Source organism: Hoeflea sp. EC-HK425 (genome assembly GCF_902498795.1).
GTDB lineage: Bacteria > Pseudomonadota > Alphaproteobacteria > Rhizobiales > Rhizobiaceae > Hoeflea > Hoeflea alexandrii.
This window is the reverse complement of sequence record NZ_LR701572.1, coordinates 449,622-561,526: the sequence shown is the minus strand read 5'-3', so window position 1 is coordinate 561,526 and position 111,905 is coordinate 449,622. Positions and strand designations below refer to the sequence as shown.

The following is a 111,905-nucleotide window of genomic DNA, read 5'->3' as shown; positions in this document are numbered from 1 at the left end:
TGCCGCCGACGCGGAAGCCGTCAACAGCTGCACGCGAGCCGGACCCGCCCGTTCCCTTGGTTGCGTTGAGTTTCATCAGGTAGCGCATGTTCTGACTGGTCGAGGGCTCGATCACCGGGACCGCGACTGTTGCGGCTTGCTCGGCGGTACGCGGCAGGAAGGTCGGTTCGATCAGCTTGCCGCCGTTCATCAGTGCTGCCGCGGCAACCGCTGTCTGCAGTGGCGTGGTCGAAACCCCGTGGCCGAAGGAAATCGTGATCGAGTTGATCTTCTTCCACTCCGCCGGCTGGTTCGGCATTGCCACTTCCGGCAACTCGGTCTGCATCCGGGTCAAAAGCCCCAGCCGGGTGAGAAACTCCTTGTGGCCGTCGATACCGACGAGATCCGCCATCCGGGCAGTGCCGATATTGGACGAATAGATGAAGATCTCCGGCACGCTGAGGATGCGGTTCTTGCCGTGGAAATCCTTGATGGTGAAGCCGCCGATGCGGATCGCGCCGCGGGCATCGAAGGAATCCGACATCTTCACCAGGCCTGAATCGAGCGCCATGGCCGTCGTGAAGGCCTTGAACGTCGAGCCCATCTCGTAGGTGCCCGCCGACATCCGGTTGAGCCGGTCCTTCTGCAGCGCTTCGACCGGGTTGTTCGGATCATAATCGGGCAGCGACGACATGCCGATGACTTCGCCGGTGTTCACGTTGAGCACCACCCCTGCCGCCGCAATCGCCTTGTAACGGTCCATTGCCGCGGCAAGCTCGTCGCGCAGCACGTGCTGGACTCTGAGATCGAGTGACAGGCGCACCGGCTTGAGATCCTCGTTGACCGTCAGCCCCGCCGCCGCCAGGTCACCAAGCCCTTGTCCGTCGACATATTTTTCCATGCCGGCGATGCCCTTGTTGTCGATATTGACGTGACCGACGACATGCGAGGCGGTCGGGCCTCCCGGATAGAAACGCCGTGTTTCAGGTCGGAATCCGATGCCGGGAATACCAAGCGCCAGGATCTGGCTCTGCTGCTTCGGCGTCAGCTGACGACGCAACCACTGGAACCGGGAATTCGATGAGAGTTTGCGGTGGATGCCGCGCATGTCGAGATCCGGCAGCACCGTGGCCAATAGCTCGATGGCCTCGTCCGGGTCGACGATCTTGTTGGGCTCGGCAAACAGCGACACGGTGCGAATGTCGGTGGCCAACACCTCGCCATTGCGGTCGAGCAGGTCCGGCCGCGAAATCAGCAGCTGGTCTGCGCGCGATATCGAGGAGACGGTTTCCGGGGACCGCATCCCGTATTGTACAAGCCGCGCCCCGATAGCCGTGTAGAACAGGCCGAAACAGGCGATGGCGATGATAATGCGGTTCTTCGCCTGGGCGCCTTGTGCCTTGCGCACACCGTCAAATTCCAGCGGCGTCTGGCTTCGGCCCGCCGGCTTGCTGGCTGCCCTTTTTCCCGAAAGGAGTGTCCCCAGTTTTCTCATGGCTGCACCGACCCCGTTGTCAATTCCGCATCTGCGACACCTTCGGCGATCTGCGGTTCGAAATCGCTTGCCCGCCCGGGCAATTCATCACGCTCCGCCATCTGCTCGGGCGCGATCGGCTTGAGACCGAGCTCTGCCTCGAATGCCGTGGAAAGCTTCTGAAGCCGCGACGGCTGATTGAGCAGGCTCCAGTCGGCTTCAAGCAGATCAATGGTTTCTTCCTGCAGCTTTATCTCGGCCTGCAGCTCTCGCACTTCGGCCAGCTTCTCTTCCGCTGCATGCTTGATCTGGTAGGTGATTGTGGCGGCGGCGACCATCGCCACGACAAGCACCACGTCGAGCGTTCTCAGCATGGTTCAGCCTCCGAGCGCCGCGAGCGCGGCCAGGTTGGGGACGGGAAGAATATCGGCGTCGGCTTTGCCCGCAGGTGCGCCGGTGCGCGAACCTGCCCTGAGCTTGGCCGACCGTGAGCGTGGATTGGCGTCGCACTCCGCCTCCCCGGCTGTCACCGGCTGCTTGCCGATCAGTGTGAATGTGGATTGCCGCTCTGCCACCATCGGCAAATGGCGCGAGCCCGACGCCTTGCCGGCCCGGTCCTGGAAGAACCGCTTGACGATCCGGTCCTCGAGCGAATGGAAGCTCACCACCACCAGCCGCCCGCCCGGCTTGAGTGCCCGCTCGGCGGCAAACAGCGTCCGCGCCAGTTCACCAAGCTCGTCGTTGACATAGGTCCGAAGCGCCTGAAACACGCGTGTGGCCGGATGGATCTTGTCCTGCGGTCGCCGTGGCGAAACCTTCTCGATCAGTCCGGCCAGCTGCCGCGTCGTCTCGAAGGGCGCCCTCTGCCGCTCCGCCTCGATCGCCCGCGAGATCCGTCCCGCATGCCGTTCTTCGCCCAGAATGCCGAAGATACGGGTCATGTCGGAGGGCTTGGCCCGGTTGACCACGTCGGCGGCGCTGACGCCCGATTGCCCCATCCGCATGTCGAGCGGCCCGTCGCGCATGAAGGAGAACCCGCGCTCGGCCTCGTCGATCTGCATCGAGGACACGCCAATATCGAGCACCACGCCGTCAAGGCTTGCCTCCGCGACATGATCGAGCAGTTCGGAAAATCGTGCATGGATGAGCTTGAGCTTGCCGCCCGAAGCCTCGACCATCGCAGCACCCGCGGCAATCGCATCCGGATCACGGTCAAAGGCAACGACATCCGCCCCGGCCTCGAGGATGGCGGCGGTATAGCCGCCGGCCCCGAAGGTGCCATCGACAATGGTTTCGCCGGAGGCCGGTTCCAGGGCTGTCAGGACTTCCTGGAGAAGAACCGGAATGTGGCGAACAGGTCCGCCTTGGACGTCAGTTTCACCGTCGCCCATGTCCGCCACCATTCCGTTTCTCCATCCGTTGCGGACGGTCAGGAAATGGCCGTCCGTTCTTTCCGGGCCCGCGACTGCATTTCCTCGAATGCCGCCGGCTCCCAGAGCTGAAAATGATCCCCCCGCCCCGCGAACGTCACCCTGTCGGTGATGCCCGTGAAATCGCGGATGAAATCCGTCACCAGAAGCCGACCCTCGCCATCGAGCTTCATGAACACCCCGCCGCCGTGAATAAGCAGCGACATCTTGTTGGCTTCCGCAGAGAACGGGTCCGCCGATCCGATCATCCGCTCGAAGCGTTCGAGCACTTCCGGCCCGGCCATCGAGACCGCCGGAAACACGAAATCCTGCCAGGCGTAGAGCTCTTCCACCGCCGAGCGCGCCAGCACAGCACGGAACATCGATGGCACGGAAACCCGCCCCTTCGCGTCGATCCTGTTTGTCGCATTCGACAGGAACCGGTTCATGACTCTGTACCGCCGCTTCCGCCTGTTGGCCCCACTCCATCGATCCCCCGGTTGGGCACCGCTCATCCGCGCACAGGACTTCCAGGGCGGCGAACACCGCCTTCACGGATTCCGCCTGGAACCGCAGTCCGGATTGGGATGAAACGGCGGATGCCCGCCTGCTGATCTTGGGCATTTGGGATACCATGGGCCACTATGGGCGTCAATGGGAACCACCCCCATCAGGCGCACGAGTTTGCGCCATTAATATCCTGTCAAGATTAACGAAGGGTTAGGAATGATGGACAGAGTGTGAATGCAAAACGAGCCGGGAAGCCGCCTTTCCAGGCTCGAAATACTCCACTGCAGGTGCTTTCAACACATCGAAACCGTCGAGACAGGCGAAGCAGCCGGGAGCGCCTCGATCATATCCACTTTGTTTGCGAAGGCCCGAAAGCAGGCAGGCGAGTTTCAGCCGAGCATCACCGGACCAAACAACACCGCAAATCCCGCCAAACCAAGCGCCGCACGGCGCAACGGCGTGAACACGCCGATCAACGCGTAGGAGATCAGCGCCAGCCCCAGTCCGATCTGCACCAGTGCCAGGATGGCCGCAAGCGGCTCGGTCGCAAGACCCATGATCGCCGGGTTGGCAACCATCGTCAGCGGAATGATGTAGAGACCGAGGCCGAGACTCATGGCGGTGACCGCGACCTTCAGCCAGTTCTCGCCGATCATGCCGGCGGCAATGAAGACTGCGCCGCAGACCGGCGGCGTTATCGTCGACAGCAGCGCGAACCAGAACACGAACAGATGCGCTTGCAAGGGTTCAAGCCCCAGCTTGGTCAGCGCCGGACCGGCTACCGACACACAGATCACGTAGGCCGCCGTCGTCGGCACCTCCATTCCGAGCACCAGGCAGGCAAGCGCCGTCAAGAGCAGCGACGGCCACAGCATGCCGCCCGAGGCCGACAGGATCAGCGAGGTGATCTTCACCCCCAGGCCGGTGATCGACAGCACGCCGATGATGATCGAGGCGCACAGGATGATCGCCGCAATCATCGACACCTGTCGGGCCGCCGTGATCACCGCGTTTTCCATCCGGAAGAGGATTCTGCGGATATCCAGCACGCCGTCAGCATGGAAGAACAGCATTGCGAAGCCGACGAGGATGGCCAGGCAGGCGGCATATTGAGGCGTGTACCGGGCTGCGAACATGCCCCACATCAGCACCGCGAAAGGAATAGCAAAAAACGCCGAGGTGATGATCACCGCGCGCAGATCCGGGCGGTCTTCCCTGGCCAGCCCTGCCAGCTCATAGCGGCTGGCATAGCCGTTGATGCCGATCCAGACGGCGAAGAAATACAGAAACGCCGGCAGCAGCGCCGCCGCCATGATCGCCGTGTAGGGAACGCCGGTGAGTTCGACCATGACGAAGGCGCCCGCCCCCATCAGCGGCGGCATGATTTGCCCGCCCGACGACGCCACTGCCTCCACCGCTGCCGCAAGCCGTTTCGGGTAACCGAGCCTGGTCATTGCCGGCAGCGTGATCGCACCGGTCGAGGCAACATTGGCCGACGCCGAACCGGAGATCGAGCCGAACAGCGCAGACGAAATCACCGACACCTTGGCCGCCCCGCCCTTGAGCCGGCCGGCCGCGGCCGAGGCGATGTTCATGAAGCCCTGGCCCGCCTCACCGGCATTGAGCACCGCCCCGAAGATCACGAAGATCGCCACGACACTGACCGACACCCCGGCGAGGCTGCCCCAGATGCCGCCCTCGGCAATGGTCAGCGTGCCGAGAAAACTCGCAAGCGGCGTGCCGGAATGGCCGAATTCTCCCGGTATATGCTGTCCGAAAAGGCCGTAGATGAGCGCCAGCAACGCCACCGTCGGCAGCGGCCAGCTGATCGCCCGGCGCGCTGCCTCCAGCACCACCAGGAGCAGCACGATGGCGATACCAGTCTGCACATCACCTTCGAGAAACCCGTATTGGTCGCCCAGTTCCGAGTGATTCCATGCCACCCAGAGACTTGCCGCCATCCCCAGCCCGCAAAAGGCGGCACCGCTTGCCCGGTAAGCCCGGCTGCCTTCCACGAACAGGAAGATCCAAGGCAGCGCCAGCGCCAGGTGCAGCGGCCGGCTGACCAGGTTCGGCACCAGCCCCCAGAAGATCAGCCCGAGATGAAACACCACCAGGCACACGGCGCTGGCAATCATGGCCATTCGCATCCGACAGGCTCCCGGTTTTCAGGATATTGGGGGCGGATTGAGGTGAGACGTGCTTCCCGGCTTCGGCAGCCGGGCAGCAACTGCAGCTTCTTACTGCTGGTCTGCCGTCAGCTCGATCCCGGCTTCCGTGTAGTAACGGACCGCACCCGGATGCAGCTTGGTGTTGATGTTGGACATCAGCGCCGCGTCGACGCCCTTCCACCAAGGCGCGTCCTCGGCCATGGCAGCCTTGCTTTCCCAGAAGGTCTTGGTCAGCTGATAGGCGGCATCATCGCTCATCGCGGTGGTGGTGAAAGCCGCAACCGGCAGAGAGGTGGTGGCGATGTCGGCGCTCTGGCCGGCATAGGTTCCGGCCGGGATGACCAGCTTCGACCGCTTGGTTTCCGCGATCTGTTCATCGCTGAGCGACAACACGACGACATCGGTTGAGGCGGCGGCCTCGATCACGTTCGGCGCGGGCCATGAGCCGGCGGTCACGAAGCCGTCGATCTGACCGTTCTGCAGCGCCGGAACAGCGTTCGACAGCTCGACCTCGGCCAGGTTGACCTTGCCTTCAAGGCCGAACAGCTTGAGATATTTCTCGCCCTCGGTCGCGCCGAAGGACCCCTTGCCGAGCAGGATGGTCTTGCCTTCCATACCGGCGAAATCGGTCACACCGCTGTCAGCCGACATGACAAAATGCATGGTCAGCGACGGGATCGGGAACAAGGCCCGGATCTCGTCGAATTTCGGATCGCCCTTGCCCTCGAACATCGCCTTGCCACCCTGGGCAAGCCCGATCAGCGCCGGCGGGGTGGTAAAGACATAGTCGCCGCCACGCGCCTTGGCTTCCATCACGTTCTGCACCGAGCCCTGGCTTTCCTCTACCGTGACGATGATTTCGCCATCGGTGCCAGCCTTCATCGCTTCAGCCAGTTGCACGCCCATCTGGTAATAGGACGAACCGGTTTTCGCGGACTTGTAGGTGATGCGTGTTTCTGCGAACGCGCTCGATGCGAACATGCCGGCGCAAATCCCCAGCGCCAAAACCATTGTCGTGTTTTTCAATTGCTTTCTCCCAACAAGCGTTTGAATTCAGAATAGCTTCCGAACCGTGGTCTTCGCATGAAAGAAGCGGTTTCGCAATTTGCGATTATCAGCAGACCCGAATATCCGGCCGCGGTCGACCGGCCTTCAGGCGGCCTGTCAGGGACAAACCCCGCGCGCATCGACATACTTTCCCGACACCCAGCCCGATGGCATCGGCGTGCCCCACATCGGCTGCATGCAGCGACCCGACATGCAGGTGATCGCGTACCAATTTCCGCGCCGGTCGTAGACCGAAACCTCGTCGCCGCGGTAGACCTCGCCAATCTGCTGAAAGCTCGATCCCGGCCCCGTGCGCACCGCCAGAAAGCCGTTGCCGCGCGCATGGTTGTACTGGCTGATCGGCTTCACCCCGACGACATAACCGGTGCAGTCACCGGCTAGCGCCGGTCCATTCGACCATCCGGCAAACCCTGCCAGCGAGAGGGCGAACAAGGCGGATCTGATTGAAAGGGCCATAAGTGTTTCCTTCGGACATTGAGCAACATCGGCTGTCCTCAATCTGCGCACACATGCATCCCGCCGCATTGACGTGGATCAACGGCCGGAGGCGCAAGACCGCCACCATCATGCGCCGTTGCAAACCGCCCGCGCCCTATGCCGCGAGACAGGCTCAGCCCTCGCCGAGCATGATCATCACGCTGCTCTTCAATGTGGCGAGCAGGCTTTCGAGATGCTTGCCGTCGCGGGCGGTGAACTTGAAGCTCGAGGCGCTCGCGTAGAAGAAATCCGCCAGTTCCGCGGCTGTCATGCCGTGAGCGGCAAGTGCATCCCTGCGGGTGTCGAAGAGGCCCGCCAGAAGCTCGATCTTGCCTTGCTCGGCACCGAGATGGGTCGCCGCACCATCCCCGCTTCCGATCATCAGGTCGCCTGAATCCGGCATCTGCTTGATCTGGTCGAAAAACCGCACGATCGCGCAATCGAGAAAGATGTCGATCCGTTCGCTGATCGTTTCGGCGGATTGCCACGCCTCGACCACCTCGTTGATCACGCGTTCGGAGATAAGCTGCATGGCTGCCGCCATGATCTCGTCCTTGTTGGCGTAACGGGCGTAGAGCGTTGGCCGCGACATGCCTGCCTGTTCGGCAATGTCGCCCATTGTAGCCTTGCGCACGCCGTAGCGCGCAAACACCGCGATGGCGGCATCAAGAATTTTGTGGTCACGGTCTGTCATATCAATACATCTTGACAACTATTGTAATTTTGTAAAATACTTTCTTCGACGATGTCGGGAAAGCGACCAATGGCCACGCCCTGCTGCCGGTTCCGCTCCCCATATACCGCATTGACCAAACCCTGCTGCTGCTTGGAGGCGCGCCGATGAAACTCACCGTAGACGGAAAAATCCATGAGGTCGATGTCGAACCCGACATGCCGCTGTTGTGGGTGCTGCGTGACGAACTCGGCATCACCGGCGTGAAATACGGTTGCGGCATCGCCCAATGCGGCGCCTGCACCGTCCATGTGGATGGCTATGCCATCCGCTCCTGCCAGCAGCCGGTTGGCGATCTCGAGGGCGAGGTCACCACCATAAACGGCCTCGGCACACCTGACGCGTTGCATGCCGTTCAGGCGGCCTGGATCGAACATCAGGTCGCCCAGTGCGGTTATTGCCAATCTGGCCAGATCATGTCCGCTGCGGCATTGCTGGCGGAAAATCCCAACCCGAGCGACGAAGACATCGACGATGCAATGAGCGGCAATCTGTGCCGCTGCGGCACCTATCCACGCATTCGCGAAGCGGTGAAAACCGCCGCCAGAACCGTCAGGAGCGCTTGATATGGGCCGTTTGAAGACATTCACCCGCCGCGCCTTCCTGATCGGTTCCGTTGCAGTCGCCGGCGGCGTCGCCTTCGGCGCCTACATGGTCAACAAGCCGCACGCCAATCCGCTGCTGGACAATCTTGGTGACGGCGAGGCAGCCCTCACCCCTTACGTCCGCATTGACGCGGATGGCGTGACCCTGATCACCCCGCGCGCCGACAAGGGCCAGGGCGCCTACTCGGTCCAGGCCGCCCTGATCGCCGAGGAACTCGACGTCGAGCTCGACCAGGTCAGGATCGATCCCGGCCCGCCTTCGGCCGCCTACTGGAACACCGCGCTTGCCGACGAAGCCGCCACTTTCATGGCGCCCGGCGGCGGTGTGGGCGAAAGCATCGCCTACGGGGCCCTGTCTGCGGTGATGAAGACCATCGGCATGCAGATCACCGGCGGCTCCACCACCGTTCCCGACGGTTTCGTCAAGCTGCGCCAGGCCGGTGCCGTGGCCCGCGAAACCCTCAAGCTGGCCGCCGCGCAGAAGACCGGAGCAGCTGCCAGCGAGCTGAGGACCGAGGCCGGACGCGTGCTGCTTCCCGATGGGTCGTCCCTTACCTACGCCGAACTGGCACCGATCGCCGCCACCATCGACCCGCCGCAGGACATCCAATTGCGGGCACCATCCGAGTGGCGCCTGATCGGCAAGCCGATGCAGCGCGTCGACATCGTCGCCAAGTCGACCGGTACGCAAAGCTATGGCATCGACCACAAGGTCGACGGCATGGTCCACGCCGCGATCAAGCTCAACCCGGCGCAGATCGGTCCCTTGATTGGTTTTGACGCCGGTGAGGCGCTGAAGATGCGCGGCGTCAGCAATGTCGTCGCGGTCACCGGCGGCGTGGCGGCAATCGCCGACAACACCTGGCGCGCTTTCCAGGCCGCCGAGGCGGTCGAGGCCGAATGGGGGCCCGCCCCGTTCCCGGCGACAATGGATGAACACTGGCAGGCGCTCGCCGACAGCTTCACCGAGGATGCGCTCGACAGCCGCAAGCGCGATGACGGCGATGTCGAGAGCTCGATCGCCGAAACCGGAGAGATCATCAGCGCCGAATACCGCGCGCCCTACCTGGCCCATGCGCCGCTCGAACCGATCAGCGCCATCGTCCGGATCGATGAAGACGGCGCCGAGGTCTGGACCGGCACGCAGATCCCGCGCTTCATCCAGAACAATGTCGGCAAGATCGCCGGCATCGATCCGGAGAAGGTCACCGTTCATGCGCTCTACATGGGCGGCAGTTTCGGTCACCGGCTGGAGGACGAAGTGGTCAAGCAGGCCGCGGAGATCGCCGTCCAGATGAAGGGCACGCCGGTCAAGCTTACCTATTCGCGCGAAGAGGACATGAGCCACGACTTCACCCGCCAGATCGCCATGGCGCGGATGCGCGGCGTGGTCAGGGACGGCAAGGTCGAAACCTATGATCTGGGCATCGCCATGCCATCCGTCGTCGTCTCCCAGATGGGTCGCCAGGGCCTGTCTGTGCCCGGTCCCGACAGCCAGATCGTCGCCGGGGCCTGGGACCAGCCCTTCACCATCCCCAACCAGCGCGTAACCGGATACCGCGCACCCGAACTTGCACCGATCAGCTCATGGCGCTCGGTTGGCGCCTCCTCGAACGGCTTCTTCTACAATGCCGGCCTCGACGAGCTGATCCATGCCGCCGGTGCCGATCCGATGGAGGAGCGGCTGCGGCTGTGCACCAATCCCGAGGCCCGCAAGGTGCTCGAGGCGGTTGCCGAAATGTCGGGATGGGACGGCGTGCTCGGCGATGGCCGCGGCCGCGGCGTGGCGCTGACCCAGTCCTTCGGCGTTCACTGCGCCGAGGTGATCGAGGTCAGCAACACCGAATACGGCATCAGGATCGACAAGGTTTGGGTTGCCGCCGAAGTCGGCACCGTCGTCGATCCGGTCAATTTCGACAATCTGGTCAAGGGCGGCGTTGTCTTCGCACTCGGCCATGCCATGAACTGCGAGATCACCTACACCGACGGCATCGCCGACCAGAACAATTTCGACAGCTTTGAGGGCATGCGCATGTATCAGTGCCCGGCAATCGAGGTGCGCGGGCTGGAAAACGGCGATCGTGTGCTCGGCATCGGCGAACCACCGGTTCCGCCCGCTGCCGCGGCACTGGCCGGCGCCATCTTCGCCGCGACCGGAACAAGGTTGCGGGAAATGCCCTTCAGCAAGTTCGTCGACTTCGCCTGAGCCGCCCGAAACTGACCACCCGGCTTCATCCGCCGGGCGGCTTCGTCAGCCTGAAGAAGTGGTCGGAGACCGTCCCGTCACCCAGCACCACCTTGTGCATCGGAACATCCCAGGGCATCGGGAAGATCGTCTTGATCCGCGCGAACGCCTGACCGACGCCGATGATCAGCACCTCGCCGTCAAGCCGCGCCAGCGTCCGGTCGTAGTAGCCACCGCCATTGCCAAGCCGGTATCCGCGCTCATCCACACCGAGAAGCGGAACGATCACCACGTCCGGTGTCACCGGATCCGGCTCTGCCGGCACGGGAATATGCCAGATCCCCTTGGCCATGACGCATCCCGGGCTCCAGCGATGAAACTCCACCGGATGGTTCTTCTCCACCACGACAGGCAGGCCGATCTGCGCACCACGGTCGCTGGCCGCGGCCATCCAGCCATGCAGGTTGACCTCGCCACGGATCGGCCAGAAGGCGGCGATCCTCCGCCCCGCCACATCGCCAAGTATCTCGTCCAGCCGCAAGGAGATGGCGGTCGAAGCAGATTTCCGCTCGTCGGCGGACTGGTTCTGACGGGCGACGTACAACCGCTTGCGCTCGGATTTCCGGAAGGTCGAGACATCGTTCCAGGTCTGCGGATCGACGACGTGGCCGTCGACCAGCATATGCGCAAGGCAGACCGTGGAACCCGGCGTTTCGTCTTCGTCTTCATGGCTCATGACAGTGATTAAACACCCCGCACGAGGCCATTCACAAGTCTGATTGCGGCATGCCTCGTCTCACCGGCCTGTTTGGAGGATCATCCGCACATCAGCGCGCTTGTGATATCAAAGCAGCCGGGATGCTGGTAAGACAGTGAGCGCGATCACACGCCCGCCACCTCAAACCACAGGCGAGACCATGCAAGGCTCAGAATCCGGCGACGCCAACGTCCCTTCGCTCGAAGGGGCCATTCGAAACCCAAACAACCCGAACCATTTCATGGTCATCAGGCCAATCCGGCGAGCCGTAAGCGTTCATGTCGGCGACACGCTGATTGCGCAAACGCATGACGCGCTCCGCGTCTTGGAGATGGGCAAGTCCCTCTACGATCCAGCCATATACATCCCTGCGTCTGATATCATTCCCAGTCTCGAACCCGTCGACAAATCCACCCACTGCCCGCTCAAGGGCGATGCGAGCTACGTTTCGTTCAACGGCAACGAGATCGCCTGGACCTACGACCGGCCGCTTGAGGGCTCCCGGCAACTCGCGGGACATTTCGCCTTCTGGCCGGACAAGGTCAGGATCACGGAAGGCGACTGAGTTCACACGCCGACTCCCCCCTCCTGCCATCCTTCATGTGGCTTGCCTCGAACAAGCTGCGGGAGTACGGCATAGAACCGTCCTCCCGCAGCAAGCCTTAGCGCACGCAGCATGGCAGTGCGCAGATCCTGATTGCCCTATTCTTCGTTGATCGATGAAACCGCCAGGTTGGTCAGCTTGCTGTTGGCGGCCTTTTCCTCGTCGAGGATCCGGGTGAGCAGGTCATGGGCTTCACTGTGGCCAAGCACCTTTGCCCATTCTCGCAAGGTACCGTAACGGGCGATTTCATAATGCTCGACGGCCTGGGCGGCAGCAATCAGCGCGGCGTTCTTGGCCACGCCGGTGGCCTCGTCGATGATGCCGTCGGTTTCCTTGATCAGACCTTCGATGGCATCGCATTTTTCGCCGGAAGCGGTCTTGCCGATCGACTTGAAGACCTTCTCCAGTGTCTTGATCTGGCCCTTGGTTTCTTCAAGATGCTCGCCGATCGCATCCTTCAGCTTCTTGCCGTTGGCGGCTTGCTGGACCTTCGGAAGCGCTTTCACCAGCGCGTTCTCGGCGTAGTAGATGTCTTTCAGAGTGTGTTCGAATGCATCGGACAGGGTCTTCATGGCGTGTTTCCTTTGAAAATGATTTTGGGCGGCATGGTTTCGGAGCAGTCAATATGAGAACGACCTGTTCCCGGAAATGAGGGTGATCGCCGTCCTGTCTGCGCTCAACGAAGTTGCTGATGATTGGTTCCCGGCATCACGGTGCAACCGGGCCCCGCACCGTTCAGAGGCTGCCTGCCTCACTCTGGCGCGGAACACGCCAGTTCCGTGGCAGAGCGAAAGATTTGGAACGATCGGGATAAACACCAAAAAGACCTGGGGCACCACGGCGAGCTGAGCTGCGCCGGGTGCACCAGGTCCCTGTCACAAGCCGGACCAGTGGCTTGAGTTAGAATTTCACTTTAAGGCCGGGCGACAAAAGCACCGTGGTCCGGTTGGTCTGAGCACCGAAGGTGCGGCCGACCTCGGCTTTCATCGTCAGGTAAACCCGGTCCTGGACAAGGCTGTAGTCCAGTTCCACGCCGCCATAGACCGCATTGGCATTGTCGGTGAGCTTGGTGGTTGCGCCAACGCCGGTCACGGTCGTCTGGGTAAAGTAGCGCCGCAGGCCCACATAGGGCGCGATGCCCACCTGCTCCATCTGCTTGCGCGCCTTGACGAAGCCGCCAACCGAGGCAACCCGTGTGCTGGTGGTCATGGTGCCCGTGGTCTTCTTGCCATTGCCAAGAGTGTGAAACACGTTCAGGCCACCGCAAAGATCGAACCCGCCAGCATTGGCGCGGCAGACCTCGCCGCTGGCATCAACACCGTAATAGGTCTTCGCCACATTCGACGAACCGCTGAAGATCAGCGCGCTGCCGCCGATCGTGCCGTTGAAATAGAGATCGCCGGAAGACATCAGCGCTCCATCCTGGGCCTGTGCGGCGGTCGAAAGGGCCAGTCCTGCGGCGACCACTACTCCTGCGGTCAGATAAGATGCGAGCTTCATGACATACTCCTGCTCAAGATCACGATGGAGCCAAACTACCCGCCCGGCCTCTCAGCCTGAATGTATGGAATCATACACTTCTGTCGTTTTGCGACCGGCGGCCTTGCGGCACTCCTCGATTCAGCGGCAATGCGAATAACGGATCGCGCAGGATCCTTCGGCATTGCTGCAAAATCCCATGGCGAAGCTTTCAGCGGCCCGCTTGCTGTTTCCCGCACCGAACCAGTTGCCGTTGCGATTGCCGCCCGCCAGCGCATGGCACTGGGCCTGTGTCATGTCCTCGATGCCGCAGGAAGCATCGCCGCAATACTGCATCGCGTAAGACTGTGCTTCCTGGCGGCTGGCCCCGGCACCGTGGCCGAACCGCCCGTTCGCGCCAATGGCAAAGGCCATCCAGCCACCGCCGCTCGCGACCGTCTGGACCGGGGCCGGCGCCTGACTGCGAAGCAGCGATGCGCAGTCACCAAACATGCCCGCGATCGCGCCTCCGTCCGAGCACATGATGCCGCCCCACTGGTAGGCAACCCCGCTGCCGTGCCGGATCTCGAACCAGTCATAGCCATCGAACCGGACACCGGTATTGGCCTGCACCGTCACCGGCGCGCCCTCCGCAAGGCTGCCGACGGCTGAAAAATTGGTTCCTGGCCCGTTGCGCAGTTTGCCACCGAGCGAGCGTGCCGGGGCGTTGCCAAGCATTGTCTCATTGCCGCCGACAGCGCCGGAAGCATGGGTCTGCTCCATCGCGCGTTCGGCGCAGGGAACCGGTGCGTCGTTCGGATACTGCTTGAAGCGAAGCCGGGCATCGGTGCCCTTGCCGAAGAAGCTGTAGCTGCGGCTGTCGAAGCTGAACCCGCTGGCCACGCGCTGCTCCCGCGCGGTTTCGGTTTGCGCCGCCGACTCCGCCGCGCTGATGTATTCGCTTTTGGGAGCGATCCGCGCGGTGGAGTTTCCGTCAACCCAGAACACTTCAACCTCGTAGAAGACGTCACCCTCGGGTTCGCACTCATAGACCGTAAGCTCCGAGGCCTGAGCGGCTGGCATCGCTGCTGTCAGCACTGCGCCGAGCGCCACTGCCATGCTGCCGGTGACAAGCAGCATGCGACGGAAGCTTCGCAGGGCGGAAATGCGAGGAGAGTGGACAGACATGGCAGTATTCCCGATCATGGTTTGGTCTTGGTCGGGCGAAATCTATTGCCGGCTCGGGGGCAGGCACAATAGATGGATTAATACATGCAAGCCTGGCTGTTCCTTTGCTAGACTTGCCACCATGCACACTCTCGTAATCGACCCGCATCATGGCTGAAACTGTTTCTCACTCCGTTCTCATTGTCGAAGACAGGCGCGAGATCGCGCTGCGGCTCAAGTCAGCCATCGAGAAGACGGACGAACTCAGCGTCTGCGCCATCGCCGATGACGTCGACGGCGGCCTCAACCAGCTGTACGCGCACAGGCCCCGCATCGTGCTCGTCGATCTCGGCCTTCCCGACGGCTCCGGCATCGAGGTGATCAGGGCTGTCTCCGGGGCTGACTGGACCTGCGAAGCCCTCGTCGTCAGCATCTTCGGCGACGAGGCACGCGTAATCGATGCCCTGCGAGCCGGCGCCCGCGGCTACGTGCTCAAGAGCGGATCGCTGGCCGCCATCGGCAAGGACGTACTGTCGGTAATCGAGGGCGGCAGCCCGATAAGCCCGCAGATTGCCCGTCATCTGCTGGCCATGGTCAGTTCGGGCACCGCCGGATCCTCCGAAGGAGCCCCGCAGATCGATCTGACCAATCGCGAAACCGAGATCCTCAATGCCGTCGCCAAGGGCTACAAGCGCCGCGAGATCGGAGAAAAGCTCGGCATCTCCACCGGGACCGTCGGCAACCACATCAACAACATCTACCAGAAGCTCAACGTCAATTCGAACACCGAGGCCATTGCCCGGGCGACACGCATGGGGCTTCTCTAGGTGCAGAACAGCCACACGCTTCTTGCCGTCCTCGCCTGGATCGCAGCCATTGCAGGGCTGATCTGGGCATTGAATATCGGTGCCATCAAGCCGATCGACCCTGCGGTGATGCTGACCGCGGGAGAGGTCTGTGAAACACCCGGATGCGCGCAACCCCGCGACATTGAGCTTCCTCATCATTTTCCCGCACGCCATGCCGCCGGCCACGAAACCCGGCACCTGCGCTTTGATCTGTCCCTGCCAAAGATCCCCGACAGTCTCCAGGCGCTCTATCTGCCGAGTTACGCCGACGAAGTCTTTGTCAGCGTCAACGGCGCACAGGTTTACGGCAACGAACTCACCGACCGCCAGCCTGCACGGATGTGGAACATCCCGGTGCTGGCGACGGTTCCGCAAAGCCTGTTGCAGCCCGGTCAGAACCGGATCGAGATCACCCTCTACGGCTATCCTCAGGAAGGCCTGGTGCTCGAGCCCTTCCATTTCGGCGAAGCACAGCTTCTCACTCCGCACTACAATTGGCGGTTCATCACCAGCGCCGGGATGGCGCGCTTCAATCTCGGCTTCATGACCATAGCCGGAATCATGCTTGGCATCATCTGGTTCGCCCGGCGCAGCGAACCGATCTACGCGCTGCTGGCCACCTCCTGCGGCTTTGCCTGCATCATCTGCATCCATTTCGGCTTCGACACCAGTGCCATCGGCTACCGTTGGTGGACCCTGATCTGGCAGGTCTCGGTGAGTGTCTATGTGTTGCTGATCTTCAAGTTCTGCAACCACTATATCGGCGAGGACCTCAAACCGCTGGAGACCGTCAGCCTTGTGTTCATCATGGCCGAAATCGTGATCGGCGCCCTCGTTCCCGCGCCCTACCTCTTCGACACCCTGCTGCTTTTCAAGCTGCATCCGGCGATCCTGTCGTTCCTGGTGCTGGCGGTACTGCTTGGCAACAGGAGCAAGATCGACAAGCCCGACCTGCGCATCTTCTTCTTCTTTCTCTCGATGGCCTCGGCCATGGGCGTCTATGAACTCTACATCACCGCGGTCGTGGATCCGGGGCGCAATCAGCACATCTTCCAGTTCATGCCGCTGGCCATGCTCTGCGTCTGTCTCTGGCTGGTGATCTCACGCTTCATGCTGTCGCTGCGCAGCTACGAGGAACTGACCGGAACGCTCAAGCAAACCGTCGCGGCCAAGACCGAGGAATTGCGTCTCACCTACGAGAAACTCGGCCAGGCCGAACGTTTGAAAGCGATCAACAACGAGCGCCAGCGCATCATGCTCGACCTGCACGACGGCATCGGCGGCCAACTGGTCAACACGCTGGCTTACATGCAGAACAACGAAAAGGGCGACGCGGTCATCAAGACAGCACTTGAAGACGCGTTGCGCGACCTGTCACTGATGCTTGACAGCCTCGAGACCGATGCCAGCATCTCGACGTTGCTCGGCATGCTGCGCACCCGTCTGGAAACGCTTCTGGCCGAACATGCGCTCGAATTCGACTGGCGCATTGATGATGAACCGGAACTGCCCCATCCCGGCCCGTCGCAGAATCTCAACCTGCTCCGGATCGTCCAGGAGAGCATCACCAACATCATCAAGCACGCCGAAGCCAGTATCATCACCATCGCCTCTGACCGCAATTCGATCAGCATCAGTGACAATGGAAAGGGTTTCGACCCGAGGCCGGACGGCCGCAGGCACCATGGCCACGGCCTCGCCGGCATGCGTCGCCGCGCCGAAAGCATCGGCGCCGATTTCGACCTCAGCAGCGATCCAGGTGGCACAACGATACGGCTGGTCTGGCGTTGAGCCGCGCCACACGCACCCTCGCCGCCGCGGGTTGCCGATCAGATTGAAATCGCCAGCCGGCCTGTAAGCCGGGTTCTGTATGGCCCTGGCCCTTGCGGACCAGAACGTGGCAGCCATTCCTCTGGGATACGCATTGCTGCGCACCTCAAGCAACCTACCCGGATGATCAACCCCGGAAAAAGGGCCGGGCTTGCGCCCTGCGTCATCCCTATTCGGTTTTGCTCCCGGTGGGGTTTACCGTGCCGCTTCCGTTGCCGGTCGCGCGGTGGGCTCTTACCCCACCCTTTCACCCTTACCCCGCCGCCTCAGTGCCGCTCGACCGTGGGATCGGATCCGGCAATCAGGTGGCGGGGCGGTTTGCTTTCTGTGGCACTTTCCCTGGGGTCGCCCCCGCCGGATGTTATCCGGCACCGCTTATCCGTGGAGCCCGGACTTTCCTCACCCTGCTGTCTTTCGACGCTGCAGGGCGCGGCTGCCCGGCCGACTGGCGCGCCCTCCTTAGACCACCGTAGCACGAATGGCCAGAACAATAGCGGCTGCCCGCGCCCCGGGTTCCGCCTGCGCAAGATCGACAATTGACAAATCCAGCATCGGGGCCTATCGAGCCCGCAGGGTGAAGGCCCCTGCCGCTCGCTGGCTTGTCCATGGTGAAGCCCTTTGCATCAAAGTCTCATCCACCGATTTCAGTTGAATGCGGTCCGATGGCAACGCGAGCACCCTTCCTGATCCGCATCCAGACACTGAAAGAGGTTTGTGATGACAGGATTGTCCACACCCCACGATAACATCTATCTTGCCGGATCATTGCCGGCACTGTTTGCGAAAACCGCCACCCCGATCATTGTCGTCATGGGCGTCAATGGCCTTTTCACCGTGGTCGACGCCTATTTTCTGGGTGCCTATGTCGGAGCGGACGCGCTGACAGCGGTCACCCTGATGTTCCCGCTCTACATGCTTCTGGTCGCGCTCGCGACTCTGGTCTCGAACGGCTTCGCCAGCGTCTTCGCGCGCATGATCGGCGGCGGCGAGCGGAACAGCGCAAGTATCGTGTTCGCCCAGGCCGTTCAACTGGCGCTGGTTGTCTGCGCCATGCTGATCGCACTGTTTCTGCTCGTGGGCGACGCACTCAGCCTGATGGCCGCCAATGGCGACACCGCTTTGGCCGGGATGGGCTATACCTATATCTCCATCCTGATCCTGTCTTCGCCGCTGGTCTTCGTGCTCTCGATCAACATCGCCGCCCTGCGCAGCGAGGGCCTGCTCACCGCCATGGCAGCAATCACGCTGATGTCGGCATTGCTCAACATCGGCTTCGACTATGTCTTCATCGTCGAACTTGGTGCAGGCGTCGCCGGTTCGGCCTATGGAACCGTGCTGGCAGAGCTCTGTTCAATGCTGGCCGTGATCCTCTACCGGAGATCTGCCGGGCGGAGAACTATGGCCCCGAGACTTCCCGCCTGGCCCGGAGCCGGACATTGGGGCGAATTGCTGGCACTCGGCGCGCCCTCGAGCCTCGGCTATATCGGCATGTCGCTGTCGGCGGGCCTGACACTCTACTGCCTGCAGCTCTGGGCGGCGGAGACCTATGCCGCAACGGCAGGCGCGTTCGGCATCATCACCCGGCTGATCACCTTCACCTTCCTGCCATTGCTGGGGCTGAGCATGGCGTTCCAGACCATAGCCGGCAACAATTTCGGCGCCAGACTGCCAGTGCGAACCGACAGGAGCATCAAGATTGCTGTCCTGCTCGCCCTGGTCTATTGCATCATCGTGGAGCTGGTCTTTCTCGGCACCCGTTCCCAGATCGGCTACATCTTCATTGAGGATCACGCCATCGTCGGCGAGATCGCCCGGATCCTGCCCTACATCGTCCTGACCACCTTCATCTTCGGTCCGGTGATGATGATCGGGTCCTACTTCCAGGCGATCGGTGATGCGCCCAGAGCAGCGCTGCTGGGCCTGTCGCGAACATACATGTTCGCGCTGCCCCTGACCTTCACGCTGCCGTTCTGGTTTGGTGAACCGGGCATATGGTACGCGGGCATTGTCGCCGAGCTGCTGGTGTTGATCACGACCATGCTCGTGCTCATGCATCGCAAACGGCGAACTGGAAATCGCTGGGGGCTCCTCGAAGCACGGGGCTGAACGCCGGACCAGCCACACGGAGCCATCGGCTGTTCGCCAGAAGGCTTGCCGGACACTTCACCTGCAAACGCAAAGCGACCGCCAGAAATGGCGGTCGCTCATTCTGTTCTGTTTTCCGGAACCTTTTTCACCAAACTGCGTTTTGAGATGACCAGGTTGATGAAAGAGGGGCACCTCCAGCCTTATTTCATCAGCCTGGCAACCTTGCCGCAGTAGCGCTTGGAAACGGGATTCATCCGTTTTGCGCCATGGCCAGCATTGTATTTGAGTATGGTGCCGCAGGTGCTGCCGCCGCCAAGCTCATGCGCCTTGGCAAGATACAGCATGCCGTACTTGATGTTTGTCTCTGGGTCATAGAGCCCTTTGGAAGACCCGCGATATCCCATCATCCGCGCGGTCGCTGGCTTGATCTGCATCAGCCCGATTTCTCCCGCCGCTCCGCGCGCCGTCGGCCTGTAATTGCTTTCCACCGAAATCACCGCATGGGCCAGCGCCTCGGGCACTCCGTGGCTCTTGGCGTAGCTTGAAATCAGTTTCCCGTAGGGCCGCGTTGAATAACCAAAGCTCATGCTCGAGCTCTTGATCTTGCCATTCGATATCGAGCCGGTCGTCTCGTTGGAGGTGCCGGTGGTTTCGCAGCCCGAGAGCGCAAGTGAGAGCAAGGCCGCCGCGGCAGCCGTGAAAATGAGACGCATGTTTTTAGATCACTCCGATAGCGCCATGCCCGAACGTTCATCGATGAGGACGGGTCATACCCTTGGCGCGTTGCTTTTCAGTCCGGAACCGTGACCGGCTTATGCCGTTGCCCGTTCCGTGCGTGGAAGCCACCTCAATCAGGGCGCAGGCCGGCGTATTTATGGCCGGCAACCCAAAAAATGCTGCATCGCAATAAACTTAGATGTCAGAGTGTAACACTGCGCCCGGTCCGCGGAGGGTGACCGGCTGCGTCTGAAAGGAGCTTACGCAACCGTCGGAAGCGCGCTCAGCAGCTTGTGCAGGGTGCCAATGGTCGAGGCGTCGGCGATGCCGTCGACCCGCTGGGGACGGAAGTGCCGTTGGAAAGCCCGCACCGCCGCAGCCGTCTCGGCATTGAAGGCCCCGTCCACGCTCACCTGATAGCCGTACAGCGCCAGCATGGTCTGCAGCGCCTCCACCGGCTGGCCCGCATCGCCTTCCTGGAAAAACCGTCCGCCGCCCACCGGCAACGGTTCGACCCAGTGGCCGATGCCCTCTTGATGAAGCTTTTGCCAGGGGAAGTTTTCGCCCGGATCCTGCTTGCGCATCGGCGCGATGTCGGAATGGGCCAGCACCCGCTCGGCTGAAATCGCGTGGCGTTCGATGATGTCGCGGCACAGCGCGATCACCGCCCGGATCTGCGCCTCCTCGAAATCCGGCGAACCGGCATCGTGGCCGGGATTGGCGATCTCGATGCCGATCGAGGACGAGTTGATGTCGGTCTCACCCTTCCAGCAGCTCTGGCCCGCATGCCATGCCCGGGCGGTTTCGGGCAGCAGCTGGGTCACCACTCCGGCCTCGTCGACGAAGTAATGCGAGGACACCTGGCTCTCCTCGGAGCACAACCAGTCCAGCGCGGCCTGGGCGGTCGGCATGCCGGTATAATGCAGGATGAGCATGTCAGGGGTACGCCCGCCCTTGCGCTCGCCACAATTGGGGGACGGGCAAATCCGTGCGGAGCTGTAGTCGGGATCGAAGGCACTCATGCGGCGGCGCGGGCTTTCTCGATCACCGAGAACGCATCATTGAGCGTCGCCATCCTGTCATTGGCGATGGTCAGGAATTCCTCGGGCACACCACGAGCGCGCAGCCGGTCGGGGTGGCTTTCCGAGGCAAGAGCCCGGTAGCGCTTCTTCACCTCTTCGAACGGCGCAGTCTCGGGCAGGCCGAGCACCGCATAGGGATCGATGCCGTCGGGATGAACGTGACGGGCCATGATGCGCTCGAAATAGGCTTCGTCGAAGTGGAAGATATCGGCCACGTCGGCGATGAATTCGAGCTCCTTGTGGTGGATCACCCCATCCGCCTTGGCGATGTGAAACAACCCGTCGAGCACATCCTCGAGCATGGCGCAATTGGCCTCGCCCGAGCCGCACATGCCCGCCACCCGCTGTGCATAGGCCTGGTAGCCGGCGACATCCTGCTTGGCGAGATTGTAAAGCCGCGCCACATTGTTCGCCTCGGCCTGCGGGATCGCGAAGATTTCCTGGAAGGCGCGCACTTCTTCCGGCGCCACGATGCCGTCGGCCTTGGCCATCTTCGCCGACAGCGCGATGACAGCCACCGAAAACGCCACCTTGCGCCGTGTTTCAGGATCGCCGGCGAACACCGTGCGCACGGCTTCGATCACGCCCGAAAAGGCGGTGGAAGCGGTTTCGCCAATGGCGTCAAACAGGCGGCTGAACAAGGACATTGAACCTTCTTACGTGATTTGGTCTCAAAAATCGAGTATGGCGCAATGCACAATCGTTGAACGATGCATTTCGCATCGCGATCGGTTCCATCGCCGGAATTCGTTGGACCCGCGCCGGATCGCCCCGTAATGCCGTTGTCATGACAGATACACCGCTTCCCTCCGCGCCAACCCCGAAGGCCTCCGCCCACCCGCTCACCGGCATGGCGCTCGGCTTCATCGGGGTCGTCATCTTCGGCGCCACCCTTCCGATCACCCGCATCGCCCTCGAGGGGTTCTCGCCGGCCTTCATCACTTTCTGCCGTGCGGCCATCGCCGCCTCGGTGGCGGGCGTCACGCTTGCCCTTCTGAGAAAACCCTTCCCGCGCCAGCATTCGCTCTCGTTTTTTCTTGCAGGCCTGTTGCTGGTCTATGGCTTCCCGGCTTTTTCAAGCGTCGCGATGCAGACCGTGCCCGCATCCCATGGCGGGGTGGTGCTGGGCGTGCTGCCGCTGATGACCGCCACCTTCGCAGCCCTTTTCGGCGGCGAGCGGCCCGGCCTCGCCTTCTGGGCATGGAGCCTGACCGGGGCGGCACTGGTGCTGGTCTTTTCCCTCTCCGGCGCCGACATCGAGCCCGGCATCGGAGATTTCTGGCTCGCTTGCGCCGCCCTGTCGGCCTCCTGCGGCTACGTCATTTCCGGCAAGCTCGCCCGCACCCGGTCGGGATGGGAAGTGATCAGTTGGGCACTGGTGGTCACCGCGCCGCTGTCGCTGGCGGGCACGGTTTTTACCTGGGAAAGCGGCATCATCCGGCCCGACGGCCATGCGCTCGCAGCACTCGCCTATCTCTCGCTCGGCTCGATGTTCGCCGGCTTCATCTTCTGGAACCAGGGTCTCGCCATCGGCGGCATTGCCCGTGTCGGCCAGGTGCAACTGTTGCAGAGCTTCGTCACGCTCGGCCTTTCGGCCCTTTTGCTGGGCGAAACCGTCACCCCGGTCATGCTCGGCTTCGCGCTCGCCGTCGGTATCGTCGTCTGGTGCGGCCGCAAGGCCAAGGTCGGGTGAAGAAGGCTTAGAGCCGATCATCTTTAGCTGTGCCCCGCCACCTCGCGCGGCTTGTAGGCGCCTTCGAGCAGCCGGATCGAAGCCGCGTCGAGCTTCACGTCAAGCGCACCGATAGCTTCCTCAAGCTGGCCGATCTTGGTGGCGCCGACAATCGGTGATGTGACGTAGGATTTCGACAGCACCCAGGCATAGGCCACCTGGGCCGGCTTGACGCCGAGTTTGTCGGCAACCTTCTCGACCCGCGACAGGATGGCGTAGTCCTGAGCCGAGCCGAAATAGCCCTGCGCCATCTTGTCGGTCGCGGCCCGGTTGGTGGCCTGTCCCTCCTTCGGCCGGTTGCCGGCCAGGAACCCGCGCGCGATCGGCGACCAGGGCACGACGCCCACCCCTTCCGAGGCGCAATAGGGCATCATCTCGCGCTCTTCCTCGCGGTAGGCGAGGTTGTAGAAATTCTGCATGGCGACGAAGGGCTGGTAGCCGCGCGCCTTCTGCATTTCCCTGAGCTTCGCAAACTGCCAGGTCCACATCGAGGAGGCGGCGACATAGCGCACCTTGCCGGCCTGGATCACGGCTTCGAGGGCCGCAAGCATCTCTTCATGCTCCGTGTCGGGATCGAGGCGGTGGATGTAGAGCAAGTCGATGTAATCCATGTCGAGACGGCCGAGCGACTGGTCGACCTGATCGAAGATGTGCTTGCGCGACAGCCCCCGGTCATTCGGCCGGCCGTCACTCATCCTCAGGCCCACCTTGGTCGCCACCACGATCTCGTCGCGCCGGGCATAGGCCTTGAGCGCCTTGCCGGTGATCTTCTCGGAATCACCGTAATTGTAGTGGTTCGCCGTGTCGAAGAAATTGATCCCGCTCTCGACCGCCTTGCGGAAGAACGGCTGCGCCTCGTCTTCCGGGATCACCCACGGGTGCGTCGGCCCGCCCGGGGTGCCGAAGCTCATGCAGCCAAGGCACAGCGGCGAAACCTTAAGGCCTGTCTTTCCAAGCCGGACGTATTCCATGTGCCTTCTCCTGTGTCATTTGAAAATGTGGCGCGACGATAGGCAGCCGGCCGGCCCGGGGTCAATAGCTGGCGGCGGCCCGCGAGGCCTGGTCGTACTGGCCCGACATCACCCGCATCAGCGCCGCGATCTCGCTGACCCGCGTCTCGTCGAGACCAAGTGACTTGACTGACTCAATCAACAGCTTCTCCCGCAGATCGCGGTAGCGCAGGCAGAGATCGGCCCCCGCCCTGGTGATCCGCGCGGTCTTTTCCTTGCCGCGGCGGCCGGATTCCACCAGCCCCAGCGCTTCGAGCTTCTTCAGTGCATAGGCCACCACGTGGGTGTCCTCGATGTTGAACATCATGCACAGTTCCGACTGGCTCTTGTCGCGCTCGCGGTGATTGACCGCATGCAGGATCTGCACCTCGATCGCCGACAGCCCCTCGCCGCCCGCGGCGGACGTGCAGCGCGTGATCCAGCGCTGGAAGGCATTGCTCAGGATCACAAGTGCGAATTCCATTTCGGAAAGTGCAGGCAAGCCGCCATCGGCCAGATGCGACGCCGAAACAATCGGGCCGATGCCCTTCTGGGTTGCGGAATCCTGTCGGGCCATTTTTCACTCACATTTTATCGACAAAATATTGACGTTATGCTGACAATAAGCATTATACGCGGACAAGAGCCGCTGTCCATGGCAAGATCCGGAGCGGCGAGAACCTGCTGGAGGCATGATCATGACGGGCGTTTGGGATTTCTGGATCGATCGTGGCGGCACCTTCACCGATGTGGTCGGCCGCGTCCCCGATGGCACGCTGCACCAGCGCAAGCTCTTGTCGGAAAACCCAGAAGCCTATCCCGATGCCGCCATCCAGGGCATCCGCGATCTGCTTGGCGTCGATCAGGACAGCCCTATCCCCGCAGAACGCATCGGCCACGTCAAGATGGGCACCACGGTTGCGACCAATGCGCTGCTCGAGCGCAAGGGCGACCGCACCGCTCTGGTCATCACCAGGGGCTTCCGCGACGCGCTCCGCATCGCCTATCAGGCCCGGCCCGACATCTTCGCCAAGGAAATCATCCTGCCAGAGCAGCTCTATGAACGCGTCATCGAGGTCGATGAGCGCACCATGGCGGACGGCAAGGCGGTCCGCGGCGTCGACCTCGAAGCACTCGAGCCGGAACTCGCCAAGGCCCGCGCCGACGGCATCGATTCCGTCGCCGTGGTGCTGATGCATTCCTGGCAGAATTCCATCCACGAGATCATCGTCGAGGATGCCTGCAAGCGCGCGGGCTTTGCCCAGATCTCGGTCAGCCATCAGGTCTCGCCGCTGGCCAAGCTGGTCGGCCGTGGTGACACCACCGTGGTCGACGCCTACCTCTCACCAATTCTCAGACGCTATGTCGACCGCGTTGCGAGCGTTCTCGGCGCTACGCCCTCGGGCGAGCCCGGACCAACATTGCAATTCATGATGTCATCCGGCGGCTTGACCGCGGCAGACATGTTCCGCGGCAAGGACGCCATCCTGTCGGGCCCGGCCGGCGGCGTCGTCGGCATGGTCGAGACCGCGGCCCTTGCCGGTTTCGACAAGGTCATCGGCTTCGACATGGGCGGCACCTCCACAGATGTCGCCCACTATGATGGCGACTATGAGCGCGCCTTCGATACCGAGGTCGCCGGCGTGCGCATCCGCGCGCCGATGATGCGCATTCACACGGTGGCCGCCGGCGGCGGCTCGATCCTGCATTCGGGCGAAGGCCGCTTCCGCGCGGGCCCCGATTCCGCCGGCGCCAATCCCGGCCCCGCCTGTTACCGCCGCGGCGGCCCGCTCACCGTCACCGATGCCAATGTCATGCTTGGCAAGCTGCAACCCGACTTCTTCCCGGCCATCTTCGGTCCCGGCCAGGATCAGCCGCTCGATGTCGACGCCGTTCGCCGGGCGTTCGACACTCTGGCGAGCGACCAGCCCGGCAAGAGCGCCGAAGAAATAGCCGAAGGCTTCATCACCATCGCCGTCGAGAACATGGCCAACGCCATCAAGAAGATCTCCGTGCAGCGCGGTTATGACGTCACCCGATACCTGCTCAACTGTTTCGGCGGCGCCGGCGGCCAGCACGCCTGCCTTGTCGCCGACGCGCTGGGCATGGAATCGATCCTCATCCACCCCTTCTCGGGTCTGCTCTCGGCCTACGGCATCGGCCTCGCCAGCGTCTTCGCCAGCCGCCAGCAGGCATTGATCAAGCCACTGGAAGAAGACAGCCGCACCGATGTCAAACTGCTCGTCGATGTGCTGTGCAAGGGCGTGTTCGAGGAACTCAAGACCCAGGGCGTGCCCGACGATGCCATCAGCTGGCGGCCGATGCTGCAATTGCGCTATGACGGAACCGACACCACCATTCCCGTCGCCTTCTCGGATTTCGATTTCGCTGCTGCCCGCACCGAATTCGAGACCGCCCACAAGGCCCAGTTCGGCTTTGTCTACGAGAACAAGACGGTCATCATCGAGGCCATATCGGTTGAAGGCATCGATGACCGGGAAGACCACCGCATCGAGCCCGAACACGCGCTCGATCCGGCAGAGATATCGGACGGAGAAACCCGCCCGGTCTACGCCAATGGCAAATGGCACGACGCGCGCATTGTCCGCCGCGACCGGCTCAGCCCCGGCAACCGCCTCAAGGGCCCGGCGCTGATCATCGAGCCCAACCAGACAATTGTCCTGGAGCCGGGCTGGGAAGCAACCATCAATGCCCGCGATCACGTCTTGCTGACCCGCTATGAAAAGCTCGACCGGGCGCTGGCCATCGGCGCCGACAAGGCCGATCCGATCATGCTCGAGGTGTTCAACAACCTGTTCATGTCGATCGCCGAGCAGATGGGCGTGACGCTTCAGAACACCGCCTATTCGGTCAACATCAAGGAGCGGCTCGACTTCTCGTGCGCCGTCTTCGACCGCAACGGAGCCCTCGTCGCCAACGCGCCGCACATGCCGGTGCATCTGGGCTCGATGGACCGCTCGGTGGAAACCATCATCCGCTTGAACGAAGGCGACATCCATCCCGGCGACGTCTTTGCTTTGAACGCCCCCTACAATGGCGGCACCCACCTGCCCGACATCACCGTCGTCACTCCGGTGTTCTCCGATGACGGCAGCGAGATCCTGTTCTGGGCAGCCTCGCGCGGCCATCACGCCGATGTCGGCGGCACCGCCCCCGGTTCGATGACACCGCTCGCCACCACGGTCGACGAGGAAGGCGTGCTGATCGACAATTTCCGCATCGTCGAGCGCGGCAGGTTCCGCGAAAAGGAGCTGATAGAGCTTCTGACCGACCATCCCTACCCCGTCCGCAACGTCACCCAGAACGTCGCCGACCTGAAGGCCCAGATCGCCGCCAACGAAAAGGGCGTGGCGGATCTGAGAAAGATGGTCGCCGATTTCGGGCTCGACGTGGTCGAGGCTTACATGGGCCACGTCCAGGACAACGCGGCGGAAAGCGTCGCCCGCGTGATCGAGACCCTGTCCGATTGCGAATACGAGTATCCGACAGACACCGGCCAGGTGATCAGGGTGAAGATTTCGGTGGACCGTGACAAACGTGAGGCGACCGTCGATTTCACCGGCACCTCGGATGCGCTTGCGAACAATTTCAACGCCCCCGAACCGGTGGCCCGCGCCGCAGTGCTCTATTGCTTCCGGGTGATGGTCGAAAAACCGATCCCGATGAATGCCGGCTGCCTGCGCCCGATCCACATCGTCATTCCCGAGGGTTCTATGCTCAAACCGGCCTATCCGCGTGCAGTGGTGGCAGGCAATGTCGAGACCTCGCAGCACGTCACCAACGCCATCTTCGGGGCGCTGGGCGCTCTCGCCAACAGCCAGGGCACGATGAACAATCTCACCTTCGGCAACGCCAGGTACCAGTACTACGAGACCATCTGCTCGGGCTCGCCGGCAGGCTACGAGAACTCGGGCCGCGGCTTCCATGGCACCTCGGGCGTCCACACCCACATGACCAATTCGCGGCTGACCGATCCGGAAATCCTGGAAATGCGCTTTCCCGTTGAACTCGAGGATTTCCACATCCGAGACGATTCCGGCGGCAAGGGCCGCTTCAATGCCGGCAATGGCACGAAGCGAACCATCCGCTTCCTGGAAAAGATGGATCTCGCCATCCTGTCCTCGCACCGCAACCGCCCGCCGCTCGGCATCGATGGCGGTGGCGAAGGTGAAGTCGGCAAGACCGAGGTCCGCCGCCGCGATGGCAGCATCGAAACGCTGGAGGCCTGCGACCAGACCGTTCTGGAAGCCGGCGAAGCCGTCATCCTGACCACGCCCACAGCGGGCGGCGCCGGCAAGCCCTGATCGGACCGGGAAAGCCTGGCAAGCTCGCGCCTGTCAGGCAGACTTGAACAGGGCCGGCGCCTCGACAGGTGTCGGCTGCGCCGTCTCCCGGAAGGATGTGGAAAAGCGTGAGACCTGCAGGGCGCAGAGCCGGACACCGGCAAAGCTGCCCTGCACCTGTTCCGCACCGGCGTCACAGGCGCATTTGAGATCATCCTCGCTGTCCACACCGGTCAGGATCACCGCGGTTTCGACAGTGGAAGCGAGCTGCAGGAACAGGGTCAGCATCTGCACGACACGGGTCTTGCCGGCGAGCTTCCTGATCTTGCCAAGGTCAAGCCGCACCCGGTCCACCGGAAAATCGCGAACCATCGACAGTCCGGCAATGCTGGCGGCAAGTTCGCTGACCGATATCTTCACACCGTGGCCGCGCAGCTGCTCGAGGTTTGCCAGCACGATTGCGGCTTCGCGCCGTGCCGCGTTCGACTCCACATCCAGGACCAGCCGTCCCGGCTCGAAACCGGACTTTTCAAGCGCAGAGATCACGAAACCGGCAAAGCCCGGATCGCGCAACTGGACTGCCGCGACCGGTAAGGTCAGATCCGCCTTGTCGATCCATCCGCTTGCATCCTCAAAGGCGCGCTCGAGCATCCATTTGCCTAGCGGCAGGATCAGGCCGCTTGCCTCGGCAACAGGAAGGAACACCTCCTGCGCCAGATCGCCATCTTCGGGATGCGCCCAGCGCAGACGAACCGAGAACCCCGAAACCGAAAGGGTCGAGATCTTGACCACCGGCTGGTAATCAAGATGGAATGCGCCCGTTGCCAGGCCATGGCGCATGTTTGCTTCCATCTGCTGACGGCGCCGGTGGCTGCTCTCCATTTCATGGGTAAAGAAGCTGTGCTTCACGCCCGGCTTTTCCTTGGTGTGGTATAGCGCCAGGTCGGCCCGCTTGAGCAAATCGGAGAGGCTGCCGACCTGCTCGTCGGTGATGGCAAAACCGATACTGCCACCAGTGTCTATCTTCCCGGCCGGGCTTTCGACCGGACGGAACACAAAGGCCGACAGGCCGTCGCAGAAGCTGGAAATGGTCTTGATTCCCGGCGCGTTTTCCCACAACAGCACGAACTCGTCGCCACCCAGCCGATAGACGCGCTGTCCCGCCTGGCAATAGGCCTGCATCCGCTCTGCCAGCACCTTGAGGACCAGGTCACCGGCCGCATGGCCCATTGTGTCGTTGATGTATTTGAAGCGGTCGAGATCGAACAGCAAAAGGGCCGTGTGCTCGGCCTGCCCGCTCCTGCAGCGGAGGATCCGCCCGACATCTTCACCTAGCGCATGGCGGTTGCGCAACCCTGTCAGGCCATCGTGATAGGCCGCCTGACGCAGCTGCTCTGTCGCGGCCCGTTCGCTGCGGATCTGCCGCGCCAGCCGGTCATGGCGATAGCCCAGCCCGGCAACCAGCAGGACCATTCCCAGCGGCGCAGCAATGGCTGCCATTCCGAACGGACTTGTAAGAAAGACATACCCTGCATGCGCCATGCTGGCGCCGGCAAGAACTTCAGTTGCAATGGCCGCCAGTGGCGTCACAATTGCCATAACCAAACCAGCGATTGCATATCGCCTGAATGCGTTTGGTACATACGTATTCAGCATCATGCCAAAGACTCCTGTTCCGAAGTCCAGATGCCCCCTCATCGCTTAACAAAAAGTGACCACGCGGACGCCGTGGTAAACGACTGATTGATGGCATTTTTCAAAATTTAACGATTTGTCAGTAAACAGGGGAAGAGTTCAGGCGTGGCCAGGGTCCCGCAGGATGGCGCGGACCCGCAAGCATCCGCTAAACCACTGAAATAAAACACTGTTTCGCTGAAAGTCTCATTCATGCACTCCCGTAAGACAGTATTAACGCTATCGAAGCTTAGTTTCGCCTTGCGACAAATGCTGGGGCGCTCCCGGCCGGTACGCCAGGAGACAGCCGGCTGGCTGTCGTCCAGGTCTGTCGCCGCGCTGCTGCTGGTTGCCGCCACCAGCCTGGCCGGCTGCAGTTCGACAGGGCTTGAAGACAGCCTGCAGCCCATCGGCAACGCCAAGAAACAGACGGCGCAGTCGAACAGGCCGGACGTCAAGAAGCTCGATCCGCCCGGGAACGGCCGCTACGGCGACCGCAAGCCGGTCGATTTCGGCAAGTATCACCCCGACCGTTATCCCGTTCACGGCATCGACGTGTCCAAATGGCAGGGCGATATCGATTGGAACGAGGTCAAGCGCGCCGGCGTCGCCTTCGTCTTCATCAAGGCGACCGAAGGCGGCGACCACAATGACAGCCGCTTTCCGGAATACTGGCGCGGCGCCCGCGCCGCCGGCATCCCGCACGCGCCCTACCATTTCTACTATTTCTGCCGCCCGGCGCGCGAACAGGCCGAGTGGTTCATCGCCAACGTACCGCGGGAATCGGTACAGATGCCGCCCGTTCTCGATGTCGAGTGGAACCATGCTTCGAAGACCTGCACGACACGTCCGGATCCCGAAACCGTGCGCATCGAGATGAAGGTCTGGATGGACATGGTCGGCCGCCATTACGGCAAGCGCCCGATCATCTACACACCGGTCGATTTCCACCGCGAGAACCTCGACGGCCATTTCCAGAACTACCAGTTCTGGCTCAGATCCGTTGCCGCCCACCCGCAGGACATCTATCCCGACCACCCCTGGACCTTCTGGCAATACACCGGCACCGGCATTATGGACGGCATCAAGGGCGACACCGACATCAATGCCTTCGCCGGCAGCAAGAAGCAGTGGGAAGCCTGGCTGAGGAAATATGCGCGGTAGGCAGCGGTTTCGCCCCACGCCATTCCAGCCTAAGCTGTGAGTGGAACAGTGCAGAACCGGATGGAGGCGAAACTGCAAGATCTTGAGATTCGACCGAGCCGGTCCGATGACATGGCCTCCATCGAGAGGCTGTATCCCGCGGCCTTCCCGGAGGAGGACTTGCTGCCGCTGGTCCGGCAACTGCTCACGGAAGACCCCGGCATCCTCTCGCTGGTGGCTGAAGCCGGCGAAGCGACGGTCGGCCATATCCTGTTCACCCTGTGCGGGATTAGCGGAAGTGACGCCAAGGCCGCACTCCTGGCTCCGCTGGCCGTCGCGCCCGAATGGCAGCGAAAGGGCATCGGCTCAGCCCTGATCCGCGAAGGGCTGAGCCGGCTCAAGCGGGACGGCGTGGCCCGTGCCTATGTGCTCGGTGATCCCGCCTACTACGGGCGCAGCGGCTTCAGCCCGGAAACCGGCGTCGCCCCGCCCTATCCCCTGCCCGAGGAATACCGTGAAGCCTGGCAATCGCTCGGCCTGGGATCAGCCCCATTGCCGGATCACGGAACTCTCGGGCTCCCGGACGTCTGGATGCAACCGGCGCTGTGGGCTCCGTGAAGCCGATCCTCCGGCTCCAGCCGCTCGGCAAGACCCAAGACTTTGCGCATCCGAGGAATCACCTCATCATTGCCACAAATCGGGGGTCCATTCATCGCCCCATCAGGAGTTGACGCCGCCATGACACCCAAGCTTCCGATAGCCCTCCTTCTCGCAGGCCTTGCGGCCACCCCGGCCATGGCGCAGGCGCCCGCCTGCGGCGGCAATTTCGCCCAGTTCCTCGAAGGCGTGAAAGCCGAAGCGATGGCCAAGGGTGTCAGCGGTGAGGTTGCGACGCGCGCGCTGCGCAACGCCTCAATCGACAACAAGGTGCTGTCGCGCGACCGCGCGCAAGGCGTTTTCCGCCAGACCTTCCTCGAGTTTTCCAGGCGCTCGGTCAGTTCCAACCGCATGCAGGTCGGCGCAAAGAAGATGAAGCAATACGCCAACACCTTCGCCCGCGCGGAGGCCGAGTATGGAGTGCCGGCCGCCGTCATCACCGCCTTCTGGGGCCTGGAGACCGATTTCGGCGCGGTGCAGGGTGATTTCAACACCATGAATGCCTTGGCAACGCTGGCGCATGACTGCCGCCGGCCCGAGCTGTTCCGTCCGCAGCTGATCGCGGCCGTCGAGATGGTCGGCCATGGCGATCTCGATCCGAACGGCACCACCGGCGCCTGGGCCGGAGAGATCGGCCAGGTCCAGATGCTGCCAAGGGACATCATCGAATACGGCGTGGATGGCGACGGCGACGGCCACGTCAATCTGAAGACGTCTTCCGAAGACGCGATCATGACCGCCGCGAAATTCATCAGGTCGCTGGGCTGGCGCGCCGGTGAACCCTGGTTTGCCGAAGTCTCGGTGCCATCGGGCAACTTCCCCTACGAGAAGTCAGGGCTGAACGGCGGCATGACGCTCAACGACTGGACCGCGCTCGGCGTCAGCTTCCCCAACGGCCAGCCGACCTCGCAGAACCTGCCCGCCGACCTGCTGTTCCCGCAGGGCCGCAACGGCCCGGCCTTCCTGGCGTTTCCGAATTTCTCGATCTATCTCGAATGGAACCAGAGCTTCATCTACACCACCTCGGCGGCCTACTTCGCGACAAGGCTGGCCGGCGCCAAGCCCTATGACGCGGGCAATCCCGGCAACGGTCTGGACGATGCGTCGATGAAGCAATTGCAGCAGAAACTGGCCGCCCGCGGCCATGATGTCGGCAAGATCGACGGCATTCTCGGCGGCGGCACCCGCGCCGCGGTGCGCGCCGAGCAGCTGCGCCTCGGTCTTCCCGCCGATGGCTGGCCGGATCCGGCGCTGCTGGGCAAGCTCTGAAGCTCTAGGCGGTTCCCTTATCGGGCTTCTCTGCCACCGGCGGAGCACCATCACCCGAAGGCTCGGGCACAGTCTCCCTGTCCGAAGCCGGGGCGGCTGCAGCATCGTCGGCGCTTTCAGCCGCTGCACCGGCTGGTTCCACTGGCGGCACGGCACTGTCTATGGATTCCGCCTTGAGCGCCGATTTGCGCATCTTCCGCTGATAGAGCGCGAAGCGTGCCGCGCGGTAGCGGGCCCTGGCAGCCCACACCACGTTCTCGACGCCGTCGAGTTCGTCCTCATAGGCCTGTGCCAGCGCTTGCTTGTAGGAGCTCAGGCTTTCGCTCGCCAGGTCCTCGACACGCTCCATCAGATTGAACCAGATCGGCGACACCAGCAGCGAGATCGCCGTCACCGCGATCGCAAGCCGGTAGATGTCGGAGCCGAACGCGCCCGAAGCAAAGCCTGCAGCCGCCAGCACGAAGGAAAACTCCCCGATCTGCGCCATCGACAAGCCGGCCAGCAGCGCAGTCTTCGGATCCGATCCTGTGATCCGGAGCAGGAAGATGTTGAGCGCCGTCTTCAGCCCCACCACGAGAAGGGCCGCGGCAAGCACCAGAGAAATATTGGCGAGAATGAAGTCGAGGTCGATCAGCAGTCCGATCGAGAGAAAGAACACCACCAGCAGAATGCTCTGGATCGGCTCGATCACCGGGATGATGCGGCTTCTGAGCGTGGAGTTGCCGATGACGATGCCCGCCAGGAATGCGCCATAGACCGGCGACAGACCGGCGAGACCTGACAGCGCGGCCGCCGAAAAGCACAGCGCCAGCGATCCGATCGCCAGCAGATCGACATTGTTCTCGATCGCTTCGGCAAACGGCAGCTTGAGTTTCGGATGCCGTCCGAACCACCACAACAGCCCGGCAAGCAACGCCACCGCGACCACCACCTTGAAGGCGACATCGGCAAGGTCGAACTCGTCACCGCCCAGGCTTGAGACCAGGATCAGCATCGGCACGACCGCGAGATCCTGCGCAATCAGGACGCCGACCGCAATCCGGCCCGGCGCGGCGCGCAACTCGCCCATCTCGTCGAGCATCTTCATCGCCACCACCGTGCTCGACAGCGCGATGATGAAGCCCAGGATCAGCGTCTCCGACGGGCTGGCATCAAGCATGAAGGCCAGCAGCGCCGCCAGCGCCATGGAGGCCACCAGTTGCCCGCCGGCCACGATCACTGCCGGCTTGAGGCTGAGCACGAAGGCCTTGATCGACAGTTCCATACCGATGAAGAACAACAGCACCACCACGCCGAGTTCAGCCAGCAGCGACACGTTTTCAGATGTCGAGATCACGCCCATGCCGGTGGGGCCGAGCGCCAGGCCGGCCAGGATGAACCCTACCAGCGGCGGCTGCCTGAGCCGCATGAAGCCGAGCCCGAGAAGGGCCGCGATGGCGACGGCGATCGCGATCGCCACCATCGCATCGCCATGGTGCCCGCCCTGGCCGACAGCCTGCTCGACGACTTGCGCGACAGCCTGCTCGACCACGCCGCCAACCGCTTCCACCGCACCTGAAATCTGTTCTTCCATCAATCACTCCTTGCCGGCAAGCCTAGTGTGCTTTGCAGCAAAAAGGAAACGGCATTGATGCCGGAGACCGCGGATGTTCTGACGGCCGATAGGGGACTTGGACAATTCGCGGGCTTGATCTCTTGCTTTGCAATCATGGCTTTTGCAGTCCTCCATGACGCAGATCCCACCAAACTGCACCCCTATATTTCGAGCTCACCCGTTTACCGAACCGCAATGATTACAATTGATATTCATTTTAATATTTTAATATTTTAATTTGTGCATATTTTAGAGTTGCCTTCATTTCAGCGAATACAGCCTGCCCGTCACTGAACCGTGGACCGCAACAGCCACATGCCCTCGCCCGCAGCGGTATTTCTCCGCACCTAAGGATCCCGACATGATCAAGATGAACATCAGCAGCAAGTTCAACACACTGCTTTTTGGCGGCGCCCTCATTTCTGCCGTCGCTGTCGCCGGAACGGTGTTCACGCTGAGCGAGCGCTTTGTCTCCCAGGCAATGCAGGACAAGCTCACCAGCGTTGAGGGAGAGTTCAGGTCCGAACTTGCGAGTTCGCAGCGCGCGGCCACGATGCTGGCTCTGTTTGTCTCCGAACAGCAGACATCAAAGGATGCGATGGCAGCAGGCGACCGTGATACGCTGACACGCGAAAATCTCGGCGCATTCAGCGCTTTGAAAGACAAGTACGACGTTCGCCAGTTTCAGTTTCATCTTCCGCCCGCAACCTCCTTCCTGCGGGTTCACAAGCCCGAGAAGTTCGGCGACGACCTCTCCGGGTTCCGCAACACGGTGCTGGAGGTCAACAGCACCAAACAGACCCTGAACGGTCTTGAAGCCGGCGCTGCCGGCATCGGCATCCGCGGCCTGGCACCGATCTCGAAGGATGGCCAGCATCTTGGATCTGTGGAGTTCGGGCTCAGCCTTCACAGCGGTTTCGTCGAGAAATTCACGAAGAACAGCGGGCATCCTGCCGCCATCTTCGCCATCGGCGACAACGAACTCAGGCAGATCGGCAACACCTTCTCGGGTGACATCAGCCCCGACAAGGTTTTCGATCTTGCAGGCCTCGTCGACAAACGCGAGACATTCGAGACAATGCCCGGCACCGGCGAAGCGTTCGCAGCCGTCATTTTCCCGGTCAGGGATTTTTCCAACACCACCATCGGATTGGCGGTCGTGGCGGTGGATCGAACCAGCTACAACGCCATTGCAACGACCGGCCAGTGGGCAGCCGCGGCCGTTTTCCTGCTGATGATCCTGATTGCCGGCGCCATCTCGCTGATCAGCAAGCCGATGATCTACCGGCCGCTCTCCAGCATGACCGATTACATGGGACTGCTGGCCAAGGGCGATCTGAAGACAGAAGTTCCGTTCACCGGGCGCTCGGATGAACTTGGATCCATGGCCAAGGCCGTCGAAGTGTTCCGCACCTCGGCCCTGCGCAACATCGACCTCGAGAACGAAGCCGAGGAAACCCGCTTCGCTACCGAGGAAGAGCGCGCCGCCAACGAAGCTGAAAAGGCCCGCCAGGCGCAACAGCTTCAGGAAGCCGTCGCAGCCCTTGCCGAGGGTCTGGGGCAATTGTCCAAGGGCAATCTTGCCTTCCGGGTCACAAAGCCCTTCCCGGCATCTCTCGAAGCCGTTCGTCAGGATTTCAACACCTCGATCGAAAGCCTCGAGGCGGCCTTCACCTCCATCGCCGGAAGTTCTGCCAACATCGGCCAGGGCACAGCTGAGATCCGCAGCTCGACCGACAATCTGTCACGCCGGACCGAACAACAAGCCGCATCGCTTGAGCAGACCGCAGCCGCCCTCGACGAGATCACCTCGACCGTCCAGGCCGCCCACCAGCGCGCCACCGACATCGGCCGCATGGTCAGCGAGGCATCCAGTGTTGCCAGCGAATCCGAGACCATTGTTCAGGACACCGTGACCGCCATGAGCGAGATCGAAACCTCGTCAAGGCAGGTGACGCAGATCATCGGCGTGATCAACGAGATCGCCTTCCAGACCAACCTGCTTGCGCTCAATGCCGGCGTCGAGGCCGCCCGTGCCGGTGAAGCCGGCAAGGGCTTCGCCGTCGTGGCCCAGGAAGTGCGTGAACTGGCCCAGCGCTCGGCAAGTGCGGCCAAGGAGATCAACTCGCTCCTGGAAAAATCCGAGGCCCATGTGCAGTCCGGTGTGGTTCTCGTGACCCGCACCGGCGAGGCCCTGCAGAAGATCGGCGGCCATGTTCAATCGATCAACTCCAACGTCAAGGCAATGGTTACCTCTTCGCAGGAACAGTCTGTCGGCATTCAGGAAATCAACACCGCCGTCAACCAGATGGACCAGATGACCCAGCAGAACGCCGCCATGGTCGAGGAAACCACCGCCGCCGTTCACACCGTGTTCGAGGAAACCGAGACCCTCAACCAGGCCATCTCGCGTTTCCAGATCAGCGGCCAGGCAAGCCACCAGAGCCACGCCCGCGCCGCCTGACACCAACCAGCATGAATGCTGGAAGGACCACGTTCACCAGCCGGTGAGCGTGGTCCTTTTGCGTTTTGGCGAGCTCCGCCTCGACGGGCGCATCCTGAACCGGCCATCCGCGGCAAGTCTTCTTGACATCATAATAATGGACATAATATATCCATAATTATGAAACACTCTGAAGGCCTGGAATGGGCCATCCACTCCTGCGCCCTGATGGCCATGATGCCGCCGGGAACCCCGCTTCCCCGGCGTCTGCTGGCGGAGTTCTTCGAACTTCCAGAACCCTATCTCGCCAAGCAATTGCAGAAGCTCTCGCAGGCCGGCATCGTCGAGACCCGGCGCGGGCCGCGCGGTGGCTATGCCCTGGCGCACAAACCCGAAGACATCACGCTCCTGCAAATGGTCGAGGCCATTGATGGCCCGGACCGCCATTTCGTCTGCACCGAGATCCGCAGATGCGGCCCGACCGGTGTCGCCGGAAAGCACTACACCCGCCCCTGCGGCATAGCCCGGTCGATGTGGAAGGCCGAAGCCGCCTGGCGAAAGGAACTCGCAGCAACAAGCCTTGCCGATATTCAGCATCTCGGAATGGCGGAAACCCCGCCGGAACAAACCGCCAAGGCAATCGCCTGGTTTCAAGCCAATCTCTTGCAAGGCGAGACCGAATGACACCATTGCTTTTCCACCGCTGGAACTCGGCGTTCCTTGCACTGTTTATCATTCTGCACTTCGCAACCCATCTCACCGGCGTGGCCGGAATAGAGGCTTACAACACCGTGCAGAGCGCGCTGCGGCTCATCTACCGCAATCCTGTCGTCGAACCATTTCTGCTGCTCTCGGTTGTCCTGCAGATAGGAATTGGCCTGCTGCTTCTGATCCGCAAGACCCGCCGCGGATTGCGTGGGCGCTGGGCCTACGCGCAGGTGATTTCGGGATTCATAGTCCTGTTTTTCCTCGCCCAGCATTTATCCGCGATGGCTCTCGCCCGCTGGGTCGAGGGTCTCGACACCAACTTCTATTGGCCGGCATCGGTGATGAGCGGCGCGCCATTCATCTGGTATTTCCTGCCCTACTATTTTCTCGGAGTTGTGGCGCTGTTCGTCCATCTCGGTTGCGGCATCCGGCTGGCGCTGTTTCGCAGCAACCTCAGGCCTTACGCCACGGTTGGTTTCTGGGCGCTCAGCACGCTCGGACTGGCAATGGCCGTAACAATTAATCTGACATTGATGGGCGTCTTCTTCGAGATCGAACTGCCACCCGCCTGGCTCACCTATCTTCAGGGGTTTGTTGCGGGCTACACGCAATAAGCAGAAGACAAGGACCAAGGCCGCTACAACTTGTCGAACTCGTCCTTGTCGACCGGCATCAGCATCACCGCCGTCGCCATCACCGCGAAGCCGAAGGTCGAGCCGAACGAGACCAGCAGGATGAACACCGCCGCGATCCGGCTTGAGGAGCCAAGCACCAGGTCTCCGAAACCGTTGATGTTGAAATAGACCACGGCTGCAGCCACGAACCATCCGATCAACACCCCGAGAGCTGTATTGATGAGCACAAAACGGATGAGTTTGGGCATGCACGACCTCCAGGCCAGCCAGACGGCTGAGTATCGAAGACCATCCTACTGCAGAACCATCATTCGCACCGCGTGACACATGCGCGCTGTGCAATATCCCGGTTCATGTCAAAGAGAAACGGCCTTGAACACGTTCAAAGCCCCATCGGTCTCGAGCACCACCGAACAGGACGCGGGCATGTCGCCATGCCCGTTGGCATGCAGCGCAGCCGTGATCTCCTCCCGTGTCACCCGTTCGGCCCGCATCGCCTTGTCCTGGTAGACACCGCGGTGCACCAGAAGTTTCGGCTCGCTCTTGATCAGTTTCTCGAGCGGCTCCCAGCGCACCGAGAGCCAGGTCATCGCGAACTGCAGCGCGATGAGCAGCGCCAGTGCAACGACCCCTTCCAGCAGCGGAACCGACTTGGTGATGATGATCGACGACAGCATCGAGCCCAGGCAGATCGTGACGATGAAATCGAACGCGTTGAACTTGCTCAGCGTTCGCTTGCCGGATGTTCTCAACATCACGATCAGCGCTGCATAGGCAAGCACTCCGGTGATCAGGATACGTCCAATTCCGGCCCAGTCATCGAAAAAGATCGGATTGTCCATGGTGTCGCCCCTTAGCTCGATTGAAGCTATAGAAAGCGGTCATTAGGCGGATCGAGAGCCACGCAACAATCCACCCATGACAGCATCACTCAAACTGCGAGCAGCGGCCTTTGTTCCCTAAATTGCCGCTGCTGCTGAGAAAAAAACTCACCCTTAACCGGCCATAATCCCAAAGCCAACAAATCGATCCGATGGACCCGAGGAATCATCTACATCATTTCAAGCCGACTGATTCTGGTCGCCAAAGTTTGGCCGTCCCTCGCATTACTGATAACGTCACGAACTTCGTTATACTCAATAACATCTTCGTCAATTACAGAGTCTGCCATTAATCTTTTTGTCTTTGGATGCTTATTTTTATTTGGCTCATCTTCAATTTTCTTTATCATTACTCGCTCAGATAGCAATATATCTCCGTAATCATAAACGCCAGACAACATTCCGACAAAATATTTTCTATCTTTATCTATAGCCACCTCGCCATTAACGTGCCTTACTACATTGTTTATTAGTATTCTTGTATCAATAACTTCAATTCTACTATTTGCCTCAAAGAATTTTTTAACTATCTCAGATTCATAAGCATCGATTTCGTCTGGATTAATAACATTTTCAATATATTTATCGGCGCTCGGATCGCTATGGTTATGTAGCGCAAACGCCTGTATATAAAATCCACAAGGAAACGCATTAAATTTTATTTCATTTGCAGAGCTTATATTACTGTACTGAAAATATGTACCATTGCAATCAGACAAATTTCTATTCTCTACAACAATCAATTCCTTTAAAATACCAGGAAGCGTTGAATGTCTTCTATACATATAATAGGTCCCAACCATACAATTCATTATTGCACGAGATCTAATATCTGAAATTGCACTATTCGAAAGCGCATTCATAAATTCAATATTTCCATACCTGTTATTCCACTCAACTATTCCGCTCTTTGTGAGAGAAAGCAATATGTTTTTGTTAATGGTTCTGATCTTCAACAACTTAAATAAATCATATATGGAAAAATGATTTTCCATATTCAAAATATAACTAACATTAACATCATTATTATTTAATAAATCAACAAAAAACAATACAAACTTCTCTATTGTAGCGGAGTTTGGATTCGATAGGGACTTGTTTCGCGCAATAAGACCGCTCAAAGATTTTTCGGTACCAAGCCCTCTGTCAGACATCAACCTAATCATTTCGTCTTCATCAGAGATCCCTGCCGCAAACCTCAAAACTTGTACACGATCGTGAAAGTTCGCCATAATGCACCTCCATAAATTCTGAATATATTTTGAATATAATCATTAATGTGAATCTATTTCACCACAAAAATTTCGTCAGTACAAAATTTGTGAAACCGAGCTTCCCACATCTCAAAAAGTATACCTCGCCTTCATATCGCGTGGATTGCCTATTTCAACACATTTACATTGACCATGCCAGTATCGGTTCTTCCTTTGAAAAAGCTTCGAGGTGATCATGTCTAAAGCAAGCAAATATTACAGATCGTTTCTGCGCCTAGCTGCTGAGAGCCCCATGTCTATTGGAAGGCAGAAAGCTCACGAAATGCTGAGGGCCGTGGAGAAGGGCGCAGAGGAGAAGTGTTCAGCCCAAACACTTCAAAGGCTTATGCGATTGGTCACTTTGAATGGCAAATCACCCATGAGCGAGAGAATGAAAGCCGCTCTAAACTGCTGTCCAGAACTAGTCGGAGAACTGCTGTGCGAAATCTGGAACCCGAAAAGCGCCCCACCGGTCGAAAGCGTATATGAACGTATAAAAGATGCGCAATTCCGAATAGATCAGTTTATCTATCGAAGAAAAAACGAAATCGAAAATCTCTGAAATCGAAAGGCAATATAATGGCTGTAGAAATCACCATCATTGGCATCATTGCTTCCGGCATTATTACGATCTGGACCGTTTTTCGATTTGAGCAAATTGCTCGGCGTTTCGAAAGAATCTGCGAAACTATTAGTAGATTAAACAGCACCCAAGAGGACACAGGAGAGCGCATAGGGGACTAGACTTTGGGCGCTTGGTATTAGTGCGCACTCAGCCTCAATCCGCCATCGTTTCCAGGCTGGCAAAGCCATCAGCCCCCTCGCCGTCAAACGGTGTTGTCACCTCGACGAAATCGTCCGGATAGAACCCGTTGAACCGGGTTCTCAGCGACAGTGAGTAGGCGCCGATATGGCCGATCTCGATCCAGTCTCCGGTATCGACCGTTTCCGGCAGCCAGAACGGCCGTGACAGGATATCGACCGAATCGCAGGTCGCGCCGCACACCTTGAACGGCACCACATTCTCGGCATTGCCCTTGCGGATGCGCCGTGCCGGATCGGGAATGAAGCGCGCCGGCAGGGTGATCTTGCCGGTCCAGCTGTCCGAAAGCGAGGCCCAGATCCCGTCATTGATGTAGAGCCTGCGGCCCTTTCTCAACAGCACCCTTACCACCAGCGAAAACGCCCGCGCCACCACCACCCGGCCGGGCTCGGCCACCAGCGGCATGTCGTCAAAGGCCCATTCGGTGATGTTCGACCTGAGTTCGCCCATCAGCTCCTCAAGCGGTGGCATCGGCTTGGCCTTGCGGTTCGGATCATGGCCGTAAACAGCAGGGAAGCCGCCGCCGACATCAAGCCCGACCAGTGCCACGCCGGCGCGGTTGCGCACCCAGTCGGCGGACTTGAGCGCCAACTCGTAGGATTCGGCCTCCTCAACCTGGCTGCCTACGTGAAAGCAAAGCCCCACCTTGAAGCCGATCTTGTCGAGCCGTTGCACCAGTTCCACCGCATGGCCGGGTGCCGCGCCGAACTTCTTCGACAATTCGTACATCGCGTGGCCCTTGGTCTGCAGCCGCACGAAGATCGTGATCGAGCCCGGATCGAGATCCAGCGCCCGGACGATCCGGAGCACCTTGGCAATCTCGTCCTCATGGTCGAGCGACATCACCCTGATGCCATAGGTCTCGAGCGCCAGGCGGATGTCGGACTGCGCCTTGACCGGATGCATGTAGAGCATCTCTGCATCGGGTGAGGCCGCCCTCACCGCCTCGAACTCGCCGGGCGAGGCCACATCGAAGATCTTCACTCCGGCTTCGACCAGTGTCTTGAGCACCATCGGCTCGCCATTGGTCTTGACCGCATAGGCCGTCTCGCCCGGAAACAGCTTCATGAAATGGCGTGCATCCTGCTTGAGTACCTCCGGCCGGAAACAATAAAGCGGATGGTCCGGTCTGAGCGCCAGGGCTGCGTCGGTTCCGGTGGCGAATCGTTGCATTTGGTGTCTCCAGATTGGTTCGCGACACTATCAACAGGCCGGACGACCGGCAAATGACGGTTGTCGGGCCGGTCGCGGATTTCGGGTGGTGCACATCCCTGACCTGTGGCAAGCAGCGGCATCTGCAGCCAGGAAATTTCAATGTCCCAAACCGCCAATCGTTCCATGGATCTTGCCACATGGAGCCTGCTTCTCCTGCTCGGGTTCATCTGGGGCGGGTCGTTCTTCTTCGGCCGCGTTGCCGTGCAGCACGTTCCGCCCATGACCTTGGTGCTGGTCCGCGTCGCACTGGCCGCCCTCGCACTGCATCTGGCGTTTGCCCGCCTGCCCGGCTTCTACCAGACACTTGTGAGCCGATGGCGCGAACTGCTGGTGATGGGACTGATCAACAACGCGATTCCCTTCACCCTGATCTTTGTGGGCCAGACCGAGATCGGCTCGGGTCTCGCCTCGATCCTCAACGCCACCACGCCTTTGTGGGCGGTTCTCGTCGCGCAAGTGTTCACCACCGACGAGAAGATCACCGCCGCCAAGCTGATCGGCTGCGCACTGGGGCTTGCGGGCATGGTCATGCTCATCGGTCCGGCGGCGCTCGGCATTGCCGACAGTCCGCTCTGGGCCAAGCTCGCCGTGGTCGGTGCGGCGATCTCCTATGGCTTTGCCGCTTCCTTTGGCAAACGCTTCAAGGGAATTTCGCCACGCGTCACCGCCACCGGCCAGCTCACTGCCTCGACACTGATCATGCTGCCCTTGGCCTTTATCGTCGACCGGCCATGGACGCTGCCGGTGCCACCGGTAGATGTCATCGCGGCGATTCTTGCGCTGTCGCTGGTCTCCACCGCCTTCGCCTATGTCGTCTTCTTCCGAATCCTCAGCGTGGCAGGCGCCACCTCCGCCTCACTGGTCACGCTCCTTGTGCCTCCCGCCGCCATCCTGCTCGGCATCCTGTTTCTCGGGGAAACCCTTTCACTCACCGAAACACTCGGCCTCGGCCTGATTGCGCTCGGGCTCTTGTCACTGGACAACCGGCTCGGCATAAAACGGGGCGGATAGGCCGAACGGCCTTGTCCGGTTTGAGAGGGGCAGGATGGACACCAACAGCATGATGAGCCTTGCGGCACTGGTCAGGGCGCGCGACGCGGGCAAGGCGAGCCCTGAACTGATGCTGGCGCTCTGCCGTGATGCCATCGCCCGCAAGGATGGTCGTATCCGCGCCTTTGCCCATGTCGCGGAGACAGCACCTGCCCAGACCGCCGGCCCGCTCGCCGGGATAGCCATCGGCGTCAAGGACATTCTCGACAGCTTCGACCAGCCGACCGCCTACGGATCGCAGGTCTATGAAGGTTACCAGCCCCGCGTCGACGCCGCGATTGTCGATCTCGCCCGCAGGAAGGGCGCCACCATCATCGGCAAGACCGCAACCACCGAGTTCGCCTTCTTCAGCCCCGCCGCCACCGTCAACCCGCACAATCCCACCCACACGCCGGGCGGTTCCTCTTCCGGCTCCGCCGCGGCGGTCGCCGCAGGCATGATTCCCGCCGCCATCGGCACCCAGACCGGCGGTTCCGTGGTCCGTCCCGCGGCTTTTTGCGGCATCGCCGGCTACAAGCCGAGCTACCGCCTGCTGCCCGCCACCGGAATGAAGCACTTCGCCCCGTCGCTCGATACCGTCGGCCTGTTTGCGGCCGGCGTCGTGGATGTCGCACTCTTCGCAGCCCTTCTCACCGGCCGCGATCTTGTGCCCGGAGACGGTGAAGCGCCTCTCGATCCGGCGACGATTCGCGTCGGGCTTTACCGCTGCTCCCAGCTGGAAAGCGCTGATCCCGCCATGCGCGATGCGCTCAGCAAGGCCGCGGATCTGGCGGCTAGTGCCGGTTTCGATGTCGGCGAGATCGGCGAACCCGAAGCCATGGCCCGCGCACGCGAGGCGCATGCCACCATCCAGAACCATGAGGCCGGCCTCAGTTGCGGCTCCGACCTGGCTCGTTTCAGAGACCGGTTGAGCGGTATCCTGACCAGCACCATCGAGGACGGCCAGGCGATCACGCCTTCGCAATACGACGAAGCACGAAGGCTGGCCAAGCGCGGCCGCGGCGCAACCCGGGGGCTGTTCGGTGAGGTCGACATCCTGCTTACGCCGTCCGCCCCCGGCGCGGCACCGCGCGGGCTGGAGACCACCGGAGATCCGCGCTTCAACAAGCTCTGGACCCTGATGGGCTCGCCGACCATCAACATTCCGGGCTTCAGGGATCAGGCCGGAATGCCGCTCGGCATCCAGGCCGTGGCGCGGTTCGGCCAGGACAGGACCTTGCTCTCCGTTGCCGCCATGCTCGAAAAATCGTTCCGGACCTAGCGAAGTTCCAGGGCAAGTGGAAACCGGTTTCGCGCCCGGAATTCCATGATACAACATGCGAGGGCATTTTCGGTGATTCCGTTGTCACCGCAAATGCTCCGGCCCCTTGATGACGGCTGTCCCTGTCAGACCATTGCCGTTGCGCGGGCGCAAGCCGTTTACAAGTGCGGCGGAAATGCGGCAGGCCGAATTCGGTTGCCGATTGAGAAATCACCCTCATAGGCAGTATTTTACAGTTTCTTAACAGTTTATTAAATTGCTAATATTCAAATTTTTTCAATAAGATGGAATGCGGTCAATACTCGGAATTTTCAATCTTAGCTGCAGTGCAGCAACGAATTTCCTTTCCTCGGCCCCAAACCCGTGCCTATCATTTGCCGGTAAACGCGATGGAGGACCACCATGGGATTTACGCAGTCGCTCAATGCCCTTGTGATCTGTGCAGCGTTCATATTCGTTGGAGCAATGCTCTTCATCTGATCATGAAAAGCATTGAATAAAATCAGAAATTCAATGACGGGAGCGTTTCGGCGCTCCCGTTTTCTTTGAGTATCAGGCAGCCGCTGACCTGCAGCACAGCCCATCCGATCGGTTGATCAGGCGGCAGCGCCAACGGAGCCGGCATCGTCGCCGCGCAGCCCCAGCATGTGGCAGATTGCATAAACAAGCTGGGCGCGGTTCATCGTGTAGAAGTGAAAATCGTCGATGCCGCGCTCGACCAGGTCGTTGACCTGCTCGGCGGCGATCGCCGCTGCCACCAGCGCCCGGGTTTCCGGGTCCTTTTCGAGGCCGTCGAACCGCCGTGCCAGCCAGTCCGGCACTGATGCGCCGCACAGCTTGGAAAACCGCGCCACCTGCCCGAAATTGTGGATCGGCAGGATGCCGGGCACGATCGGGATGTAGATCCCTGCCCGCCGCACCCGCTCGACGTAGCGCTCGTAGATGTCATTGTCGAAGAAGAACTGGGTGATCGCCCGCGTCGCGCCAGCGTCAACCTTGCGCTTGAGCATGTCGATATCGGTGGCGAAATCCGGGCTTTCGGGATGCCGTTCGGGATAGGCCGAGACCGAGATCTCGAAATCGGCAATGGCGCGCAGTCCCGCCACCAGCTCCGCGCCATTGGCGTAGCCCTCCGGATGCGGCTCGTATGCGGCACCAACGCCCTCCGGCGGATCGCCCCTCAGCGCCACGAAATGATTGACGCCCACAGCCTGGAATTCACGTGCCACGGCATCGACCGTCGCCTTGTCCGATCCGACGCAGGTCAGGTGGGCGGCGGCGGCGAGCTCGGTCTCGTCGCAGATCCGGGTGATCGTGTTCAGCGTCGGCTGCTTGGTCGAGCCGCCCGCACCATAGGTCACCGACACGAAATCCGGCTGGAATGGCGCAAGCCGCGAGATGCTTTCCCACAGCTGGCTCTCCATGTCGCCGTTTTTGGGCGGGAAGAACTCGAAGGACACCTTGATGCGTTCGGAAAGAGCTTCTGCGCTGGAGCGGAAGGAGCTGGTCATGTCAGGCAATTCCTGTGCTGGAAGAAGGTGTATCGGCGGCAATCAGCAGGCGCGGGTCGCGGGCCAGCCAGATGGTCACCGTCAGCGCTCGGGTGGCGCCGGAATCGGGCGGAAGGTCGACGATCTTCTCGACCGTCAGCCCCGCCTGCTCAAGCCATTCGGCAACCTGGCCCTGGCTGAAGCCGAGCCGGGCATGGGCATGGTCGCTGCGCAGCTCCTCGTGGTCATGGGCCGCGAAGTCGACCAGCACGATCCTACCTCCGGGCCGGAGCATGCGGGCGGCCTCGGTGATCGCCGGCAGCGGATCATGCAGGAAGTGCAACACCTGGTGGATGGTCACCACGTCAAAGCTCTCGCGTTCGAGCGGCAGGTTCAGGATATCGCCCTGCCGGACCGAGGCATGAGTGATGCCCGCATCATCGAGCTGGGCGCGGGCGATCGCCAGCATGCTGCGGCTTGAATCGATGCCGATGGCCCGGCGGTAGCGATCGGCCAGCAGCTCAAGCATTCGCCCGGTGCCGGTTCCCAGATCCAGCAGTCCGTCAAACGGAGTGCGTCCGATCAGCTTGAGAATTTCAGCTTCGACCTTTTCGTCGGCCACGTGCAGGCTTCGCAGATCGTTCCAGCTTTCGGCATTGGCAGAGAAATAGGCTTCCGCCCGGCTCGCCCGCGCCTGCTTGACGCTTGCCAGACGTTCGGAATCGCGCGCCAGGTGCGCATCGGAAGACGACGTGGCATCGAGAGCCTTCTGCATCAGCTTGGCGCGCACGCCGTCGCGCGTCAGCCGGAAATAGGCCCAGGCACCTTCCTGGTAGCGCTCGACAAGCCCGGCTTCACCGAGCAATTTGAGATGCCTCGATATCCGCGGTTGCGACTGGCCCAGCACTTCGGTCATTTCGCTGACCGTCAGGTCGCCATGGCTCAACAGCGCAATCAGGCGCAACCGGGTGGGCTCGCCCGCGGCCTTGAGAACTTCGACGCATTCCTCGAGAGTGAGAGGAGAAAGTGACAACATCCGGCAACCTCGAAAATGATATAAAGATATGTTTATGTCATTTTCGAGTTGTTGGCAAGCGCAATGTCGCACAGATCATACAATCTGTCGCAATTCTCCGGGAACTCGGGCACTGGCAGGATCATCGCGGGATCAGCCAAGTCAGGCAGGTCAGGCTCCCAAACGCCTTGCCGCCATCAAGCGAAAGACCTGCGGCAACACCGGAAACAAGTCTTCACGCGCCAGGATAGACCCACTGTTCCCAGATCCGTGCGGTAACCGCCTCGCCGGCAGAAATGACGCCCGGTTTCTCCACCCAGGCCACCACCCCGCGGCGGCGTTTGGCAGCACTGACGAAACTCAGCGCCAGCCTGGTCTCATCCATATCCGGAAAATTCCGGGCAATCTGGGCCCCGGCAATCCGGCATGGCGCGTTGTCGCCATCGATCCTGAGCGTCACCCCGCCTTCGAAAAACAGCTGCGTGCGCGGCGGCAGCATCGACAGAAGCGGAATGCCCTCGATCACCAGATTGGCCCCGATCCAGCCGGGCTCGATCCGCTCGATTCCCATATCCCTTGCGGCCAGCGCCAGTTCGTCCGCTGTCACGATTGAAAGCTGACGCTCGTTGCGGATTTCGGTGCCGCGCGGATACCATGGTTCGCGTCCACCCGATTTGCGGGTGGGCCCGGCATGGTAATCCCCCTCCACGCCGTCAAACCCGATTGCCAGGGAAGCAACGGCCTCGGTCGGAAAATCCCCGCCCAGCGCTGCCAGCAGCAGCGGTGCTGTACCCTTGATCCGGCGCGCCGGGCGTATGTCCGGCAGAACCGGCGCTGCGTCGGGAAACATCGGCAGGGTCATTTTATGCTCCAGGCTGGTAGGTCGATCCACCTTGAGGCTTACCCGTTCCCCCGCTGATGAACCAATCAAAAATCATGAACCGGGAAGACAGAGCCGGGTGAATGGCCGGAATCCACTCTACCCGCGCCGTTCCCTGTCCGGCCCGGCGAGCGCCTGCCAGGGCAGCGCATTGGGGGGCAACCGGCGCGCCAGCATCTGCATGGCCAGCATCAGCACGAGCACCAGCAGCGTTGCCGTCACCGCAACGGCGGCTGCTTCCGCCCCGAGCCCCGAATCCTCAAGGCTCAACAGCGCCACGCCCAGCGTCTCGGTTCCCGCCGACCACAGCAGCGCCGACACCGTCAATTCGTTGAACGCCAGAAGAAACACCATCAGCATACCGGCGAACACCGCCGGAAACACCAGCGGCAGCACAATGTGGCGAAGCCTCTGGCCAAGCCGCGCGCCGTCGCAAACCGCTGCCTCCTGCACCGCATCATCAAGCGTCGCCATCGCCGCCATCACCGGTTTCAGCGCGATGGCGAAGAACCGCGCATGATAGGCAAACAGGATGATCCACGGCGTGGCGTAGATCGAAACCCCGATCAGCGGCAGCGGCTTGATGAACAAAAGGATACAGGCAATCGCCAGCACGATGCCGGGCACCGCATAGGGCAGCTCGATGAGCGCGAAGGCAAACGCCTTGACCTTGGGTTTGGCCCGGTCAAGCACATGGGCCGAGACCAGTGTGATCACCGCCAGGCTGAGCGCCGCCCCGCCGGCCAGCAGCATGGAATTGCGGAACGCCCGGACGGTCAGATCCTGGCGGAACAGCACTTCCACATACTGCGCCAGCGTGAGGCTGCTGGGAGACAGCCGCACGCCATAGGCTGGCACCAGCGAGGTCGCCAGCAGCGAGGCCAGCGGCAACAGAACCGTCAGCGCGATGAACCCCCAGACCCCGGCCTCCACCGCAGGGCGCCAGCGTCCCAGTTCCCAGAACGGTTCGATGCGGTGATCGGTCTCGAGCCGGCTCGCCGACCGGGCCAGCAGCAGGCTGGCGGCGATGACGCCGGTGCCGGCAATCAGCGCAATCAACACCGAGATCGCGGCGGCGTCACCGATCGTGGCGGGTCCGAAACTCGCAAGCTTGCGAAACAGCAGCGTCGGCAGCGTGACATAACCCACCGGCAACCCGAGCAGCGCCGGAATTCCGAAATTGCCCGTGCCGGCGACGAAGGCCAGGAGCGCCGCCGAAAGCAGGAACGGCCGCAGCAATGGCAGCATGATGCGGTTGACCACCTGCCACGGGCTGGCGCCGTCAAGCCTTGCCGCCTCGATCAGCGGCCTGGGGATCGAAGCCAGGCCCGAGGCCAGCGTAATGGCAACCAGCGGCGCATGGTGCAGCCCCATCACCAGAATGATGCCGAATTCGCCGAGCATCGGGTTCGGCGTTCCCGGCGCGGGCGCGATGCCGACGAGCTTGAGCAGCGGCGACGCCGGTCCGGCCAGCGTCTTGAACGCCAGCGCCGAAATCTGCGGCGCAATCATCAGCGACATCACCATGATGAATGCAAGCGCGGTGCGCGCGCGAAGCGTGGTGACCGACAGGATCAGCGCAAACACGACACCAATCAGCAGCGCCAGGCCTCCCGACCCGAAGGCCACCACAAGCGTGTTGCGGGTTGCACGCCAAACGTCCGGGGCATCGAGCACCTGCCAGAAGGCGCCGAAACCTCCCTCGAATGCCGCCACGATCAGGCGCCCTACGGGAATGAGGGAGAAAACCAGGATGAACAGGGCAAGCGCCAGCGTCGGGCCCCGGCCCTCCCGCTGCCGCCAGCCGTTGGAAGGTCCGCGCCACGAGAAGCGCGGACCGGCAATGGATTGAACCGTCAACGGTCCGCCTTACTGGCCGAAGATATTGGCGAAACGCGCGGTGTTGGCCTCGGCCTCTGCAAGCGCCTTGGCGGCATCGAACGGCATCACCTTGATGGTCGAGCGGTCGGGAAATCCGGCCGGCACGGCCACATCGGGATGCGCCGGCAAATAGCCCTGGCTCAACGCCAGTTCCTGTCCTTGCTTCGAGATCAGGAAGTCGACGAAGGCCTTGGCGGCGTCAGCGTTCTGGGTCGAGGCGAGGATCGCCACCGGCTCGGAAATCGCCGACACGCCTTCTTCGGGAAACACGAACTCGACCGGGGCGCCCTTGGCCTTTTCGCGGATCGGCAGGAAGTCGACGACCATGCCGTAGAGCTTCTCGCCGCCGGCGACCTGCTTGAGCACGCCGCCATTGCCGCCCGAGGCCTGCGCCCCGTTTGCGGCCAGGCCCTCGTAATAGCCCCAGCCGGCCTCCAGATTGCCCGCAAGCGTGGCGGTGTGGATCAGCGCCGCACCCGAGGTCAGCGGCGACGGCATCGCGAGCTGGCCCTTGGCCTCTTCCTTGAGCAGATCTTCCCACGAGGACGGGATCATGGTCGCGGCAGTATTGTACATGATGCCGGTGGTGATCAGCTTGGTGCCGAACCAGGTCTTGCCGGCATCATGGGTGCCGGCCGGATAGGCCGAGACATCCGCATCGGGATGCGCCATCAGCAGATCGCGGGCCTTGAGCCCTTCCATGGTGACGCTGTCGGCGATCAGCAGCACGTCGGCGGGTGTCGACCCGGCAGCAAGTTCGGCCTCCAGCTTGGCCATGATCTTGGTGGTGCCGTCGCGCACGAAGGTCACCTTCACATCCGGATAGGCCGCCATGAACGCATCGACCGACTGCTGCGCATCGGTGTTGGGCTGGCTGGTGTAAAGCGTCAGCGTGCCGTCGACGGCATGGGCCGGGCCAGCGAGGAGAGCGAGCGAGGCGATGGCGCCGAGCGACAAAGAGATCATGCGGGACATGGGGAAACTCCGGGTTTTCAGGATCGGTTCCCGCGAGCCTTAAGCAGCGCCGATGACACCCCGATGACACCATCCCCGCAATGCAAGCCCGGCATGACAGCCGTGCCACGCAGCTTCAATTCACCTCGCAGCAAGATCGTGCTAAGATGCCCATGTGGGGAGCTGACAGTCACGATATCACGGAGATCATCGATGATGCTTGCCCACCACCTTTCAAGACCCGCCGGCTTCGCCCTCGCCCTGATGCTGGTCCATCCGGCTCCAGCGCCCGCCGCCGACCTCTCCTGCAACGGCCTTCTCGAGACCGGTCAGACCATGATCTGCTCCGGCTTCGAGCCCAACTGGGCGCTTGAACTAAGCTGCAACGGCGGCATGAGCGCGAATTTCATCGACGCCTTTTCCGGCGACGGCATCCAGACCACGCCGGGCAGCATTGCCTTCGCCTCGGAAAACCCCTGGCAGCTTGAGACCAGCCACCCGGTTTCAGGCTCGATCGCCTACACGCCGGGCGGTTGCACCGACGAGAGCGACGCCGTGCGCGACTTTACTTTCACCCCGACGGCCGCACCGGGCCTGTCGGAGCCGTTCTTCCCGTTCTGCTGCCGGATCAGGTAGTCGCACGAGGCGAGACAACATGCTGCCTTAGGTCAGCGGCTTCACCACTCGGACGGCGAACCGTCCCAGTTGTAAAACCGTCCGGTCCCTTCGAGCGTCAGCCCCTCGGCGAGCGCGAGGATTCCGCTTGCACTCTCGGTCGCATCGATATCGGCGCCCGCCCCGCCCATATCTGTGCGCACCCAGCCCGGATGCACCAGCGCCACGGCGATGCCCATCGGCGCGAGATCGGTGGCGAGCCCCTGCATCACCTTGTTGACCGCCGCCTTCGACGCCCGGTAGGCGATCCTGTCGGACTTGGCGTAGGACATCCGCCCCATTTGCGAGGAGACCGTCACGATACGTGGGTTGGTGCTCTTCTTGAGCTGCGGCAGGAAAGCCTGGCTTACCGCCAGCGGCGCCAGCGTGTTGACGGCCAGAGTCTGCGCGAACCCGTCGAAATCCATGTCCAGCGTCGACTGCCGCTCGGGCCCGATGATACCGGCATTGTTGATCAGGATATCAATCGGCGCATCGATGGCTTCCGCCGCCGCCCGCACCGCCGCATGGTCGGTGACATCGAACTTGAGATCATGAAACTTCGGATGTTCGCAGATATGCGCGTCCGCATCGGTGACTTCACCGCGCGCCGAGCCATACACGGTCCAGCCCTTGGCCAAAGCCTGTTTGGCCATTTCCAGCCCGATGCCGCGATTGGTTCCGGTGATGAGGATGGTGGTCATGACTGGGATCTCTCAGGTCGGGGACAGTTTACTTTTCTTGCTGATTTTCAGCGCATCAGCAACAAAGTAAACTGTCCCCGATTTTCCCTAACTCCGCTCCCTACCGCTTCAGAGGCTTGTAGGTCACCCTTCTCGGATTGACGCTGTCGGCACCAAGCCTCCGGATCTTGTCAGCTTCGTAGTCCTCGAAATTGCCCTCGAACCATTCGACATGGCTGTCGCCCTCGAACGCGAGAATGTGGGTGGCCAGACGGTCGAGGAACATGCGGTCATGCGAAATGATGACGGCGCAGCCGGCGAAGTTTTCCAGCGCATCTTCGAGCGCGCCGAGCGTTTCGGTGTCCAGGTCATTGGTCGGCTCATCGAGCAGCAGCAGATTCCCGCCGGATTTCAAGAGCTTGGCCAGGTGCACCCGGTTGCGCTGGCCGCCCGAAAGCGTGCCCACCTTCTGCTGCTGGTCGCCGCCCTTGAAGTTGAACGTCGAGCAGTAGGCGCGGGAGTTCATCTCGTGCTTGCCGAGCTTGATGATGTCGTTGCCGCCCGAGATTTCCTCCCAGACAGTCTTGCTGCCGTCAAGCGAATCGCGGCTCTGGTCGACATAGGCAAGCTGCACGGTTTCACCCACGGTGACAGTGCCCGAATCAGGCTGTTCCTGGCCGGTAATCATCCGGAACAGCGTGGTCTTGCCCGCACCGTTGGGGCCGATCACGCCGACGATGCCGCCGGGTGGCAGCTTGAAGCTGAGATCATCGATCAGCAGCCGGTCGCCATAGGCCTTGGAAATACCTTCGACATCGATCACCTGGTTGCCCAGCCGCTCTCCGGTCGGAATCACGATCTGCGCTTCGCCGGGTCGCCGGTCGCCGGCGGCTTTCACCAGCTCGTCATAGGCGCGGATACGCGCCTTCGACTTGGCCTGGCGGGCTTTCGGCGAGGAGGCAATCCATTCCTGTTCGCGCGCCAGCGATTTCTGACGGGACGCTTCCTCGCGGCCTTCCTGCTTCATCCGCTTGGCCTTGGCGTCGAGATAGGCGGTGTAGTTGCCCTCGTAGGGAATGCCACGGCCGCGGTCGAGCTCGAGAATCCAGCCCGTCACATTGTCGAGGAAGTAGCGGTCATGGGTGATCATGATCACGGCGCCGGGATATTCGCGCAGGTGCTTTTCGAGCCAGGCGATGCTTTCGGCATCGAGATGGTTGGTCGGCTCGTCAAGCAGGATCAGGTCGGGCTGCCTGAGCAGCAGCGCGCACAGCGCCACGCGGCGCTTCTCGCCGCCCGACAGCGCGTCGACGGAGGCCTCCGGCGGCGGGCAGCGCAAGGCTTCCATCGCCATCTCGACCTGGCTGTCGAGGTCCCAAAGGTTCTGCGCGTCGATGATGTCCTGGAGTTTCGCGCCCTCGTCGGCGGTCTCGTCGGAATAGTTCATCATCAGCTCGTTGTAGCGGTCGAGGATCGCCTGCTTGTCGGCTACGCCCTGCATGACGTTGCCGAGCACGTTCAGGCTCTCGTCGAGCTGCGGCTCCTGCGGCAGGTAGCCCAGCGTCGCACCTTCGGCCAGCCAGGCCTCGCCGGTGAACTCGCTGTCCAGTCCGGCCATGATCTTCAGGACCGTCGATTTACCCGCGCCGTTGGGGCCGAGAATACCGATCTTGGCGTCCGGGTAGAACGACAGGTGAATGTTTTCGAGGATCTTCTTGGCGCCATAGGACTTGTTGAGTCCCGCCATGTGATAGATGAACTGCCGTGCCACGATACGCTCCAGACATGATTTGGATAATTGCCCGCTGTCTAGTCGAATTGGCGCTCAAGGGCAATGATCGGCTCAGGCCGAAAAACTGACGGCCACGCCCTTCTTGCGGAAATAGGACTGCATGATCTTGCGGCCCTGCCGGTTGGGCTGCACCAGCTTGGAAGGCTCGAACACGGCTTGCTTGACGCCCTCACGCGCCATCGCGGCTTTCAGCGCGGCAATGTGGCTGTCGAGGTCTTCATTGTCATTGTTGATCGACGTGTAGATATTTTCGATGGCTTGGTCGAGGGTCAGATCGCTCACGTATCGGCACTCCATGGATCGTTGCCCCTCAACTAGCGATTTTTGCGCCAAGAGCAAGCGCGGCACGCATTGGCGGCGCGGTCGATCTCCGATCATTGCTCTTGATTTTCCTCCGTCGGCCATGGCCAATGGGCGATGAGCGATTTTTCAGCCTTTCCCCATTCGAGCCCGAGCGGCGCAACACTGGCCGTCCGCCACGTGCCGGCAACAATCACACCGCGCGCCGTGGTGCAGATCAATCACGGCCTGGCCGAACACGCCGCCCGTTACCAGCGTTTCGCCCGCTTTCTCGCGGCCCGCGGCTATCATGTCTATGTCCATGACCACCGCGGCCACGGCGCAACCCGCGCGCCTGATTCGATCCCCGGCGCCTTTGCCTCGAAAGACGGCGCATCGAAGGTGATCGCCGATGTCGCCGCCATCCACGCCCTGATCGGTGATCGCCATCCGGGTCTGCCGGTCGTCACCTTCGGCCATTCGATGGGCGGGCTGATCGCGCTCAATTTCGCCGAGACCCATCCCGCGGCCAGCGCCGCGCTGGCGGTCTGGAACTCCAATTTCAATGCCGGACTGGCCGGCCGCGCCGGTCAGGTTGCCCTCAGGCTTGAAGCCTTTTTCAAGGGCTCGGACACGCCGAGCGCGATTCTGCCCAAGCTGACCTTTCAGGCCTGGGCAAATGCCATGCCCGACCGCCGCACCGATTTCGACTGGCTGTCGCGCGATCCGCTCGAGGTCGATCTCTATGTTGTCGACCCGCTGAGCGGCTGGGACGCGACGGTCAGCATGTGGCAGGACGTGTTCAGGCTGATTTATGCCGGCGGAGACGCCGCCAATCTGGCGAAACTGCCGAAGGCCCTGCCGGTTCACCTGATCGGCGGCGCCGAGGATCCGGCAACCGACAAGGGCGAGGCCATCACCTGGCTTGCCGAACAGATGCAGAAGTCCGGGCTCAGCGATGTCACGGTCGAGATCCTTGCCGCAACCCGGCACGAGACGCTCAACGAGATCAACCGCGACCAGTCAATGGCCGGTTTTGCCGCCTGGCTCGACAGCCGCATTGCCGCCCCGATGCAGGCCTGATCGGCGAGGCAAAGTCCGGCGCCTTAGCGCAGGGCGCCGTGGTCGATCGCAAACAGCATGAACGTGTCGTCAGCTCCGCTGATTCGCGTCAGCCCGGGCCAGTCGCCGCCACGAGCGACGACGGCAAACAGCGTATCCGCCGCAATCGATACCGGCACGGGCAAGCGGCACAGCGCAATGTAATCGAAATCCTCGAGCGCCGCCCGGCGTGTCTGGCTGTCGGTGGAGGCAAAGCTCTGCAGTGTCCTGCGCATGCCGGGCGCCGCGCGGTGAAAAGACACGGAAGCAACGGTCATTCCCGGTGGCAGCTGGTCCATCAGTTGCAACCCCAGCCAGGGCGGCGCCATGATCCGGCCCGGTTCAACCCGTTCGAGAACGCTCACATCAGCCTGTTCGCAATGGGGATAGGCCAGGTAATCCACCACGTCGAATTGCTCGGATCGGGCAGGCACCAGGGCCTGCAACGCCAGGCCTGTTGCTGCAACCAGCGCCACCGCTCCCGCCAGCAACTTCGACGTGGCTTGTCTCTTGTGTGAAACCATGCTCAGGACATAGGGCACGAAAAGCGTGGCCAGTGCGATCGGAAACCGCACGTAGCGGGTCTGCAGCAGCGTCAGCACCAGCGCGACGACGGCGCATGCATAGATGATGGCAAGCGCCGAACGTCCCGTTCTCAGCGTCGCCAGAACCATCGGTGCGGCCACCGCCAGAACAACCGCCAGGGTGCCGAGCACCACCAGTGTGGCCGAATTGCCGTTCTGGAAATAGAGCAGGAATGATTTCTCCTGCTCTACCCGCTCCAGCCAGAAGGTCCGCGAGAGCGGATCGATCATGTGATAAGGCCCCTGCAGGCAAAGCGGATACTGCCAGGTCAGCCAGCCGGCGAGCGCCGCACCTGCCAGAACCAGGAGCGCGCCCCGCCCAATCCAACCCGCCCGGACGGGCATCCCGGCAAGCGCCGCCATGATGCCGCCATAGCCCGCAAGCGCGATCGCGAAGGGAGCGGACAGGGCATCGCACTGGGTCGAGACAAGCTCCGAAGGCCCGATCAGCAATAACCCGAAAAGCGGCGTCGCCACCAGCATGGTCAGTCCAAGCGCGAAGGCAAACGCCCGGCTGCCCGGCCGGTCGAGCATCCAGCACAGGCTGACCCCGCCTAGAACGACACTGATCACGGGCAGCAGTTCCAGCCCGACGGCAACCGAGCCAACGCAGCCGATCCCGGCCAGCACCGCGCCGCGCGGCGTCCAGAGGCTCAGGCCCCAGAAACTGAGCATGATCAGCAGCAATTGCACATTGTGGTGGTCGATTCGTCCCGGGCTGAACTCCCACAGCGCCAGCCACATCAGCATGAGGCTGGCGATCAGGCCGACCCTTTCCACTGGCACGATCCCGTCGAACATCGCCAGAAGTGTCTTGACCAGGATTGCGCAGAAACCCACCAGCATGATCAGTGGAACGAGTATGAACGCAGCTTGCAGCGCGGTCTCTGTCCCCAGCACCGGGCTCAACACCCAGGCGAAGACCGCATAGGGCAGATCGACCAGCCGCGACCAGGGAGAGATGTAAGCCTCGGGCATCTGGATCATCGGGATGGTCCGGTCGAACCAGGATCCGCCCTCGACCAGCAACCGGATCTGGACGGCCCGCAGATCGTCATCGATGTCGCCGAGAAAGTTGACGCCGTCGACGGCATCAAACAGCACCATCGGCAAGGTCACGCAGAGCGCCAGCAGGAACAGCGGCCAGAATCGCGCTGTTTTTTCGCTGTCCCGGGCCATTGCCGGCTCTGATGTGGCCATGTTCACGGGTCCTGCCTTGCAAGCCAGCATCACACTGATCAATAGTCGCTCAAGACATAGCCCCGAATGCCTAAGATTGAGTATCTGGCTTCACCCTGAGCCAGGGTTTGGCTCTCGCTGCCGATCAGCATGCCCCGGCTCGCCTAAATCATGCCATCACAGAAATTAATGTGTCAGCGCTGGTTTGCGACGCTATACAGGCATCACTTGTCAGAACCCCAAGGGTGGCGCCCCTCACCCCGCCAGACGTCAACGGAGACCCGCATGAGTGAAACCAGGACCGACAATGCTCCGCTTGCCGGCATCCGTGTGATCGAGCTTGCGCGCATCCTCGCCGGCCCCTGGGCCGGGCAGCTGCTTGCCGATCTCGGCGCCGACGTGATCAAGATCGAGCATCCCGAGGGCGGCGACGACACCCGCCGCTGGGGCCCGCCCTTTGTCGAGGGCGCCGATGGTGAGAACCTCTCGGCCGCCTATTATCACTCGGCCAACCGCGGCAAGCGCTCGATCACGCTCGATATCGCCAGTCCCGAGGGCGCAGAGACCGCCCGCCAGCTGATTTCGACCGCCGATATAGTTCTGGAAAACTTCAAGGTCGGCGGCCTGAAGAAATACGGCCTCGATTACGACAGCCTGAAAGCCGCCAATCCCCGGCTCGTCTACTGCTCGATCACCGGCTTCGGCCAGACCGGGCCCTACGCCCCGCGCGCCGGCTACGATTTTATCATCCAGGCCATGACCGGCATGATGTCGATCACCGGCGAGCCGGGACGCGAACCGCAAAAGGCCGGCGTCGCCATCTCCGACATCTTTACCGGGCTCTATTCGGTCATCGCCATCCAGGCCGCGCTTCGCCATGCGGAAAAGACCGGCCAGGGCCAGATGATCGACATGGCGCTGTTCGACACCCAGGCGGGAATCCTCGGCAACCAGAACCTCAACTATCTGGTCTCCGGCGTCGCACCGGTGCAGATGGGCAACGCCCACATGAACATCGCCCCCTACGAGGTGTTTCCGGTTTCAGACGGCCACGTCATCATCGCGGTCGGCAATGACGGGCAGTTCCAGCGCTTCTGCAAGCTGCTTGGCGCTGCCAAACTCGGCGCCGATCCCGAGTTCCAGACCAACCCGTCGCGCGTCGCCCACCGGGTTCGCCTGCGCGCCGAGATCATCGCCGAAATGGCCTCCTGGACCAAGGCCGACATGCTGTCCGCCTGCGACGCCAATGCTGTTCCAGCCGGGCCGATCAACGATATCGAAGAGATGTTTGCCGACCCGCAGATCATAGCGCGCGGGCTCAGAATGGACCTCACCGATCAGGCCGGCACAGAAATTCCCTCGGTGCGTGCACCGATCCTGTTGCCGGCCTCGCCGCTGCACTATGACCGGCCAAGCCCGCGGCTCGGCGAGCATACCGAAGAGGTGCTGGCCGAACTCAAGACCATCAAATCCAAAGGACCAAGCACATGAAAACCGGCGGCCAGCTGATTGTCGATACACTCAAGGCCAATGGCGTCGAGCGCCTGTTCTGCGTGCCCGGCGAAAGCTATCTCGCAGTTCTCGATGCACTGGTGGATTCAGGCGTCGGCGTCACCGTCTGCCGCCAGGAAGGCGGAGCGGCGATGATGGCCGACAGCTGGGGCCGGCTGACCGGCAAGCCCGGTATCTGCTTCGTCACCCGCGGCCCCGGCGCCACCAATGCCACCGCCGGCCTGCACATCGCGCGCCAGGATTCGATCCCGATGATCCTGTTCATCGGCCAGGTCCAGCGCGACGCCCGCGAGCGCGAGGCCTTCCAGGAAGTCGAGTATCGCCGCGCCTTCACCGAATTCGCCAAATGGGTGGCCGAGATCGATGATCCGGCCCGAATCCCCGAATTCGTCAACCGCGCCTTCTCCGTGGCCATGTCCGGCCGCCCCGGCCCGGTGGTGCTGGCACTGCCCGAGGATGTGCTGCGCGAGGCGGTCGAAAACCCGCCGGCCACGATCCTGCCCAACCCGGTGCCGGCCACCCGTCCCGGAGATGCCGAGATGAAGGATCTCGGTGAACGTCTCGCCCGGGCGGAGCGTCCGGTGATGATCCTTGGAGGCACCCGCTGGACCGAAACCGCCGTGCGCCAGGTCGAGCGCTTTGCCGAGCGGGCCCAGATCCCGGTCGGATGCTCTTTCCGCCGCCAGATGCTATTCGATCACACCCACCCCTGCTATGCCGGCGATGTCGGCATCGGCATCAACCCGGCGCTGGCCGAGGCAATCAAGGTATCCGATCTGGTGATGCTGGTCGGCGGCCGCTTTTCCGAAATGCCCTCCTCCGGCTACACCCTGCTCGACATCCCCTGCCCTGAGCAGCCGCTGGTCCATGTCCATGCCGACGCCGGCGAACTCGGCCGGGTCTACCGCCCGACGCTCGCGATCAACGCTGATCCCGCCTCCTTCGCCGACGCGCTGTCGTCGCTGGACGTCGACCCGATGCCCGGCCGCGCCGACATGGTGGCGCGCATGCATGCGGCCTATCTCGACTGGTCGACGCCGCCTGAAACCGGTCCCGGCGACGTCCAGATGGGCCCGATCATCGACTGGCTCCGGGACGAACTGCCCGAGGACGCGATCCTGACCAACGGCGCCGGCAACTACGCCACCTGGGTCCACCGCTACGTCCGCTTCCGGAACTTCGCCACCCAGGCAGCGCCCGCGTCGGGGTCCATGGGCTACGGCGTGCCCGCCGCCATCGGCGCCCAGCAGGCGTTCCCGGACCGGCTGGTCGTCGCCTTTGCCGGCGACGGCTGTTTTATGATGCACGGCCAGGAATTCGCCACTGCGATCCAGCACAAGCTTCCGATCATCGTTATCGTCGTCAACAACTCGATGTACGGCACCATCCGCATGCATCAGGAGCGCGACTATCCCGGCCGCGTCAGCGCCACGGAGCTGACCAATCCGGACTTCGCAGCCCTCGCCCGCGCCTATGGCGGCCATGGCGAGACCGTGGAGAAGACCGAGGACTTTGCCCCGGCCTTCAAGCGGGCGCGGGCCACCGGCAAGGCATCGATCATCGAGATCAAGCTCGACCAGCAGGCGATCACCCCGACAAGGACGCTGGCCCAGATCTCGGGCACCGGCGTGAAGAAATAGGACCTATCCTGCCCGCTCACCCGCAAGGGTCCGGAAGTCCCAGTTCTGTGTCGCACTTGCCTGCTCGATGAAGGCCCGCACCTTGAGCGAAAGCAGGCGCGAACTCGGATAGACGAACTGCACCGGATAGGGATCGGGCTCGTGGTCGGCCATGACCAGCGAGAGCCTCCCGTCCCGGACGTGATCGGCCACCTGGTAGCTCAGCGCCATTGTCAGGCCACCGCCCTGCGCCGCGTGCCAGATCGCCGCGTCGGCGCTGTTGGTCACGTAGCTCGGGTTCACCGAGAGCCCATGGGGCGTCCCGTCAACCCAGAACCGCCAGTGATCGGCGGCGCCGAGCGCGGTGAACGAGATCAGCCGGTGCTGTCTGAGATCGCCGATGGTCCGCGGCACGCCCTGTTTGGCAAGATAGTCCGGCGACGCCACCAGCACCCGGCGCACGGCCCCGACCTTGCGAGCGATGTCGCTGGAATCGGCCAGATGGCCGATGCGGATGGCAATGTCGATCCCGTCCTCGACAAGATTGACGTTGCGGTCGGAGAGCGTCAGCTCGGCGCTCACTTTCGGATGCCGTGTCATGAATTCGCAGATCAGCGGCGCGACATGCAATCGCCCGAAGACCTGCGGCGCAGTGACGACCAGACGGCCCATGGGTTCGCCGCGCTCGCTTTCGGCCATCTGCTCGGCGTCCTCGAGATCGGCCATGATGCGGCGGCTGCGCTCGAGGAACCTCAATCCCGCATCGGTAAGGCTGACTGCGCGGGTGGTCCGGTTCAGGAGCCGCACCCCCAGCCGCTCCTCCAGCGCCGCCACGTGACGGGTGATCGCCGAGGTCGACATCCCCAGCTTCCGTGCGGCGGGCGCAAACCCGTTCAGTTCCGAGACCGCGATGAAGGCCCCGATGGCGTCAAATCGATCCATTTTCATTATCCCGCTATTTGCAATGGTATATGAAATCAATAGTATATTCTCTAATTCTGGGAAACAATCATATTGCCTCCTGTGAAGCGCGGCAGGTGCCGTGCACCAGACAGGAGTTCAAACCAATGTCCCGTATCCCAACGCCCGCAACGATCGCCGCCGCCCCTGCAGCCGCACAGCCGCTGCTCGAGGCCGTCAAGAAGCAGCTCGGTTCCGCCCCGAACCTCTTCCGCATCACCGCCACCAGCCCTGCCGCGCTCGAAGGCTATCTCAGCCTCAACGGCGCGCTCGCCAAGGGCGCGCTTGACGCAGCCACCCGCGAACGCATTGCCCTTGCCGTGGCCGAGGTCAATGGCTGCCGCTACTGCCTCGCCGCCCACACCTATCTGGGCAAGAACGTCGCCAAGCTCGGAGACGCCGAGATCGCCGCAAACCGCAATGGCCGTTCGAGCGACCCCAAGGCGGATGCCGCTGTAAGCTTCGCAAGGAAGGTGACGCTCGACCGCGGCGCCGTCACCGATGCCGACTTCGCCCGGGTGCGTGGCGCCGGCTATTCCGATGCCGAGATTGTCGAGATCGTCGCCCACGTCGCGCTCAACACGCTCACCAACTACATCAACGAGGTGTTCGGGACGGAAGTCGATTTCCCCGCCGTGCCGGTCAGCCAGGCCGCCTGATTGTTCACCCCGGGGCGCCGGCAATGGCGCCCCTTCCAGCTTGAAGGACACGATCATGTCGACGCCGGAAACTGCCCGCCCGCCCCTGCCGCCATTCACCGCTCAAACCGCCGCCGAGAAGGCACGCCTCGCCGAGGACGCCTGGAACAGCCGCGACCCGGAGCGCGTCTCGCTCGCCTATACGCCCGACAGCCAGTGGCGCAACCGCGCCGAATTCCTCACCGGGCGCCCTGCCATCGTCGAGTTCCTGACCCGGAAATGGGCGCGGGAACTCGAATACCGGCTGATCAAGGAAGTCTGGGCCTTCCACGAGATCCGCATCGCTGTCCGATTTGCCTATGAATGGTGCGATGACAGCGGCCAGTGGTACCGGAGCTTCGGCAACGAGAACTGGGAGTTCGACGCCCGCGGCCTGATGCGGTTGCGCATCGCCTCGATCAACGATCTTCCGATCAGTGCCGACCAGCGCCTGCTCGACTGGCCCATGGGCCGCCGCCCGGATGATCACCCCGGCCTGAGCCAGCTCGGCCTGTAAGGAAAAAGTGAGGACGACATGAAGCCCAGCCACGCCACTTCAAGCGACATCGCCTTCACCCCGACCGTCAAGGCCATCCAGAGCCGCAAGGGCTCACGCGCGGCCTATGCCGGGATGGAACAGCGTGGCGGCTGGCGCACGGCGATCGATCCGGAGCTCGCTGCCTTCGTCGAGCACACGAGGAGCTTCTTCCTCGCCACCGCCAACAGCGAAGGCCAGCCCTATGTGCAGCATCGCGGCGGTCCGCCGGGATTTTTCCGTGTGCTCGACAATCAAACGCTGGGCTTCGCCGATTTCAAGGGCAACCGCCAGTTCATCACCACGGGCAATCTCGAGGACAACCCGAAAGCGTTTCTCTTCCTGATCGATTACGCCCTGCAACGGCGCATCAAGATCTGGGGCACGGCGAAAATGGTTGAGGCAACGCCCGCGCTCCTGTCCCGCCTGCTGCCGGAAGGCTACCGGGCAAGGCCCGAGCAGATTGTGTTGTTCGAGGTCGAGGCTTGGGACGTCAATTGCCCGCAGCACATCCCGCAGCGGTTCGAAGCCGACGATGTCGCACGCGTCCTTGCCAAGCGCGACGCTCGGATAGCCGAACTCGAAGCGCTTCTCGCGGCCAGGGACGAGACCTGACAGCACACCCAACCATCGCAGCCCGCCTCCCGATTGGGCGAAAGCCTCGACGCCTGTAGAACCCGGGGTTTGCATCAACCGTTCCCCTGCGGCCAATCGCCCCTTGTCCAGGCGACCTGCCGCACCAGATTGGCGCTCATGAACAGCACACAGCCAGCAATCCCGATTTCCGTCTGGTATGACGGCGACTGCCCCGTCTGCCGCCAGGAAGTGGCGCTCTATCGCCGCATCGACCGCGACGGCCGAATCGATTGGATCGACATCACCGCCCTCGCCGATGGCGATCTGCCCCCGGACAAGAGCCGCGCCGATCTTCTCGGCCGGTTTCATGCGCGCGAGGCGGACGGGCCGTGGCAGATCGGCGTCGATGCCTTCGCCGCGATCTGGCGGGTGCTGCCCGGGTTCAGATACTTCGCCTTCCTGTTCCGCCTGCCGGTGATCAGGCAGATGGCGCAGGTTGCCTATCTCGGCTTCCTCAAGTGGCAGCGCCATCACCGAGCACGACGCGAGCAGGTGGCCCAGCCGGCCCTCGCGCCCGAACCCGGGAGCTGAATTCAGTAGCGCGCATCTTCGAGCCCGCAGAACGGGTCGACCGGGTTGTTGCTGTTCCATTCACCTTCGCCGGTCAGCAGATCGGCCACCGCGCGCTGCATGGTCTCCGTCGTCGAATAGGCGTTGATATAGGTCGGCACCCGCGGCGCATCGTAGAAGGTAGGGATAACCAAACGAGATCATCACGGTGGGGATCTCGTGCCAGTGCCGCGCCATCGCCGCACCGAAATGCCCGGTCAGCCCCAGCCAGTCGAGAAAGATCCGCCCGCGCGTCAGAAGCGTCTCGTCGCCGAACAAATAGAGGATCAGGTCGAATTTTTCCGCCCTGACGTCCATTCCCGGCTCATGCAGGGTGATCTCGAAGCCCTTGTCGGCAAGCATCGCAGGAAGCGCGAACGGCAAGGGCTCGGGCAGGAACGGGAACACGATGCCGCCGGAAATCACCAGCACCCGCTTGTGGCTGTCGGGATCGAGCGGCAACGTTTTCTGCACGTCCTTGACCAGCGTCGGCGCCCGCCGCGCCACCTCAGCCGCATAGGCTTTCGCCGCTTCCGGTTCGGTGCGCCGGGGTGGCTCCGCGGCCGCATGCAGTCCGAGCGCCGACTTCAGGCCGAGCTGGCGCATCACCGCCTCGTCGACCCGCTGCCAGCTCAGCCGTCCGTCGGCAAGGGCTGTTTCGAGAAAGCCCAGATCCTGTTCGGGATCATTCGAAAACAGGATGACGTCGCAACCCGACGCAATGATTTCCGGCAGATGCTCCGACCGCTTGGACCAGGCCCCGAGCCCGGCCATCGCCGTGGCGTCCGAGACGATCAACCCGTAGAAGCCGAGCCGCCTGCGCAGCAACTCCTCGTTCAGAAGCCGGCTGATCGAGGCCGGCCGGAACGCTTCCACGCCCGCACCATCCCCCGCCTGCTCGCGCACGAAGGCGGGCAGCGCGATATGCGCCGACATCACCGACATCACCCCGACCTCGATCGCGCCGCGGTAAAGCCGGCCGAAGCTCGCTTCCCAGTCTTCCATCGACAGCGGGTTGATCGTGGTCACCAGGTGCTGGTCGCGGTCGTCATGGCCTTCGCCGGGCCAGTGCTTGACCGCTGACGCGATGCCATGGCGCTGGAACACCCGCATCTGGGTCAGCGCATGCCGCGCGATCACCTCCGGGTCCGAGCCGAAGCCGCGGGTGGCGACGATCGGGCTGCGCCAGGCGGCATTGATGTCGAGAACCGGCGTGAAGCTCCAGTTGATCCCGGCGGCGCGTGCCTCCTCCGCCATCATCCGGCTGACGGTCTCGGTCACCTCGAGATCATCGATCGCCGCCAGCGCCAGCGGGTTGGGCCATTCGGCGCCGCCCGCCAGACTCATTCGGCTGCCTTCGAGATCCGCCGACACCAGCAGCGGCACCAGGGCTTTCACGTTGAAATCGTCGATGACCGCCCGCTCATGCGCGATGTCGCCTCCGCGCATCCGGGTGATCCCGCCGGGCCGGAACGCCTGCACCCTGGCGATCGCCTCGGGATCGTCGCCCACCGAGAGCAGATTGAACAGTTGCCGGAGCCTGTCGTCGGGGCTGAGCCGGCCGAGCGTCTGCCGCACCCAGCTGATTGCCGGGGCGTCAAGATTGAACGGTGGCTTGGCGAGATCCTCGATGCGCATGCGTCCCCCCGCAACAGCCCGTATTCAGGCCGGCGTCCCTCACCCGGCGCCCCCCCGGCACCGGGCCGTCATTCCGCACCTTCAGTTGCGCAGATGCGCCGTGTGCTGGAAGATCGCCGTCGAACGCGCGCCTGAGCGGCAGTAGCCCAGCATTGGTTGCGGCATTTCGTCGATCGCGTCGACCATCTCGCGCACCGCCTCCGCGGTCACGCCCATCGGACCGACCGGGATGTGACGCGCTTCGATGCCAAGACCCTCGGCCGCCTGCCTGATGCTGTCAAAGCTCGGCTGGTCCGGCGCTTCGCCATCGGGACGGTGGCAAACGATCGACTTGAAGCCGGCGGCCTTGATGGCGGCCAGATCCTCGGCGGAAATCTGTCCTGAAACGGAATAGGTTGGGGTGACTGGGCGAAGATCCATGACGTCAACTGCCTTTGAAACGTGGCGCGCATCGGTTGGCGCGCCGGAATTCGGTTTGCCCGATTGACTTAAGCAATGGCCGCCGACGCGTCAATGCAGCGGCGATGCCACAGCCTGGTGTCAACCGCCTATTCCGCTCCGTTTCTCACCCGTGCGGTGACCTCGCCGATGATGTCCACCACGTCGGGAAAACAGCCGCAGCAGCGGCCGCGGATCCGCATCGAATGGTAGACCTTCGACGGCACGATCAATTGCCAGGGGTCCTCGGCAAGCAGTTTTTCGACCGCAGCCTCGATCTCGTCTTTCGACACAAGGTTGCACTGGCAAACAATCATCAACGTTCTCGATACTCGCGCACAAGTGCCAGTCCTGCCTGCCAGTTGACGCTAAAACCTGTATGAATTACTCCACAATCTTTGACCGAGCTGCCGTCCGCTGTCAAACATCGGGTGGCGCCTGTGACCTGTGCCGCAGACTGTATACTAAGGCTCCGGTGGCAGCACCGGAGCCAAATGTAAAGGAAGACCCCGCCCGTGGGCGAACGCGCACTCAAGACCGCAGCCTGGATCGTCTCCCTGCTTTGCCTCGCGCCGATTGTCGCGGTGGCGTTCGCGGCGGTCTCCGGCACGCTTGACACCTGGAACAGCCTGATGGCGACGGTGCTGCCGCGCTATGCCTGGACCACGGTCGAACTGGTGGTGCTGGTGGGCATCGGCACGGCAATCGTCGGCACCTCGACCGCCTGGCTGGTCACCACCTGCTCTTTCCCTTTCCGCCGCACCTTCGAGATCGTGCTGGCGCTGCCGCTCGCCTTCCCGGCCTATGTGCTGGCCTATGCCTATACCGACCTGCTTGACCATCCAGGTGCCGTGCAGACGGCGCTGCGCGCCATCACCGGCTGGGGCCCGCAGGACTACTGGTTCCCCGAAGTCCGCTCGCTCGGCGGCGCGAGCGCCATGCTGATCTTCGTGCTCTACCCTTACGTCTACCTGCTCGCCCGCGCGGCCTTCCTCAAGCAGTCGCCGACCGCCTATTTCGCCGCCCGCACGCTGGGCCACACGTCCTGGTCCGCCTTCTGGCGCGTCAGCCTGCCGATGGCCCGGCCGGCCATTGCCGGCGGCGTCATCCTGGCATTGATGGAAACCATCGCCGACTTCGGCACGGTGGCGCATTTCGGCGTGCAGACCTTCGCCACCGGCATCTACGCGGCCTGGTTCTCGATGGGCGACCGCATGGCCGCCTCGCAGCTGGCGCTGTGCCTGCTGGTCGTGGCGTTGAGCTTCGCCCTGCTCGAGCGCGCCCAGCGCGGCGCGGCAAAACGCTTTCCGGCCGGCTCGCGGCTTGAAACCATGGAGCGGCATCAACTCCGCGGCTGGCGGGCAGCCGCTGCCTTCACCGCCTGCATGGTGCCGGTCGCCGTCGGCTTTGCCATTCCGCTCGTTGTCCTTGCCGACATGGCGATCAGCGCCGGAAGATCGCCCTTCTCGCCGCGCTATCTCGGCTATGTCCAGAATTCCCTGACGCTGGCCTCGATCACCGCCTTCGTCACCGTCGCCGCCGCCATCATCATCGGCTTCTGCGCCCGTATCGCGCCAAGTCTCGCCGCCCGCTTTTCCGCGGCCGCCGCAGGCATCGGCTATGCCGTGCCGGGCGGTGTCATCGCGGTCGGCCTGCTGGTGCCCTTCGCAGCGCTGGACAACGCCGTCGACGCCTGGGCCCGGGCCAGTTTCGGCGTTTCCACCGGCCTCTTCTTCACCGGCTCCATCGGGCTCCTGGTGGTTGCCTACATGGTCCGCTTCATCGCAGCCGCCCTAGGCGCCTTTGACACCGGCATCTCCGCGATCAAGCCCAACATCGACGCCGCTGCCCGCACCCTTGGCCGCACCTCCGGCCGCATGCTGCTCGAGATCCACCTGCCGCTGTTGCGCCCCAGCCTGCTGACCGCGCTGCTGATTGTCTTCGTCGACGTGATGAAGGAGCTGCCGGCAACGCTGATCATGCGGCCGTTCAATTTCGACACGCTCGCCGTCCAGGCCTATCGCCTCGCGTCAGACGAACGCCTACAGCAGGCAGCCCTGCCCTCGCTGATGATCGTCGGCTTCGGCCTGCTGCCGGTGATCCTGCTCTGCCACACAATCGGAAAATCAGGCCGGCAGCAAGACCGGACAATCCGTCCGAAAGCCGATGCGCTGCTGCCAAGCGCTTGATGTTCTTCAGCTTCGCTCGACAGATGTGAGAAGCTGCGACAAGCCGTTCGGGCGGGCTTTGTGCAAGGACACTGGCCCGCCCGTTCTGGTTGGCCCTTACCAGGACAAGGTCTTGATCGCGGGATCGAAGAGATATCCTTCCACGACCGGCCAGCTGCCCATTTCAACGCCGTCGATATAGTCATCGACGGTCAATCCGGCTGCGGCCGAGCAGGCCTGGCACATAAGTACGGTTCCACCATCCTTCATGAAGGCCGTCAACATGTCCTGGATCGACATGTTCTGTTCGCGCATCAGTCCGTGTACATGCGACGGGCGCTTTTTGTCAGCCAGGTACACGCCACGGACATTCAACCAGATGACCACCGGCTTGTGGCCGTTTTTCAGTGCCTTCTGATGGGCAAACATGATCGCCTTACCGGCAGCCCAGGTGTCGTCAGTGGTGAGATTGACGAACAGGCCCGGTTTGGCGTCCTGAGCCTGGGCAGCCGCTGCGGGGATAAGGGTTGCCAGCACCAGAGCGATGGTGGCGAGTATGTTTCTCAAGATATTCATGGGTAAGTCTTTCCGAATTGCTGGAATTGTCGTGAAGTAACGCAGGCGCCTTTCCATGCACCCACGGCTTCCGTCTGATGAGATGCCCGGCCATCAAGCCGCGCACTCACGGGTCATGCAGCAATCGAAGGCGGGCCGCGCACCGGCGGCAGCAGATCAGCCTTCCCGGCAAGCAGCGGATCGGCTTGCTCTGGAAGCAGCGGTTGCGAAATCCCGATGCGGGCAGCCCGGTCGAAATGATCTGGTGCGGGAAGAACCACCGAACTGGCAAGGCGGCAGAAATCACAGGCGTCCTGATGGGCCCGTTGGCCGCTGCCGCTGTCATTGTCGCCAGTCAGGCAAAGAACCGGAAGCGTGCCGTCCGGCAACACATATCCGGCAAGATCGGCATCCTGAGAATCTGCAAGGTCCACAGGCTTGTGAGCAAACCCGGCCATGATCAGCGCAAAAAGGCCAATCATGCCGACCGTCAGCTGCCATGCGGGAATTCTGGACCTTGACATAAACCCTCCGCGGTCAAACTCGCAGATCAGTTTCCCATTGCAAAGGTGCGGGATTGTCGCACGGACAGTGCGTCGCCTGTTCCCGGTTCCGGGACCCGAAACCGAACGTACTCAAGCCAATAGTCTGATGCAGCAAGTGGTTTGCGCCCGGTACAGCAACTTCCGGCAGTCTCCGTCCAGGCTGTGGTCGAGCTTGCGCATTTTCTCGGCGTCGTCCGGTGCGCCCGTGGTCTGTTCGAGAATGATCTTGACCGGCGACGGCATGTCGGCGCGACCCTAACGGTGCTCGGGATCCGACAGATGCGAGCAGGGTAACGCCTTGGCGCAATGTATGAAGGCCTCCCTGACCCTGAGCACGATGGCTAGCCTGGACCAGGTATTCCCTGCCGTCAGGCCTCTTCGGCAGCCTCAATTGGGCGCTCCGCAGCCCTGTTGCGTCACGACACCGGGAACTCAAAGCACAATGAATTCACCGGAACAATTGTTGGTCTGATCGGGATTCCCGCGCTCTATGCCCTGTCGTCGGCGGTCTCGTCGCTTGTTTCCCGCCCGTTGTGGTCTCCGGGGTCAAACTCATCGGGATCGTATCCCTCCGCATCCTCGGCAATAGCGGTCACGTGGGTCGTACCGCTCTCTTCATCGTACACAAGTCCGTATCTCGCCCGGCCCTCGGATTTGTAGCGCTGGTATTCGTGGATGCCCGAATACAGGAACAAGAGGGCGAAGGGCAGCAGCATAATGATGGCTATCAGTCCGGCGTCCATGGTCGATACTCCTTTGCAAGGAAGTGTTAGGGAGGCGCGGGCGCTCCGGGCAACGATCGCCTTTGGGCTCGTTGAGTGGGTCGTTGGTCGGTCCAGCCGGCAACGAAAGCCCTCGGGCTTTGCTGATGGGCAAGATGCCTCGGGAGTTGGCGCGACATGACCCGCAGATCGCCGACAGTGGAGTGTCGACCAGGCGCTTGATGCTGCGAGGCTCGGCAAACGCAGCGCCCGCTGTTGAGGGCGTCCAAGAACAACCTAGTTGGAAGCAGGCGTCCTTTCAACCTTCGGCCAAGGCAAAGACGGGCTCGGTCCAGCCGTCGCTTGGATGATCCACCGGTACCCGCCTATGCGCTCTTGCCCGCACTGAACAGCCGCCCCGGCGCATCCCCGGCCACCGGCGCTCCTGTCGCCTCGGCCATGTGCCAGGCCAGCACCTGGTTGCTGCTGAGAACCGGAATGCCCAGTTCGGCTTCCAGCGCATCGATGCTCCCGAGCGTCCTCAGATTGGTGCAGGAGAGAAACACCGCGTCCGCGCCCCCGGCCGCATCCCGTGCCGCAGCCTCGATCGATCGGGGCGCAATCCGGGCCACGCGCGCCTCGACTTCCTCGCCGAAGGTCAGCACCTCCCCGACCGCGAAGCCTGCCGCGATGAAGGCATCGCGCACCGGCCCCGCGACACTTTCCACGTAAGGCGTCACCAGCCCCAGCCTGGTCACGTCGAGCGCCCGCAGCGCCGCGAATGCCGCCGTCAGCGGGTCGGTGACCATCGGTGTCTCCACACCGCGCCTCAGCATTTCCGCCACGGCCTCCGCTCCGATCAGCGTCGTGCCCGATGTGCATGCATAAGCAACCGCGTCGAAGCGCGCGCCCCGCGGAAACAGCCCGGCGCTGCGCGGCAGTTCGGCTTCCATCGCCGCAATCGAATCAGTCGACAATTCCTCGCCCGAGGGGATCCGGCTGGTGTAGATCGCCACATCCGGGTCAGAAAACAGCCGGCGGAAATCCTGCTCCAGCGTCTCATCGGCCTGCAGCACGACCAGCCCCAGCGTCGCCTTTGTCCCGATCGGTCCGGTGAGATCGAAGCCCGCCTGTTTCATCCCAAAATCTCCGGCATCTCGGCGGGCGCGCGGCACGACAGCAGCTCCGGTCCGTCGGCGCGCAGCACGATGTTTTCCTCGTGCACCAGTATTCGCCCAGGCGCGATTTCCACACCCGGTTCCAGCGTCAGCACCATGCCCTCGCGCAATTCGGTCGCATCGAGCGGCGTCACCGAGGGCCACTCCGTCAGCGTCAGCCCCAGGCCGTGGCCCAGCCTGCCGCCTCCCGTCTTGGTGCCCTGCCGCGCAAGCGCCTCGCTCACAATCCGGTGCAGGTCACGTGCGAGCATGCCCGGCCGCAGGCTGGCGAGCGCGGCATCGGTAGCGGCAAAGAGAGCCGCATGGGCACGGCGCACATCATCTGTGGCGCGGCCGATGGAGAAATTCCGGTCGAAGTCACAGAAGTACCCGTCGCGCACCGCACCCGTGTCGAGCATCAGGACATCGCCAGTCTGCAACGGGCGTTCATCGGCAGGCGAAATGACGTCGCCATAGCCACCCGGCCCGGCGCCGCCCGCGACATAGCTCACCCAGTCCGCCCCCTCCTGCAAAAGCGCCACCTGGAAATCGCGAAACACCCGGGCGAGAGGCACCCCCTGGCCGGCAAACTCCGGAACCCGGTCGAAAGCGGCATCGGCCACGGCGCAACTGGCGCGGATCTTTGCGATTTCCGCTTCGGACTTGATTTCCCGCACCCGGTAGACGGCCGCAGTGCCATCGATGATCCGGCACGGCGCGATCATGTCCTGCAGCCGCAGGAAATCGGCAACCGGCATGCGCAGATGGCTTTCGAGCCCCATCGGAATGCCGATCCGGCCCGAGGCCGGCACCAGGCCTGTGAGCGTGTCAGCCAGAAGGCTCACCCCGTCATCGACAGGATCGGGCGCATTCCATGTCCTTACGTCCGAAATCCAGCAGCGGCCCATCAGTTCGGTGCCGATCGAGGGGATCACCGCGACAGGATCGCCCTGAGCAGGCACGGCAACGAACCACGGCCGCGCCGGGCTTTCCCAGAACCGGGTGAGAAACCCTGTCGTGTAGAACACATCCGCAGGCGTGGTCAGAAGCAGGGCATCGAGATCATGGCGTGCCATTTCCCGCTGCAGCGCGGTAATGCGGGCGCGGAACTCGGCCGCGGGAAAGACCAGCGATTTTTCACGCATCTTCCGGCCCCTCGCTGAGAATGCACAAGACATGCGCCCCCGGTCCGATGCCGTCAATCCCGGCCAGCAGCGCGGCAATGCCCGCAGCGCCCGACGGCGTCGAGGCAAGCCCGGCCTCGACCACCGCCGCGGTTCCCGCCGCTGCCTCGGCTTCGCTCAGGGTGACGAAAAGATCGGCGTCCCGGGCAAGATCGGCAAGCGCCAGCATCGACGGCGTCTTGCAATCAAGCCGCCCCATGGCCGAGTCCGGCCCTTCGGTGACCACCACCCTGCCTGCGCGAATGCTCTCGATCAGCGCCGGAGCGGCATCAGGCTCAACCACGATCATCTCGGGCGCATCGCCCCAGGCAAGCCGCAATTGCCCGGCCACCGCTGCCGCCAGTCCGCCGACCCCTGCCTGCAACAGCACGTGGCTCGGAATGTCCTCCATCTGCGCCTCGATTTCCGTTGCCATCTGCCTGTAACCTTCCATGACCCTGTAGGGCAATTCGACATAACCGGGCCAGGAACCATCCGACAACAGTGTCCAGCCGTGGGCGTCCGCGGCGCGGGAGGCTGCCTGCATGCTGGCCTCATAGTCGGCCCCGGCCCGCACCACCTGCGCGCCCATTGCCTCCAGCCGCCTGGCGAAGGCTGCCGGCACCGCCTCGGACAGATACACCACTGCCCCGGCACCGAAGACCCGGGCGCCGGCCGCCACCGACATGCCGTGATTGCCGGCGCTGGCCGTCACGTAGGTGCGGCCGGAGAGAGCCGTTCGCAGATCGCCACCCATCGCGGCCGCCTCGCGGGCAATGGCGTAGGCCGCACCCAGCGCCTTGAAGCTGCCAAGCCCCATCCGTTCCCGCTCGTCCTTGATTGTCAGCCGTGCAACACCGGCCGCCCTTGCCAGCTCCGGGCAATCCAGCAAGGGGGTGGGCTGATGTTTCGGACACTGCGCCAGCAAGGCCGCAACGGCCTGCGCATCGACCCCCTGCATCGGCGGAAGGTCCGGCATGCCGGTACCGCGATATCTGTTCTCAAGTGCCTTGGTCATATCCGCCTTCCCTTGGTTATCGTGTCTCAAGGATAGCTGCGGATGACGTGCCGTTTCCCGGAAATCTTCACACCATATGGTCCGGTTTTCAGATCACCATCGCCTTGCCGTGCGGATTTCCGGAACAGATGCCCCATTTTCGCTGGCGCAGAAGCCGGTTTCCGGCAAGTATCGGGCATGGACAGATTTGACGCAGCCATTCTCGATGCCATCCAGACCAACAACCGCCTCACCGCCGAGGCGCTGTCGAAGCTCGTGCATCTGTCGCCTGACAGCTGCCGCAAGCGCCTGGCGAGGTTGCGCACCGAGGGCTATATCGACGCCGACATTGCGGTCCTCAACCCGGCCAGGCTCGGCCGCGGTCTGATTGTCATTGTCGAGGTGGCGCTGACCTCCGAACGGCCCGCCGATCTCGACCGCTTCCGTGAAAAGATGAAGGCAGCACCCGAGGTGATGCAGTGCTACTACATCACCGGGGCCAGCGATTTCCTGCTGATCCTGTCGGCCAGCGACATGGCCGATTACGATGCCTTCACCCGCCGCTATTTCTTCGCCGAGGAAAACATCATGAAGTTCCGCACCAGCGTGGTGATGGACCGGGTCAAGACCGGGTTCTCGATCCCGCTGCCCTTTCTCAATGATGACCGGACGACGCAATAATCCGCTTCTCGGTCAACCGGACGCAAGACCGGACCGAACAGGCATTGGCCCGGGCCACGCCATTGCCGCGGATCATTGCAGGTTCAGTTCCGCCGTCCATCGAGCCAGGCGCGCACCGCGGCCAGCACTGGCAACGCACCGGCGATGTGCGTTGCCGGAAATTCCTGCACGAACTCCTGCATCATCGGCGCTATCGCTCCGATACAGGCATCGCGCATGGCCCGCCCCTGGTCGGTGATGGCGACCCGCTTGGCCCGGCCGTCGCTCGGATCGGGGGAGACCACGACAAGGCCCTTGCCCTCGAGATGCTTCAGTGTCCCGGTCATCGCACCTTTCGTCACCTGCATGGCGCGGGCGATCCGGTGCGGCGTCCAGCCATCACCCAGCCGGCAAAGATGATTGAGCACCGAAAATTGCGCCAGCGTCATGCCCTCCGGCATCGCCTTCTCGAAGGCGTGACCGGAGAGCTGCGAGATGATACCGATCTCGTTGAAGAAGCCGAAAAGGGCTTCCATGTCTTTGGGACCTGCGCTCATGCACTCCTGATCCGGGTTTCGAGTGGCCAGCGCGGCGCCGGCCTGATCCCGGGACCATAGCCCAGACGCACCAACATTTGCAGCGTTTCATTGTCGCCTATTTCAAGCGCCGTGCGCATCTCCACATATTTGCCGGCCATCTCGTCATATTCCTGCAAGGCCTGGCTGAACGGCTGCAGCGCCAGTCCCGCTTCGGTGACGGCGAGATGCATGCGAAGATAGTCGCGTCCCGCGGCAATCTGGTCGGCGCGGCTGTTGCCCGGCGTCGCCAGCCAGAGAAAACCCATCGCGGTGTCGAACTGCACCTTCTGCGCCTTCATTCCTTCGGTAAACACCATCGTGTTCGGGTCGAGCATGGCCTGCCTGTCCATAAGGCCGAGCAGGTCGAGCCCCTCGTTCAGCGGGCCGCCGAGACTGATTCCGTCGGGATTGGCCTCGATCTCGGCCTTGCCGATGCGCATCAGGTCGACGCTCTCCTTCATCGTCCGGTAGGTGCGCAACTCGATCTCCATCGCCTCCCAGGAAAGCGCCCGCAGCGTGGCCACCTCTTTCCCGCCGGTTGCATGGGCAATCCGCGCGGTACGCGCCGCCGCGGCAATAGTGTCAAGCGCCTGGGCGGAAACCGGCCTGGCGGTGTCATAGGCTTCGCGGTTGGTATGACGCGCGAAGACCTGCGCAAACAGCGGATCGCGCGCAACGCCGCTGTCGGCGACAAGGCGGATATGCGCCACCGGACGCCCGTCGAGCATCGGCTGCGGCTCGCCCTCAGGAAACAGGCTCACCTCGGCGCGGTGGCCGGTTTCCGCAGCCGCCATGGAAAGCAGCTCGACAAAGCAGCCAAGCCCGATCGTCAGCTGCCGGTCATAGGGATCGGTTTCGGGCAGCCGCCGCGCGGTGTCGAAATAGAGCTTGATCTCGCCGGGCGTCGAAAGCTCCGCCACCCAGGGCTGACGATTGTGTGGATTGGGGGCAAGGATGGCATGGGCCAGCGCAAAGACGCGCGGATCGCCTTTCGCGCCCGCATCCAGCGCTTTCGCTGCCTCCCACGGCTTGCGCGCGCCCGCCGGGTCGCGGCTCGTGGCCCAGGCGCCGATCCCGCCTGCAGCCAGGATCACACCGCCGCCAAGAATCGTCATGAATTTCCGTCTGCTGGTCATGTTGGGCTCCATATCATTTAGTGTTAAACGAAATATAGTTTATTACTAAACGATATGTCAAGCCTAAACCGGCAGGCCCCGGCGCGGTGACCGGGACCGCATCCACACCCTCTCGCCGAAGCTCACAGATGATTGAAGGCAACGGTTTTCTGGCGGGGCCGCGGCCCAGCCGCCTGCCGCGCCACGGCAAGTCGGCCGGCATGTTGCCAAAAGACCGGTTAGTCGGACCGGCCAAGCCCTTCGAGCCAGCGCACGGTGGCGGGAAGCCGTTCGGGGTGATGCCGCACTTCGAGGATCAGCCGCGGCGTCTCCTCGAGCCCCTCGAGCGCGTCGAGCAGCGGCTGCCAGCTGATCCGGCCCTCGCCCGGATGCCAGTGGCGGTCGGCATAGCCGTCGACATCCTGCAGGTGGACATGGCCCAGATGACCGGCGGCGGCAGCGATGAAGTCATTGACCGGCGGCGCCTGGTAGCGCCCATGCGCGAGATCCGCATGGCCGGTGTCGATCGAGATCTTCAGGTTGGGGTGATCGATCTGCCGCACCAGCTCGACGCGTGTCGCCGGATCGGTATCGTCGATGTTTTCCAGCATCAGCGTGCAGCCGGTCTCGGCGGCGCGCTTGAGCACCGGCTCAAGGCAGTCGGCGGCAGCCGAAAACATCAGCCCCAGGACATCGGGATAGTTCCGGTGGTTGAGCAGGTGCCAGTAGGTGAACGGGCTGTGGATCACCATGTGCGTCGCCGAAAGGCTTTCCGCGATCTCCAGCCCCTTGAGGAAGCGCTCCTGGATGACGGCCCGGATCGCCCGGTCGGGGTTGGACAGATCGAGGCCGAAGAACGGGCCATGGATGCCACGCTCGCCCCGGTGCGGCTCAAGCGCGTTCTGGTACTTGCCGACCAGATCCGAGCAATCGCCGGCGATCACCTCCGGGAAGACGAAATCCTGGATCTCGATCGGCCGGTCGGCCTCGCAGATCCAGTTTCGCAGGGATTGATAGCTGTCGAATTTCACAGCCGCGCCAAAGGTGGAAAGGGTCATCAGAAAATCCTTATTTGATGCCGGCGCGCATGAAGCTCTGCACGAACTGGCGTTGAAACAGCAGGAAGCCAAGCAGAAGCGGCGCGGAGGTCATCAGCGTCGCGGCGTTGATCACCGCCCATTCGGTACCGCTGTCGGTGGTGGCGAAGATCGACAGGCCAACGGTCAGCGGCCGGGTTTCGACGGAATTGGTGATGATCAGCGGCCAGAGGAAATTGTTCCAGTGGTGGCTCACCGAGACCAGCCCGAAGGCGAGCATCGCCGGCTTGCCGAGCGGCACGTAGACCCGCCACAACAGCCCCAGAAGCGAACAGCCTTCCACTCGCGCCGCCTCGTCGAGTTCCTTCGGAATGGTCATGAAGGTCTGCCGCAACAGGAAGATCGCAAAGCCCGAGGCGAAATAGGGCAAGCCTATGGCGATGATCGTGTCGACCAGGCCCAGCGCCCGCATGGTCTTGTAGTTTTCCACCAGCAGGATGTCGGGCATCACCAGGAGCTGCATCAGGATCAGCGTGAACAGGAACGTCTTGCCCGGAAACTCGAGCCGGGCGAAGGCGAAGGCCGCCAGCGTGCACAGCACCAGCTGCGCGCTCAGGATCATCGTCACCAGCACGATGGTGTTGAGGAAATAGCGCGCAAACGGCGCCTGCGACCATGCGGAGGCGAAATTGTCGAGCGTCAGCGGCGCCATCAGCTCGAACCGCGCCTCGAAGGCGGGTGGATGGAACGCGGCCCAGACCGCATAAGCCAGCGGCGCGATCCAGATCAGCGCTAAGAGCGCGCCGCCGCCACGGATCAGCATGCGGTCGAATGTGGTCTCGCCGATCATTTGTAGTGCACCCGTCTGTCAGCCAGGAAGAACTGCCCGATGCCCACCACCGACAGGATGGCAATCAGCACCACCGTCAGCGCGGCGGCATAGGCCGTGTCCCAGAACCTGAAGCCAGTCTCGAAGATGTAGTAGAGAAGCAGCATCGTCGCGCTGTCCGGCCCGCCCTTGGTCATGACGAAGACATGGTCGACCAGGCGGAAGGCGTTGATCACCGCGTTGACCGAGACAAACAGCGTCGTCGGCATGATCAGCGGCAGCGTCACCCTGCGGAAGAAGGTCCACCGGCTGCAGCCCTCGATCGCCGCCGCCTCGCGCAGCGACTGCGGGATCGTCTGCAGCGCGGCGAGGAAGAAGATCATGAAGAACCCCGCCTCCTTCCAGATCGTAACGGCGGCCACCGCATAAAGCGCAGTGTCGGGCTGGCCGACATAATTGGCCGACGGCAGTCCGAAAAAGAGCCTAATCTGGTCGATCAGCCCGAAGCCCGGCGCGTAGAAGAACAGCCAGATATTGGCGACCGCGATCAGCGGCAGCACGGTCGGCGTGAAGAACGCCATCCTGATCAGGCTGACGCCGCGAAACGAGCGGTGCACCAGAAGCGCCATGGCCAGCGACAGCGCGATCGAGGCCGGAATGGTGATCAAAGCATAGATCGCCGAATTGACCATCGCCTTCACGAAGATCGGATCCTCGAGCATCTTCTGATAATTGCCCAGTCCGGTGAACACGGCCGGGCGCCGCCCCTTGGCGGTGGTGAAGAAGCTGTCGATGAGGGTGGTGACGGCGGGCAGATGCGTGAATGCGATCAGGAACACGAACGCAGGCAGCAGCATGAGCCAGGCATGGATCCAGTTGCGGCTGTTCATCTGCGGGTTCTCGGATAGGAAAATGGCGGGGCGCAGATGGCGCGCCCCGCCGGAGTTGAGATTAGCGGTAGGCCGACAGGATGGCGTCCGCCTCGGCCTGGGCGCCGTCAAGCGCTTCCTTGGCCGGCTTCTGGCCGGTGATCGCCGATTCCAGCGCCGAGTTGAGAAGCTGCGTCACCTTCGGTCCCTCGAAGGTCGACAGTTCGGCGACCGCGTAGTCGAGCTGGTCGCGGGCAACGAGTGCCTGCGGGAAGCCCTTGACGTAGTCCTTCATCGTCTCGGTTTCCCAGACATCCGGGCGCGGCGCGACGTAACCGGTCGCGATCGTCCACTTGGCGGCCTGTTCAGGCGCGGTCGCCCACTTGACGAAGTCGGCGGCTGCCTGCAGCTCCTCGTCGGTCGAGCCCTTGAGCAGGTAGAAGTTGCCGCCGCCGGTCGGCGCGCCGTTCTGTGTCAGGCCCGGCAGGAAACCGACGCCGAAATCGAACGGGGCATTGGTGCGCACGTTGGTCAGGTTGCCCGTGGTGGTCCAGATCATCGCGGCCTGGCCTTCGAAGAAGGCCTTCGGCGTGCCGCCCCAGTCGAGGATGCCCGGCGCCATCACGCCGTCGGTCGCCGACAGCTTGACCAGCGATTCGAGCGCGCCCACGGCGGCGTCCGAATTGAAGGTGACGTTCTTGCCGGTGTCATCGGCCAGCAGGCCGCCATTGCCGGCGACGATGCCGGTCCAGAGCCAGGACGGGAAGCCCGACGAACGAATGTGCACGCCCCACTGCGTGACGTTGCCGCTCGCATCCTTGACGGTCAGCTTCTTGCCCATCTCGACCATCTCCGCCCAGTTGGCCGGACCCTTTTCCGGATCGAGACCGGCGGCCGCGAAGGCTTCCTTGTTCCAGTAGAGCACCGGCGTCGAGCGCTGGAACGGGATGCCCCAGGTCTTGCCTTCGGTCTGGCTGTTGGCCATGAACGCCGGGTAGAAGCCGCCGATCCAGTCCTTCTGCTCGTCGGCGGTGACGTAATTGTCCCAGGCGACGATCATGTCTTCGTCGATGAAGGTGTACATGTCGGTCGACAGCGATATGATCAGCTGCGGCGCGTTGCCGCCGCGCACGGCGGTGATCGCCTTGGTGGTGGTGTCGGCATAGGAGCCGGTGTAGATCGCGTCGATCTTCACGCCGGGATTGGCCGCCATATAGTCTTCGGTCAGCGACTGGATCGTGCCGGCAGCGGCGCCGCCGACGGCGACCGGGAAATAGAATTCGAGATCGACGGCATTTGCCTGGGAGGCAAACATCGTCAGCGCCGAAGTCGCCAGAAATACATTAAGCAGTTTCATGGGTCAGGTCCTTCTTGGGGTTGGAAGCGGTGGGATGGTCGAACTGTGTGAGACGGGCGCCGGTGGCCGCATCGAAGATGCTTTCACGCCCTTGAGCCCAGCCAAACGCGAACCGCGCCGGCGGCGGCGGAGCACTGGCAGGCGCGCGCATGATGAAATCCGTGTCGCCCAGCCGGGCGGAGACAAGCCGGTCGGCGCCGAGATACTCGATGCCGCGCGTATCCGCCTCCGGACCGCTTTCGGCGATGTGAATGTCTTCGGGCCGCAGACCGATCAGCTGGGCATCGCCCGCCCCTTGCGGCAGACCGTCCTGCCCTGCGAACAGCCGGCCCGGAAACAGGTTCATCGGCGGCGTTCCGATGAAGCCCGCGGTGAAAATCGTCGCCGGTCGCGCATAGACCTCTTCCGGCGTGCCAACCTGCTCGATCCGGCCGGCATTCATGACGATGATCTTGTCGGCCATCGTCATCGCCTCGATCTGGTCATGGGTGACATAGACCACCGTCAGCCCGAGTTTCTGCTGGATCGCCCGGAGCTCGACGCGCATGTCGGCACGCAGCTTGGCGTCAAGATTGGACAAAGGCTCGTCCATCAGGCAGATCGGCCGCTCGCTGATCACCGCTCGGGCGAGTGCGACGCGCTGCTGCTGACCGCCCGACAGCTCCGACGGCTTGCGCGCCAGCAGGGGCGTGAGCCCCATCATCGCAGCCACCAGGTCGAGCCGCGCCAGCCGCTCCGCTTTCGAGACCTTGCGGACCTTGAGCCCGAAGAGAATGTTCTCGGAGACCGACAGATGCGGAAACAGCGCGTAGGACTGGAACACCATCGACAGGTCGCGCATGCTCGGCGGCCTGTCACCGACATCCTCGCCGCCGATGCGGATTGCTCCGCCGGTCTGCCGGTCAAGCCCGGCAATCAGCCTGAGAAGCGTCGATTTCCCGCAGCCCGACGGCCCCAGCAGCACGGAAAAGTCGCCCGCAGCAAGCGAAACCGAAACATCATCAAGCGCCGCCGTCTGGCCAAAAAGCCGCGACACATTCTCGATCTGGATTTGCGAAGGACTGGTCTGCATGAGCGAGCAGGAACCATTGTTGCGTGAACGCTCGATGACAGGTTTGCGAAGTTTTTGTGTACCCCCGATCGTTTCACACAGCCCCGGCTGAGGTGGTGGGCCCTGCGGGGAAATCCACGGGCCGGAGACACCGGGGATTTACGGCTGTGCAGACGGCATCCGCCACGCTCCGGCATGGGGAAGAGCAGGCGAACAAGACCGAAGAGAACGACGCGCGCGGCGGCAGCGCGACAGGAGTGAAGCGGTGCACAGAGCAAAGAAGCCTTGCGACAGCCTTCATTTTGCCCCCTTCTTAAGGGCTTGTTAACAACTCTTTCCTGACGGAGGTCTTCATGGCGCTCGCCGCATCGCATCGCTTGCAGGACGGCGTCCTCGCTGTCGAAACCATGACGCGCTTTGCGCTTGCTGTCCTGGCTCTTGCCTCAGGCGTCTACACCTATTTGGGTGTCCGCAGCCTGCTCGACGGTTCTCCGACAGCCGTGTTCTTCGCCGCCATCATCTACTCGGCTTCGGTCTCGGTGGCGATCTATGCATTCTGGTCCTACATGGCGCGCTTCTATCCGCATGTCATCGGAGCGTCTTCACGCGGCGCCATGATGGGGGTAATGGCACTCGGCTGCGCCATGATCATCGCCATGTCGAGCTGGCTCAACGCGGCAGCCCTTGCCGGCTCCGCGGCGCTCGAACAGCATCTGGCAGAAACGGTGCAGGATTATACTGCCGACCTCGACCAGGCGCATCAGAACGCGCTGGCCGCGCAAAGCCTGCTGCCCGACATCCAGCGGACATCGGAGCGCTTTTCAAGGCTTGCCGAGGACGAACGCGAGAACGGGGCGTTGACCGGAACCACAGGGTCCGGCAGCGTCGTCCAGCTTCTGTCGCAGATGTCCTCGCAATTGAGCGAACTCGAGGCTGGCGTCCTTGCCTCGCGTGAGCGGGTCACAACCCTCTTCGATGAGGGGCGGAGCCATCTTGCGACCATGCGCACGCTTGTGTCGGCGCCCGGCGCCATCGCACCGCGCAGCGACGACTTCTCCGCCGAGGTCGTCGCCCTTTCCGGCGTCATCACCTCGCTCGAACAGACCTCGATCGCGCCCTCGGTCAAGCGTGCGGCCGAAGACCTGTCGCTCGGTTTCATTGCGCCCGTGGCCGATGGCCGTGCTGCCGATCTTGCCAATCGCCAGGACCAGGTGATGCAGACCATCCGCGCTTCGGTGGCCGCCCAGTCGCAGGTGCTTTCGCAGGCCGCCGATGACATTCTGGCGCGTGAGCCGGTGGCCGAGCGCCGCTTCGTGCCGCTGTCGTCCGCGGAAGCCGTTCTGCGTTATGCCGCCGACTTCATTCCGGCCTGGGCCGGCGCCATCTCCATCGACCTGCTGCCTGCCGTGCTCGTCTTCATCCTGGCAGTCGTTCACGGAGCGATCCGGCGGCAGGAGGAGCGGCTCCCCTTCGCGCAGCGGATCACCGCGGCGGAACTTCTCGAGGCCATGGAAGTCCAGCGCGCGCTCGGCCGGCAGGGGATCGGCATTGAGGAGGCATTGCAGGCAACGGAAAACGAGGACGAGCGCGCGCATACGGATTCCAACATCACCAGCCTCGACACGGCGGCGAAAGCACCCCGCAAGGGACCGCCCGCGTGAAACCCTCCTCACTTGCCCAGCGCTTGAAGAGAGCCTTTCTTACCGCTGACGACGGTCTGCTGATGCGTGGCGCATTCTTCACGCTTCTGGCGGCGGCAGGCGCCTTTCTATTCGTCGATCTCAGGGAAATGACCCAGGCAAGTGCGGCCTTTCCCGGCCATGATCCGATGACGACAGGCGCGCCGGTGCTTCCCCCCGCGCTCACGGATGGCGTTCCGCAAACAGCACCGGTGGACCCGGCGAGTTCGCCCGAAATCCTGCGCCAGCCGATGCGCTTCGAACTCCTGCCCGGGGGCCAGCTCAAGGCGGAAGGCTCGATCGATCCCGGCGCCGCCGGCCGCTTCGCCGAGGAGATCGCGGCGCGCGGCGAGTATGTGAAAGAGGTGACCCTGAATTCGCCCGGCGGCTCTGTCGCCGATGCGCTGGCGATGTCGGCGCTGATCCGCGAAAAGGGCCTGAACACCAAAGTGGCGACGAAGGCGCTCTGCGCCTCCTCCTGCCCGCTGGTCTTTGCCGGCGGCGTCGCGCGCGAGGCGGAACAGGACGCCATTCTCGGCGTCCATCAGGTCTTCAATGGCAGCCAGGATCAGCCCTCTCCCGAGCAGGCCATGTCCGGCGCCCAGAGCACGACCGCGCGCATCGCCCGCCATCTCGACGAGATGGGCATCGGCAACGGCCTCTGGATCCACGCCCTGGAAACCCCGCCCGACCGGCTTTACTACCTCACGCCTCAGGAGATGGCGGACTACAAGCTGACGACAGCCCCGGTGGCGACGGCGAAAAAGGCGGATTAGTGGGGCACTGCGCGAGCGAGTGCCGGCGGCTTGAATGGAGTCTGAAACATATAGCACGCCGTGGATATACCGCGCACTTCAGTGGTCATTGAAATGCAGCTGATACCCTTACGCTTTCGACCCGGAGTGGACGTTCGTGCCGAACGAAAAGAATGTTCTGAATGAGCCCATTCCAGTCCTTCGCCTCCCCCAAGTGAAATGGTAAAATCGGCAAAACCGCTTGCAGACCGGGACGTGGGCGCTGCTGCGCAGCGTTATCAGATCAGTCATTCGTGCGTCAGCCGGGCGACAATGCGATTGCACGGGCCGTGGCCGGACGGGCGACGTTGCGTTTGATCCACGCCATGACATTGGTGCAGTTGGTCAGGCGCTCATCTTCCATCATCGGGGCCATACCCGCCCAGACGACAGCAGCCATATCGGCAATGGAATATTCACCGGCGATATAGTCGCAGCCTTCCAGCTGTCGGTCGAGAACGCCAAACAAGCGCGCGGTTTCGTTCCCGTAGCGGGTCTCGCCATAGGGGACTTTTTCTTTCAGACCGCGAAAATGGTTGGCTTGTCCCATCATCGGGCCCAGCCCGCCAATCTGCCAGTGCAACCATTGCGCCACGGCCATGCGCTCTTGCAAGGTATTGCCCCCGAACCTGCCTGTTCTTTCTGCCAGATATTGCAGAATCGCGCCCGACTCCATCAGGCTGATCCCGGTCTCGTGGTCAACGATTGCGGGGATTTTTCCATTGGGCGAGATCTTCAGATACTCCAGATCATGCTGTTCGCCGGACCCGATATTTACCCAGTTGATCTCATAGTCGAGGCCCATTTCCTCAAGTGCGATGGCTACTTTGTAGCCATTGGGTGTGCCCCACAGATATGCAGTGATCATTTGGACTTCTCTTTCAGCTTGAAGGTTTGGACAGCTTTCGCCGAGGCGACCAGTGCGTCCTTTACCGGAATGAATTTGAACCCGAAGGTCTTCTCTGCCTTTGCACCAGAGACGGCGAGGGTACGACCAACATTCGCGAGAACCCCTTGGACGTCCCTGGAAAACAGCCCCACGATCCAGAGCAGCCAGACGGGAGCTTCACGGCCCGGCGTCTTGAGCGCGGAATCCCATGCCTTCAGCATCCGCCCAAGTTCAAGCAAGCGATGCGTCCCGCTCGCGGCGGCGAAACGCTCGCCCTTGGTGGCCTCCAGATCGATGGCCGCAACATGCATCCGCGCCACATCCCTTACATCCACCGCGACCATGTCCATCGGCGGGGCCATCGGAACCTTGCCGGTCATGAGCTGCTCGACCAGTTCAAGCGACGATCCGTAGCGCGCGTCCATTGGCGGTCCAAAGACAGCACCGGGGTTGATGGTGGTCAGCGCGATATCCGGGTTTTCATCGACAAAGTCCCAAGCCGCTTTTTCGGCAAGTGTCTTGGACGCTTCATAGGCCCCGACGGACGGATCATCCGGACTTGTCCAGTTGGTCTCGTCCGAGGGCTGCATCTTCGGCTTACCCGCCTGTTTGTAGATCGCGGCGCAGGAGGATGTGAGGATAACCCGCTTTATGCCGGCCTCCTTTGCTGCGCGCATTGCGCGGAGCGTGCCATCGACCGCCGGGCGGATCAGGTCTTGCGGATCTTTGGGCTCTGTAAGCGGAAATGGCGAGGCCGTGTGCATCAAGACATCACAGCCTTGCAACGCATCCTGCCAGCCTTCGTCCTTGGTCAGGTCCAATGTGGCAAACTCCAGTGACGCGTCTGGAAATAGGCCCTGCAACTCCTCCTTGCGCTTGTCGGACCGGATCGAGGCGCGGACCTGATAGCCTTGTGCCAGCAATTCGCGCAGGATGTGTTTGGCTATAAAACCGGACGCACCGGTCAAGAAAACCTTCGTCATTTGAATACTCCCTTGAATTTTCGATAATGGCGGAGCCTAGACCGACTATTCGGACAAAGCCTCGATCAGCAGATCCGAGAAAAGCCGCGTACTGTGCTGCTGTTGGCCAGTGATGATCTGCCCGTCGCGGATTGCGAAAGGTGCAAGAGGAGCGGCGGACTCGAAGGTGGTGCTCGGGTTCTTCTTTGCCTCGGTCTCGATGGTGAATTCGTTCACCGTCGTTCCAAGCGCCGCGTTCATCATTTCCTCTTCACTGTCGGGATAGCCGGTCCAAGTCTTGCCGTCCGCCATCAGCGTGCCGTCGCTGAGCGTCGTCCAGAGCATCAGGCAGGTGCCGTGGCAAATCATACCGATGATCTTGCCGCTTTCGTAGAAATCAGCGATCAGCTTGTGGAGCGCCATGTCGTCCTTGAAAGTGATCAGCGGACCGCCACCGCCTGCAACGCAAACCGCATCATAATGGCTGACATCGACATCTGCGATTGAAGGCGTATTCTCCATCAGCTTGCTGAAGCTCGCGTGGTATTTGAATCCAAGCGTGATCAGGTCGTTGGGGTATTGCGTCATCTCGTTTTCAGGATCCGAGAACCCGTCAAACTCAACTTTTCCCCCTTTGGGCGAGACGATGTCGACCGTGCAGCCAGCCTGCATAAGGTCAAAGAATGGGCCGGTCATTTCCTCGGCGAAGAAACCGACCGGAAACCCCATCAGTGTGGCGGGGTTCGAGACGATGTAGAGGACTCTCTTGCCGGCCACGTCGGCATGGGCATGTCGGCGAACAACAAAAGTCGTGGTCATGTTTCCTCACTGAGATCGGTTGCGTTGATCTCAACTTGGGTGTTCCCGTCTCACCAGTCACTCGCAGGCCGCGCCAGAACACTTGCGATACGTGCCAACGTCTTAGGCACGCATCCGCTGAGCCTCGCGCCATGCCTCCGGCGTGGCATCGGTCCAGCGCCGAAACGCCCGGAAGAACGAGTTCGGGTCCTCGAAGCCAAGCAGGAACCTGACCTCGGCCGCACTCAGTGTTGTGTTCTTCAGGTAATGCTGGGCCAGTCTCATGCGCGCGGAATTGAGGACATCCAACCAGGTTGTCCCTTCTTCGGACAACCGCCGTTGCAGGGACCGGCGGCTGACCGCGAGTTCGCTGGCCACATCGTCGATCTGGGTCCGCCCGCTCGGCAGCAGTTCCAAAAGCGTGTTCTCGATCCGGGCACGGGTACTCAGGTCTTCGCGGGCATCCTCCATCCGGCGGCGCAAGCCGGGCTCGAACGATTGCCACATCTGATTGTCCTGGGTCAGGAACGGTCGCATGGCATCGATGGGATCGAGGCTGAAGGATGCAGCGTCACCATAGGAGATCCCGCTTCCAAACCAGTCTTCGAAGGCAGAGGTCTCTTGGAGTGTCGATGGCAGGAAAACAGCCTTCGGTACAACGCGCCAACGTGTAGCGCGACGCAGCAAATTGACGAGGAAAACGATCTCGGTTGCCGCAAGCGTCGTTGGCAAATCGGGGCGATACTTGCATCGGTAAGTAAACCGCGTAGCAGTGGACATCACCTCAACATCAAGGCTGAAGGCTCCCACAAGGCGTTTGAACTCGCCGAGCCGCTGTCCCGCCACGGTCATATTGGGCGCGCACATGGCCGCAAAGAAGGCAGGATCGAAGAACTCGCTCGCCTCGATCTGACCGAGTTTCAGCGCCAGTGTCGGTGATTGCGCCTCAGCGTCAAAGCTTTCCCAAAGTGCATAGAATTCATCCAGCGTGATACGGCTGCCATCACCGTCCAATAGCCCGCTTGGCAGGCCCGCACGGCGCAAGACAGCCACGGCGTTGAGGCCAAGATCGGCCAGCATCAGCCGCCAGACTTTTCCCACATGTACCGTCGGATGGTCGGATGATCGCTGCATAGGTCCCTCCAGTGGTCCACAGATACAGTGAAGGTGTCTTCCAGCCAAATGCATTACACGCCAAGCCACTTGCCAGATGTGCCATCGCATCTGTCTATCGCTCGACCTGCATCACCGGTGGCGCGAGCAATCCCCCCAAAAACAAAAAGGCCCGGACGCCAAATGTCCGGGCCTTTCCTGATGCCGGGGGAGAGGTCATTTATCCCCCGGCGGTATGAGTCACGCGGCGGGCTTACTTGTAGCCGACCTCGTTGTAGATTTCCTGGGCGCGGGCCTGGTTCTTGCCGAGCTCGTTGAGGTTGAGCGTGTCGGCGGTGAATTCGCCCAGGCCCTCGACCACCGAGGAGGCCGCCACCGATGGCACCACCGGATACTCGTTGTTGCCGTTGGCGAAATAGGACTGCGCCGAATCCGAGGTGAAGTATTCGAGCAGCTTGACCGCGTTGTCGCGGTTGGGCGCATTCGCAGCGACGCCGGCGCCGGAAATGTTGACATGGGTGCCGTTGCCGCCCTGGTCGGGGAAGACGATGCCGATCTTGTCAATGCCCTCGGTCAGCCCGTCGACCTGGCCGGCGACGCCACGGGCAAAGTAGTAGGTGTTGGCGACCGCAATGGCGCATTCGCCCGAGACGATGCCCTTGAGCTGGTCGGTGTCGCCGCCCTGCGGATCACGCGCCAGATTGTCCTTCAGTCCCTGCGCCCAGGTCTTCGCGGCCTCGTCGCCATTGTGCGCGATATAGGCGCCCATCAGCGACAGCATGTAGATGTTGGAGCCGGTGCGGGTGCAGACCAGGCCCTTGTATTTCGGGTCGGCCAGCGCCGCGTAGGTCTGCGGCGGCTCGCTCACCTTGTCCTTGTCGTAGAAGATGACGCGGGCGCGCTTGGAAATGCCGAACCAGTGGCCGTCGGGATGGCGCAGGCTGTCGGGAATGCGCTCATTGAGCACCTCGGAATCGACCGCCTGGAACAGGCCTGCCTCGTCGGCGCGCCACAACCGGCCCGCATCGGCGGTGATGAACACGTCCGCCGGGCTGTTGGCGCCCTCGGCCTTCATCCGCTCGATCAGTTCGTCTTCCTTGCCCTCGATCAGGTTGATCTCGATGCCGGTGGCTTCGGTGAAATCGCTGTAGAGCCGCTCGTCGGTGTCATAGTGACGCGACGAATAGATGTTGACGACATCATCGGCCTGGGCCGGTGCAGCGAACGCTGCAAAGGTTGCGACGGAAGCAAGAAGCGTGATCATGCGCGGTGCCGAAATGGCCATTGGGAACCTCCCTGGGTTTGAAAATGTAAACATGACAGTTGCAATCATGTTTATTCAGCCCCCGAAATCCTGTCAACCGACCGCCAGGCAATAAGTTGAGCTTTTGAGAAAACTTTTTCGGGGCCCATGCACGGCAGCCAACCATTCAACAGCGGAACGAGCGCCCCCAGATTTTCACCTCAGCGCGCCCGCGCGTCGAACCGACCGGAACCGGTGCTTGGCGAGGCAAGCGAAGCCGAAACCGGGTGCAGCGTTGACCGTCTCCTCACCAAGCAGGCCCTCGGGCAAAGCGCTGGCCGGGACAGATCGGCCCCCGGGCAGCCCGATCGGACGACAGCCTGCAACCACGAAAACCGTTCCTCGAAATCTCACGCCATCGTGACTAGACGACCGGTCTATTTTTGCCTATGTCGCCATCATGAACGCACCGAAGAAATCAGACCTGACCCGCTCGCGCATCCTCTCGCAAGGCCGCGCCCTGGTGCTCGCCCAGGGTTTCGGCGGCCTCGGACTGACCGAGCTGCTCACCGCCTCCGGCGTGCCCAAGGGGTCGTTCTACCACTACTTCGGCTCCAAGGAGGCCTTCGGCTGCGACATGCTCCACGCCTATGTCGAGGACTACCTTGCAGCCCTCGACGCCATCATCGCCCGTCCGCAACCCGCTGCCGAACGTCTCGACAGTTTCTTCAGCGCAGCACTTGCAGGCGATGCCGGATCGATGGCCGACCGCTGCCTGGTGGTCAAGCTTGCCGCCGAGATTGCCGACCTGTCGGAGAACATGCGCAAGATCCTCGACGAGGGCGTCGCCGCCGTCTGCGGCCGGCTTGCGATCCTGTTGCGCCAGGGCGCCGGGGACGGCTCGGTCGTCCCGCAACCGGACCCCGAGACGGCCGCCGCCCTGCTCTACAGCCAGTGGCTGGGAGCCGCGATCATTGCGAAGCTCTCGCGGCGGCCCGAACCGCTTGAACAGGCGCTCGCCGACACCAGGCGCCGGTTCTTCGCCTGAAGCCCCATCTTCTTTCCATCGCGAAATCCTGCACGAAGCAGGCAAACCAAAGGAATTTGTCATGAAAGCTGCAACCTACACGCAATTCGGCGATCCCGCCGAGGTCCTGATCGTCAAGGATGTGCCCCGTCCCGAGGCCAAACCCGGCGAGGTGCTGATCCGCACGATCCTGTCGCCGATCCACAATCACGACCTCTGGACCATCCGCGGTACCTATGGCTACAAGCCCGAGCTGCCGGCGCTGGGCGGCTCCGAAGCGGTCGGCATTATCGAGGCGGTCGGCGAAGGCGTCGATGCGGCCATGATCGGCAAGCGCGTCGTCAATGCCGGCAAGATCGGCTCCTGGGCCGAGTATTTCACCGCCTCCGCCGCCGGCGTGCTGCCGCTGCCGGACGTGATTTCCGACGAGGCCGGCGCGCAGCTGATCGCCATGCCGTTCAGCGCCATCTCGCTGCTCGAATTCCTTGACGTGAAGGAAGGCGACACCGTCATCCAGACCGCCGCCAACGGCGCCGTTGGCAAGATCTTTGCCGATCTCGCCCGCGCCCGCGGCATCCGCACCGTCAACCTGGTCCGCCGCGCCGGGGCCGTCGCCGAACTCGAAGCCTTGGGCATGGAAAACGTGCTGTCGACCGATCAGGACGGCTGGCGCAAGCGCGCCCGCGAGATCGTCGGCAGGGACGGCGCGCAGGCCGCCATTGATTCGGTCGGCGGGCCGATCGTCGCCGACATCGCCGACCTGCTCGGCGTGGGTGGCCTGCTGGTGGTCTTCGGCACCGCCACAGGCCAGCCGCTCGAACTGCGCGCCGGCTCGATGATCACCAACCACCTGACCGTCAAGGGTTTCTGGGGTTCCCGCGTCTCAAGCGAGATGGCCGCCGACGAAAAGGTCCGCCTGATCACCGAACTGGTCACACTCGCTGCCCACGGCAAGATGAAGCTGCCCTCGGGCGGAGAGTTCAGCCTCGACAACGTCACTGACGCGGTCAAGGCCTCGCTGACCCCGGGCAAATCGGGCAAGGTCCTGATCCGGCCCTGATCTGCTGCATGATGAAAGCGCCCGCGCCGGATGCTCTCCGGCGCGGGCCTTTCCTGAACTAGCTACCGCCCGACCTGTTCCTCCAGCCGGTCGGTTGCCGGCGGCGGCGTCCGTGACAGCGCGGCGATCCGGGCATGCAGCTCCGGCGTCATCTCGACCTCGACCGAGGCCAGCGACGGCTGCAGCTGCTCCACAGTGCGCGCACCGAAGATCGGGCTGGTCACCGCCGGATGCGCGCCGGCCCAGGCGACCGCCAGCGAGACCGGATGCACGCCGAGCTCGTCCGCCAGGCTGGTGAACGCCTCCGCCGTGTCGACAAACCACGCCTCGCTGTAGCGGGTCGCATATTTGTCGTTGCTGACGACTCGCCCGACGTCGGGCCGCCGGCCCTTGCCGTACTTGCCGCTCAACAGCCCTGCCGCCACCGCCGAATAGCTGATCACCCCAAGCTCCTCCGCCATTGCCAGCGGAAAGATCTCGACCTCGGCCTGCCGCTTGACCAGCGAATACATCGGCTGCAGCACATCAAACCGCGGCCAGCCGTGCTTTTCCGAAATCCCCAGCCCCCTGGCGATCTGCCAGGCCGCGTAATTGCTGGCGCCGAGATAGAGCACCTTGCCGTCCGCCACGAGTTGCTCGAGCGCCCTCAAGGTTTCCTCGAGCGGCACCGTGGCATCCCAGTGATGCATGAACAGCACGTCGAGCCGGTCGGTGCAAAGCCGTTTCAGGCTTGCCTCCACCGACTGCAGGATGTTGCGCCGGCTGGCGCCGCGGGCATTGATGTCACCCCCCATCGCGCCAAAGCATTTCGACGTGATCACCAGCTCGTCCCGGCTGCCCTTGATCAGCTTGCCGAGAATGGTTTCGGCCGCCCCGTCGGAATAGACATTGGCGCAATCGAAGAAATTGATCCCGGCATCAAGGCAGGCGGCAAACATCCGCCCCGATTCCCCGGCGTCCGCATCTCCGCCGAACGACATCGTGCCAAAGCACAGTTGCGACACCTGAACGCCTGTCCGGCCAAGCTGCTTGTACTTCATTTCGCTTCCACCCTCGCCTGTTCAATCTTCCATCCACGACCGGTCACCGGTTCCCGGCCTCAACCGGCCATCGGATCCCGGTTCCAGTTCTTGTAGATCAGGTAGCGCGCAGGCGTGGCGCCCAGCGCCCCGAACCATTGCGGGCAATAGGGACCCATCCAGATCACGTCACCCGCCGCCACCGGAAACCAGTCGTCATCGAGCCTGTAGACACCGCCGCCATCGAGCATCAGTAGGCCGTGCTCGACAAAATGCGTCTCCACGTAAGCCAGGCTGCCGCCCGGCTGGAACTCCATCACGTTGATCTCGCAGTCAAACCGCTCATCCACCGGGATGAGCTTGCGCACCGAAAGCAGGCCGTCCTCCGACATCGGCCTCGATGGCTGCTTTCCCACCGAGCCGATGACAAGGTCCGGATGCGCAGCACCTTCGAGCGGCACGAACATCTTTTCCAGCACCATCAGCCGCGCAACGCTCACGGCTTCGATATGGTGTGCCGTCCCGGCGGGAACCAGCGCGTAGTCCTCCGCCTCGAGCCGGTGCGCCTCACCACCGAGAGTGAGCGTGACCGCCCCTTCGAGCACGAACACGAACCGCTCGACGCCTTCCCCCGGCGCCTGCGCCGCGGCACCTTCGGGCATGCCGGCGAAAAACTGCACGAACCGCGCCCCCATATGCGGCGAGATCACCACCACGATCCGCGCGCCCGGCCAGCCCGGTATCGGCGTGACTTCGTGGCTATCGGCCGAGATCAGCGCATGCCGCCGCCCGACAACCGAGCGGGTTTCACCAAATTGTCGTCTCACGGCATATCCTTCTGAAGGGCATCCGGGGACCGGAGAGCCGGTCCCGCGTGCGAATCCGGGCAGGCCTGTATAAAAGCACCAAGTGGTGCGAATGGCGACCCGCCGCCATCAAACTTCCCACGCAAACACGAGACCCGCCGGACAGTCGCAGCATCACCCACCACCCGTGCTTGCATCCGCGCCGGCAAGCTGCAAAAGTCGGAGCAGCGGATTGATTGTAAGTTTCTGCTTACTTATTTGCTGCCACCACCGGAGACCGGACATGACGCGGACTGAAGAGAAAACCGGCTTTGTCGGCGTCGGCCTGATGGGCCACGGCATGGCGAAGAACATTGTGGAGAAGGGCTACCCGCTGACGGTGATCGCCCACCGCAACCGCGCCCCTGTCGAGGATCTGGTTTCGCGCGGCGCCACCGAGGCGAAGTCGATGCAGGAACTGGCAAGCGCCTGCTCCGTCATCTTCCTCTGCCTGACGGGATCGCCGCAGGTCGCAGAAGCGGTCGCAGCGCTGAAGCCGGGCCTGGCCAAGGGCAGCGTCATTGTCGATTGCTCGACCAGCGATCCGACAGTGACCGAGCGGCTGGCGGCGGAGCTGGCCGAAATCGGCGTTGCCTTTGCCGACGCCCCGCTCAGCCGCACGCCGAAGGAAGCCTGGGAAGGCACGCTCGACTGCATGGTCGGCGCCGATGAAGCGACCTTTGCCCGCGTCGAACCGGTGATTGCCACCTGGGCCGCCAAGATTGTCCGCGTCGGCGGTCTCGGCGATGGCCACCGGATGAAGCTGCTCAACAACTTCATCTCTCTCGGCTACGCGGCGATCTATTCGGAAGCGCTTGCCATGTCGAAAAAGGTCGGCATTCCGATTGCCGAATTCGACAAGGTGATCCGCGGCGGGCGGATGGACTGCGGCTTCTACCAGACCTTCATGGGCTACGCGCTGGAGGGCAACCGGGAATCCCACAAGTTCACGCTGATCAATGCCTACAAGGACATCCGCTACGTCGAATCCATGGCCAATGCGGCCACCGTCGCCACGCCGATGGCAAGCGCCATCAAGAATTCCTTCGCCACCGCCGTCAACACGGGCGGCGACGGGCCGGAAGACTATCTGCCGCATCTGGCCGATTTCGTCGCCAGGGCAAACGGGATCGGGTAGCCGGCAGCACACAGCAGATCAGGCACAGGAGACACAGCCGGTCTGACAGCAAGCCACCGCGCCTTGCAACCTGTCAGGCCACCCAATTCCTGCCCCGCATCAGCGATGAACTGTTGGGAGCGTTCCGCCGCAAGCCGGAATCAGTCACCATCACCCAGATATCTGCCGCTTGAACCACCGCCTCCACATCCGACTGCCGTCACAGCCGTTGCCGCCAATGCCCCGAGCAGGACCAGGCGCGACCGCTCGACCTTGCTTTCGGCATTTGCAGGCTTGGCGGTCCCGTTTGAAGTTGATTTCACCATGCTCGAACTCCTTTTGAGGAATACTCGATCTTGACGGGAGCAAGTGTAGGACCATCACGCCGCTTTCACAAATCAGCCGCGCCAAGGTCTTGGGCAAGGTCTTGGGGAGAGCGCTCGCTTCCCAGTTAGACTGCGCTGCGAAGAACAGGCAGAGAGCGAGGCAACACATTGTTTACAAAAGACTTATAAAAGAATTGCTGAAACCTGGTCGGGTCATCTGCCGGCCGGGTCGTTTCAACAGGTTGAACTTGGCGCAAAGACGCCCAAAAAGGTAGCCTTATGCGTTTTTTTGCCCTGTGGAACCCCTTCGTCTTCGTCGGATATGACATCGCGTCGAAGCAGCAGATCAAGGAAACGGTCCGCGAACTCTACAGCAGCAAGCCCCATCTCACCGCAACGATCGGCTTCGGCTTCGCCGGCCTCAGCGCCGCCTTGTCAGGCGCAGTCTGGACCGGCGCCGTGGCGACGCTGATTGTGCTGGCATGCATGATGTTCCGTGTCTGGATGGAACACCATTTCCGCGCCCGCAGCTCCGAGGATGTGGGAGAAAAATGGGTCCGGCTTTTTGTCTTCGGCTCGCTGCTCTCGGGCTTTGGCTGGGGCCTGTCCGGTGCGCTTCTGCTTTACGGCACATCGGCGGAAACCCAGGCCATCACCATGGGCATTGCCTGTGCGATCCTGCAGGGGGCCGCCGGCAGGGCCTACATGACGCCGGGAACGGCACTCATCAACATCTCCCTGGTCATCGGCCAGATGAGCATCGGAGCCTTTGCCGAGGGCAATTACATCTACGTTCCCGCTTTCCTGCTGTATTTCACCTTTCTCGCATCGTTCATCCAGCAGATGGTGGACAACCGGCTGCGTCAGCTCAATGCCGAACAGACCGCCGAGCGGCTCTTCAGGGAGATCACCGAAAAGAACGAATTGCTCCGCATCGCCAACGAAAGACTTGCGACCAAGGCCTATGAGGATCCGCTGACCGGCCTCGCCAACCGGCGCAAGTTCGATCTTGCGCTTGCCGAGAGCCTGGCTGCCAGCAATGACACCGGTTCGACGATCTCGTTGATGATGATCGATGTCGATCATTTCAAGGCCTTCAACGACACCTACGGCCACCAGTCCGGAGACGAATGCCTGCAACTCATCGCGCGGGCGATCGGCAGCAGCCTCGCCGGCAGGGACAGCCTCGTCGCCCGCTACGGTGGCGAGGAGTTCGTGGTCATCGTGCGGGGTGAGGCGCCGGAGATGGCAATCGCCATAGCCGAACGCATCTGCCTGGCCGTGCGGCTCACCTCCCTTGACGCCCTGCCCAACGCGCCGCCGCGGCAGACAATCAGCATCGGCCTGGTCTCGAGCCGGGCCGACACTCCTGAAACCCGCGAAGCCATGCTCGCCGCCGCGGACGCCGCTCTCTACAAAGCCAAGAAGGGCGGCCGGAACCGCGTCTGCGTCCACCCGGGCCGGGGCCAGGAACAGGACACGGTCGTGCCCTTCGACGCGGCGAAACAGGCTTGAACCCCACACCGGGCCCCGCTGTTCGGACGCGGCCTTTGCCGTGGCTAGCCACCTGCCGCGACGCCCCGGTTTCGTTGCGGCAGGACTGACCCCGCTCCGGAGCGGGGTCAATGGCGATGCAAGGCCCTCAGTCCCGTCCCGCTTGCAGGATGGCTGCCGCAAGTGCTGCTGGATCGGTGAAGCAGAGCTCGTGGCTGCCAGGGATCTGCACCAGCCGGAACAGGCCGAGTTTTTCCGACAGCCGCGGATGCCAGCCCAGCCCCTGCGGCAGCGCCGTGTCCTCGGTGCAGTTGATGTAGGATTTGGCGATCTCCATCTCGGCCGGGTTTTTCTTGAGCCCGATCCTGTCGGTGAAGGTCGCATAGGGATGCGGGTTGAGCCTGTTGAAGGCGGCCTCGGCCTCCTCGCCGCTGGCATCGTTCATGAAGGCTTCGCGCCAGATCGGATAGGGCAGCATCACGCTGTTGTCGGAGCTTTCCGAACTCACCGCGTCGAACAGCCCGACATAATGCGCGGGCACCATGTCGTTGAGGCATTCGCCGTCATTGGGCACGAAGGCGTTCCAGTAAACCAGCCGCCGGATGCGGCCGGGCACGCGGTCGGCGGCCCCGGTGATCACCATGCCGCCATAGGAATGGCCGAGCAGAACGATGTCAGTGAGGTCATTGTCCTCGAGATAGGTGACCAGCGACGCGATCGCCGCATCGAGCCCCAGCGTGCGCGCGTCGCCCGGCCGGTTGCCGGCAAGCGTCGGGCAATGCACCTCGTGGCCTGCCGCCCGGATCGGTGCCGCCACCGCCTCGAAAAGCTCACCCGTGTGCCATGCGCCATGAACAAGTACGTAAGTCGCCATTTCCAATTTCCTCCCTTTGGCGTTAGTCTAGGGACGCTACCGAGGCGGGAAAATCGCGACAATGGACCAGGGTGAACAGACATGGTCTGAGACTGCACAGCCGGCCGGGCCGCGCATCTGGCGGACCACGGAAGTCGCTGCCTGCGACGCTTTCGATTACTACCGCGAGGGCATCTGCTCGGCCTTCATGCCGCTCAGGCCCGAGCTTGACCGCTCGCTCCGGCACAGTTTCCGGGCCACCCATTATGCCTATGGCATCGGCGCGGGCACCCTCAACCTCGTCACCGCGCAATCGCACCTTGTGCAAAAGGGCCGGGCCGAGATCGCCGCCTCCGCCGAGGATTGCTATTATCTCAATCTGCAGATTTCCGGCGAGTGCCGGATCGCCCAGAACGGTGCGGACATCGTGCTCGGCCCCGGCGATGTCGGCCTGTTCGACAGCGCCCGCGTTTTCAGCCTGCACCACGAGCGCTTTCCCCAGCTGAAGGTCGCCTCGCTGATGCTGCCCAGGCAGGCCATGGAGGTGGGCATAGCGGGCTGGCCGGGCAGAACGCCGGAACTCCTGTCACGCCACCCGGTCTATGGCCGGCTGATCGCGGAAGCCATGCAGACGCTGGTGGAAACGGCTGCAGCGGGCGCCCAAGCCGATCTTGAAGACCTGCAGATGCTGATTGCCTCGCTGGTCAACCTGGCGGGCCGCCAGGCCTCCGGTCCGAACGCTCTGCCTGACGGCCCAATCGCCGCGCTGAGAGAAAGCACGCGGCCCGATGACAGCCCCCGCAGTGCGGCGCACTTGCTCAGAATCAAGCGCATCATCCGCGCCCGCTGCACCACGCCGGGCTATTCGGTTGCGGCCTGCGCCGCCGAGGCCGGACTGTCGGAACGCTACATCCATCGCCTGTTCGAGGCTGACGAGGACAGCTTCGGCACCTACCTGATCAACCAGCGCCTGAACGCCGCAACCCGCATGCTGCGCCACCCCGGCTCCGCCCACCTGCCGCTCGCCACGATTGCCCTTGAAGCCGGCTTCGCCGACCCCTCCCACTTCACCCGCGCCTTCCGCGCCCGCCACGGCATGACACCCGGGGATTGGCGGCGGAGGGGGTGAAGGGGTTTGGCATTTGGGAAATGGTAGGGTTGGAGGGACAAGCAGGCGGCCATAAAGAACTGCTCCTTGTCAGCAACTTTCCTTAAGCGCTCGACAGAACCGTCCACGTAAAGAACCTGCTTCAACTTCCGTCTATCTTCAGCAAGCAGGAGCACCGCGGCGAGACCGGAAAAAAGAAATTTCGACCGAACGCTTGAGAGATAAACCGGCTTTTCGGGCGCTTATCCCCAGAATCCCAGTCCGTGGAGGAAGGTCCGGGCCGGTTTTTGTTGCCTTTATGGGGCATGATCTGCGAGATTCGCTAAGTTGCTTCGAAAAGCAACGAGGTCCGGAAAGGTTGCACCCCAACCGGACCTCAATGGCAAGGCCAACGCCCTTCCCTGTCGGGTAGCGTCGGAATTGCGGAAAGTCGGACCGTTTGGCCCTCCCTTTGCAAGGCAAGCTTAACGGTCCCGGCTCTCTCCTTCAACTACAAAAAGACAGGGAGAAAGGCTGATTATCCACGATGGAAATCAGGATCACTATTGTTCCGAAGCGGCGCTCGCCGAAGGTTTCGGAGGAAATGGCCGGACGCATCAGGGCCCTCTATCGGTTGGGCTATACCCAGCACGATATTGCGGCCTTGGTGGGGATCAACCAAGGCCGCGTTTCCGAAGTGGTGAACTTCAAGGTTCATCCAAAGGTACCGCCCGCTCAGGGCGAACTCTTCTGATAGCTGTAGGCTGGCCCGCTTCGGCGGGCCGGTTCTTTTCAGCCACCCCCGTGGCAAGTTCGCCGATGGCTAGCCAGCCTTTAGCACGTTGATTTGTAAGGTGTCTGGTAGGCCTGGAGGGATTCGAACCCCCAACCAAGCGGTTATGAGCCGCCGGCTCTAACCGTTGAGCTACAGGCCTTCCTTGCGGGTGCGGCGCCTTGGATCGACCCTGTTGCGGGCGGAGCAAGCCGCCGTTTGCAGGACCGGATGCGCCGTCCGGATGCTGGCGGTTTAGCCCAAATCAAATGCGGCGACAAGACGTGCCGGCACGACATCCTCAAGCGGCCGCAGGGAGGACCGGGCATGGACGGCGCGCCGCCTTCCCCATCGGCAGAGCGCCGCCGCAATGCGTCCACATTCGCTCGCCATGACTTTCGCTGTCGGGACATCACAGCGCTTGCGCTTCCAGCCGGATGCGCAATGCAGGTTGCAACCCTATGAATTGATGCATGGACGTCATCGGACAAATGGTAGATTCGAACGCAACATGCATCAGGTACCAGATCGGAGATTTTTCATGACCTCATCCTTCCACGCCCGCCGCCGCATGGCTGTCGCCGGCGCACTCTCCGCGCTCATGCTCACCGCGGCCCCCGCGGCCTTTGCCGATGATGTCCGCGCGCCGCAGCCCGGCGTGATTTCCGTCTCCGGCGAGGGCGTGGCGGCGGTGGCGCCCGACATGGCGGTGATCTCGCTCACCGTGCTGCGCGAGGCCGAGACGGCACGCGAGGCGCTTGACGCCAACAACGCCGCGATGAGCGATGTGCTTGCCGCGATGAAGGCCGAGGGCATTGCCGAGCGCGACCTGCAGACCGGTGGCTTTTCGATCCAGCCGCGATGGGTCTACCCTGAAAACCGGGACGGCGAGACCCGCGAGCCGCGGATCGTCGGCTACACCGTCAACAACACGCTGACCGTGCGCATACGCGATCTGAGCCGGCTCGGCGCCATTCTCGACACCTCCGTCAGCCTCGGCGTCAACCAGGGCGGCAACATCATCTTCACCAATGATGACAAGGACAAGATCCGCGAAGCGGCCCGCCTCGACGCGGTCGCCAATGCCAGGGCCAAGGCCCAGGCGATGACCAGCGCGCTGGGCGTGGGTCTGGGCCGCATCACCCAGATTTCGGAGAACTCCGGTTCCGCGCCGCCGATGCCGATGGTCCGCGCCGAAATGGCGATGATGTCGAAGGCGGCCGATGAGGTGCCCGTCGCCTCGGGCGAGAACGAATATCGCGTCACCGTCAACGTCACCTGGGAAATCGCCCAGTAGCCACAGTCTACCCTGGTTTTCCGCGACGGGGATATGAATACGACCAACAGCACCAAACCCCGGGATGGAAACATCCCGGGGTTTGGTTTTCAGGCGGTAGCCGTGACCGCCCGTGAAACGGCGTATCTGCGTTAGCGGCGGAAGCCGATCACCGGGCAGTTGCGCTCGTTGGCGAAAACCACCCGCACCGGACGGTGATGGCGGAAGCCCTCGACGACAACCCGGCGGTCACCGGCGCGGACCACATCGGCGCGGCGGACGCCCATGTCACGGGCCTTGCCGACAGCGATGTCGGGCCGGCAGACATCGCGGTAGCCGCCGAAACCGTCCCGGCCGCCACGCCGGTCATGATCGCGGCTGCCGCGACGGTCAAGATCGCGAACGACAATACCGCCGCCCGGTCCGCCGATGGACAATTCGAAACCGATGCCGCCTGCATTGGCGGAAGGAGCCGAGGCGGCAATGCCGGCGGTGGCGACAACGAGAGCGGCAAGCGTGGAACGGATGAAACGGTTCATGACGGTATCTCCTGGGGGCGACATGGCGCCTGGGGCTGGTGGTGTCTGTCTCGACCGGCTGTCCGTTCGATTGATCCGACACTAGCCCAGCCGATCTGAACCGAACTGGAACCAGCCTTTAATCCGCGGTTCATGCCAGCGGGGCCGCCGCCGGTTTGAAAGCACCTGTCAGACCGCCGTCACCGCGTCGCCGCCCGGACCGGGTGAGGCAAGCTGCGGACATGAAAAACCCCGGCAGGCAGGCGCCCCCGGGGTCTTGCTTGGTCTGGATGGAAATGCGGCTTAGCGGCGAACCTTGATCACCGGGCAATGGCGCTGGTTGGCGAAGACCACACGGACCGGGCGGTGATGGCGGAAGCCCTCAACGACGACGCGGCGGTGACCGGCGCGGACGACATCGGCGCGGCGGATGCCCATGTGGCGGGCCTTCTGCACGGCGCGGTGCGGACGGCAGACATCGCGATGACCGCGGTGCCCCTCGAACCGGTCCCAACCGCCGCGGCGATCGTAGTCGCGGATGACGACACCGCCGCCGGGACCACCGAACGAAAATTCGAACCCTACACCGCCCGCAGTGGCGGCAGGAGCCGAAGCGGCAAGCCCGGCGGTGGCGACAACGAGGGCGGCGAGTGCATTGCGAATGAAGCTGTTCATGACTGTTCTCCAGATGTGGCGGCGTTTGATGCCTTGAGTGGGTGTCCCTGACTTCGAACCTGTCTCGATCGGATGTCCCGTTCGCCGGGTGTCCCTATCGATTGACCCCACGCTAGTCCCACCCGCCTGAACCGAAGCGGAACCGGCCATTCATCCTGTGTTCATGAAAAAATCCGCGCCGCGCGTCGGGCGGCATGCCTCAGAGATCCCGGCCCCAGACCTGCAGCCGCTTGACGCTTTCCGCCGTCTTGCCGATGTCGCGCCAGGAGAACTCTGCCTGAAGCCGCTCGAGCGGCCGGTAGCCGATGCGACGCCAGAACCCGTCCAGGGGAACGTAATCGTCCGGCCTTGCCGGATGGTCGGTGGGCCGGATCACCGAGGCAAACACCGCGCGCCCGAACCCCTGAGCCCGGCCCTCAGCCTCGCGCATTTCGAAAAACGTGCGGCCCGCGCCCTGCCCCCGGTAGCCTGGCAGCAGAACCGATTCCGCCAGGTAGAAGAAGTCCTTCGGATCAAGCCCGGCACCGGCGAAGGGCGCGGCAAACTCATTGGCGTGATCGGCAAGAGGTGCTGCCGTCGCAGCCCCCACCATGCGGCCGGCATCATCCCGGGCCGCAACCACCACCGCGCCCGGCGAGGCGGCGAAGGTGCTCAGATAGCGCGCCTCATAGGCGGCATCGCCCTCATAGAGATAGGGCCACGCCGAAAACACAGAGATTCTGAGCTGCGCCAGGTCGTCGAGCGCCGCCTCGATCTCGCCCTTTGCCAGCACCGAAAAACTCAGAGCCGACCTTCCAGCCGCTGCCATGGCATTTTCTCCGGGCCGGCTCAGCCGGCTTTGACCTGCTCGATCCAGTGGTTGAGATTGTAGCTGGTTGTCACCCGGCTGATCAGGCGGTCATCGATCTCGAAGAAGATCCCCGCCGGCAGCGAATAGCGCTGCCCATTGGCGTCCGGCAGGCCCTCGGCGGTGGCGAGATAGGTCCCGCGCACGGTGAATTCCGCCGCCGCGCGGCTGCCGCTGTCATCGACCATGATGGCGATGTCGCCGAGCTCCTCGTCGTAATGACGGCTCATCATTCCATTGAACCAGCGGAATTTTTCCTTGCCGATCTCGCGATCGCCCTGGTTGATGTCATGCGCCACGTCATCGCTGAGGCACGCCAGCATGGCTTCGGAATCCTTGGCGTTGAACGCGTCGAGATAGCGGCGGATCAGGGCGGTGGTGTCGTCTCGGCTCATCAGGGGTCTCCGGAAGGGAATTTCGGTTGCAGCACTGGTGCCACAGCCGGGGCGCGGGTGGCAAGGGCAAGGGGCAAGTAGCGAACGCGCCAAGCGGACCGCCGCGGATACGGTCGTCAACTCAGACTGTAACGCCGGAACGGGTGATCCGGTTCCGCGGGAGAACGACGCACGAAAGCCCTCCGCGCGTCTCGACGCGAGGAGTTTTGGAAGGGACAGTCCGGAGGGCCGCGCGCAGGCTGTGCCGTTCGGAAGTGGATTTGGTGCGCATGCCACCGCCGTGGCGGAGACATGCGGGGGGTGGCGCAGATTGCGCGCGGGCCCGAATATCGCCGGATGATGTCCACATCCGACAGGCAGTGGCGTGCCGCGTCCTGCCACCCGGACATGGGCAGCGATCAGCGGCGGGTGGCATCGTCCGGCACGGGCTGGGCCTTGCGTAAAAGATCCGGGAACGCCAGGGCGGCTGACACTGCGCCAGACACCCTCCCCGCATCCGCAAGACGACCCGCCACAGGCCCGTTTCCACCCTCACCCTGACAGCCGGCCGGCGCTGGCCGGCACAAGGGGCAAAGGTTTCTCCGGTGGCTGGCTTGGCCGATCCTCCCGTTGGACATCCCATTGGAGATCCCGTTCAGGCTGACCCTGCTGCCAGCGGAACCCGCCGGTGCACCGCCTCCTCCTTCGTCCTGCCGCACGTTACGGCAGACACCCGGAGGCCTTCCTCCCGCCTGGACCGGCACGTTTCCGGTCCATCCGGTGACAGGAGCGGCATGAGTGTGGCACGGAGTTGGAGGGTGTGGAAGAAATGGGCGCTGATTTTCATGCAATGGCGCGGCGCACACCCTTGCCCCCTCAGTGGCGAAAAGGCGGGAGCGGAACAACGCGGGGCCTATCTCCCCCCTTGCGGGGGAGATGTCTGCGAAGCAGACAGAGGGGGGCATGGTTCTGCTTGTCTCGAACGCGCGCATCTTGGAGAGGATTCACCCCCCTCTGTCACCTACGGTGACATCTCCCCCGCAAGGGGGGAGATTGGGGCTTGTCCAGACCGGTTAGGTTGCCAACAGAATGAACCGGATTGGGTGTCTACATTCCGGTATAGGCAGTCCCCCCTCACCTGAAAAATCTACGACTTGGCGCTCTCGCGCCAAGACCGTGATTTTTCTTCCTCTCCCACAAGGGGAGAGGCTTCGGGGCCTCAAAACTCGGGAAACCCCCTCGCGCGCCAGTCCTGGCGCGGGATCGGCGTGCCGACCTTGAAGCTGAAGTCGGTGACGCGGAGCGCGTCTCTGTCGACGGTGCAGCGAAAGCTCAGATTGTACCAGGCGCCACCGGCGCGGAAGGCGGCGTTGGGGACCGCGAGCAAGGTGCCGCCTGGCAGCCGGTAGGCGGGAAGCAGTTCCACCCGGTAAGGTTCGGGCGCGCGGTGCAGCTGCTCGCGCAATTCGGTTGTGCAGAGCCTGCTGCCGCGTTCTTCGCGCGGCAGCGCCCGCATGGCCGTGGTCGCAACGGCATGACCGGTGTCGACGATTGAAGACAGCGCCCGCACCCCGGGAAGGCCGTTGTCAACGGCGGGCGCGGTGTCCGCAGGCGCGGCGGACGGCGCGCGGGCGGTGGAGGCGGGCGGCGGGATTTCAACCGGGTCGGGCACGACCGGCTCCGGCGCCACAGGTGGCGGGGCGTCCACGGGATCTTCCGGCAGCAGCGCCAGCTCGGCCTGGTCAGCGGCGTCAGGCAGATTGCCCGGGGCGTCGCCCACCAGAACCTCGTCCGGCGGGGTGATCTCGGCAGGCATGGCAGGCGCCGGGGCATCCTGCTGCGCCGGCTGCTCGACAGGAGTTTCAGCCAGCTCTTCGGCCGCTTCTTCGGCGGGGACTTCATCTCCGGCTTCCGTCTCCGGCGGAACCTCCGCTGCGGTTTCAGATTCGGGCTCGGGTTCGGGCGCGACTTCCGTTACCTCCGGTTGCGCCTCCGGTTGATCTTGTTCCGGCGCTTGCGCAGCCCCGCCATCAAGTGCGATCTCCGGACCCGCGTCTTCCTCGCCGAACTGGAACACCGGCCGCATAACCTGGATCGGCACGGCCCTGCCTTCGCCCTCACTGTCCGGCCCGGCGGGAGCAGGCGGCGTTTCCTCAGCCTGCTCGGGTTCAGGCTCCGGTTCGGCCGGCGCTTCGGCCTCGGGCTCCGGCGCGGGCTCTTCCGGCTCAGGTTCTGGGGCTGCCGCCGGTTCGGGCTCCGGCGGCGGCACGATGGTCACCGCGACCACCTCTTCCTCCGGTTCCACCTCGGCCATCGGCTCGGGCAGGTCAAACAGCAGGACGGCCACGACCAGCCCGTGCAGCAACAGCGACACAAGCAGACCACCGCTCAGGGTATTCAGTCTGACATTCGACCAACGCATCATGAGGCGATGCTTAGCAGAAAATCAGGCGGAACAAGGACACGACCGCGTGAGGCGGCATTTTTGTCTGGGGATGCCGGCCCCGCCCGGCAGTCCCGCCGGCAAGGCCCGGCGAAACCGACAGCACAGCTGCGGGCTCCTCGCCACCGGGAATTCGGCCGCCCGTCCATGGAACACCTCCCGCGCTCGCGCGTTGGCCAAGCACACCCTATGGCCAAGGAGAATGCCTTATGACCACCAAGACCCTTTTCATCACCGGCGCATCGAGCGGCATCGGCGCCGCGACCGCACGGGCGGCACGGCTGGCAGGCTGGAATGTCGGCCTGTTCGCCCGCTCGGAAGACAAGCTCACCGCGCTGGTTGAGGAACTGGGCGACCGCGCACTGGCGCTGCCGGGCGATGTCACGAGCCTGGATGAGCTGAACCAGGCCATGGCCAATTTGCGGCACACCTATGGCGGTGTCGACGCCGCCTTCGCCAATGCCGGAATGGGGCTTGAGACCGCCGGCACCGAGCACGGCGACCCGGACGAATGGCGCAGGCTCATCGACGTCAACATCGTCGGCCTGCTCAACACTGCCAAGGCGGCAATCCCGCATCTCCGGGCACGCAAGGGCCACATGCTGATGACCGGATCGGCAGCCGGCCGGGTGCATATTCCCGGTTCCGTCTACGGCGCCTCGAAATGGTTCGTCCACGGCTATGCCGGCAACCTGGCCGAAGAGATGAAGGAATGGGGCGGCCGCTGCACGGTGATCGCGCCGGGCATGGTCAACACCGCCTTTTTCGACGAGGAGAAACCCGACAAGCTGCAGCCCGAGGACGTTGCCGATGCGGTGATTTTCGCGCTCGAGGCCAAACAGCGCAACACCGTGCGCGAGATCTTCCTGATGCCCTCGGACTAACCCCCAAGGGCAGCAGAATCGGCCTCTGCAGCCTTGCAGCCCCGACCGGTGCATGGCGGCCACAAGATGGCCGCGATCCGTCAGCGGGCACCTTGCTCCTGCCGCCTGAACCTGCCATGACAGATGCAATCTAGGCAGGCGGGAGAGGTCCCCATGAGCGGCTATACGCTATACTGGAAACCGGGTTCGGGCTCGATGGTGGTGGAAGCGGCGCTGCGGATGATCGGCGTCGCTTTTGACGCGGTTGAAGTCGATGACACCGCCGATACCGCGTTCCTGGCGCTTAACCCTGCCGGCAAGGTGCCTGTTCTCAAGCTCGCCTGCGGTCCGGTGATCGCCGAGAGCGCCGCCATCCTGATTTCGCTCGACGACATGTTCCCCGAGGCCCGCCTGCTGCCGCCGCGCGGCAGGTCCGGTCACGTCAAGGCGGTGCAGTGGCTGATCTTCATGGCCACCAACATCTACCCCGCCTGCCTGCGCTACTACTACCCCGAGCGCCACACCACCGACCCGGCGCCCGAGGCAGCCGAGGCGATCCGGAGCCAGGCAGCCCTCGACATGGACCGCGATTTCGCCCGGCTCGCAGCAGCGGTTCAAGGCCCGTTCCTTACCGGCCAGACCATGACCATCACCGACGTCTACGCGGCGATGCTGGCCGACTGGTACGATTCCGCCAAGAACACGCCGGAGATCAAGGCGCTGGTCGGCCGCGTGCTCGAGAACCCGGCCGTGGCCGAGGCCTGGCGGCATCACGGCTTCGGCGCGTAGGGCTGCGACGGGCTTCAGCGAGTCAGGCGCTATTCCGCCGCTGTGAGCCCGGTTCCGAAGGAAGCCATGGCAACGATGACCGGCTCGATCCGCCTGCCTTCCGCAGTCAACTCATACTCCGTCTTCGGCGGCACCGTCGGGTAGATCGTCTTGGTTACGAGGCCGGCGTCTTCGAGCATCGACAACCGCGCCGCCAGCATGCGCGGGCTGATCCCCGAAAGCGATCGCTGCAGCTCGCTGTAGCGCTTCTTGCCCGACAACAGATCGCGCACGATCAGCGTCGTCCATTTCCCCGACAGCACCTCCGAAGCCTTGGCGACCGGGCAATCCTCGTCACAAATATCATCTGTTTTCATGGGCTTGTCCGAATAATTGAGCTATACTTTTGGTAACTACTTCCCTTTCTATAGTTCACTGCATAGGCTTTTGCAATCATCTGCAAAAGGAGAAAACCGATGACCCGCTTGAAAACCCTGCTCTGGATTGTTGCTGTCTCACAGCTGGTGCTGGGAGCACTGACGCTGCTGGCGCCAGGCCCGTTCTTCGCCTGGATGGGGCTCAGCCTTCCGCCCGTCGACAACCAGTACATGCTCGGCATGCTCGCCGCCCGCTTCCTCGCCTACGGACTCGGCATGGCGGCGCTGGCCCGCGCCGAAAACCCCGACCCGTTCTGGATCCGCAACATGGTGCTGATCCAGGCGATCGATTTCGGCGCCGGGCTGTTTTACGTCGCCACCGGCGTTGTCGGCCTCGAGGTCGCAGCATTTCCGATGCTCAACGCGGCGATTTTCGGAACGCTTCTATGGCTGTGGAGCCCGGGCGGCGGAGCGCGCGAACCGCAGGCCGCCTGAGCAGCGCGCCGGCATCCTGCATTCATTCGGCAACAGACCCCGGTGGAAACACCGGGGTCGATGGTTCTCATTGTCATGGGGCTGCAAGCTATTTCGCCGGAAGAAACGTCAGCGCCAGTTTCAGCCCGGCGATCAGGAACGGGGTGGCGTGCATCAGAAGGTCGAAGATATCGATCGGCTTGACCAGCGTTCCGGACGCCAGCATCTTCAGCTTCTCCCAGATATGCGGCTCGGGAAAGAACGGCGCCAGGCCGAGCGTCAGGCACAGGATGATGACGATCGGCCAGGAAAACTGGTTGAGGATCTGGGCAAGCAATTCCATCGGGACAGGCTCCGGCATGAGAGGACAGCGCGCGGGACGCGGGCGGCTTTCCCCCGCATGTCATGCGGATCGCCGGGGATTTCCAGAGGGATATATGCAATTGCGCGAATATGTCGCGGTGGGGAGGTGAGTAGGCGTCATACTCGAACACCTAGGAGGAGGCGGACAATGTTAGCAATAATAGTGTTCGGTCAGTCGTTAGAGTCACGTGTCTCGGTCGCCTCAACCTCTCCAACAATTTTCAACGCCCATTCCACATAGGCCTTCATTTCCGGCGAATGGTTGAAGAAAGCTGCGAGCTGCGCTGCATTGTCCCTAAGGAACGGGAGCGCCGCTCGGAAAAACTCCATATTGGGGTCGCCTGCCATCACGGAAACACCAGCAACAGTGCTAAGAATGGCCGTCACTGTAGGCTCTTTACCGATCGTCAAATGAATGATGGCCCGGATACTGTTTCGGATTATCAGGTAGCCCGAATAGCCAGCACGATTAGCCATCCAGCCAACATCATGAAGATAGTCTCTGACAGGTGTATGCAGTGCTCTGGTCGTATCATCAACTAAGTCTGCGTTTACAGAGAGTTCGTCTAGGAGTGCATTTCCAGGTTGTTCGATCTCAGCAAGCCGGTTCCGATCGAGTGCAAATTCATCCGCACGGTTGACCAGATCACGACCTTCTTTAAAGCCAAGGATGAGCGCGCCATGCTGCCGTACCACACTTTGCAGCAGACCTTCCAACTGGGGTTCCAATGGCTCCGACAGCGTCCGGGAGATATTCTGATCTCGAAAGGCTTGGGCATAACCGGCCAATGAGCTGCCGACCGACCACAGCCCTGTTACATCCATCTCGTCAATGTTCGCCGAAAGCAGATCACCGTATTCCCTGATTGCACCAGCCAGATGGGGATGGCTATTACCAATCGGTTTGGCGAGATCATTGAGCACGTTGACGTCCCGCTTTAGGCGTGTAATGAGCCTTTCTTGTGCAGTCGTTTCATCATCCGATGGAGGGGATGCGAGGGCAGCCAACCTTCCTCCGACCAGGCCGTACTGGGGGCCGGGACCAGGTTCAGGTGTAGGCGGTTGAGTTTCAGATGGGGCGATCCAAGCGTTGCTGGCATATATCCCCCGCCTGACACGCTGAATTTGTCCATCGTATGTTAGCTCATTGACGCGACCACGCACTGAATCACGAACGGCAGTATATCCCGCCGATTCTACAAATTCGTATATTTTACTTAAGCTGAATGGTTGTTTGGTTTCGTCCAGAGTGTGCACGATAAATTCGCTCAATGTTGCAACACGGGGCTTATCTATCGAATGCCACCCCGCAATCTCCGCAATCGCATCCATCACCACATCCGGCTTCCGCTTCCAGAATCCATCCGGTTGCATCGCGATCTCTATGTCGGCTGTCTCGCCGAACAGGCTGCCCGCCTTCGCTACCATCCGGTCTGGCAGAAGCGCGCGGTACCACGCCGCAATCATCACCCATGATCCCGTCTGGGCTAGCTCCGACGTCTCGAAGCTTTCCAGCTCTCTCCTCGCCCACTCCGGCGCATTCATTTCAGACCAATCAGCCTCCTGAACATCAGGGCGCCAGAGCTCCCGATTTATCAGGGAACCGGAACCAGACGCCAAGAAACGGCAATCCTGCGAAATTGCGGCCCACATCTGCTTTCTTGCGTAGGCGTAGGCGGCGGCGGCGGCGGCGGCGTCAGCGGCGGCGGCGGCGGCGTAGGCGGTGGTGGTGGTGGCGGCGGCGGCGGCTGTGGTCGGTTCTGGTGGCGGCGTAGGTGGTGGTGGTGGCGGCGGCGGCGGCTCTAGCGGCGTCTATCATATCATGGGCCGGATATTTGCGGGCGGCCCATGATATGATAGACGCCCGCCAAACGATCAGGATCAAGTCCTTTTTCTGGCCGGCCGAGATAAGACGGTCAGAAAGGCGAGCAATTGCAAGCACCACAGCGAACACGCGCAGCGCACTCCGCACCGCAATCGCCTGCGCCCAATCCGCCGGCTTGTCTCTCAGCCAGGCTTCCAGACTATCGCGGTCATCAAACTCCGGCCCGTCCGCTACCATGCAGCCTCCCCTCATTGGGGATTACACGCCATAGCTGCGGCGGGTGCAACAGGAATTTGAAGCGTTCGGAAGGCAAGACACCATTACCCGTCATGCCGGACTCCGATCCGGCATCCAGCAGGCGAGCGTCCGCGAGCCGGAAGACCAATCTTTGACCGCACATAAGCAAAAGAGTCTTCCGCACCTGCCGACGCTCGCCTGCTGGACCCCGGAGTCTTCGACGTCGCTTCGCTTGTCTGGATCAGGTCCGGGGTGACGGGAGGTGATGCACCGGTGTCCGACAACCAAGGAATTGGCAACAAAAAACCCGGCGCGGTGGCCGGGTTTTGAATCTGGGGCTTCCCCCTCACTTGCGAACACTAAGGACTTGGCTGCGCCAAGCCCGAGTTTTCGCTTTCTCTCCCTCCAAGGGAGAGAGGAACGCATGCCTCAGCTGTCGAGGAACGAGCGCAGCTTCCGCGACCGGCTCGGGTGCTTGAGCTTCCTGAGCGCCTTGGCCTCGATCTGGCGGATGCGTTCGCGGGTGACCGAGAACTGCTGGCCGACTTCCTCGAGCGTGTGGTCGGTGTTCATGCCGATGCCGAAGCGCATCCGGAGCACGCGTTCTTCACGCGGGGTGAGCGAGGCGAGCACGCGGGTGGTGGTCTCGCGCAGGTTGGCCTGGATGGCGGCGTCGATCGGCAGGATGGCGTTCTTGTCCTCGATGAAATCTCCGAGATGCGAATCCTCCTCGTCGCCGACCGGCGTTTCGAGGCTGATCGGCTCCTTGGCGATCTTGAGCACCTTGCGCACCTTCTCGAGCGGCATGGCGAGTTTTTCGGCCAGTTCTTCCGGCGTCGGCTCGCGGCCGATCTCGTGCAGCATCTGGCGCGAGGTGCGGACGATCTTGTTGATCGTCTCGATCATGTGCACCGGGATACGGATGGTCCGCGCCTGGTCGGCGATCGACCGGGTGATCGCCTGCCGGATCCACCAGGTGGCGTAGGTCGAGAACTTGTAGCCGCGGCGGTACTCGAACTTGTCGACCGCCTTCATCAGGCCGATATTGCCTTCCTGGATCAGGTCGAGGAACTGCAGCCCGCGGTTGGTGTATTTCTTGGCAATCGAGATCACCAGACGAAGGTTGGCCTCGACCATCTCCTTCTTGGCAATCCGCGCCTCGCGCTCACCCTTCTGCACCATCTGCACGATGCGGCGGAATTCGGAGATCGAGATGCCGGTTTCGGTCGCCAGGAACTGGATCTCGGCGCGGATCTCGCGGATGTTGTTGGACTCGGACTTGGCAAAATCCTTCCAGCCCTTGGCCGACAGGTTGGCGATCGACTTCATCCAGTTCGGATCAAGCTCGGCGCCGGAATACTGCGTCAGGAAGTCATCGCGCTTGACGCCGTAGCTTTCGGCCAGGCGCAGCAGGCGGCCTTCGTTGGAGACCAGGCGCTTGTTGATGTCGTAGAGCTGCTCAACGAGCGAATCGATGCGGTTCTGGTTCAGTGACAGCGACTTGACCGCGGTGATCAGCGCGTCTTTCAGTTCCTTGTAGCGGCGCTCCTGCGCTGGCGACAGCGTGCCGGTGGCAGCCAGGCGCGCCTCGACCTGCTGGTCCTGCAGCTTGCGGAGCTTCTTGTAGGTCTCGGCGATGGTGTCGAGCGTCTCCATCACCTGCGGACGGAGTTCTGCCTCCATGGCGGCGAGCGAGAGATTGTTCTCGTCGTCGTCCTCGTCGTCCTCTTCGAAATTCTGGCTTTCACCGCCGACATTGGTGACGTCGTCGGAGGCTGCCTTCTCGGCGCGGGCCTTTTCCTTTTCCTCGGCCACCTTGCGGTCGGCCTCGATCTTTTCCGGGCTCTGGAACTGCGGCGCGGCCTTGGCCTCGGGACCGGAATAGGTGGTCTCCAGGTCGATGATCTCGCGCAGAAGCGTAGCACCCTCGTTGAGTTCCTCGCGCCAGATGATGATCGCCTGGAAGGTCAGCGGGCTTTCGCACAGGCCAGCGATCATGGTCTCGCGGCCGGCCTCGATGCGCTTGGCAATGGCGATTTCGCCTTCGCGCGACAGAAGCTCCACCGAGCCCATCTCGCGCAGATACATGCGCACCGGATCGTCGGTACGGTCGGTCGGCTCTTTCTTCTTGGTCGCGGCAACGGCCGAGCCCGACGCGGTGGCGAGTTCGCCGCCTTCGCTGTCGCTGTCCGAATCGTCCTCGGCTTCCTTGTCTTCGCCGGCCTCGTCTTCCTCGACCACATTGATGCCCATGTCGGAGAGCATCGACAGGATGTCCTCGATCTGTTCGGAGGTCACCTCCTCGGAGGGCAGCACGGCATTGAGCTCGTCCATGGTCACATAACCTCGTTTCTTCGAGGTCTTGATCATTTTCTTGACGGCGTCATCCGACAGGTCGAGCAACGGCCCGTCGGGCGAAGTGCCCTCGCGCTCGTTTTCTGTGTCGTCTGCTGCTTCTTTTACCTTGGTTGCCATGGGCAGTCACTTTCCCCGGATTTCATTCGGTTGACATCGTCTGCGCCTGCCGTGAGGCGCGCGCTGCCGCCCCGATGGGCAGACAGCATGTGCGAATCATCCGGATTGTTGTGGCGTATGCATGCTTAATTCCCCATTAACCATGCCGATCATTGAACTCTTCGGTCGTTGGCTCTGCGGTCATCCGAACCCCGGAAAGCAGGACGTCATCGCACGCCGCCCGGCGCGCATGTTCCCGCGTGTTTTTGATCCAACAGGTGATTCCCACAAAAAACCTATCCGTCAAGGCTTTACGGGCAAAAAGCGCCTGGATCCGGCGATTAACGCCATTTTGCCTGCATTTTCGGTTTCACCGCCGGATAACCCTATTTAGGAGCCCGGTTTGATTCCACAAGTGCGCCGGAAACGAATTGCGACAGACCGGCCCGGGGGTCAGCCGCCGCGCGCACCCTTGACCCGGCCTGAAAGAACACCGAAGCCGTCGATGATGGCTTCCTGGTTCTCGAGCCGCGCCACCTCCAGCTGGACTTCCTGCAGCGCCAGCATCAGGCCGGGGATGGCATCCCCGTCGCCAGCTTCCGTGGCCTCTGCAATATCGCGCTGCAGCTCCGCCTTCTGCCATTTGAGCGCACGGGTGCGCTTGTGCAGCGCCAGCGCCTGCTGATAGCCCTCGCGCGCATC

The 111,905-nt window shown here is 62.6% G+C and carries 107 protein-coding genes, 1 tRNA gene, 1 other RNA gene and 1 pseudogene (2 of these 110 cut by a window edge); 39 read left to right on the top strand and 71 right to left on the bottom strand.

Features of this window, described 5'->3' with window-relative positions; all coding sequences use genetic code 11:
- The 8 genes from SPHINGO391_RS05565 to SPHINGO391_RS05530 all read right to left on the bottom strand — a co-directional run.
- Window positions 1-1,474, bottom strand: the 5' portion of a protein-coding gene (locus tag SPHINGO391_RS05565) for a penicillin-binding protein 2 (protein ID WP_152007897.1). 269 nt of this gene lie to the left of the window's left edge; 1,474 of the gene's 1,743 nt are visible here — the first part of the coding sequence; its start codon is at window positions 1,472-1,474; its stop codon lies off the left edge, out of view.
- Window positions 1,471-1,827, bottom strand: coding sequence for a hypothetical protein (locus SPHINGO391_RS05560; RefSeq protein ID WP_152007896.1), 357 nt, complete (start codon window positions 1,825-1,827; stop codon window positions 1,471-1,473). Before SPHINGO391_RS05560 ends, SPHINGO391_RS05565 begins: the two co-directional genes overlap by 4 nt.
- Window positions 1,828-1,830: 3 nt before the next feature.
- Entirely contained in the window at window positions 1,831-2,856 is a 1,026-nt protein-coding gene (gene rsmH, locus SPHINGO391_RS05555; protein WP_152007895.1) for a 16S rRNA (cytosine(1402)-N(4))-methyltransferase RsmH, read from the bottom strand.
- A gap of 26 nt (window positions 2,857-2,882) precedes the next feature.
- A complete protein-coding gene (gene mraZ, locus SPHINGO391_RS05550; protein WP_152007894.1) occupies window positions 2,883-3,311 on the bottom strand; it encodes a division/cell wall cluster transcriptional repressor MraZ in 429 nt (142 codons plus the stop codon).
- Between the two features lie 450 nt (window positions 3,312-3,761).
- Window positions 3,762-5,516: a TRAP transporter fused permease subunit gene (locus SPHINGO391_RS05545; protein ID WP_152011440.1), complete on the bottom strand. Its 1,755-nt coding sequence runs from the start codon at window positions 5,514-5,516 to the stop codon at window positions 3,762-3,764.
- 96 nt (window positions 5,517-5,612) lie between these two features.
- Window positions 5,613-6,569 (bottom strand): TAXI family TRAP transporter solute-binding subunit, encoded by a 957-nt coding sequence (locus SPHINGO391_RS05540; protein WP_244615121.1) that lies wholly within the window; start codon window positions 6,567-6,569, stop codon window positions 5,613-5,615.
- 138 nt (window positions 6,570-6,707) lie between these two features.
- The gene (locus SPHINGO391_RS05535; protein WP_193217201.1) at window positions 6,708-7,067 is read right to left on the bottom strand and encodes an SH3 domain-containing protein; all 360 of its coding nucleotides are present in this window, start codon (window positions 7,065-7,067) and stop codon (window positions 6,708-6,710) included.
- 154 nt (window positions 7,068-7,221) lie between these two features.
- Complete coding sequence (locus SPHINGO391_RS05530; RefSeq protein WP_152007892.1) at window positions 7,222-7,782, bottom strand: TetR/AcrR family transcriptional regulator; 561 nt, start codon at window positions 7,780-7,782, stop codon at window positions 7,222-7,224.
- Between the two features lie 146 nt (window positions 7,783-7,928).
- Between SPHINGO391_RS05530 and SPHINGO391_RS05525 the strand changes: the two genes are divergently transcribed.
- Both SPHINGO391_RS05525 and SPHINGO391_RS05520 read left to right on the top strand, forming a co-directional pair.
- Complete coding sequence (locus SPHINGO391_RS05525; RefSeq protein WP_152007891.1) at window positions 7,929-8,387, top strand: (2Fe-2S)-binding protein; 459 nt, start codon at window positions 7,929-7,931, stop codon at window positions 8,385-8,387.
- Between the two features lies 1 nt (window position 8,388).
- Window positions 8,389-10,632 carry a molybdopterin cofactor-binding domain-containing protein gene (locus SPHINGO391_RS05520; protein ID WP_152007890.1) on the top strand — a complete coding sequence of 748 codons (2,244 nt, stop codon included), beginning with the start codon at window positions 8,389-8,391 and terminating at the stop codon, window positions 10,630-10,632.
- 25 nt (window positions 10,633-10,657) lie between these two features.
- Here the strand turns inward: SPHINGO391_RS05520 and SPHINGO391_RS05515 are convergent, their stop codons facing one another.
- On the bottom strand, window positions 10,658-11,347 hold the full coding sequence (locus tag SPHINGO391_RS05515; protein ID WP_152007889.1) for a 5-formyltetrahydrofolate cyclo-ligase: 690 nt from the start codon (window positions 11,345-11,347) through the stop codon (window positions 10,658-10,660).
- A 181-nt stretch (window positions 11,348-11,528) separates the two neighbouring features.
- Between SPHINGO391_RS05515 and SPHINGO391_RS05510 the strand changes: the two genes are divergently transcribed.
- Complete coding sequence (locus SPHINGO391_RS05510; protein WP_152007888.1) at window positions 11,529-11,933, top strand: DUF427 domain-containing protein; 405 nt, start codon at window positions 11,529-11,531, stop codon at window positions 11,931-11,933.
- 137 nt (window positions 11,934-12,070) lie between these two features.
- On the opposite strand, the gene SPHINGO391_RS05505 is transcribed toward SPHINGO391_RS05510, so the two are convergent.
- The 3 genes from SPHINGO391_RS05505 to SPHINGO391_RS05495 form a co-directional block, all read right to left on the bottom strand.
- On the bottom strand, window positions 12,071-12,544 hold the full coding sequence (locus tag SPHINGO391_RS05505; RefSeq protein ID WP_152007887.1) for a ferritin-like domain-containing protein: 474 nt from the start codon (window positions 12,542-12,544) through the stop codon (window positions 12,071-12,073).
- Between the two features lie 328 nt (window positions 12,545-12,872).
- A complete protein-coding gene (locus tag SPHINGO391_RS05500; RefSeq protein WP_152007886.1) occupies window positions 12,873-13,472 on the bottom strand; it encodes a hypothetical protein in 600 nt (199 codons plus the stop codon).
- Window positions 13,473-13,592: 120 nt separating this feature from the next.
- The gene (locus SPHINGO391_RS05495) at window positions 13,593-14,618 is read right to left on the bottom strand and encodes a DUF4189 domain-containing protein (RefSeq protein WP_193217200.1); all 1,026 of its coding nucleotides are present in this window, start codon (window positions 14,616-14,618) and stop codon (window positions 13,593-13,595) included.
- Between the two features lie 149 nt (window positions 14,619-14,767).
- On the opposite strand from SPHINGO391_RS05495, the gene SPHINGO391_RS05490 reads away from it, so the two are divergent.
- Window positions 14,768-15,424 (top strand): response regulator transcription factor, encoded by a 657-nt coding sequence (locus tag SPHINGO391_RS05490; RefSeq protein WP_152007884.1) that lies wholly within the window; start codon window positions 14,768-14,770, stop codon window positions 15,422-15,424.
- Entirely contained in the window at window positions 15,425-17,236 is a 1,812-nt protein-coding gene (locus tag SPHINGO391_RS05485; protein WP_152007883.1) for an ATP-binding protein, read from the top strand. It begins immediately after the preceding gene.
- A gap of 48 nt (window positions 17,237-17,284) precedes the next feature.
- Here the strand turns inward: SPHINGO391_RS05485 and rnpB are convergent.
- An RNA gene (rnpB, locus tag SPHINGO391_RS05480) (RNase P RNA component class A) lies at window positions 17,285-17,724 on the bottom strand.
- A 268-nt stretch (window positions 17,725-17,992) separates the two neighbouring features.
- Between rnpB and SPHINGO391_RS05475 the strand changes: the two genes are divergently transcribed.
- The gene (locus tag SPHINGO391_RS05475) at window positions 17,993-19,381 is read left to right on the top strand and encodes an MATE family efflux transporter (RefSeq protein ID WP_152007882.1); all 1,389 of its coding nucleotides are present in this window, start codon (window positions 17,993-17,995) and stop codon (window positions 19,379-19,381) included.
- A 182-nt stretch (window positions 19,382-19,563) separates the two neighbouring features.
- Here the strand turns inward: SPHINGO391_RS05475 and SPHINGO391_RS05470 are convergent, their stop codons facing one another.
- From SPHINGO391_RS05470 to SPHINGO391_RS05460, 3 genes are all read right to left on the bottom strand, one after another.
- The gene (locus SPHINGO391_RS05470; protein ID WP_152007881.1) at window positions 19,564-20,076 is read right to left on the bottom strand and encodes a transglycosylase SLT domain-containing protein; all 513 of its coding nucleotides are present in this window, start codon (window positions 20,074-20,076) and stop codon (window positions 19,564-19,566) included.
- A gap of 264 nt (window positions 20,077-20,340) precedes the next feature.
- Complete coding sequence (locus SPHINGO391_RS05465) at window positions 20,341-21,102, bottom strand: N-acetylmuramoyl-L-alanine amidase (RefSeq protein ID WP_152007880.1); 762 nt, start codon at window positions 21,100-21,102, stop codon at window positions 20,341-20,343.
- A complete protein-coding gene (locus SPHINGO391_RS05460; RefSeq protein ID WP_152007879.1) occupies window positions 21,099-21,809 on the bottom strand; it encodes a DnaJ family molecular chaperone in 711 nt (236 codons plus the stop codon). The genes SPHINGO391_RS05465 and SPHINGO391_RS05460 overlap by 4 nt, the downstream gene beginning before the upstream one ends.
- A 140-nt stretch (window positions 21,810-21,949) precedes the next feature.
- Here SPHINGO391_RS05460 and SPHINGO391_RS05455 point away from each other — a divergent pair, with 140 nt between their 5' ends.
- A complete protein-coding gene (locus tag SPHINGO391_RS05455; protein ID WP_152007878.1) occupies window positions 21,950-22,855 on the top strand; it encodes a DMT family transporter in 906 nt (301 codons plus the stop codon).
- A 23-nt stretch (window positions 22,856-22,878) separates the two neighbouring features.
- Here SPHINGO391_RS05455 and SPHINGO391_RS05450 read toward each other — a convergent pair whose 3' ends face one another.
- Window positions 22,879-23,865 carry an aldo/keto reductase gene (locus SPHINGO391_RS05450; protein ID WP_152007877.1) on the bottom strand — a complete coding sequence of 329 codons (987 nt, stop codon included), beginning with the start codon at window positions 23,863-23,865 and terminating at the stop codon, window positions 22,879-22,881.
- 61 nt (window positions 23,866-23,926) lie between these two features.
- A complete protein-coding gene (locus SPHINGO391_RS05445) occupies window positions 23,927-24,460 on the bottom strand; it encodes a winged helix DNA-binding protein (protein WP_152007876.1) in 534 nt (177 codons plus the stop codon).
- A gap of 121 nt (window positions 24,461-24,581) precedes the next feature.
- On the opposite strand from SPHINGO391_RS05445, the gene SPHINGO391_RS05440 reads away from it, so the two are divergent.
- Window positions 24,582-28,208 (top strand): hydantoinase B/oxoprolinase family protein, encoded by a 3,627-nt coding sequence (locus SPHINGO391_RS05440; RefSeq protein ID WP_152007875.1) that lies wholly within the window; start codon window positions 24,582-24,584, stop codon window positions 28,206-28,208.
- A gap of 33 nt (window positions 28,209-28,241) precedes the next feature.
- Here SPHINGO391_RS05440 and SPHINGO391_RS05435 read toward each other — a convergent pair whose 3' ends face one another.
- The gene (locus SPHINGO391_RS05435; protein WP_193217199.1) at window positions 28,242-29,786 is read right to left on the bottom strand and encodes an EAL domain-containing protein; all 1,545 of its coding nucleotides are present in this window, start codon (window positions 29,784-29,786) and stop codon (window positions 28,242-28,244) included.
- A 414-nt stretch (window positions 29,787-30,200) separates the two neighbouring features.
- Between SPHINGO391_RS05435 and SPHINGO391_RS05430 the strand changes: the two genes are divergently transcribed.
- The 3 genes from SPHINGO391_RS05430 (at window position 30,201) to SPHINGO391_RS05420 (ending at window position 32,930) form a co-directional block, all read left to right on the top strand.
- Entirely contained in the window at window positions 30,201-31,025 is an 825-nt protein-coding gene (locus SPHINGO391_RS05430; RefSeq protein WP_152011438.1) for a GH25 family lysozyme, read from the top strand.
- Window positions 31,026-31,085: 60 nt separating this feature from the next.
- A complete protein-coding gene (locus SPHINGO391_RS05425; protein ID WP_152007873.1) occupies window positions 31,086-31,622 on the top strand; it encodes an N-acetyltransferase in 537 nt (178 codons plus the stop codon).
- A 177-nt stretch (window positions 31,623-31,799) separates the two neighbouring features.
- On the top strand, window positions 31,800-32,930 hold the full coding sequence (locus tag SPHINGO391_RS05420) for a lytic murein transglycosylase (protein ID WP_244615371.1): 1,131 nt from the start codon (window positions 31,800-31,802) through the stop codon (window positions 32,928-32,930).
- 4 nt (window positions 32,931-32,934) lie between these two features.
- Here the strand turns inward: SPHINGO391_RS05420 and SPHINGO391_RS05415 are convergent, their stop codons facing one another.
- Complete coding sequence (locus tag SPHINGO391_RS05415; RefSeq protein WP_152007871.1) at window positions 32,935-34,503, bottom strand: cation:proton antiporter; 1,569 nt, start codon at window positions 34,501-34,503, stop codon at window positions 32,935-32,937.
- Window positions 34,504-34,885: 382 nt separating this feature from the next.
- On the opposite strand from SPHINGO391_RS05415, the gene SPHINGO391_RS05410 reads away from it, so the two are divergent.
- The 3 genes from SPHINGO391_RS05410 (at window position 34,886) to SPHINGO391_RS05400 (ending at window position 38,289) form a co-directional block, all read left to right on the top strand.
- Window positions 34,886-36,988 (top strand): methyl-accepting chemotaxis protein, encoded by a 2,103-nt coding sequence (locus SPHINGO391_RS05410; RefSeq protein ID WP_152007870.1) that lies wholly within the window; start codon window positions 34,886-34,888, stop codon window positions 36,986-36,988.
- A gap of 159 nt (window positions 36,989-37,147) precedes the next feature.
- On the top strand, window positions 37,148-37,651 hold the full coding sequence (locus SPHINGO391_RS05405; RefSeq protein ID WP_152007869.1) for an Rrf2 family transcriptional regulator: 504 nt from the start codon (window positions 37,148-37,150) through the stop codon (window positions 37,649-37,651).
- Window positions 37,648-38,289: a hypothetical protein gene (locus tag SPHINGO391_RS05400; RefSeq protein ID WP_152007868.1), complete on the top strand. Its 642-nt coding sequence runs from the start codon at window positions 37,648-37,650 to the stop codon at window positions 38,287-38,289. Before SPHINGO391_RS05405 ends, SPHINGO391_RS05400 begins: the two co-directional genes overlap by 4 nt.
- Before the next feature lie 23 nt (window positions 38,290-38,312).
- Here SPHINGO391_RS05400 and SPHINGO391_RS05395 read toward each other — a convergent pair whose 3' ends face one another.
- From SPHINGO391_RS05395 to SPHINGO391_RS05380, 4 genes are all read right to left on the bottom strand, one after another.
- Window positions 38,313-38,558, bottom strand: a complete 246-nt coding sequence (locus SPHINGO391_RS05395; RefSeq protein WP_152007867.1) for a hypothetical protein — start codon at window positions 38,556-38,558, stop codon at window positions 38,313-38,315.
- A gap of 108 nt (window positions 38,559-38,666) precedes the next feature.
- Window positions 38,667-39,152: a YetF domain-containing protein gene (locus tag SPHINGO391_RS05390; protein ID WP_152007866.1), complete on the bottom strand. Its 486-nt coding sequence runs from the start codon at window positions 39,150-39,152 to the stop codon at window positions 38,667-38,669.
- Window positions 39,153-39,361: 209 nt separating this feature from the next.
- Window positions 39,362-40,423, bottom strand: a complete 1,062-nt coding sequence (locus SPHINGO391_RS05385) for a hypothetical protein (protein WP_152007865.1) — start codon at window positions 40,421-40,423, stop codon at window positions 39,362-39,364.
- Between the two features lie 799 nt (window positions 40,424-41,222).
- Complete coding sequence (locus tag SPHINGO391_RS05380; RefSeq protein ID WP_152007864.1) at window positions 41,223-42,440, bottom strand: alanine racemase; 1,218 nt, start codon at window positions 42,438-42,440, stop codon at window positions 41,223-41,225.
- A gap of 141 nt (window positions 42,441-42,581) precedes the next feature.
- On the opposite strand from SPHINGO391_RS05380, the gene SPHINGO391_RS05375 reads away from it, so the two are divergent.
- On the top strand, window positions 42,582-43,493 hold the full coding sequence (locus SPHINGO391_RS05375) for a DMT family transporter (protein WP_244615119.1): 912 nt from the start codon (window positions 42,582-42,584) through the stop codon (window positions 43,491-43,493).
- Between the two features lie 34 nt (window positions 43,494-43,527).
- On the top strand, window positions 43,528-44,793 hold the full coding sequence (locus SPHINGO391_RS05370; RefSeq protein WP_244615118.1) for an amidase: 1,266 nt from the start codon (window positions 43,528-43,530) through the stop codon (window positions 44,791-44,793).
- A gap of 596 nt (window positions 44,794-45,389) precedes the next feature.
- Here the strand turns inward: SPHINGO391_RS05370 and metF are convergent.
- The 5 genes from metF to SPHINGO391_RS05345 form a co-directional block, all read right to left on the bottom strand.
- A complete protein-coding gene (gene metF / locus SPHINGO391_RS05365) occupies window positions 45,390-46,304 on the bottom strand; it encodes a methylenetetrahydrofolate reductase [NAD(P)H] (RefSeq protein WP_152007863.1) in 915 nt (304 codons plus the stop codon).
- Window position 46,305: 1 nt separating this feature from the next.
- Complete coding sequence (locus tag SPHINGO391_RS05360; protein WP_152007862.1) at window positions 46,306-47,319, bottom strand: metalloregulator ArsR/SmtB family transcription factor; 1,014 nt, start codon at window positions 47,317-47,319, stop codon at window positions 46,306-46,308.
- Between the two features lie 214 nt (window positions 47,320-47,533).
- Entirely contained in the window at window positions 47,534-48,160 is a 627-nt protein-coding gene (locus SPHINGO391_RS05355) for an MOSC domain-containing protein (protein WP_152007861.1), read from the bottom strand.
- 117 nt (window positions 48,161-48,277) lie between these two features.
- Window positions 48,278-50,038: an iron ABC transporter permease gene (locus SPHINGO391_RS05350; RefSeq protein WP_152007860.1), complete on the bottom strand. Its 1,761-nt coding sequence runs from the start codon at window positions 50,036-50,038 to the stop codon at window positions 48,278-48,280.
- Between the two features lie 9 nt (window positions 50,039-50,047).
- Window positions 50,048-51,025 carry an ABC transporter substrate-binding protein gene (locus tag SPHINGO391_RS05345; protein WP_152011435.1) on the bottom strand — a complete coding sequence of 326 codons (978 nt, stop codon included), beginning with the start codon at window positions 51,023-51,025 and terminating at the stop codon, window positions 50,048-50,050.
- 201 nt (window positions 51,026-51,226) lie between these two features.
- Here SPHINGO391_RS05345 and SPHINGO391_RS05340 point away from each other — a divergent pair, with 201 nt between their 5' ends.
- A complete protein-coding gene (locus tag SPHINGO391_RS05340) occupies window positions 51,227-51,649 on the top strand; it encodes a hypothetical protein (RefSeq protein WP_152007859.1) in 423 nt (140 codons plus the stop codon).
- A 41-nt stretch (window positions 51,650-51,690) separates the two neighbouring features.
- Here SPHINGO391_RS05340 and SPHINGO391_RS05335 read toward each other — a convergent pair whose 3' ends face one another.
- The 3 genes from SPHINGO391_RS05335 to SPHINGO391_RS05325 form a co-directional block, all read right to left on the bottom strand.
- Complete coding sequence (locus SPHINGO391_RS05335) at window positions 51,691-52,371, bottom strand: SDR family oxidoreductase (protein ID WP_152007858.1); 681 nt, start codon at window positions 52,369-52,371, stop codon at window positions 51,691-51,693.
- Window positions 52,372-52,471: 100 nt separating this feature from the next.
- Complete coding sequence (ettA, locus tag SPHINGO391_RS05330; RefSeq protein ID WP_152007857.1) at window positions 52,472-54,121, bottom strand: energy-dependent translational throttle protein EttA; 1,650 nt, start codon at window positions 54,119-54,121, stop codon at window positions 52,472-52,474.
- A gap of 72 nt (window positions 54,122-54,193) precedes the next feature.
- Window positions 54,194-54,424 (bottom strand): hypothetical protein, encoded by a 231-nt coding sequence (locus tag SPHINGO391_RS05325; protein ID WP_244615117.1) that lies wholly within the window; start codon window positions 54,422-54,424, stop codon window positions 54,194-54,196.
- 135 nt (window positions 54,425-54,559) lie between these two features.
- Between SPHINGO391_RS05325 and SPHINGO391_RS05320 the strand changes: the two genes are divergently transcribed.
- Window positions 54,560-55,504 (top strand): alpha/beta hydrolase, encoded by a 945-nt coding sequence (locus tag SPHINGO391_RS05320; protein ID WP_152007855.1) that lies wholly within the window; start codon window positions 54,560-54,562, stop codon window positions 55,502-55,504.
- Window positions 55,505-55,527: 23 nt separating this feature from the next.
- Here SPHINGO391_RS05320 and SPHINGO391_RS05315 read toward each other — a convergent pair whose 3' ends face one another.
- Window positions 55,528-57,306 carry a hypothetical protein gene (locus SPHINGO391_RS05315; protein ID WP_152007854.1) on the bottom strand — a complete coding sequence of 593 codons (1,779 nt, stop codon included), beginning with the start codon at window positions 57,304-57,306 and terminating at the stop codon, window positions 55,528-55,530.
- 264 nt (window positions 57,307-57,570) lie between these two features.
- Here SPHINGO391_RS05315 and SPHINGO391_RS05310 point away from each other — a divergent pair, with 264 nt between their 5' ends.
- Complete coding sequence (locus SPHINGO391_RS05310; RefSeq protein ID WP_152007853.1) at window positions 57,571-58,776, top strand: CaiB/BaiF CoA-transferase family protein; 1,206 nt, start codon at window positions 57,571-57,573, stop codon at window positions 58,774-58,776.
- A complete protein-coding gene (locus SPHINGO391_RS05305; RefSeq protein WP_152007852.1) occupies window positions 58,773-60,437 on the top strand; it encodes a thiamine pyrophosphate-binding protein in 1,665 nt (554 codons plus the stop codon). The genes SPHINGO391_RS05310 and SPHINGO391_RS05305 overlap by 4 nt, the downstream gene beginning before the upstream one ends.
- 3 nt (window positions 60,438-60,440) lie before the next feature.
- Here the strand turns inward: SPHINGO391_RS05305 and SPHINGO391_RS05300 are convergent, their stop codons facing one another.
- Window positions 60,441-61,358, bottom strand: coding sequence for a LysR family transcriptional regulator (locus tag SPHINGO391_RS05300; protein WP_152007851.1), 918 nt, complete (start codon window positions 61,356-61,358; stop codon window positions 60,441-60,443).
- A gap of 125 nt (window positions 61,359-61,483) precedes the next feature.
- On the opposite strand from SPHINGO391_RS05300, the gene SPHINGO391_RS05295 reads away from it, so the two are divergent.
- The 4 genes from SPHINGO391_RS05295 (at window position 61,484) to SPHINGO391_RS05280 (ending at window position 63,755) form a co-directional block, all read left to right on the top strand.
- On the top strand, window positions 61,484-62,035 hold the full coding sequence (locus SPHINGO391_RS05295; protein ID WP_152007850.1) for a peroxidase-related enzyme: 552 nt from the start codon (window positions 61,484-61,486) through the stop codon (window positions 62,033-62,035).
- Window positions 62,036-62,090: 55 nt separating this feature from the next.
- Window positions 62,091-62,570 (top strand): nuclear transport factor 2 family protein, encoded by a 480-nt coding sequence (locus tag SPHINGO391_RS05290; protein ID WP_152007849.1) that lies wholly within the window; start codon window positions 62,091-62,093, stop codon window positions 62,568-62,570.
- An 18-nt stretch (window positions 62,571-62,588) separates the two neighbouring features.
- Window positions 62,589-63,203: a pyridoxamine 5'-phosphate oxidase family protein gene (locus SPHINGO391_RS05285; RefSeq protein ID WP_152007848.1), complete on the top strand. Its 615-nt coding sequence runs from the start codon at window positions 62,589-62,591 to the stop codon at window positions 63,201-63,203.
- Between the two features lie 138 nt (window positions 63,204-63,341).
- Window positions 63,342-63,755 (top strand): DUF393 domain-containing protein, encoded by a 414-nt coding sequence (locus SPHINGO391_RS05280; protein WP_152007847.1) that lies wholly within the window; start codon window positions 63,342-63,344, stop codon window positions 63,753-63,755.
- A 60-nt stretch (window positions 63,756-63,815) separates the two neighbouring features.
- Here SPHINGO391_RS05280 and SPHINGO391_RS05275 read toward each other — a convergent pair whose 3' ends face one another.
- From SPHINGO391_RS05275 to SPHINGO391_RS05265, 3 genes and pseudogenes are all read right to left on the bottom strand, one after another.
- A complete protein-coding gene (locus SPHINGO391_RS05275) occupies window positions 63,816-65,411 on the bottom strand; it encodes a glycoside hydrolase family 3 N-terminal domain-containing protein (RefSeq protein WP_343200288.1) in 1,596 nt (531 codons plus the stop codon).
- 81 nt (window positions 65,412-65,492) lie between these two features.
- Window positions 65,493-65,831, bottom strand: a complete 339-nt coding sequence (locus SPHINGO391_RS05270) for a TIGR01244 family sulfur transferase (protein ID WP_152007846.1) — start codon at window positions 65,829-65,831, stop codon at window positions 65,493-65,495.
- A gap of 167 nt (window positions 65,832-65,998) precedes the next feature.
- A pseudogene (locus tag SPHINGO391_RS05265) lies at window positions 65,999-66,166 on the bottom strand ((2Fe-2S)-binding protein); the annotation flags it as partial.
- Window positions 66,167-66,364: 198 nt separating this feature from the next.
- Between SPHINGO391_RS05265 and SPHINGO391_RS05260 the strand changes: the two are divergent.
- Window positions 66,365-68,038 (top strand): iron ABC transporter permease, encoded by a 1,674-nt coding sequence (locus tag SPHINGO391_RS05260; protein WP_152007844.1) that lies wholly within the window; start codon window positions 66,365-66,367, stop codon window positions 68,036-68,038.
- Window positions 68,039-68,134: 96 nt separating this feature from the next.
- On the opposite strand, the gene SPHINGO391_RS05255 is transcribed toward SPHINGO391_RS05260, so the two are convergent.
- The 6 genes from SPHINGO391_RS05255 to SPHINGO391_RS05230 form a co-directional block, all read right to left on the bottom strand.
- On the bottom strand, window positions 68,135-68,593 hold the full coding sequence (locus tag SPHINGO391_RS05255) for a DsrE family protein (RefSeq protein ID WP_152007843.1): 459 nt from the start codon (window positions 68,591-68,593) through the stop codon (window positions 68,135-68,137).
- Window positions 68,594-68,706: 113 nt separating this feature from the next.
- Complete coding sequence (locus SPHINGO391_RS05250; protein ID WP_152007842.1) at window positions 68,707-69,096, bottom strand: hypothetical protein; 390 nt, start codon at window positions 69,094-69,096, stop codon at window positions 68,707-68,709.
- 509 nt (window positions 69,097-69,605) lie between these two features.
- Entirely contained in the window at window positions 69,606-69,860 is a 255-nt protein-coding gene (locus tag SPHINGO391_RS05245; RefSeq protein ID WP_152007841.1) for a hypothetical protein, read from the bottom strand.
- A gap of 344 nt (window positions 69,861-70,204) precedes the next feature.
- Window positions 70,205-70,957, bottom strand: a complete 753-nt coding sequence (locus tag SPHINGO391_RS05240; RefSeq protein WP_152007840.1) for an aspartate/glutamate racemase family protein — start codon at window positions 70,955-70,957, stop codon at window positions 70,205-70,207.
- Window positions 70,954-72,120: a Xaa-Pro peptidase family protein gene (locus SPHINGO391_RS05235; protein ID WP_152007839.1), complete on the bottom strand. Its 1,167-nt coding sequence runs from the start codon at window positions 72,118-72,120 to the stop codon at window positions 70,954-70,956. Before SPHINGO391_RS05235 ends, SPHINGO391_RS05240 begins: the two co-directional genes overlap by 4 nt.
- Entirely contained in the window at window positions 72,113-73,156 is a 1,044-nt protein-coding gene (locus tag SPHINGO391_RS05230; protein WP_152007838.1) for a pyridoxal-phosphate dependent enzyme, read from the bottom strand. The genes SPHINGO391_RS05235 and SPHINGO391_RS05230 overlap by 8 nt, the downstream gene beginning before the upstream one ends.
- A 177-nt stretch (window positions 73,157-73,333) precedes the next feature.
- Between SPHINGO391_RS05230 and SPHINGO391_RS05225 the strand changes: the two genes are divergently transcribed.
- Window positions 73,334-73,816, top strand: coding sequence for an Lrp/AsnC family transcriptional regulator (locus tag SPHINGO391_RS05225; protein WP_152007837.1), 483 nt, complete (start codon window positions 73,334-73,336; stop codon window positions 73,814-73,816).
- Window positions 73,817-73,899: 83 nt separating this feature from the next.
- Here the strand turns inward: SPHINGO391_RS05225 and SPHINGO391_RS05220 are convergent, their stop codons facing one another.
- The 7 genes from SPHINGO391_RS05220 to SPHINGO391_RS05190 form a co-directional block, all read right to left on the bottom strand.
- The gene (locus SPHINGO391_RS05220) at window positions 73,900-74,352 is read right to left on the bottom strand and encodes a MarR family transcriptional regulator (protein ID WP_152007836.1); all 453 of its coding nucleotides are present in this window, start codon (window positions 74,350-74,352) and stop codon (window positions 73,900-73,902) included.
- Window positions 74,349-75,509 carry a twin-arginine translocation pathway signal protein gene (locus SPHINGO391_RS05215; RefSeq protein WP_152007835.1) on the bottom strand — a complete coding sequence of 387 codons (1,161 nt, stop codon included), beginning with the start codon at window positions 75,507-75,509 and terminating at the stop codon, window positions 74,349-74,351. The genes SPHINGO391_RS05220 and SPHINGO391_RS05215 overlap by 4 nt, the downstream gene beginning before the upstream one ends.
- A gap of 218 nt (window positions 75,510-75,727) precedes the next feature.
- Complete coding sequence (locus SPHINGO391_RS05210; protein ID WP_152007834.1) at window positions 75,728-76,546, bottom strand: sugar phosphate isomerase/epimerase family protein; 819 nt, start codon at window positions 76,544-76,546, stop codon at window positions 75,728-75,730.
- Between the two features lie 10 nt (window positions 76,547-76,556).
- Window positions 76,557-77,375, bottom strand: coding sequence for a carbohydrate ABC transporter permease (locus SPHINGO391_RS05205; RefSeq protein WP_152007833.1), 819 nt, complete (start codon window positions 77,373-77,375; stop codon window positions 76,557-76,559).
- Entirely contained in the window at window positions 77,372-78,244 is an 873-nt protein-coding gene (locus tag SPHINGO391_RS05200) for a sugar ABC transporter permease (protein ID WP_152007832.1), read from the bottom strand. Before SPHINGO391_RS05200 ends, SPHINGO391_RS05205 begins: the two co-directional genes overlap by 4 nt.
- Window positions 78,245-78,305: 61 nt before the next feature.
- A complete protein-coding gene (locus tag SPHINGO391_RS05195) occupies window positions 78,306-79,580 on the bottom strand; it encodes an ABC transporter substrate-binding protein (RefSeq protein ID WP_152007831.1) in 1,275 nt (424 codons plus the stop codon).
- Window positions 79,567-80,652 (bottom strand): ABC transporter ATP-binding protein, encoded by a 1,086-nt coding sequence (locus SPHINGO391_RS05190; RefSeq protein ID WP_152007830.1) that lies wholly within the window; start codon window positions 80,650-80,652, stop codon window positions 79,567-79,569. The genes SPHINGO391_RS05195 and SPHINGO391_RS05190 overlap by 14 nt, the downstream gene beginning before the upstream one ends.
- A 332-nt stretch (window positions 80,653-80,984) precedes the next feature.
- Between SPHINGO391_RS05190 and SPHINGO391_RS05185 the strand changes: the two genes are divergently transcribed.
- Together SPHINGO391_RS05185 and SPHINGO391_RS05180 are read left to right on the top strand one after the other, a co-directional pair.
- Window positions 80,985-82,292: a hypothetical protein gene (locus SPHINGO391_RS05185; protein WP_152007829.1), complete on the top strand. Its 1,308-nt coding sequence runs from the start codon at window positions 80,985-80,987 to the stop codon at window positions 82,290-82,292.
- A gap of 62 nt (window positions 82,293-82,354) precedes the next feature.
- Window positions 82,355-83,086, top strand: coding sequence for a hypothetical protein (locus SPHINGO391_RS05180; RefSeq protein WP_152011434.1), 732 nt, complete (start codon window positions 82,355-82,357; stop codon window positions 83,084-83,086).
- A gap of 277 nt (window positions 83,087-83,363) precedes the next feature.
- On the opposite strand, the gene SPHINGO391_RS05175 is transcribed toward SPHINGO391_RS05180, so the two are convergent.
- The 5 genes from SPHINGO391_RS05175 to SPHINGO391_RS05155 form a co-directional block, all read right to left on the bottom strand.
- On the bottom strand, window positions 83,364-83,972 hold the full coding sequence (locus SPHINGO391_RS05175) for a glutathione S-transferase N-terminal domain-containing protein (RefSeq protein ID WP_152007828.1): 609 nt from the start codon (window positions 83,970-83,972) through the stop codon (window positions 83,364-83,366).
- Complete coding sequence (locus SPHINGO391_RS05170) at window positions 83,969-84,961, bottom strand: aldehyde reductase (RefSeq protein ID WP_193217197.1); 993 nt, start codon at window positions 84,959-84,961, stop codon at window positions 83,969-83,971. The genes SPHINGO391_RS05175 and SPHINGO391_RS05170 overlap by 4 nt, the downstream gene beginning before the upstream one ends.
- Window positions 84,962-85,021: 60 nt before the next feature.
- Entirely contained in the window at window positions 85,022-85,774 is a 753-nt protein-coding gene (locus SPHINGO391_RS05165; RefSeq protein ID WP_152007826.1) for a type 1 glutamine amidotransferase domain-containing protein, read from the bottom strand.
- A 102-nt stretch (window positions 85,775-85,876) separates the two neighbouring features.
- On the bottom strand, window positions 85,877-86,833 hold the full coding sequence (locus SPHINGO391_RS05160; RefSeq protein WP_193217196.1) for an AraC family transcriptional regulator: 957 nt from the start codon (window positions 86,831-86,833) through the stop codon (window positions 85,877-85,879).
- 286 nt (window positions 86,834-87,119) lie between these two features.
- Window positions 87,120-88,151, bottom strand: a complete 1,032-nt coding sequence (locus SPHINGO391_RS05155; protein ID WP_152007824.1) for a Fe(3+) ABC transporter substrate-binding protein — start codon at window positions 88,149-88,151, stop codon at window positions 87,120-87,122.
- Between the two features lie 418 nt (window positions 88,152-88,569).
- Here SPHINGO391_RS05155 and SPHINGO391_RS05150 point away from each other — a divergent pair, with 418 nt between their 5' ends.
- Window positions 88,570-89,157 (top strand): TetR/AcrR family transcriptional regulator, encoded by a 588-nt coding sequence (locus SPHINGO391_RS05150; RefSeq protein ID WP_152007823.1) that lies wholly within the window; start codon window positions 88,570-88,572, stop codon window positions 89,155-89,157.
- Window positions 89,158-89,218: 61 nt separating this feature from the next.
- Window positions 89,219-90,196, top strand: a complete 978-nt coding sequence (locus SPHINGO391_RS05145) for a zinc-binding dehydrogenase (RefSeq protein WP_152007822.1) — start codon at window positions 89,219-89,221, stop codon at window positions 90,194-90,196.
- Window positions 90,197-90,258: 62 nt separating this feature from the next.
- Here the strand turns inward: SPHINGO391_RS05145 and SPHINGO391_RS05140 are convergent, their stop codons facing one another.
- On the bottom strand, window positions 90,259-91,236 hold the full coding sequence (locus SPHINGO391_RS05140; protein ID WP_152007821.1) for an aldo/keto reductase: 978 nt from the start codon (window positions 91,234-91,236) through the stop codon (window positions 90,259-90,261).
- Between the two features lie 59 nt (window positions 91,237-91,295).
- Window positions 91,296-92,042 (bottom strand): (S)-ureidoglycine aminohydrolase, encoded by a 747-nt coding sequence (gene allE, locus SPHINGO391_RS05135; protein ID WP_152007820.1) that lies wholly within the window; start codon window positions 92,040-92,042, stop codon window positions 91,296-91,298.
- Between the two features lie 262 nt (window positions 92,043-92,304).
- On the opposite strand from allE, the gene SPHINGO391_RS05130 reads away from it, so the two are divergent.
- Window positions 92,305-93,198: an NAD(P)-dependent oxidoreductase gene (locus SPHINGO391_RS05130; protein WP_152007819.1), complete on the top strand. Its 894-nt coding sequence runs from the start codon at window positions 92,305-92,307 to the stop codon at window positions 93,196-93,198.
- A 140-nt stretch (window positions 93,199-93,338) separates the two neighbouring features.
- On the opposite strand, the gene SPHINGO391_RS05125 is transcribed toward SPHINGO391_RS05130, so the two are convergent.
- Entirely contained in the window at window positions 93,339-93,503 is a 165-nt protein-coding gene (locus SPHINGO391_RS05125) for a hypothetical protein (RefSeq protein WP_193217195.1), read from the bottom strand.
- Window positions 93,504-93,782: 279 nt separating this feature from the next.
- On the opposite strand from SPHINGO391_RS05125, the gene SPHINGO391_RS05120 reads away from it, so the two are divergent.
- Window positions 93,783-95,018 (top strand): sensor domain-containing diguanylate cyclase, encoded by a 1,236-nt coding sequence (locus SPHINGO391_RS05120; protein WP_152007818.1) that lies wholly within the window; start codon window positions 93,783-93,785, stop codon window positions 95,016-95,018.
- A gap of 127 nt (window positions 95,019-95,145) precedes the next feature.
- Here the strand turns inward: SPHINGO391_RS05120 and SPHINGO391_RS05115 are convergent, their stop codons facing one another.
- Complete coding sequence (locus SPHINGO391_RS05115; protein WP_152007817.1) at window positions 95,146-95,871, bottom strand: alpha/beta hydrolase; 726 nt, start codon at window positions 95,869-95,871, stop codon at window positions 95,146-95,148.
- A gap of 61 nt (window positions 95,872-95,932) precedes the next feature.
- Here SPHINGO391_RS05115 and SPHINGO391_RS05110 point away from each other — a divergent pair, with 61 nt between their 5' ends.
- On the top strand, window positions 95,933-96,979 hold the full coding sequence (locus SPHINGO391_RS05110; protein WP_152007816.1) for a helix-turn-helix domain-containing protein: 1,047 nt from the start codon (window positions 95,933-95,935) through the stop codon (window positions 96,977-96,979).
- A gap of 505 nt (window positions 96,980-97,484) precedes the next feature.
- A complete protein-coding gene (locus SPHINGO391_RS05105; RefSeq protein WP_152007815.1) occupies window positions 97,485-97,691 on the top strand; it encodes a hypothetical protein in 207 nt (68 codons plus the stop codon).
- A 105-nt stretch (window positions 97,692-97,796) separates the two neighbouring features.
- On the opposite strand, the gene SPHINGO391_RS05100 is transcribed toward SPHINGO391_RS05105, so the two are convergent.
- Window positions 97,797-97,872, bottom strand: a tRNA-Ile gene (locus tag SPHINGO391_RS05100).
- Window positions 97,873-98,250: 378 nt separating this feature from the next.
- Here SPHINGO391_RS05100 and SPHINGO391_RS05095 point away from each other — a divergent pair.
- Complete coding sequence (locus SPHINGO391_RS05095; protein ID WP_152007814.1) at window positions 98,251-99,006, top strand: SIMPL domain-containing protein; 756 nt, start codon at window positions 98,251-98,253, stop codon at window positions 99,004-99,006.
- A gap of 131 nt (window positions 99,007-99,137) precedes the next feature.
- Here the strand turns inward: SPHINGO391_RS05095 and SPHINGO391_RS05090 are convergent, their stop codons facing one another.
- From SPHINGO391_RS05090 to SPHINGO391_RS05070, 5 genes are all read right to left on the bottom strand, one after another.
- Window positions 99,138-99,524 (bottom strand): hypothetical protein, encoded by a 387-nt coding sequence (locus tag SPHINGO391_RS05090; RefSeq protein ID WP_193217194.1) that lies wholly within the window; start codon window positions 99,522-99,524, stop codon window positions 99,138-99,140.
- A 282-nt stretch (window positions 99,525-99,806) separates the two neighbouring features.
- Complete coding sequence (locus SPHINGO391_RS05085; protein WP_152007812.1) at window positions 99,807-100,178, bottom strand: hypothetical protein; 372 nt, start codon at window positions 100,176-100,178, stop codon at window positions 99,807-99,809.
- Window positions 100,179-100,377: 199 nt separating this feature from the next.
- Entirely contained in the window at window positions 100,378-100,986 is a 609-nt protein-coding gene (locus tag SPHINGO391_RS05080) for a GNAT family N-acetyltransferase (RefSeq protein ID WP_152007811.1), read from the bottom strand.
- Window positions 100,987-101,006: 20 nt separating this feature from the next.
- Entirely contained in the window at window positions 101,007-101,420 is a 414-nt protein-coding gene (locus SPHINGO391_RS05075; protein ID WP_152007810.1) for a ketosteroid isomerase-related protein, read from the bottom strand.
- Window positions 101,421-102,618: 1,198 nt separating this feature from the next.
- Window positions 102,619-103,824 (bottom strand): DUF930 domain-containing protein, encoded by a 1,206-nt coding sequence (locus SPHINGO391_RS05070; protein ID WP_152007809.1) that lies wholly within the window; start codon window positions 103,822-103,824, stop codon window positions 102,619-102,621.
- A 227-nt stretch (window positions 103,825-104,051) separates the two neighbouring features.
- Here SPHINGO391_RS05070 and SPHINGO391_RS05065 point away from each other — a divergent pair, with 227 nt between their 5' ends.
- Window positions 104,052-104,726, top strand: a complete 675-nt coding sequence (locus SPHINGO391_RS05065) for an SDR family oxidoreductase (RefSeq protein WP_152007808.1) — start codon at window positions 104,052-104,054, stop codon at window positions 104,724-104,726.
- A 153-nt stretch (window positions 104,727-104,879) separates the two neighbouring features.
- Entirely contained in the window at window positions 104,880-105,494 is a 615-nt protein-coding gene (locus SPHINGO391_RS05060; RefSeq protein ID WP_193217193.1) for a glutathione S-transferase family protein, read from the top strand.
- A 29-nt stretch (window positions 105,495-105,523) separates the two neighbouring features.
- On the opposite strand, the gene SPHINGO391_RS05055 is transcribed toward SPHINGO391_RS05060, so the two are convergent.
- A complete protein-coding gene (locus tag SPHINGO391_RS05055; protein ID WP_152007806.1) occupies window positions 105,524-105,850 on the bottom strand; it encodes a helix-turn-helix domain-containing protein in 327 nt (108 codons plus the stop codon).
- Between the two features lie 99 nt (window positions 105,851-105,949).
- Here SPHINGO391_RS05055 and SPHINGO391_RS05050 point away from each other — a divergent pair, with 99 nt between their 5' ends.
- Window positions 105,950-106,345, top strand: a complete 396-nt coding sequence (locus tag SPHINGO391_RS05050) for a hypothetical protein (RefSeq protein ID WP_152007805.1) — start codon at window positions 105,950-105,952, stop codon at window positions 106,343-106,345.
- An 88-nt stretch (window positions 106,346-106,433) separates the two neighbouring features.
- Here SPHINGO391_RS05050 and SPHINGO391_RS05045 read toward each other — a convergent pair whose 3' ends face one another.
- The 4 genes from SPHINGO391_RS05045 to rpoD form a co-directional block, all read right to left on the bottom strand.
- Window positions 106,434-106,667 carry an RND transporter gene (locus SPHINGO391_RS05045; RefSeq protein WP_152007804.1) on the bottom strand — a complete coding sequence of 78 codons (234 nt, stop codon included), beginning with the start codon at window positions 106,665-106,667 and terminating at the stop codon, window positions 106,434-106,436.
- A 191-nt stretch (window positions 106,668-106,858) separates the two neighbouring features.
- The gene (locus tag SPHINGO391_RS05040; RefSeq protein WP_152007803.1) at window positions 106,859-108,307 is read right to left on the bottom strand and encodes a hypothetical protein; all 1,449 of its coding nucleotides are present in this window, start codon (window positions 108,305-108,307) and stop codon (window positions 106,859-106,861) included.
- Window positions 108,308-108,383: 76 nt separating this feature from the next.
- The gene (locus tag SPHINGO391_RS05035) at window positions 108,384-108,749 is read right to left on the bottom strand and encodes a hypothetical protein (protein WP_152007802.1); all 366 of its coding nucleotides are present in this window, start codon (window positions 108,747-108,749) and stop codon (window positions 108,384-108,386) included.
- Window positions 108,750-109,178: 429 nt separating this feature from the next.
- Entirely contained in the window at window positions 109,179-111,224 is a 2,046-nt protein-coding gene (rpoD, locus tag SPHINGO391_RS05030; protein WP_152007801.1) for an RNA polymerase sigma factor RpoD, read from the bottom strand.
- A gap of 121 nt (window positions 111,225-111,345) precedes the next feature.
- On the opposite strand from rpoD, the gene SPHINGO391_RS05025 reads away from it, so the two are divergent.
- Window positions 111,346-111,597 (top strand): hypothetical protein, encoded by a 252-nt coding sequence (locus SPHINGO391_RS05025; protein ID WP_152007800.1) that lies wholly within the window; start codon window positions 111,346-111,348, stop codon window positions 111,595-111,597.
- A 59-nt stretch (window positions 111,598-111,656) separates the two neighbouring features.
- Here SPHINGO391_RS05025 and dnaG read toward each other — a convergent pair whose 3' ends face one another.
- Window positions 111,657-111,905, bottom strand: partial view of a DNA primase gene (dnaG, locus tag SPHINGO391_RS05020; protein WP_152007799.1) — the final stretch only. 1,773 nt of this gene lie beyond the right edge of the window; the window shows 249 of its 2,022 coding nt (coding positions 1,774-2,022); its start codon lies off the right edge, out of view; it ends in the stop codon at window positions 111,657-111,659.

Bases quoted from the DNA above. Each gene is read 5' to 3' on its own strand.
- SPHINGO391_RS05070 (WP_152007809.1), bottom strand. From the start codon at position 103,824: ATGATGCGTTGGTCGAATGTCAGACTGAATACCCTGAGCGGTGGTCTG.
- SPHINGO391_RS05215 (WP_152007835.1), bottom strand. From the start codon at position 75,509: ATGACCAGCAGACGGAAATTCATGACGATTCTTGGCGGCGGTGTGATC.
- SPHINGO391_RS05320 (WP_152007855.1), top strand. From the start codon at position 54,560: ATGAGCGATTTTTCAGCCTTTCCCCATTCGAGCCCGAGCGGCGCAACA.
- SPHINGO391_RS05085 (WP_152007812.1), bottom strand. From the start codon at position 100,178: ATGAACAGCTTCATTCGCAATGCACTCGCCGCCCTCGTTGTCGCCACC.
- SPHINGO391_RS05140 (WP_152007821.1), bottom strand. From the start codon at position 91,236: ATGAAGTACAAGCAGCTTGGCCGGACAGGCGTTCAGGTGTCGCAACTG.
- SPHINGO391_RS05490 (WP_152007884.1), top strand. From the start codon at position 14,768: ATGGCTGAAACTGTTTCTCACTCCGTTCTCATTGTCGAAGACAGGCGC.
- SPHINGO391_RS05545 (WP_152011440.1), bottom strand. From the start codon at position 5,516: ATGGCCATGATTGCCAGCGCCGTGTGCCTGGTGGTGTTTCATCTCGGG.
- SPHINGO391_RS05345 (WP_152011435.1), bottom strand. From the start codon at position 51,025: ATGATCTCTTTGTCGCTCGGCGCCATCGCCTCGCTCGCTCTCCTCGCT.
- SPHINGO391_RS05205 (WP_152007833.1), bottom strand. From the start codon at position 77,375: ATGATCGGCGAGACCACATTCGACCGCATGCTGATCCGTGGCGGCGGC.
- SPHINGO391_RS05340 (WP_152007859.1), top strand. From the start codon at position 51,227: ATGATGCTTGCCCACCACCTTTCAAGACCCGCCGGCTTCGCCCTCGCC.
- SPHINGO391_RS05355 (WP_152007861.1), bottom strand. From the start codon at position 48,160: ATGACCCTGCCGATGTTTCCCGACGCAGCGCCGGTTCTGCCGGACATA.
- SPHINGO391_RS05120 (WP_152007818.1), top strand. From the start codon at position 93,783: ATGCGTTTTTTTGCCCTGTGGAACCCCTTCGTCTTCGTCGGATATGAC.
- SPHINGO391_RS05405 (WP_152007869.1), top strand. From the start codon at position 37,148: ATGAAACACTCTGAAGGCCTGGAATGGGCCATCCACTCCTGCGCCCTG.
- SPHINGO391_RS05180 (WP_152011434.1), top strand. From the start codon at position 82,355: ATGCGTGGCGCATTCTTCACGCTTCTGGCGGCGGCAGGCGCCTTTCTA.
- mraZ (WP_152007894.1), bottom strand. From the start codon at position 3,311: ATGAACCGGTTCCTGTCGAATGCGACAAACAGGATCGACGCGAAGGGG.
- SPHINGO391_RS05115 (WP_152007817.1), bottom strand. From the start codon at position 95,871: ATGGCGACTTACGTACTTGTTCATGGCGCATGGCACACGGGTGAGCTT.
- SPHINGO391_RS05080 (WP_152007811.1), bottom strand. From the start codon at position 100,986: ATGGCAGCGGCTGGAAGGTCGGCTCTGAGTTTTTCGGTGCTGGCAAAG.
- SPHINGO391_RS05025 (WP_152007800.1), top strand. From the start codon at position 111,346: ATGCTTAATTCCCCATTAACCATGCCGATCATTGAACTCTTCGGTCGT.
- SPHINGO391_RS05475 (WP_152007882.1), top strand. From the start codon at position 17,993: ATGACAGGATTGTCCACACCCCACGATAACATCTATCTTGCCGGATCA.
- SPHINGO391_RS05510 (WP_152007888.1), top strand. From the start codon at position 11,529: ATGCAAGGCTCAGAATCCGGCGACGCCAACGTCCCTTCGCTCGAAGGG.
- SPHINGO391_RS05125 (WP_193217195.1), bottom strand. From the start codon at position 93,503: ATGGTGAAATCAACTTCAAACGGGACCGCCAAGCCTGCAAATGCCGAA.
- SPHINGO391_RS05245 (WP_152007841.1), bottom strand. From the start codon at position 69,860: ATGGACGCCGGACTGATAGCCATCATTATGCTGCTGCCCTTCGCCCTC.
- SPHINGO391_RS05060 (WP_193217193.1), top strand. From the start codon at position 104,880: ATGAGCGGCTATACGCTATACTGGAAACCGGGTTCGGGCTCGATGGTG.
- SPHINGO391_RS05220 (WP_152007836.1), bottom strand. From the start codon at position 74,352: ATGAGCGCAGGTCCCAAAGACATGGAAGCCCTTTTCGGCTTCTTCAAC.
- SPHINGO391_RS05410 (WP_152007870.1), top strand. From the start codon at position 34,886: ATGATCAAGATGAACATCAGCAGCAAGTTCAACACACTGCTTTTTGGC.
- SPHINGO391_RS05055 (WP_152007806.1), bottom strand. From the start codon at position 105,850: ATGAAAACAGATGATATTTGTGACGAGGATTGCCCGGTCGCCAAGGCT.
- SPHINGO391_RS05400 (WP_152007868.1), top strand. From the start codon at position 37,648: ATGACACCATTGCTTTTCCACCGCTGGAACTCGGCGTTCCTTGCACTG.
- SPHINGO391_RS05530 (WP_152007892.1), bottom strand. From the start codon at position 7,782: ATGACAGACCGTGACCACAAAATTCTTGATGCCGCCATCGCGGTGTTT.
- SPHINGO391_RS05300 (WP_152007851.1), bottom strand. From the start codon at position 61,358: ATGGATCGATTTGACGCCATCGGGGCCTTCATCGCGGTCTCGGAACTG.
- SPHINGO391_RS05295 (WP_152007850.1), top strand. From the start codon at position 61,484: ATGTCCCGTATCCCAACGCCCGCAACGATCGCCGCCGCCCCTGCAGCC.
- SPHINGO391_RS05390 (WP_152007866.1), bottom strand. From the start codon at position 39,152: ATGGACAATCCGATCTTTTTCGATGACTGGGCCGGAATTGGACGTATC.
- SPHINGO391_RS05370 (WP_244615118.1), top strand. From the start codon at position 43,528: ATGGACACCAACAGCATGATGAGCCTTGCGGCACTGGTCAGGGCGCGC.
- SPHINGO391_RS05425 (WP_152007873.1), top strand. From the start codon at position 31,086: ATGGAGGCGAAACTGCAAGATCTTGAGATTCGACCGAGCCGGTCCGAT.
- SPHINGO391_RS05460 (WP_152007879.1), bottom strand. From the start codon at position 21,809: ATGTCCTTGTTCAGCCGCCTGTTTGACGCCATTGGCGAAACCGCTTCC.
- SPHINGO391_RS05190 (WP_152007830.1), bottom strand. From the start codon at position 80,652: ATGCAGACCAGTCCTTCGCAAATCCAGATCGAGAATGTGTCGCGGCTT.
- rsmH (WP_152007895.1), bottom strand. From the start codon at position 2,856: ATGGTGGCGGACATGGGCGACGGTGAAACTGACGTCCAAGGCGGACCT.
- SPHINGO391_RS05250 (WP_152007842.1), bottom strand. From the start codon at position 69,096: ATGTCAAGGTCCAGAATTCCCGCATGGCAGCTGACGGTCGGCATGATT.
- SPHINGO391_RS05065 (WP_152007808.1), top strand. From the start codon at position 104,052: ATGACCACCAAGACCCTTTTCATCACCGGCGCATCGAGCGGCATCGGC.
- SPHINGO391_RS05375 (WP_244615119.1), top strand. From the start codon at position 42,582: ATGTCCCAAACCGCCAATCGTTCCATGGATCTTGCCACATGGAGCCTG.
- SPHINGO391_RS05095 (WP_152007814.1), top strand. From the start codon at position 98,251: ATGACCTCATCCTTCCACGCCCGCCGCCGCATGGCTGTCGCCGGCGCA.
- SPHINGO391_RS05285 (WP_152007848.1), top strand. From the start codon at position 62,589: ATGAAGCCCAGCCACGCCACTTCAAGCGACATCGCCTTCACCCCGACC.
- SPHINGO391_RS05165 (WP_152007826.1), bottom strand. From the start codon at position 85,774: ATGACCACGACTTTTGTTGTTCGCCGACATGCCCATGCCGACGTGGCC.
- SPHINGO391_RS05495 (WP_193217200.1), bottom strand. From the start codon at position 14,618: ATGTCTGTCCACTCTCCTCGCATTTCCGCCCTGCGAAGCTTCCGTCGC.
- SPHINGO391_RS05210 (WP_152007834.1), bottom strand. From the start codon at position 76,546: ATGACCCTTTCCACCTTTGGCGCGGCTGTGAAATTCGACAGCTATCAA.
- SPHINGO391_RS05315 (WP_152007854.1), bottom strand. From the start codon at position 57,306: ATGGCCACATCAGAGCCGGCAATGGCCCGGGACAGCGAAAAAACAGCG.
- SPHINGO391_RS05035 (WP_152007802.1), bottom strand. From the start codon at position 108,749: ATGGTAGCGGACGGGCCGGAGTTTGATGACCGCGATAGTCTGGAAGCC.
- SPHINGO391_RS05185 (WP_152007829.1), top strand. From the start codon at position 80,985: ATGGCGCTCGCCGCATCGCATCGCTTGCAGGACGGCGTCCTCGCTGTC.
- SPHINGO391_RS05515 (WP_152007889.1), bottom strand. From the start codon at position 11,347: ATGAGCCATGAAGACGAAGACGAAACGCCGGGTTCCACGGTCTGCCTT.
- SPHINGO391_RS05050 (WP_152007805.1), top strand. From the start codon at position 105,950: ATGACCCGCTTGAAAACCCTGCTCTGGATTGTTGCTGTCTCACAGCTG.
- SPHINGO391_RS05505 (WP_152007887.1), bottom strand. From the start codon at position 12,544: ATGAAGACCCTGTCCGATGCATTCGAACACACTCTGAAAGACATCTAC.
- SPHINGO391_RS05360 (WP_152007862.1), bottom strand. From the start codon at position 47,319: ATGTTGTCACTTTCTCCTCTCACTCTCGAGGAATGCGTCGAAGTTCTC.
- SPHINGO391_RS05310 (WP_152007853.1), top strand. From the start codon at position 57,571: ATGAGTGAAACCAGGACCGACAATGCTCCGCTTGCCGGCATCCGTGTG.
- SPHINGO391_RS05240 (WP_152007840.1), bottom strand. From the start codon at position 70,957: ATGAAACAGGCGGGCTTCGATCTCACCGGACCGATCGGGACAAAGGCG.
- SPHINGO391_RS05270 (WP_152007846.1), bottom strand. From the start codon at position 65,831: ATGGATCTTCGCCCAGTCACCCCAACCTATTCCGTTTCAGGACAGATT.
- SPHINGO391_RS05465 (WP_152007880.1), bottom strand. From the start codon at position 21,102: ATGAGTGCCTTCGATCCCGACTACAGCTCCGCACGGATTTGCCCGTCC.
- SPHINGO391_RS05455 (WP_152007878.1), top strand. From the start codon at position 21,950: ATGACAGATACACCGCTTCCCTCCGCGCCAACCCCGAAGGCCTCCGCC.
- SPHINGO391_RS05230 (WP_152007838.1), bottom strand. From the start codon at position 73,156: ATGACCAAGGCACTTGAGAACAGATATCGCGGTACCGGCATGCCGGAC.
- SPHINGO391_RS05395 (WP_152007867.1), bottom strand. From the start codon at position 38,558: ATGCCCAAACTCATCCGTTTTGTGCTCATCAATACAGCTCTCGGGGTG.
- SPHINGO391_RS05150 (WP_152007823.1), top strand. From the start codon at position 88,570: ATGAACGCACCGAAGAAATCAGACCTGACCCGCTCGCGCATCCTCTCG.
- SPHINGO391_RS05385 (WP_152007865.1), bottom strand. From the start codon at position 40,423: ATGGCGAACTTTCACGATCGTGTACAAGTTTTGAGGTTTGCGGCAGGG.
- SPHINGO391_RS05445 (WP_152007876.1), bottom strand. From the start codon at position 24,460: ATGGCCCGACAGGATTCCGCAACCCAGAAGGGCATCGGCCCGATTGTT.
- SPHINGO391_RS05280 (WP_152007847.1), top strand. From the start codon at position 63,342: ATGAACAGCACACAGCCAGCAATCCCGATTTCCGTCTGGTATGACGGC.
- SPHINGO391_RS05045 (WP_152007804.1), bottom strand. From the start codon at position 106,667: ATGGAATTGCTTGCCCAGATCCTCAACCAGTTTTCCTGGCCGATCGTC.
- SPHINGO391_RS05145 (WP_152007822.1), top strand. From the start codon at position 89,219: ATGAAAGCTGCAACCTACACGCAATTCGGCGATCCCGCCGAGGTCCTG.
- metF (WP_152007863.1), bottom strand. From the start codon at position 46,304: ATGACCAGCTCCTTCCGCTCCAGCGCAGAAGCTCTTTCCGAACGCATC.
- rpoD (WP_152007801.1), bottom strand. From the start codon at position 111,224: ATGGCAACCAAGGTAAAAGAAGCAGCAGACGACACAGAAAACGAGCGC.
- SPHINGO391_RS05560 (WP_152007896.1), bottom strand. From the start codon at position 1,827: ATGCTGAGAACGCTCGACGTGGTGCTTGTCGTGGCGATGGTCGCCGCC.
- SPHINGO391_RS05155 (WP_152007824.1), bottom strand. From the start codon at position 88,151: ATGGCCATTTCGGCACCGCGCATGATCACGCTTCTTGCTTCCGTCGCA.
- SPHINGO391_RS05235 (WP_152007839.1), bottom strand. From the start codon at position 72,120: ATGCGTGAAAAATCGCTGGTCTTTCCCGCGGCCGAGTTCCGCGCCCGC.
- SPHINGO391_RS05290 (WP_152007849.1), top strand. From the start codon at position 62,091: ATGTCGACGCCGGAAACTGCCCGCCCGCCCCTGCCGCCATTCACCGCT.
- SPHINGO391_RS05440 (WP_152007875.1), top strand. From the start codon at position 24,582: ATGACGGGCGTTTGGGATTTCTGGATCGATCGTGGCGGCACCTTCACC.
- SPHINGO391_RS05075 (WP_152007810.1), bottom strand. From the start codon at position 101,420: ATGAGCCGAGACGACACCACCGCCCTGATCCGCCGCTATCTCGACGCG.
- SPHINGO391_RS05470 (WP_152007881.1), bottom strand. From the start codon at position 20,076: ATGCGTCTCATTTTCACGGCTGCCGCGGCGGCCTTGCTCTCACTTGCG.
- SPHINGO391_RS05160 (WP_193217196.1), bottom strand. From the start codon at position 86,833: ATGCTGGCCGATCTTGGCCTCAACGCCGTGGCTGTCTTGCGCCGTGCG.
- SPHINGO391_RS05200 (WP_152007832.1), bottom strand. From the start codon at position 78,244: ATGAACAGCCGCAACTGGATCCATGCCTGGCTCATGCTGCTGCCTGCG.
- SPHINGO391_RS05415 (WP_152007871.1), bottom strand. From the start codon at position 34,503: ATGGAAGAACAGATTTCAGGTGCGGTGGAAGCGGTTGGCGGCGTGGTC.
- SPHINGO391_RS05110 (WP_152007816.1), top strand. From the start codon at position 95,933: ATGGACCAGGGTGAACAGACATGGTCTGAGACTGCACAGCCGGCCGGG.
- SPHINGO391_RS05225 (WP_152007837.1), top strand. From the start codon at position 73,334: ATGGACAGATTTGACGCAGCCATTCTCGATGCCATCCAGACCAACAAC.
- SPHINGO391_RS05535 (WP_193217201.1), bottom strand. From the start codon at position 7,067: ATGGCCCTTTCAATCAGATCCGCCTTGTTCGCCCTCTCGCTGGCAGGG.
- SPHINGO391_RS05525 (WP_152007891.1), top strand. From the start codon at position 7,929: ATGAAACTCACCGTAGACGGAAAAATCCATGAGGTCGATGTCGAACCC.
- SPHINGO391_RS05090 (WP_193217194.1), bottom strand. From the start codon at position 99,524: ATGAACCGTTTCATCCGTTCCACGCTTGCCGCTCTCGTTGTCGCCACC.
- SPHINGO391_RS05435 (WP_193217199.1), bottom strand. From the start codon at position 29,786: ATGGCAATTGTGACGCCACTGGCGGCCATTGCAACTGAAGTTCTTGCC.
- SPHINGO391_RS05335 (WP_152007858.1), bottom strand. From the start codon at position 52,371: ATGACCACCATCCTCATCACCGGAACCAATCGCGGCATCGGGCTGGAA.
- SPHINGO391_RS05450 (WP_152007877.1), bottom strand. From the start codon at position 23,865: ATGGAATACGTCCGGCTTGGAAAGACAGGCCTTAAGGTTTCGCCGCTG.
- SPHINGO391_RS05255 (WP_152007843.1), bottom strand. From the start codon at position 68,593: ATGAATATCTTGAGAAACATACTCGCCACCATCGCTCTGGTGCTGGCA.
- SPHINGO391_RS05130 (WP_152007819.1), top strand. From the start codon at position 92,305: ATGACGCGGACTGAAGAGAAAACCGGCTTTGTCGGCGTCGGCCTGATG.
- SPHINGO391_RS05195 (WP_152007831.1), bottom strand. From the start codon at position 79,580: ATGAAACTGCTTAATGTATTTCTGGCGACTTCGGCGCTGACGATGTTT.
- SPHINGO391_RS05305 (WP_152007852.1), top strand. From the start codon at position 58,773: ATGAAAACCGGCGGCCAGCTGATTGTCGATACACTCAAGGCCAATGGC.
- SPHINGO391_RS05275 (WP_343200288.1), bottom strand. From the start codon at position 65,411: ATGCGCATCGAGGATCTCGCCAAGCCACCGTTCAATCTTGACGCCCCG.
- SPHINGO391_RS05420 (WP_244615371.1), top strand. From the start codon at position 31,800: ATGGCGCAGGCGCCCGCCTGCGGCGGCAATTTCGCCCAGTTCCTCGAA.
- SPHINGO391_RS05380 (WP_152007864.1), bottom strand. From the start codon at position 42,440: ATGCAACGATTCGCCACCGGAACCGACGCAGCCCTGGCGCTCAGACCG.
- SPHINGO391_RS05175 (WP_152007828.1), bottom strand. From the start codon at position 83,972: ATGATCACTGCATATCTGTGGGGCACACCCAATGGCTACAAAGTAGCC.
- SPHINGO391_RS05500 (WP_152007886.1), bottom strand. From the start codon at position 13,472: ATGAAGCTCGCATCTTATCTGACCGCAGGAGTAGTGGTCGCCGCAGGA.
- SPHINGO391_RS05105 (WP_152007815.1), top strand. From the start codon at position 97,485: ATGGAAATCAGGATCACTATTGTTCCGAAGCGGCGCTCGCCGAAGGTT.
- SPHINGO391_RS05520 (WP_152007890.1), top strand. From the start codon at position 8,389: ATGGGCCGTTTGAAGACATTCACCCGCCGCGCCTTCCTGATCGGTTCC.